General features: G+C 33.8%; 88 protein-coding genes, 2 tRNA genes and 1 pseudogene. 28 read left to right on the forward strand and 63 right to left on the reverse strand.

All coding sequences use genetic code 11. The features are described 5' to 3' along the window. Nucleotides 1–120 precede the first annotated feature (120 nt). Entirely contained in the window at nucleotides 121–1167 is a 1047-nt protein-coding gene (locus tag ACIEHO_RS14480; RefSeq protein WP_406972987.1) for an FKBP-type peptidyl-prolyl cis-trans isomerase, read from the reverse strand. Between the two features lie 163 nt (nucleotides 1168–1330). Here ACIEHO_RS14480 and ACIEHO_RS14485 point away from each other — a divergent pair, with 163 nt between their 5' ends. Further along, nucleotides 1331–1702 carry an RNA-binding S4 domain-containing protein gene (locus ACIEHO_RS14485; protein WP_406972989.1) on the forward strand — a complete coding sequence of 124 codons (372 nt, stop codon included), beginning with the start codon at nucleotides 1331–1333 and terminating at the stop codon, nucleotides 1700–1702. A gap of 31 nt (nucleotides 1703–1733) precedes the next feature. Further along, nucleotides 1734–2234, forward strand: coding sequence for a phosphoribosyltransferase family protein (locus tag ACIEHO_RS14490; protein WP_406972991.1), 501 nt, complete (start codon nucleotides 1734–1736; stop codon nucleotides 2232–2234). Here ACIEHO_RS14490 and ACIEHO_RS14495 read toward each other — a convergent pair. After that, nucleotides 2226–2747, reverse strand: coding sequence for a shikimate kinase (locus ACIEHO_RS14495; protein ID WP_406972993.1), 522 nt, complete (start codon nucleotides 2745–2747; stop codon nucleotides 2226–2228). The two genes, ACIEHO_RS14490 and ACIEHO_RS14495, sit on opposite strands and share 9 nt — an antisense overlap. Before the next feature lie 146 nt (nucleotides 2748–2893). Here ACIEHO_RS14495 and ACIEHO_RS14500 point away from each other — a divergent pair. Beyond that, nucleotides 2894–2966 (forward strand) — tRNA-Lys (locus ACIEHO_RS14500). 235 nt (nucleotides 2967–3201) lie between these two features. Beyond that, nucleotides 3202–4440 (forward strand): site-specific integrase, encoded by a 1239-nt coding sequence (locus tag ACIEHO_RS14505; protein WP_406972995.1) that lies wholly within the window; start codon nucleotides 3202–3204, stop codon nucleotides 4438–4440. A 1-nt stretch (nucleotide 4441) separates the two neighbouring features. On the opposite strand, the gene ACIEHO_RS14510 is transcribed toward ACIEHO_RS14505, so the two are convergent. The 32 genes and pseudogenes from ACIEHO_RS14510 to ACIEHO_RS14665 form a co-directional block, all read right to left on the reverse strand. Further along, the gene (locus ACIEHO_RS14510) at nucleotides 4442–5242 is read right to left on the reverse strand and encodes a DUF4138 domain-containing protein (RefSeq protein ID WP_406972997.1); all 801 of its coding nucleotides are present in this window, start codon (nucleotides 5240–5242) and stop codon (nucleotides 4442–4444) included. A gap of 19 nt (nucleotides 5243–5261) precedes the next feature. Then, nucleotides 5262–6206: a conjugative transposon protein TraM gene (gene traM / locus ACIEHO_RS14515; protein ID WP_406972999.1), complete on the reverse strand. Its 945-nt coding sequence runs from the start codon at nucleotides 6204–6206 to the stop codon at nucleotides 5262–5264. A 5-nt stretch (nucleotides 6207–6211) separates the two neighbouring features. After that, nucleotides 6212–6826: a conjugal transfer protein TraK gene (locus ACIEHO_RS14520; RefSeq protein ID WP_406973001.1), complete on the reverse strand. Its 615-nt coding sequence runs from the start codon at nucleotides 6824–6826 to the stop codon at nucleotides 6212–6214. Between the two features lie 48 nt (nucleotides 6827–6874). Beyond that, nucleotides 6875–7714 (reverse strand): hypothetical protein, encoded by an 840-nt coding sequence (locus ACIEHO_RS14525; protein ID WP_406973003.1) that lies wholly within the window; start codon nucleotides 7712–7714, stop codon nucleotides 6875–6877. Further along, nucleotides 7714–8295, reverse strand: coding sequence for a conjugal transfer protein (locus ACIEHO_RS14530; protein ID WP_406973005.1), 582 nt, complete (start codon nucleotides 8293–8295; stop codon nucleotides 7714–7716). Before ACIEHO_RS14530 ends, ACIEHO_RS14525 begins: the two co-directional genes overlap by 1 nt. A gap of 29 nt (nucleotides 8296–8324) precedes the next feature. After that, nucleotides 8325–10727 (reverse strand): TraG family conjugative transposon ATPase, encoded by a 2403-nt coding sequence (locus ACIEHO_RS14535; RefSeq protein WP_406973007.1) that lies wholly within the window; start codon nucleotides 10725–10727, stop codon nucleotides 8325–8327. Next, nucleotides 10714–10998: a hypothetical protein gene (locus ACIEHO_RS14540; RefSeq protein ID WP_406973009.1), complete on the reverse strand. Its 285-nt coding sequence runs from the start codon at nucleotides 10996–10998 to the stop codon at nucleotides 10714–10716. Before ACIEHO_RS14540 ends, ACIEHO_RS14535 begins: the two co-directional genes overlap by 14 nt. After that, the gene (locus ACIEHO_RS14545) at nucleotides 10998–11285 is read right to left on the reverse strand and encodes a hypothetical protein (protein ID WP_406973011.1); all 288 of its coding nucleotides are present in this window, start codon (nucleotides 11283–11285) and stop codon (nucleotides 10998–11000) included. Before ACIEHO_RS14545 ends, ACIEHO_RS14540 begins: the two co-directional genes overlap by 1 nt. Before the next feature lie 248 nt (nucleotides 11286–11533). Continuing rightward, on the reverse strand, nucleotides 11534–12178 hold the full coding sequence (locus ACIEHO_RS14550; RefSeq protein WP_406973013.1) for a hypothetical protein: 645 nt from the start codon (nucleotides 12176–12178) through the stop codon (nucleotides 11534–11536). Then, nucleotides 12171–12788 (reverse strand): hypothetical protein, encoded by a 618-nt coding sequence (locus ACIEHO_RS14555; protein ID WP_406973015.1) that lies wholly within the window; start codon nucleotides 12786–12788, stop codon nucleotides 12171–12173. Before ACIEHO_RS14555 ends, ACIEHO_RS14550 begins: the two co-directional genes overlap by 8 nt. After that, nucleotides 12775–14901, reverse strand: coding sequence for an ATP-binding protein (locus ACIEHO_RS14560; protein ID WP_406973017.1), 2127 nt, complete (start codon nucleotides 14899–14901; stop codon nucleotides 12775–12777). Before ACIEHO_RS14560 ends, ACIEHO_RS14555 begins: the two co-directional genes overlap by 14 nt. After that, nucleotides 14894–15967: a DNA cytosine methyltransferase gene (locus ACIEHO_RS14565; protein WP_406973019.1), complete on the reverse strand. Its 1074-nt coding sequence runs from the start codon at nucleotides 15965–15967 to the stop codon at nucleotides 14894–14896. Before ACIEHO_RS14565 ends, ACIEHO_RS14560 begins: the two co-directional genes overlap by 8 nt. Then, nucleotides 15967–16176, reverse strand: a complete 210-nt coding sequence (locus ACIEHO_RS14570; RefSeq protein ID WP_406973021.1) for a helix-turn-helix transcriptional regulator — start codon at nucleotides 16174–16176, stop codon at nucleotides 15967–15969. The genes ACIEHO_RS14565 and ACIEHO_RS14570 overlap by 1 nt, the downstream gene beginning before the upstream one ends. Before the next feature lie 66 nt (nucleotides 16177–16242). Beyond that, nucleotides 16243–16905, reverse strand: a complete 663-nt coding sequence (locus ACIEHO_RS14575) for an ATPase (RefSeq protein ID WP_406973023.1) — start codon at nucleotides 16903–16905, stop codon at nucleotides 16243–16245. Continuing rightward, entirely contained in the window at nucleotides 16902–17432 is a 531-nt protein-coding gene (locus ACIEHO_RS14580) for a hypothetical protein (RefSeq protein WP_406973025.1), read from the reverse strand. Before ACIEHO_RS14580 ends, ACIEHO_RS14575 begins: the two co-directional genes overlap by 4 nt. Before the next feature lie 7 nt (nucleotides 17433–17439). After that, on the reverse strand, nucleotides 17440–17718 hold the full coding sequence (locus ACIEHO_RS14585; RefSeq protein ID WP_406973027.1) for a helix-turn-helix domain-containing protein: 279 nt from the start codon (nucleotides 17716–17718) through the stop codon (nucleotides 17440–17442). A 269-nt stretch (nucleotides 17719–17987) separates the two neighbouring features. Beyond that, a complete protein-coding gene (locus tag ACIEHO_RS14590; protein ID WP_406973029.1) occupies nucleotides 17988–18818 on the reverse strand; it encodes an RteC domain-containing protein in 831 nt (276 codons plus the stop codon). A 166-nt stretch (nucleotides 18819–18984) separates the two neighbouring features. Next, complete coding sequence (gene galE / locus ACIEHO_RS14595) at nucleotides 18985–20016, reverse strand: UDP-glucose 4-epimerase GalE (protein WP_406973031.1); 1032 nt, start codon at nucleotides 20014–20016, stop codon at nucleotides 18985–18987. Nucleotides 20017–20046: 30 nt separating this feature from the next. Further along, nucleotides 20047–21693: a sodium/sugar symporter gene (locus ACIEHO_RS14600; RefSeq protein WP_406973033.1), complete on the reverse strand. Its 1647-nt coding sequence runs from the start codon at nucleotides 21691–21693 to the stop codon at nucleotides 20047–20049. A 40-nt stretch (nucleotides 21694–21733) separates the two neighbouring features. Continuing rightward, nucleotides 21734–23356 carry a sulfatase gene (locus ACIEHO_RS14605; RefSeq protein ID WP_406973035.1) on the reverse strand — a complete coding sequence of 541 codons (1623 nt, stop codon included), beginning with the start codon at nucleotides 23354–23356 and terminating at the stop codon, nucleotides 21734–21736. Then, a complete protein-coding gene (locus ACIEHO_RS14610; RefSeq protein WP_406973037.1) occupies nucleotides 23356–24375 on the reverse strand; it encodes a UDP-glucose--hexose-1-phosphate uridylyltransferase in 1020 nt (339 codons plus the stop codon). Before ACIEHO_RS14610 ends, ACIEHO_RS14605 begins: the two co-directional genes overlap by 1 nt. A gap of 13 nt (nucleotides 24376–24388) precedes the next feature. Further along, complete coding sequence (gene galK, locus ACIEHO_RS14615) at nucleotides 24389–25537, reverse strand: galactokinase (RefSeq protein ID WP_406973039.1); 1149 nt, start codon at nucleotides 25535–25537, stop codon at nucleotides 24389–24391. Nucleotides 25538–25539: 2 nt separating this feature from the next. Beyond that, nucleotides 25540–26436 (reverse strand): aldose 1-epimerase, encoded by an 897-nt coding sequence (locus tag ACIEHO_RS14620; protein ID WP_406973041.1) that lies wholly within the window; start codon nucleotides 26434–26436, stop codon nucleotides 25540–25542. 142 nt (nucleotides 26437–26578) lie between these two features. Next, nucleotides 26579–26761, reverse strand: a pseudogene (locus tag ACIEHO_RS14625) (NAD-dependent epimerase/dehydratase family protein); the annotation flags it as partial. Between the two features lie 26 nt (nucleotides 26762–26787). After that, nucleotides 26788–28224, reverse strand: coding sequence for an MFS transporter (locus ACIEHO_RS14630; protein ID WP_406973161.1), 1437 nt, complete (start codon nucleotides 28222–28224; stop codon nucleotides 26788–26790). A gap of 45 nt (nucleotides 28225–28269) precedes the next feature. Beyond that, nucleotides 28270–29214, reverse strand: coding sequence for a glycerophosphodiester phosphodiesterase family protein (locus tag ACIEHO_RS14635; RefSeq protein WP_406973043.1), 945 nt, complete (start codon nucleotides 29212–29214; stop codon nucleotides 28270–28272). 25 nt (nucleotides 29215–29239) lie between these two features. Next, nucleotides 29240–30718 carry an outer membrane protein assembly factor BamB family protein gene (locus tag ACIEHO_RS14640; protein WP_406973045.1) on the reverse strand — a complete coding sequence of 493 codons (1479 nt, stop codon included), beginning with the start codon at nucleotides 30716–30718 and terminating at the stop codon, nucleotides 29240–29242. 86 nt (nucleotides 30719–30804) lie between these two features. After that, nucleotides 30805–32301 carry an outer membrane protein assembly factor BamB family protein gene (locus ACIEHO_RS14645; RefSeq protein WP_406973047.1) on the reverse strand — a complete coding sequence of 499 codons (1497 nt, stop codon included), beginning with the start codon at nucleotides 32299–32301 and terminating at the stop codon, nucleotides 30805–30807. Nucleotides 32302–32312: 11 nt separating this feature from the next. Further along, entirely contained in the window at nucleotides 32313–33422 is a 1110-nt protein-coding gene (locus tag ACIEHO_RS14650) for a glycerophosphodiester phosphodiesterase family protein (protein ID WP_406973049.1), read from the reverse strand. A 19-nt stretch (nucleotides 33423–33441) separates the two neighbouring features. Then, a complete protein-coding gene (locus ACIEHO_RS14655) occupies nucleotides 33442–34860 on the reverse strand; it encodes a RagB/SusD family nutrient uptake outer membrane protein (RefSeq protein WP_406973051.1) in 1419 nt (472 codons plus the stop codon). A 13-nt stretch (nucleotides 34861–34873) separates the two neighbouring features. Beyond that, complete coding sequence (locus ACIEHO_RS14660) at nucleotides 34874–38260, reverse strand: SusC/RagA family TonB-linked outer membrane protein (protein ID WP_406973053.1); 3387 nt, start codon at nucleotides 38258–38260, stop codon at nucleotides 34874–34876. Between the two features lie 155 nt (nucleotides 38261–38415). After that, nucleotides 38416–39582: a FecR family protein gene (locus tag ACIEHO_RS14665; RefSeq protein WP_406973055.1), complete on the reverse strand. Its 1167-nt coding sequence runs from the start codon at nucleotides 39580–39582 to the stop codon at nucleotides 38416–38418. Between the two features lie 125 nt (nucleotides 39583–39707). Between ACIEHO_RS14665 and ACIEHO_RS14670 the strand changes: the two genes are divergently transcribed. Continuing rightward, complete coding sequence (locus tag ACIEHO_RS14670; RefSeq protein ID WP_406973057.1) at nucleotides 39708–40301, forward strand: RNA polymerase sigma factor; 594 nt, start codon at nucleotides 39708–39710, stop codon at nucleotides 40299–40301. An 89-nt stretch (nucleotides 40302–40390) separates the two neighbouring features. Here ACIEHO_RS14670 and ACIEHO_RS14675 read toward each other — a convergent pair whose 3' ends face one another. From ACIEHO_RS14675 to ACIEHO_RS14760, 18 genes are all read right to left on the reverse strand, one after another. Beyond that, nucleotides 40391–41437, reverse strand: a complete 1047-nt coding sequence (locus tag ACIEHO_RS14675; RefSeq protein ID WP_406973059.1) for a glycoside hydrolase family 53 protein — start codon at nucleotides 41435–41437, stop codon at nucleotides 40391–40393. Between the two features lie 41 nt (nucleotides 41438–41478). Then, a complete protein-coding gene (locus ACIEHO_RS14680; RefSeq protein WP_406973061.1) occupies nucleotides 41479–42363 on the reverse strand; it encodes a glycerophosphodiester phosphodiesterase family protein in 885 nt (294 codons plus the stop codon). Nucleotides 42364–42375: 12 nt separating this feature from the next. After that, nucleotides 42376–45408 carry a polysaccharide deacetylase family protein gene (locus tag ACIEHO_RS14685; protein WP_406973063.1) on the reverse strand — a complete coding sequence of 1011 codons (3033 nt, stop codon included), beginning with the start codon at nucleotides 45406–45408 and terminating at the stop codon, nucleotides 42376–42378. 2 nt (nucleotides 45409–45410) lie between these two features. Beyond that, a complete protein-coding gene (locus ACIEHO_RS14690) occupies nucleotides 45411–48026 on the reverse strand; it encodes a glycoside hydrolase family 5 protein (RefSeq protein WP_406973065.1) in 2616 nt (871 codons plus the stop codon). After that, nucleotides 48011–49435 (reverse strand): sulfatase-like hydrolase/transferase, encoded by a 1425-nt coding sequence (locus ACIEHO_RS14695; RefSeq protein ID WP_406973067.1) that lies wholly within the window; start codon nucleotides 49433–49435, stop codon nucleotides 48011–48013. Before ACIEHO_RS14695 ends, ACIEHO_RS14690 begins: the two co-directional genes overlap by 16 nt. Nucleotides 49436–49603: 168 nt before the next feature. Continuing rightward, entirely contained in the window at nucleotides 49604–50353 is a 750-nt protein-coding gene (locus ACIEHO_RS14700; RefSeq protein ID WP_406973069.1) for a GDSL-type esterase/lipase family protein, read from the reverse strand. 103 nt (nucleotides 50354–50456) lie between these two features. Next, entirely contained in the window at nucleotides 50457–52907 is a 2451-nt protein-coding gene (locus ACIEHO_RS14705) for a glycosyl hydrolase 53 family protein (RefSeq protein WP_406973071.1), read from the reverse strand. 15 nt (nucleotides 52908–52922) lie between these two features. Beyond that, nucleotides 52923–54416 carry a RagB/SusD family nutrient uptake outer membrane protein gene (locus ACIEHO_RS14710; protein ID WP_406973073.1) on the reverse strand — a complete coding sequence of 498 codons (1494 nt, stop codon included), beginning with the start codon at nucleotides 54414–54416 and terminating at the stop codon, nucleotides 52923–52925. A 16-nt stretch (nucleotides 54417–54432) separates the two neighbouring features. Further along, complete coding sequence (locus ACIEHO_RS14715) at nucleotides 54433–57543, reverse strand: SusC/RagA family TonB-linked outer membrane protein (protein ID WP_406973075.1); 3111 nt, start codon at nucleotides 57541–57543, stop codon at nucleotides 54433–54435. A 159-nt stretch (nucleotides 57544–57702) separates the two neighbouring features. Next, complete coding sequence (locus ACIEHO_RS14720) at nucleotides 57703–61779, reverse strand: hybrid sensor histidine kinase/response regulator transcription factor (protein ID WP_406973077.1); 4077 nt, start codon at nucleotides 61777–61779, stop codon at nucleotides 57703–57705. A gap of 278 nt (nucleotides 61780–62057) precedes the next feature. Continuing rightward, a complete protein-coding gene (locus ACIEHO_RS14725; protein ID WP_406973079.1) occupies nucleotides 62058–63641 on the reverse strand; it encodes a type IV secretory system conjugative DNA transfer family protein in 1584 nt (527 codons plus the stop codon). Nucleotides 63642–63665: 24 nt separating this feature from the next. Continuing rightward, complete coding sequence (gene mobB / locus ACIEHO_RS14730; protein ID WP_406973081.1) at nucleotides 63666–64694, reverse strand: MobB family relaxase; 1029 nt, start codon at nucleotides 64692–64694, stop codon at nucleotides 63666–63668. A 13-nt stretch (nucleotides 64695–64707) separates the two neighbouring features. Then, on the reverse strand, nucleotides 64708–65079 hold the full coding sequence (locus ACIEHO_RS14735; RefSeq protein WP_406973083.1) for a BfmA/BtgA family mobilization protein: 372 nt from the start codon (nucleotides 65077–65079) through the stop codon (nucleotides 64708–64710). A gap of 421 nt (nucleotides 65080–65500) precedes the next feature. Further along, nucleotides 65501–65698 (reverse strand): hypothetical protein, encoded by a 198-nt coding sequence (locus ACIEHO_RS14740; RefSeq protein ID WP_406973085.1) that lies wholly within the window; start codon nucleotides 65696–65698, stop codon nucleotides 65501–65503. Between the two features lie 17 nt (nucleotides 65699–65715). Continuing rightward, on the reverse strand, nucleotides 65716–66165 hold the full coding sequence (locus ACIEHO_RS14745) for a JAB domain-containing protein (protein ID WP_406973087.1): 450 nt from the start codon (nucleotides 66163–66165) through the stop codon (nucleotides 65716–65718). Nucleotides 66166–66240: 75 nt separating this feature from the next. Next, nucleotides 66241–66579 (reverse strand): single-stranded DNA-binding protein, encoded by a 339-nt coding sequence (locus ACIEHO_RS14750; protein WP_406973089.1) that lies wholly within the window; start codon nucleotides 66577–66579, stop codon nucleotides 66241–66243. Between the two features lie 783 nt (nucleotides 66580–67362). Continuing rightward, the gene (locus ACIEHO_RS14755; protein WP_406973091.1) at nucleotides 67363–68199 is read right to left on the reverse strand and encodes a DUF932 domain-containing protein; all 837 of its coding nucleotides are present in this window, start codon (nucleotides 68197–68199) and stop codon (nucleotides 67363–67365) included. 95 nt (nucleotides 68200–68294) lie between these two features. Next, complete coding sequence (locus tag ACIEHO_RS14760) at nucleotides 68295–68708, reverse strand: hypothetical protein (RefSeq protein ID WP_406973093.1); 414 nt, start codon at nucleotides 68706–68708, stop codon at nucleotides 68295–68297. A 423-nt stretch (nucleotides 68709–69131) separates the two neighbouring features. Between ACIEHO_RS14760 and ACIEHO_RS14765 the strand changes: the two genes are divergently transcribed. The 6 genes from ACIEHO_RS14765 (at nucleotide 69132) to ACIEHO_RS14790 (ending at nucleotide 74208) form a co-directional block, all read left to right on the forward strand. Further along, a tRNA-Leu gene (locus ACIEHO_RS14765) sits at nucleotides 69132–69216 on the forward strand. A gap of 126 nt (nucleotides 69217–69342) precedes the next feature. Continuing rightward, nucleotides 69343–70242 carry a MerR family transcriptional regulator gene (locus ACIEHO_RS14770; protein WP_406973095.1) on the forward strand — a complete coding sequence of 300 codons (900 nt, stop codon included), beginning with the start codon at nucleotides 69343–69345 and terminating at the stop codon, nucleotides 70240–70242. Nucleotides 70243–70285: 43 nt separating this feature from the next. Beyond that, complete coding sequence (locus tag ACIEHO_RS14775) at nucleotides 70286–71758, forward strand: phytoene desaturase family protein (RefSeq protein ID WP_406973097.1); 1473 nt, start codon at nucleotides 70286–70288, stop codon at nucleotides 71756–71758. Beyond that, nucleotides 71755–72594: a phytoene/squalene synthase family protein gene (locus ACIEHO_RS14780; protein WP_406973099.1), complete on the forward strand. Its 840-nt coding sequence runs from the start codon at nucleotides 71755–71757 to the stop codon at nucleotides 72592–72594. The genes ACIEHO_RS14775 and ACIEHO_RS14780 overlap by 4 nt, the downstream gene beginning before the upstream one ends. Before the next feature lie 9 nt (nucleotides 72595–72603). Further along, nucleotides 72604–73053 carry a sterol desaturase family protein gene (locus tag ACIEHO_RS14785; protein WP_406973101.1) on the forward strand — a complete coding sequence of 150 codons (450 nt, stop codon included), beginning with the start codon at nucleotides 72604–72606 and terminating at the stop codon, nucleotides 73051–73053. A 9-nt stretch (nucleotides 73054–73062) separates the two neighbouring features. Next, entirely contained in the window at nucleotides 73063–74208 is a 1146-nt protein-coding gene (locus tag ACIEHO_RS14790) for a lycopene cyclase family protein (RefSeq protein WP_406973103.1), read from the forward strand. A gap of 70 nt (nucleotides 74209–74278) precedes the next feature. Here ACIEHO_RS14790 and ACIEHO_RS14795 read toward each other — a convergent pair whose 3' ends face one another. The 6 genes from ACIEHO_RS14795 to ACIEHO_RS14820 all read right to left on the reverse strand — a co-directional run bounded on the left by ACIEHO_RS14795 (nucleotide 74279) and on the right by ACIEHO_RS14820 (nucleotide 77963). Further along, nucleotides 74279–75148, reverse strand: a complete 870-nt coding sequence (locus ACIEHO_RS14795; RefSeq protein WP_406973105.1) for an anti-sigma factor — start codon at nucleotides 75146–75148, stop codon at nucleotides 74279–74281. A gap of 74 nt (nucleotides 75149–75222) precedes the next feature. Further along, nucleotides 75223–75894: a Crp/Fnr family transcriptional regulator gene (locus tag ACIEHO_RS14800; RefSeq protein WP_406973107.1), complete on the reverse strand. Its 672-nt coding sequence runs from the start codon at nucleotides 75892–75894 to the stop codon at nucleotides 75223–75225. A gap of 108 nt (nucleotides 75895–76002) precedes the next feature. Next, a complete protein-coding gene (locus ACIEHO_RS14805) occupies nucleotides 76003–76434 on the reverse strand; it encodes a DUF5606 family protein (RefSeq protein WP_406973109.1) in 432 nt (143 codons plus the stop codon). Nucleotides 76435–76488: 54 nt separating this feature from the next. Further along, nucleotides 76489–77079, reverse strand: coding sequence for a peptide deformylase (def, locus tag ACIEHO_RS14810; protein WP_406973111.1), 591 nt, complete (start codon nucleotides 77077–77079; stop codon nucleotides 76489–76491). Nucleotides 77080–77156: 77 nt separating this feature from the next. After that, the gene (gene ruvX / locus ACIEHO_RS14815; protein ID WP_406973113.1) at nucleotides 77157–77567 is read right to left on the reverse strand and encodes a Holliday junction resolvase RuvX; all 411 of its coding nucleotides are present in this window, start codon (nucleotides 77565–77567) and stop codon (nucleotides 77157–77159) included. A gap of 111 nt (nucleotides 77568–77678) precedes the next feature. Beyond that, complete coding sequence (locus tag ACIEHO_RS14820) at nucleotides 77679–77963, reverse strand: hypothetical protein (protein ID WP_406973115.1); 285 nt, start codon at nucleotides 77961–77963, stop codon at nucleotides 77679–77681. A gap of 326 nt (nucleotides 77964–78289) precedes the next feature. Here ACIEHO_RS14820 and ACIEHO_RS14825 point away from each other — a divergent pair, with 326 nt between their 5' ends. Further along, on the forward strand, nucleotides 78290–79105 hold the full coding sequence (locus ACIEHO_RS14825) for a 2,3,4,5-tetrahydropyridine-2,6-dicarboxylate N-succinyltransferase (protein ID WP_406973117.1): 816 nt from the start codon (nucleotides 78290–78292) through the stop codon (nucleotides 79103–79105). Between the two features lie 31 nt (nucleotides 79106–79136). Next, nucleotides 79137–80156: a glycosyltransferase family 9 protein gene (locus ACIEHO_RS14830; protein WP_406973119.1), complete on the forward strand. Its 1020-nt coding sequence runs from the start codon at nucleotides 79137–79139 to the stop codon at nucleotides 80154–80156. Here ACIEHO_RS14830 and ACIEHO_RS14835 read toward each other — a convergent pair whose 3' ends face one another. Then, complete coding sequence (locus ACIEHO_RS14835) at nucleotides 80157–80978, reverse strand: glycosyltransferase family 2 protein (RefSeq protein ID WP_406973121.1); 822 nt, start codon at nucleotides 80976–80978, stop codon at nucleotides 80157–80159. Nucleotides 80979–81021: 43 nt separating this feature from the next. On the opposite strand from ACIEHO_RS14835, the gene ACIEHO_RS14840 reads away from it, so the two are divergent. Then, nucleotides 81022–81783, forward strand: a complete 762-nt coding sequence (locus ACIEHO_RS14840) for a glycosyltransferase family 2 protein (protein WP_406973123.1) — start codon at nucleotides 81022–81024, stop codon at nucleotides 81781–81783. Here ACIEHO_RS14840 and ACIEHO_RS14845 read toward each other — a convergent pair. Both ACIEHO_RS14845 and ACIEHO_RS14850 read right to left on the reverse strand, forming a co-directional pair. Then, nucleotides 81780–82793, reverse strand: a complete 1014-nt coding sequence (locus tag ACIEHO_RS14845; RefSeq protein WP_406973125.1) for a glycosyltransferase family 4 protein — start codon at nucleotides 82791–82793, stop codon at nucleotides 81780–81782. The two genes, ACIEHO_RS14840 and ACIEHO_RS14845, sit on opposite strands and share 4 nt — an antisense overlap. Before the next feature lie 12 nt (nucleotides 82794–82805). Then, nucleotides 82806–83609 (reverse strand): lipopolysaccharide kinase InaA family protein, encoded by an 804-nt coding sequence (locus tag ACIEHO_RS14850; protein WP_406973127.1) that lies wholly within the window; start codon nucleotides 83607–83609, stop codon nucleotides 82806–82808. Between the two features lie 207 nt (nucleotides 83610–83816). Here ACIEHO_RS14850 and ACIEHO_RS14855 point away from each other — a divergent pair, with 207 nt between their 5' ends. The 7 genes from ACIEHO_RS14855 to ACIEHO_RS14885 all read left to right on the forward strand — a co-directional run bounded on the left by ACIEHO_RS14855 (nucleotide 83817) and on the right by ACIEHO_RS14885 (nucleotide 90029). Further along, the gene (locus tag ACIEHO_RS14855; protein ID WP_406973129.1) at nucleotides 83817–84743 is read left to right on the forward strand and encodes a glycosyltransferase family 2 protein; all 927 of its coding nucleotides are present in this window, start codon (nucleotides 83817–83819) and stop codon (nucleotides 84741–84743) included. A 4-nt stretch (nucleotides 84744–84747) separates the two neighbouring features. Beyond that, nucleotides 84748–85857: a glycosyltransferase family 4 protein gene (locus tag ACIEHO_RS14860; RefSeq protein ID WP_406973131.1), complete on the forward strand. Its 1110-nt coding sequence runs from the start codon at nucleotides 84748–84750 to the stop codon at nucleotides 85855–85857. Beyond that, a complete protein-coding gene (locus ACIEHO_RS14865; protein WP_406973133.1) occupies nucleotides 85850–86419 on the forward strand; it encodes an L-threonylcarbamoyladenylate synthase in 570 nt (189 codons plus the stop codon). The genes ACIEHO_RS14860 and ACIEHO_RS14865 overlap by 8 nt, the downstream gene beginning before the upstream one ends. Nucleotides 86420–86595: 176 nt before the next feature. Next, nucleotides 86596–86970 (forward strand): GxxExxY protein, encoded by a 375-nt coding sequence (locus tag ACIEHO_RS14870; protein ID WP_406973135.1) that lies wholly within the window; start codon nucleotides 86596–86598, stop codon nucleotides 86968–86970. Nucleotides 86971–87009: 39 nt separating this feature from the next. Next, nucleotides 87010–88443: a CCA tRNA nucleotidyltransferase gene (locus ACIEHO_RS14875; RefSeq protein ID WP_406973137.1), complete on the forward strand. Its 1434-nt coding sequence runs from the start codon at nucleotides 87010–87012 to the stop codon at nucleotides 88441–88443. Between the two features lie 11 nt (nucleotides 88444–88454). Beyond that, entirely contained in the window at nucleotides 88455–89480 is a 1026-nt protein-coding gene (locus tag ACIEHO_RS14880) for a COX15/CtaA family protein (protein WP_406973139.1), read from the forward strand. A 36-nt stretch (nucleotides 89481–89516) separates the two neighbouring features. Beyond that, nucleotides 89517–90029, forward strand: coding sequence for an IS1096 element passenger TnpR family protein (locus ACIEHO_RS14885; RefSeq protein WP_406973141.1), 513 nt, complete (start codon nucleotides 89517–89519; stop codon nucleotides 90027–90029). On the opposite strand, the gene ACIEHO_RS14890 is transcribed toward ACIEHO_RS14885, so the two are convergent. Beyond that, a complete protein-coding gene (locus tag ACIEHO_RS14890) occupies nucleotides 90026–91099 on the reverse strand; it encodes a hypothetical protein (RefSeq protein ID WP_406973143.1) in 1074 nt (357 codons plus the stop codon). The two genes, ACIEHO_RS14885 and ACIEHO_RS14890, sit on opposite strands and share 4 nt — an antisense overlap. Nucleotides 91100–91318: 219 nt before the next feature. Here ACIEHO_RS14890 and ACIEHO_RS14895 point away from each other — a divergent pair, with 219 nt between their 5' ends. From ACIEHO_RS14895 to uvrB, 6 genes are all read left to right on the forward strand, one after another. After that, the gene (locus tag ACIEHO_RS14895) at nucleotides 91319–92221 is read left to right on the forward strand and encodes an ABC transporter ATP-binding protein (RefSeq protein WP_406973145.1); all 903 of its coding nucleotides are present in this window, start codon (nucleotides 91319–91321) and stop codon (nucleotides 92219–92221) included. A gap of 5 nt (nucleotides 92222–92226) precedes the next feature. Continuing rightward, nucleotides 92227–93051 carry an ABC transporter permease gene (locus tag ACIEHO_RS14900; RefSeq protein ID WP_406973147.1) on the forward strand — a complete coding sequence of 275 codons (825 nt, stop codon included), beginning with the start codon at nucleotides 92227–92229 and terminating at the stop codon, nucleotides 93049–93051. A 30-nt stretch (nucleotides 93052–93081) separates the two neighbouring features. Further along, complete coding sequence (locus ACIEHO_RS14905; RefSeq protein ID WP_406973149.1) at nucleotides 93082–95850, forward strand: T9SS type B sorting domain-containing protein; 2769 nt, start codon at nucleotides 93082–93084, stop codon at nucleotides 95848–95850. A gap of 35 nt (nucleotides 95851–95885) precedes the next feature. Beyond that, entirely contained in the window at nucleotides 95886–98615 is a 2730-nt protein-coding gene (locus ACIEHO_RS14910; RefSeq protein ID WP_406973151.1) for a T9SS type B sorting domain-containing protein, read from the forward strand. A 118-nt stretch (nucleotides 98616–98733) separates the two neighbouring features. After that, a complete protein-coding gene (locus ACIEHO_RS14915) occupies nucleotides 98734–103581 on the forward strand; it encodes a choice-of-anchor L domain-containing protein (protein ID WP_406973153.1) in 4848 nt (1615 codons plus the stop codon). A gap of 26 nt (nucleotides 103582–103607) precedes the next feature. Then, the gene (gene uvrB, locus ACIEHO_RS14920; RefSeq protein ID WP_406973155.1) at nucleotides 103608–105611 is read left to right on the forward strand and encodes an excinuclease ABC subunit UvrB; all 2004 of its coding nucleotides are present in this window, start codon (nucleotides 103608–103610) and stop codon (nucleotides 105609–105611) included. A gap of 84 nt (nucleotides 105612–105695) precedes the next feature. Here the strand turns inward: uvrB and ACIEHO_RS14925 are convergent, their stop codons facing one another. Beyond that, nucleotides 105696–106109, reverse strand: a complete 414-nt coding sequence (locus ACIEHO_RS14925; protein ID WP_406973157.1) for a TerB family tellurite resistance protein — start codon at nucleotides 106107–106109, stop codon at nucleotides 105696–105698. Between the two features lie 370 nt (nucleotides 106110–106479). Here ACIEHO_RS14925 and ACIEHO_RS14930 point away from each other — a divergent pair, with 370 nt between their 5' ends. Further along, a complete protein-coding gene (locus tag ACIEHO_RS14930) occupies nucleotides 106480–106743 on the forward strand; it encodes a DUF1456 family protein (RefSeq protein ID WP_406973159.1) in 264 nt (87 codons plus the stop codon). The last annotated feature ends 97 nt before the right edge of the window (nucleotides 106744–106840 follow it).

Below are 106840 nucleotides of genomic sequence, written 5' to 3' on the forward strand. Positions count from 1 at the left end.
CGTTTGATATACCCATCGTTTTCTGGTAATTCCATTACACTAAGGTTTTAGTGTATCGCTATTTCAGGACGGGACAATTTATTAAAACAAAAAAAGCTGCTAATAAGCAGCTTTTTTTTGTTAATCGTTGCTGTTTCTCACAGTTATAGAATCGTCTAGGTAATCTCCCGTCCCATCGTTATTGGAATCTACAATCTTTGCAGTCTTAATGGTTATTACCCCATCATTCTCTACCCGGCCTATTACAAACTCCATTTTTTCATCAAAAACAGGCTCTTCATCGCCTTGGTTAATCGTATAAGTTTCAGTTTTTAGCTCATCTCTAGTAGGGATGCCATCTCCGTCGTCGTCTGTATCAGCATAGTTTGGAAGCCTATCATTATCGGTATCGTCATCGGCAAGCCCTTCCGCAGTAATCAACTCTCCATTTTCATTTACATCTTCTAAATAAGAGGGAATACCGTCTCCATCATGGTCGTTTTGGTCAAAATTAATCAATTCAAATTTAAAAACTAGCGGCGAATAGGAAGGGATTCCGATGTTAGACCCAGAAAAATAAGCCAACCCAGAAGGTAAAATCATTACCCCTAAACCACTGTTAAAATAGTTTATTGTTCCGTCACCATTTTCAGTATAACTTTCAGCTGTATTAAATTCGGGAATTATTCTTGACCACCCTGGTATTAAACCTGTCAAATCCAAGGGGTTATTATCTGGAACAAATTTAGAATCGAATACAGAATCATCCAATACTAGGCTTCCTTCATACAAAATCTGAACTGTATCTGCAAAACTTGGCGATTCATCTCCGCCACCTTTTCTAATTTCCAACTCGTAGTATTCATAGTCAATTTCTGCATAAGTTGTTGTTTTAGCTGCTCCAACGGCTTCTTCCATAGACGTGTAACCATCAGGGACAGTTTCATTTTCTCCAACTTCGACAATAACAATATCCTCAACACCAGAATCTGCATCCGCTATCAATTCGTCTAAATTAATATAGTGACTTTTAAGATACTTACTTATGGAATCCATATCAGCATCCTGTTGCTCTGCCCGGTCTCTAATTTCAATTACAGGAACTTCTACACTATCATCATCCTTTTTGCAGGACACAAATCCCAAAACCGCAAATACAACAAGTACACTAAATTTCTTTACATTCATTTTTTATCAATTTTTTTAAGAATACGTTCAAAAACTCAAATTCATATTTTGCAACCCTTTTCAACAAAAAGAGTCTTTTATATTCCTTATTTTTGAGGCTGCAAGATACAATTTTAATGGCATCTTGCACAAAAACATTAACGTAGTTTTTATCAATAATTGTATGCGTATAGACAAGTATTTATGGTGTATTAGATATTATAAAACAAGGAGTATTGCTACGACAGCATGCAAAAAGGGTCATGTAAAAGTAAATGGTGATGTAGCCAAACCCAGTAGGGAGGTTTACCCTCAAGATTGCATTGAATTGAGGAAAGACCAAATTAACTATCAGTTAAAGGTTAACGATATTCCAGATAGCCGTGTTGGTGCTAAACTGGTTGATATTTACAGAACAGATACTACACCAAAAGAACAATTTGAAACCCGTGAGCTTTTAAAATACTCGAAAGATTATTACCGAAAGAAAGGGACTGGCCGACCAACGAAAAAAGATAGGCGCGACATTGACGATTATACTAACGAAATTGAGTAATTTTATACTTTAATTTATTTTTCAGAAGCACATGGCGGTTAACAACGTAATATTAAACCATACCGAAATCAATAACAAAATAAGACGAATTGCTTTTCAGATATACGAAAGTAACGTTAACGAAAAAGAAGTGATATTGGCCGGAATAGATAAAAATGGTTATATTTTTGCAAAAAAGCTAAAATCAGTACTCAAGAAAATTTCTGATATAGACGTGGTTCTTTGCAAAGTTAGTATGGACAAAAAAAATCCGTGGAAAGCCATTACGACCTCGGTGCCTCCGGAAGATTACACCAACAAATCGCTCGTGCTTGTTGACGACGTTTTAAACTCTGGAACAGCTCTAATTTATGGTGTGAAACATTTTTTAAATGTACCACTGAAACAGTTTAAAACAGCTGTTTTAGTGAACAGAAATCATAAAAAATACCCAATAAAGGCAGATTTTAAAGGTATTTCGTTATCAACCTCGCTACATGAACATGTACAAGTTGTTTTAGAAGGTAAATCTTTTGAAGCCGTTTTAGAATAGTCTTAAAACAATATCTTCCATAACCTCATCTTTTGTTTTACCGTCGATGCTTACATGCAACTCTGCTTCATTATAAAAAGGCAAACGCTCAAACAAATGCTTACCAATAAATTCGGTCATTTCCTCTAAAGATTCTATATGGGAAATTAAAGGGCGTTTGGCTTTCTTTGTCATTAATTTATTTGCCAAAGTCGACAAAGAAGCCTTTAAATAAATACTGGTCACATTATCTGACTGTAGAATAAGCTCCATATTACCACTATAACAAGGTGTTCCTCCTCCAACGGCTAGAATCGTTTTTTCTTTATTCTGAAGCAATCCCTTTAAATACAAAGCTTCTTGCTTACGAAAATAGACCTCCCCTTTTTTCTTGAAAATTTTACTAACCGACATTGATTCCTTTTCTTCAATAAAATCATCAAGGTCAACAAAATCATAATTCAATTTGTCGGCTAATTTTTTTCCTATTGATGACTTTCCAGAAGCCATATATCCAATTAATACAATGGTCATTTTTCTGTTAAATATTGATTATTAAAAACATATATATTTGCAAGGCAAAAAAACGAAAATTTATTCGAAAAAAGGCTTGTTTAATTAAAAATAGGTTTTATATTTGCACCCGCAAACGGCACTGCAATGGTGTTAACGCGATAAAAGACCGGGTAGCTCAGTTGGTAGAGCATCTCCCTTTTAAGGAGAGGGTCCTGGGTTCGAGCCCCAGCCCGGTCACTAGAATCTCTTCAAGATTATTCAAAAAGCCTGAAACCTAATGTTTTCGGGCTTTTTCATTTTATCTACTTTCAATTGATATCAATTATAAGCATTTAATAGGTGCGTTATTCGGTGCGTGTTTTTGTTTTAAAGAAACACGCACCGATTATAGGTTAAAATACTGATTTTTAATATTTTATAATTTGAATTTAAACAAGAAAATTGTAACTTAATAACGTAAATAAACCCAATTATGAATGATAGATTTTCAATTTTATTTTTTCCAAAGGGAGATACTCTAAATAAGGATGGAAAAACTTCTATTTACCTTAGAATAACAGTAAATGGTAAACGATGTGAAATAAGTATAAAACGAAAAATTGACCCTAAAAAATGGAATTCAATTTCTGGAAAACTAAATGGGAATAACGAAGAAGCTTATCAGCTAAATAAATATATAAACTCCATTAGTTCTAAGCTTTATAAAATTCAAGAAAAATTTATTATTGAAGATAAACCTTTTACGGCTTTAATGATTAAAAACAGGTTTCTTAATAAAGATGATACAAGGCAAACTCTTTTGCAAATTTTCGATGAACATAATAATCAAATAGAAAAATTAGTTGGGAACAGTTATTCTTCAGGATGCTATAAACGGTATGTTAGAACGAGTAAACATTTAAAAAGTTACATCCAAAAAGAATATAGTATGGATGACATCTTTGTTCAAGAAGTAGATTTAAAATTCCTTAATGGATTTGAGCATTATTTAAAAGTAAAAGATATTGGTAATCAAAACACAATTACTAAATATTTAACAAATTTAAAGAAGATTATACGAATTGCTTATGCTAATGATTGGATTAGTAAAGACCCTTTTTTTCATTGGAAAGCAAAATGGAAAGCCGTCGAACGTGATTTTTTAAGTCAATCTGATATTCAAAAAATGATTAAAAAGAAACTCACGGTTCCTCGTTTAGATTTAGTTAGAGACATTTTCATTTTCTGTTGCTTTTCGGGTTTAGCATATGTAGATGTAAAAAAACTTTCTAAAAATGATATAGTTATTGGCATTGATGGAGAGCGTTGGATAAAAACAAAGAGGGCTAAAACAGATACTCGAAGTAATATCCCGATTTTACCAACAGCTGATGCTATCTTAAAAAAATATGATGAGCATCCAGATATTATAAATAGTGATAAAGTTTTGCCTGTTTTAAGCAATCAAAAAATGAATGCTTATTTAAAGGAAATAGCTGACTTATGTGGAATCAATAAAAATCTAACCTTTCATTTGGCGCGTCATACATTTGCTACTACGGTTACACTTACCAATGGTGTACCTATTGAGTCAGTAAGTAAAATGCTAGGTCACAAATCTTTAAAAACGACCCAGCATTATGCTAAAATATTAGATAGGAAAGTAAGTGATGATATGAAAATATTGAGGAATAAATTTCAAATTGAGAAAGATGTTAATGATGCCGTCTAGCTTACAATTTTGTTTTTAAAGCTAGACTCCTGCTCCCCTTCAATTCTTGCAATTCAATTTCCAATTTCTCATTATCCACTAATACAAACTTGGGTAGCACATAAACAAATCGAATTGATTTCCCTTCAAGAACAACTTCTGTTAATTTATATTTATCCAATATTTCTATAGAAAGTTTTTGATAAGAAGCCTTGCGCTTCTTATTCCCATTTGTTCTATAAACGTTCAGATAATCGATTTCAAAATCAATTCCAGAATTGTTCTTAATTTCAATCACCAAATACACTTCTTCTTTATGGTGTGTTGTTGAGAGCAGCTTCAATGCTATTCCTTCTTTCCTTTTAACGGCAATTCGTTTATGCTTTGCTTGCATCAAATGACTACAAAACTTCATGTAATAACTATTCTTGGTTTCAGTCAAATTAGTGTTACTAGTTTTAACAAGCGGAGTTTTTAGTATAGGCTTCTCGTTTCCAATACTTTCAGTCTGTTGTATGAAATAGTTCAACTTTGAAATTGAATCCGCATACTTTAAAATATAAGAATACACTTTCCCATCATTAGTTATAATCAGCAAATTGCTTTCAGTTCCTGGAGTCGCTTGAAGCAATCCAAAGTGTTGTTCTTTTTCCCTGTTATAAGTAAATACATAGTGCTCGGAACCTGTTATTCCCTGTCTTATAGGCTTTGGAAAAAACATAGCAACATGCTTTTTATCATTGGCATAAATAGTATCTAATGTTTGTTGAGCAATTAATGCATCAGAAAAAATAAGACAAAAGGTGATTATTAAGATTTTCATAATAAATTGTTTAATGCCGTTAATCGGCTTTTAAAATAAGTTTGTAATTATTAGCAATAGTCACTTTAATGGTTCTATTGTTCCTCTGAAATATTTTTTTGATACCACCAACCTGGGGAACTCCAGCAATGTTCACATCTTGAACGATGTCATCTATGACTTCCTGTGAGGCTTCAGCTCGAAAGCTATTCTCAACATAAATACCTTCACTGCCGTCTTGTAAATCATAGGCCTTTAATTTGACCGGGTAGTGATTAATATGCTCAATCTCAATCATGGCTCTGTTTGGTTGAAAACTAATAAACCCATACACCAGGGAGTTTTTAGGAACAAGAATATTATTAATTAAGGCGTCTTGAACTAAACGCATCTGCAGACGATAATGGGTTTTTACCGTCTGAGTTCCATTTACACAAACATAAATATGGTTATCGGTTTTTAAACCATGTTGCTTTTCTAACTGTAATGGTTTTGAAGCAAAAAAGAGTTGATGATTTAATGCCAATTCTTGGGATTCAATTTGGTTTTCCTTTTCAAGGATTATATCCAATGTTTTTTCTTTGTTATCAGATGGCTTAGACTCAACTATAGATTCTTTCTCATAATAATAATCTCCCTCATCATCAATAGCATTGATAAATCGGATATCGTTATAAATACTATCGACAATGCGCATCTTTTCCTTTTCTAGAAAGTCAGGATCATAAACTCCTGTAGAGTCTAACAAACGTTCATCATAAATACTTGGAGCATTACTTTGTCTGACTTCCTTTAAATCATTAATGGCGTCTAATTTGGAATTATAGGATTTCTGGTAGTCTTCAAGTTCCGGGATTGGTATTTGATTGTTTTCAATTTCTGGTGTTTCATCTCCGCCCATTAGTATTGTTGCATAGAAGCCTATAAAAAGCACGACACATAAAATAACTGATGCAAAAACGATTTTATTCTTTTCTATTTTCATAATTATTATTGTCCGTTAGGGACTTTTTTTAAGGTGTTTTCAAAAAAATTGGTGATTAATAATCCGTGAGTATTATTAGGAAAGTTTCTATCAACATGAATAAGATTACCAGTTGTTATCAATTCATAGCTATCGGTAATGGACCCGCGATTAATTTCAAAACGGGTTTTAGTCTCGAATACATAGGGCTCACTATGTAGATTGACCTTAGATTCTATACTAATGACTTTCTGCACCAAAGAATACTGCAGCAAGCGATTATAAACACCGTCAGCTTTTTTCTGTCGGTATAAGGCATCTACCGAACTATTTCCCAACCACAGTGCTTTTTCTAAATGCTTCTCATAATTACTGGCATCGATATGATAGAAATAGGTGTGAAAGAGTTCTAAGTGCGCTAACGCTTCTACTTCCAGGTTTTCGATTTGTGATACTAGTTTTAATGGAATCACACTACCATCTGTATTGACTACAAAGGCACTACCAATAGTTTCTTTATGCAGCTTGATTACAAATAAGACAGAAGAAATACAGGTCAGCGTAGTACCAATTATCAAGGCCAAAATAATAAAGCGATTTAGCTTCAGTACGTTGTAAATATTTTTATAAGGTGTTTTCATATGGATATTTTCATTGTTTTGTTTCAAGTATCAATTGCCTAATCAGCCTTAGGCTGTGAATAGTTTAAAGACGAAGGAGGTTGCTTTTCGATATAGTTTGAATTTTAATAAGACGATAAACCCTATAGATCCGAATTGAATTAAGGGTGCAAAAAAGTTGCTTCCCCAGTCTGTTCCAAATAGATTACTCCAGAAATTAGTATTGATCTCTGTATAAAGATTATTTACAAAGACATTCACCAGAAAAAAAGCAGGCACCAACATATATACCCCTGCATATAACTTAAAAAAGTTGTATGCCAGTGTTCTAAACTTTTCAAATACAGCCAGACTAATAACAAACGGAAAAAAGGCTTGCATAATCCCCAGCAAGAAGAAACGTTCCGCTAGAAACAGAGGATAAATAAACAAATCCAGCAGCCATAGAAATATACCCATGATAAAGGCCACTATTTTTAGTCCGTATAGTGGTGTTACCAAAGCTTCATAGAGCATAGCCATCGCTTTTTTGGCGGCTTCCAATGCGCCCACATCCTGTTCGATATCAATATCTTGCATCTGTAATGGGAGGAGCGCAGGAGCCGTATCTCGGTATTGACTCTCGATAGCGACCAAAATGGAATCAAATACATCCAATACTTGTGTGGAAAAAATCACCAGAATGACTACTGCAAAATTCTTTGCTAATTCTGATGGGGTCAAGCCCCAGGTATATCCTTCATTATTAGCTACGCCTTCATTGTATTTTTTTAGAATATTGATCAGAAAGAACAGTATAGCCAATGTTTTCATCCCAGTAATGGTGTACTGTGAAAAATCACTGTTTTTAATGGTCTGAAAAACAGTATCCACATATTCTAACCCAATGCCTAAAAAAATACCTGACATTAATAATTGGTTTCTCGGTTATTGATTTTATACTGCATTTCTCTAAATGCTATAATCTCTCTGTAGCGTCTAGTCTTTGCTTCAATTTCTGCCACCATTTCTTTGGACTGGACTTCCATTCTCTTTAAAACTTCAGCGCGTTCTGCATCCGTCATTTTTAGATTATTACTGGAAAGAATTTGATCGATATATTCCAGCCCTTCCAAAGAGTTTTCTATGATATCTGTGAAAGATTCTGAAACCCTATTAACTTCATCTGATTTGATGTAAGGTGAATTTAAAATCTCCCGCAGATCATCCTGAACTATATTAAACAGGCGCTGGTTATTTTTTGCCAATTCTCGGACTGCTTTTAGTTGTTTAATGACACTATTGACTTTCTCAATATTCTCCTTTTGTTGTTTGAGAAATTGAACGGTCTTTAATAGTTGTGAGGTTTGTTTTGCTGATTCTACCAATGATTTCGTGAAACTGATAAAGTTCGTGTTGTCATAAACAGGCATCCCCTGGCCCGTAGCACGGGCAGGCAATAAAATGACTAGAGTCAGTGCTAATACTAGAGTTTTGATTTTGTGCTTCATTTTAATTGTTTTTAAAGGTTAATATTAAATCAGCTTATAGCTGTGAATTCTTTAATGGCTTTCTCCATATCGTTTGTCTTTTCATAAATGGCCATTATGGCCTCGCTTTCTTTTCCGTCGGTTAGATATGCCGCATACACCTCTTTAGGAACTTCCAATCGAAAAATGTTGCTCTCCTTCCCTATCTTGATAAACATTTCGGTATACTTTCTTGCTCCAGTTAAATTGTTCCTGATAGATTTTAATTGATTAAGGTCATGGCTTGATAGGTTCAATCGGTTTTGCAATTCGGTATAACCTTTTTCATTTCTTAGACTATAAACTACTTGCGTGTTTTCCAAAATACTAGCAGATGTAGAATTGTTAGGTAATTGATTGATGGATTGCAGAATGATTCCAATAGCACCATTTTGTTTTCTAATAGCCTGATAGTAAAACTCTACGCTTTCCAATACATTATCAAACTTGAGCTGTTTGGCAAACTCATCAAAAAGAATTATGCCCCGTTCGCTACGGTTACGCCATATAGTGCGCTGAATAGCTGACTTAATCAACTTGAGCATCACAGAAAGGATTTCCTTATTGTCCTTGACTTCATCAAGCTCAAAGACAATCATGCGTTTATCCTCTATTTTATAACTCTGGTCTTCTGTTATATTGAATAAAAAACTATAGAGCCCATCATCCACATATTCGGATAGTATATGGAGAAAGTTATATACACTAAAATCGGCTTCTCTTATACTAAGGGTCTCAATGAGGCTGTCTTTTTTATCATCTACAAATTGATATAAAGATGCTAAGGAATGGTTGTTTCTAATAGAACTGTAGTAATACCGCAGTACTTTCTTAATCGCCACTTCTTCAGCTTTGGTAGTATCTTTTCCTGACGCTAGTAACTCCAACAGAAAAACGCCCAAATCCTCTAAACGCTCAGGTGTTAAATCGTCTTTAGAGGTAATGTAAAAAGGATTAATTCCTAAATTTTTGCCTTGCTCATAACGCAGTATAATATGGTCGTCTGGATAGAGTTTGGCAAATTTAGAATAGGACCCTCCCAAGTCTATAATCACCAAGCGTACTTTCTGCTCAAAATACTGGCGCAGTATATTATTTGCTAAAAAGGATTTCCCCTCACCAGTAGGTGCAAAAATGGCAAAATTTCGGGCTTTGATTCGTTTCTTTTGCTCGTCCCACACATCTTTTAAAACTGGAATATTATGTTGTCTATCATTAAAGATGATACCTGTAGTATCTGATAAGTAATTGGTATTGTTAATGTATAGACATAGGGCATGTTTTAAATCCGTAACGTACAGATCTTCATTGGAAAAGTTGGAAGTAAAACAGCAATAAGAGTTTAAAAAATAGTTTTTACGTTCTTCACCTTTTGGATAATAGGGAACAATGTCCAGTTCCTTGAACTCCGTCTTTATTTTGGAGGCGATGTGACTTAGCTGTTGCGCTTCAGATGACCAGAAAACAATGTTGAGATGCCCACGTATAATTCGCGAACTATCATCTTCATTAATTTTAGCAATAATGGCTTCAATTTTCTTTTGAATGACCTTGTTTTGTGTTCCAAAGTTTGAGCTCTTGTTAAATTCTTCAATTTTCTTTTCTAATAGTTTTCGCCATTTGTGTTTGTCATCTAAATAAATGATTTGATTGATAATATGATTTTCATTCAGGTTTAGTCCAAGTCCATCAATAAACCCCTGATGAAACACAAAATCATCTGAAGTAAATTTATCATTGGTCTTACTGCTCTGTACCACATCACCAAAACAGAGTTCACTATTCACTGCTAGGACATCGAAATGATTTTCACCAATTTCAATGGCGGCTTTCTTCAATCGAATATCAGTATCAAAACCTTTATTAAATCCGTTAAAATAGGCATTAGTTAAATCAAGGATTTCGTTCTGATTCAATGGTCTTAAAGACACCTTACGGCTATTATTTACAAAAGAAACTGCATCGCTTACCGAAGCTATAAATTCCTTTATACTATCATCCAATTGTTTATATACGCCTTTTTCTACCTTCCGAAAAGGGTTGGTGAATTTGGAAGCATTTAGTGCTTTGCTATGTGGAAGGGTAAAATACAAATAGCTTTGATGTTGTATATATTCCCGACCTTTAAAGTAATTGTGAGTAGCCTTTTGCAAAAAAGTTTTGTTCGGTAACTTATCTGCCGTATAGCATTCTTTTTGATAGATGTCCTGTTTATGGATAACGGTACTTGTTGGCAAGGATTTAAAGGCCTGAAACCAGGAACCATGTATATCTTCAAAGTCCTTTTCTGATAAGCTGTAGATTTCTGGTAAGTCAACTTTATAGCATAAAACCACATTACCATTACTGGCGAAAACCACATGATTCTTGATATCCAAAATGGGATGATAATCTGATAAATTAATAGTTTTCATAGAATAAGTGACTTTGTTTTTTATTACTGATGGTTTGCGGGAATACTTTCTTAAAATGAAGTAAAGTTGTATTTCTAGAAAGGTGTGTTAATGCCACATATAAAGTTCCATTAAAAACAACTGCTGAAATAATGACCACAAGACTGAACGAAAAGATGATAAACAGCAGGGAACCTATAACAGCGACCATCATAAGAGCGAACAGTGATATGGGCAATCCCATAATCACCGCTCGCTTTCTAATATTCTTATAGACTTCGTACTTCTTCATCAGACAACAATGCCAATTAAATATGTAAAGATGCCTACTACGGCTCCAGCTATGAGTACGAATACTAAAACTCTTGTGATTCCTTTTTTCAGGTCTGCGTTTTCACCAAAAAAATGGCCAGCGTTAAATAGGAAGCCTATTAAAAAAATGACTCCTAAAATGATTGGGAAGATGGATCGAATGGTATCGGATACATCGTTAACGGAATCCTCAATGCCTCCAATTTGTGCAAAGAGAGCCTTTGAAATAAGTAGTAAAAAAACGGTTAGATAAAGTGATTTTCTCATATCGAAATAGATTTAAAATTGGTCTAATAATGATATGTGAAAAGTACACGATATTTTAATTCAAAATACTGATAATCAGTATTTTGTTAATAACATATTATTTGGTTTTGGTTGTTTTTATTTGAAGGGAATTGATGTTAAATTTTATGGGAATCAAAAAGTGGGATGTTGATAACTCTAAAACTTGCAAATCACTTGATTCCAAAAACGCCGGTTTTTTTGTTTTACTTCTTAAAAATCTGATAAAATCAATGCTGGAAATCAGTTGATTTAGCTTCTTTATCACCTTTGAATGTTAGTGCTTCTCTTGCATTAATAAGTAAACCAGCCGCTAAAACATCTCCACCAACATTCTGTAATTTTCTTGACTCCTGAGTATAAAGTTGTTTCATTCTTTTATAGGCTTCAAAAGCAGTTATATCTTCTGTAAGGAATGATGTTAAACCAATAGTATCACACTTCAAAGAAATATCTCCATATTCATTTTTAAATGCATAAATTTTATCTTCATAACCTATAAATACTCGGCAAGAATTTTTAATTAAATCATCCCCTAAATATAGTCCACTCGAACAACTATTAGTATAGAAAAATGCGTCTGAAAATGTAGTATTGTCATCCCCTACACTAATAAATGGTAACCCGGAAGCAGTTACGCCATATTCATTTCCATGAGTAAACGTTGCCCAAATAAAGGGTATTTCTTTCAATGCATCCAAAGATAAATCGATGTAGGCTCTATTGCATCTAATTGCAGGTAATTCAGTAATAGTTATTCTAGTTTCGTTTTCCTCTACTGAATTTATAACTTCGATTGAGTCGTTTTTACATAATGTAAAGTACACTCCCAAATCTGCATCAGAGTCATCAAATGCAAATACTAATTCAATCATCTAGTTGTCTTTGTTGGGTAGTAAGTAAATCTATAGCTAACAACAAAATACTCTTCTTCATTTGTCTCCCCAAATCAGTTTCTAACCTAATTTCAACCATTAAATCGGCTAATGTATATATTTTTCCAGATTTAGTGGTTAAATAAGGCTTCTCCAGTTCATCCTTCTCTCTTTTTGATATCCACTCTTCCAAAATACAATCAACTCGAGATTCGAGTTGATGAGCAGCTTTAGCAACTAAATTTATAACTGTTTCGGTAGACTCAGTATTTTGAACAAAAGCCAAAGCATCATTATTTATAAAGTCGATTAGGTCCTCTCTACTAATTTCCGAAAGTAACTTTGCCGTCCAAATTATAACATAAACAAGAGACGTTTTCTCCCTTATTTTTTTAAAAACGACTGGAGCATCTGGATGACCCGTTCCTAAATCAAAATCTAACAAAACTATTAACTTAGAAGTAAGGTTCTGTTCTATATACTCAATTCCCTTTTCAGAAATAGGTTCTAAAACTACATTTTCCTCTCCATAAATTTCTTTAAGAGTAATTACAATAGGATCTATTGGTGATAAGTCATCGTGAATGATTAATACTTTAAGGTTTTCCATCATCATCTTTTTTGAATGGGAATGTCATTTTAAATGTTACCCCCTGGTTACCAAACTCACTACCTACCACTTCTATTGATCCGTTTAATGACTCTATTCTAGTCTTAACTATATAAAGACCAATTCCCGCACCGCCTAAATCAGCAGTAGTTGTGTAATATATATCGAAAATTCTTTCTTCGTCTCCTTCCTCTAAACCTTCTCCATTATCAGAATAGTACAAAACGAATTCATCATCATCTACAAAACCAGAACATTTAATTTGTTTTTGGGTTTCATTCCTTAATGCTTTTATTGAATTAGAAATTAAATTTTCGAAAATATCTTCAAAGAATTTTTTATTTGTCGGTATACTAAAGTCGTCGCTTATTTCAATAGTCACTTTTATTTTTTCAGCTTCGAAAACAGGAATATAAGAAATATTAAAAAGATTAGTTATTAAATCTTTTACACTTACTTCTGTAACATCTATTGTAGAACCAGCGTAACTCAACATAAAATCAATCACCTTATTTAGGTTGTTCATTTCTTTGTGAATCATGGATGCGTATTCAATAAAAACTTCTTCCATACTTGGATTAGGAAATCTTTCCTTGAAAAACTCCGCCATTCTCATTACTTTACCTAATGAGGTCCTTATAGCATGAGAAATATGTATAGCGTAATCTTGAAGGGACATTAAACTGAGATAAATATTTTCTTTTCGAACAAACTCATCTCTCTCCTTTTCTTGTTGTATAATCCCAAGCCTTATTGACTTGTCAATATTTTTAGCCAAGGTTTTTATTGGTACTAAAGTTTCTTTAAGCTTAGGGTTTTCCTGAGCTATCAAATCGATCGCATTTGAAAACTCTTTAACATCCATATTTGCTCTTACCAACTCAACGTCTATTTTTTCTTTAAAAGTTTCTCTTTCAGAAATTTTAAGTTCTCCAAGGACTTTTAGTTGATCCAAAACATATTCCTTTAGATCTCTATATTCTTGATTATCTACAAAATCTTGTCGGTTAGTTGCATCAATTATTTTTGGATTCAACTGTTTTGAAATATCCAAGATTCCAATTATTTCTCTAGAACCTACCTTGTCCCAAGCTCCAGACCACAATCTTTTGTCAATTCCCAATACATCTCTTTTCTTATCTCTTTTTTGTTCAAACTCTGCAAATGGTGTAGTTATAATACCATCTCTGTAGATTTTAATGCCATCTATTCGATAATCATCATTTTTATAAACCCTATTATATTTCATTTTAGCCTTTTCATTGAAATAGAATAACTTCAATGAAATTGGCCCAAAAGAAGCAATCGGAATACTTTTTTTTCTTACCGAGTTTGTTGTCTTATCGAAATAAAGCGTTTCTTGTTTTTCTGAATTAATGGTGTAATTAATACTAAATTCACTACTAGCGTATTTAACACTCTCTGCAACTACATGTTTATTTTTATATTCTTCAAATTCATTCGATTCAATAAATATGTTAAATGGAGGCTTTAGAGGATGAAAAGGTGATACAATTTTTTCCAATTCTCTTTCTAATCTCCTCAAATCCTTTTCCGACCAATTATCATCTATCGATGAAATCATAAGTGAAGTGCCTTTTTCCTCGGCTAATGCTGGAACAAAAGTGTAACCATTTTCAACTTCAGTAAATAAAGTTAGCTGCGGTTCATCTGAGAGTTTTTGATATTCCTCCCAATCAATATTCACAACTAAACGCTCAGTACTCCCTTCTAAAGTGGTAGATATTTTTACTTTATCACCTAACTTATCAACAGCAAACCTGCCTATACCTTTCTCTCCCACATATCTCCGATTAAAAGGTTCTTCCGAAAAAAGTTTTAAACGTTTGCTTGCAGTACCAACTACCATCCATTTATCTCTGATATCTTCAAAAGACATTCCATGACCATTATCTGAAATTATAATCTTAGCGTTTGTTTTGTCATTCAGATTTACATTTTCAAATCTTACTACTACCTTAGTAGCGTTTGCATCATAACAATTTTTAACCAACTCATATATAGCCGTAATTCGGTCAGTAATTAATTCTCTTCCTAGTAACCTAAATGTATTGACATCAAATCGCCATTTTAATGATTGATTTTTATTCATCGGTATAAAGTTCTATATGCTTTTCTACACTTTCGGCAATCGCTTGCCCCAACCTAACGGGTACTGCATTACCTATTTGCTTTGCTATTCTACCAGCTGAAAAAATCCTTTCGGGATCAATAAAGTCATATTTTTTAGGAAAGGATTGTAAGATTGCAGCTTCTCTCAACGAAATTGCTCTATCTTGTTCTGGATGTCCAAATCTTCCGTTGTTATAACCAATGCAATAAGTCGTCATAGTCGGAGCAACATCATTCCAGCTCATTCTACCATAAGCACTACCATAGGCTTTACCTCCATCTTTTTTATGGCAGTCAGCCACTAGTTCTTCACTCCAATCCTTCCATCCACCACCTTCTGGGGTCGCCTTGATTCTACGCAGACTTAATTCATTCAATTTTCTAGAACGGTGTAAAAGGTCTTTTTTATGAACCTCACCAGATTCTATCTTAGGTAGTTTTCCAATGGCTTTTTTTACTGTATTAACTTTATTATTATGAGTGTACGGAATCATTTCAATGGGGCCATTTAATGAAGCTAAAAGCACTAATCTTTTACGTCTTTGTGGAACCCCATAAAATTGAGAGTCGTAAACATCTGTCGAAACAAAATATCCGAGATTACTAAGCGTTTGAACAAAATCATTTAGAACCTTTCCCTTTTTAAATGATTTAAGTAACGGAACATTCTCCATCGACACAATCTCAGGTCTTGTAGCATCAATCAAATCCGCAAATGAGTATAATAATTTCCACCTTTCAGAATTGATATCAGTTACTAAACCATTACTTTTTTGATTAAATATGGAAAATGGCTGACAAGGAGCACAACCAATCAAAATTTTTCTTGAACCTTCTCTAAATAAGGAATTCAAATAATCAGCAGTTAGTTCACCTACACTTTTTCCAATGAATTTGGATTTATTATTTTTTTCATAAGCATATCTGCAATCCTCGTCGACATCTACACCTGCTGTGACGTCAAATTTCTTATCAAGAAATCCCCTAGTTAAACCTCCAATACCACAGAAAAGGTCTACAACCGAATATTCTTCTTTTTTGCTCATTAACTATTCTTCGTAATTAAAAGTTTATCAATTTCCACTTCTAAAACTTCAGCAATGGATATTAATGTTTCTACTGATGGCTGTCTAGAATTAGTACACCAGTTTGAAACCGTTGTTTCGCTCTTTTTCAATTTTTCTGCTAACCATTTGTTAGACTTTCCTTTCTCTACTAAAACAAGCTTCAATCGGTTAAATTTCTTCTTTTCCATAAGGAATACATTAGCTTATAAGCAAATATATTTAAGTTTTAGCATATTTTTTAACGTAATTGTGATTTATTTCCTTTTGTCTTTACTATTTCCATCAAAAGCCACCAAATTAAACAGCTCCCGCATCCGAGACCTTACCCGGTTCCCATATTTATTTTCCAATTCTTTGGCATTAAGGTTAGTTGTTCCATGTGTTTTGATATGATGTTTTAAAAATAAATCATGACGTGACAATAGAATTTCACCCATCACATTACAATCTTTTCCATAATGCCTTCCAATGGGTTCTATACCCAAATCATCAAAACAGAAATATTGACCATTACCGTAATCTTCAATGGTTTTAAAACCTATATGGTTAAATCCAAAGACTACATTGCGGCTCGGTATCATTTTATAAGGCTTTTGATAGGGTACGATATGCCTGAGTAGTTTCATCAAGCTGGTTTTTCCACAACCTACCGGACCACTGAGTAAGATGCCTTTGTTAATATCTATATCCAGCTTTTTACAATTGGCTTCATCACGAATAAAGTAATTACATAGTTTGAAAAGAATGTCACGATCTTCATCATAAAGTTTAAAGGTTTCTCCAAATAGTAGCTTGCCTTTGGCATTGAGATAGATAAGAATTTTATCAAAGTCATAAAGAATCTTGTTCCTTTGGATGCTCCCCAAAATATACTTAGTATTCCCTTCCATGATGATATGTGGTGTTGGATATTTCATAAGGGCTCGTTATAATCTTTGTCTCTTGCTGTTTTTAAGTTGTCCTGATATGGGATAGTTGATTCCTGTTTGTTTTTTGAATCGGAATTTGAAAAATTAAAATTTTGCTGTTTGTTTAAGTTTTTATTGTTTTCTATAGTTTGTATATGTTTGTTTATAGGTACCAGTGCTTGTCCACTGCTTGTCTCGATATTGGTACGACTTAGGTACAGAGCTTGTCCAGTACTTGTCCCAAAATCGAACATCTTAATTCTACTTCCCCTAAACGGATTGTGTGATGGAGTATAAGTAATATAACTCCAATGACTTAATTCTTTTATACAACGGTGATAGGTGCTTTTAGAACCTATCTTGGAATATGACATCACTTCCTCTCGATTAATATAAAACTCGTCCTTAAAAAAATTGCTATTCCAAAATTGAAACAAGGCTATGTATAGGCTAATATGTGTTGGATTCAATCTGCTATCCTTAGAGAATTGTAGAAACACTGCATTTAGATGCTTAATATAGTTTATAGCTTCCAAAATAGTCTTAGAACTTATTATGGATTCTGTTATCTTCTAATACCTGCATAATTTCTTGATAATCGTAATAAAGCACACCTCCAACTTTGGTATATGGTAAGGTGCCATTGATTCTAAGGTTTTGCAATGTTCCTGGTGAGATACCTAGTAAATCTCTCACCTCTGGAGATTTTAGCCATTTTTTAGTGACATGACCTGATTGATTGTCAAGTAATTGTTTAATATCATCGAGTAATTCCATTTTAAATTCTCGGAGATCTTCGGTAGTAATAATTGTTGCTGCCATACTTTAAATGTTGTTTTAAAACAAAGCCGCCAATGATTATATGTTTTTTATGACGACTTTGCCCTGATTTGACTTTCGTTTGACAAAATTGAATCGTATTGTTGAGTTTTTATCAGAGCCTGAACCGAGTTCGGTTTTATTTTAATATCTTTTATTTGGTAGTTTTTAAACCGTTTTGAGATATGATAATGAATGAATCGAACATCAAAATGATTCAAAATAAATTTGAAACATAAAAACCGAGTGACGACCGAGTTCGGTGATAAAACTCATGAATCTAAACCGTCTTCATCTTCCATTTTACGGAGCAGTTTTTGACCAGTTTCTTCAAAAAATTTGATTCTTGAACTTTTCCGATATTTTATTTCGTTGTAGGTTCTAGAAGGGTTACCTTTCTCAATACCTAAAAAGTCACCTAGTATTTCGACAATCTTGCTTGTTTCAGTATTACCATTGTTAAAATATCCCATGGCTTGACATCCATATATAAATTCTATAAACCCCGCATAAGTGCCTGTCCAAATTAATTTGTTTTCAATAAAATCAGTTATTCTATTTTCGATTTTAAATCTTCTTTTATTTATATAATTTATAAATAATTCAAATGCACGAACTCTGGCTAGTAAAATATCATGAGATGTATTAAAGTTAGGGTCTTTGTAATAGGGGTATGTTTTAATGGGTTGAATTTTATTTATATACTTACGAGTGTAATAGTATTTATCTAGAAGTGTGTGCTTTAATTCTATATAGCTCAAAAACTCTTTATGCTTTTTAAAGAATAGATTTACTTCTTCCTGCAGCTTTTCTAAAAATTGTATTTGAAAAATATCGCCTGCTTTTGGAATACCTAACTCGCAAGAACGGAGCTCTGTGTAATAGATTAAATATTGCATAGGAATAACCTTTACAGATTTGAAAAAGTGAATCTCCTTATCTATATTTTGAAAGCCATGTTTTTCGACGGCTTTTTGGAATTTCGCTAAGGAGAGAGTACAGAGAGCAATAACTAGGTTTGCTTCTTCCAGAGGGGATGAAATTCTAAGATGTATGTCTTTTAATTCTTCATTAAAAGTTTTTAATATTTTTTCATATAACATACCAGAGTTTTAGGGGTATAACCTTGGTTAGCTATTAATTTTCTTAGAGGTAAATTATTTAATTTTTTTTCTTTACATATTTTTTATTTAGGTTTTAATAATTAATGTGATGATTGTTTTCATGAGCCTGTTTCTACATATCTCTTTTACTTTCAATATTATTGGATTAACGCAACTCTTTTCTATAATTCTGCTCCCATTTCCATGAAGAAAATATCATGTCTTCTAATCCCCTTTGTGCTTTCCATTTAAGTTTTTCTTCAGCTACATCAGTTGAGGCATATAATACTGGTACATCACCATCTCTACGAGTAGTTATCTGATAGTTCAATTTATTCTGAGATACTTTTTCAAACATTTTTATGATTTCCATAACTGAATATCCATTGCCTGTTCCTAAATTAAAAGTTTCAAATGGTGTTTCTTGCTCCTTATTTAAAAGTCTTTTTAGGGCAATAACATGTGCTTCTGCCAGATCTACCACATGAATATAATCTCTAATTGGTGTTCCATCATTTGTTGGGTAGTCATTCCCAAAAACCTTAAGCTTTTCACGAACTCCCATAGCGGTTTGCGTTATATAAGGCATTAAATTATTAGGAATTCCATTGGGAAGTTCTCCAATTAAACCAGATTCATGTGCTCCTGTAGGGTTAAAATAACGTAAGGAAATTGCAGACAATTTAGTATTAGCTTTTACCACATCCTCAATAATCTCCTCTGCTATTTTTTTGGTGTTACCATATGGTGAAAAGGGGCGTAAGATTTCATTAGATTCTTTTATTGGTAAGGTCTTTGGATTTCCATAAACTGTTGCTGATGAAGAAAATATAAAATTATTAATATCATATGTCTCCATTGCAATTAAAGTATTTATAAGTGTACAAAGATTGTTTTGGTAATACATAAGTGGCTTTTCAACTGATTCTGAAACGGCCTTGTGAGCCGCAAAATGAATCACGGCATCAATATTTTTGTTATACCTAAAAGCATTATCCGCTAAAAAGGCTTCTTTTAAATCATTAGTAAAAAGCTTTGGAGTAACACCAGTTATTTTCTTTATTCTTTCTAAAACTTGTTTATTGGAATTGGATAAGTCATCAATGATTATAACTTCAAAATTATTCTCTATTAATGCTATAACAGTGTGAGAACCTATATATCCACAGCCTCCAGTCACTATAATTCTTTGTTTCATTTTTTTAGATAGTTTAATTTCACATATAGTTTACCAAAATAAACAGTATAAAGTAGCCGTAACAATACACACAACAATTGATCCTATATTAAATAGTGGTGACGTTTTAAATAATTCCTTAGATAATTTAATTCCTTTTTCATCCACTTTACCTTTATTTTGTAAATAACTTATTATTATAATCACTAGCATGGTTAACAAAGCTGTCAAGCCCATTTGATGCATCCAAGGCTCTAATCCTGAAATAGGGATGAATTTCAATACCAAAGCAATTGGAATTGATAAAAGTGCTCCCCAAATGGCTGCTGCATTTGTTGTCTTTTTCCAAAATAATCCTAAGATGAATACCGCCAATATACCTGGACTAACAACACCTGTCCATTCCTGAATAAATTGAAATGCTTGGTCAATACCTCCTAATAAAGGCGCCATAATAACAGCTATAACTAGTGCCACTGCTGCAGAGATTCGACCAACATTTACAGTTGTTTTATCATTAGCATCTTTATTAATATACTGTTTATAAATATCCATTGTAAAAATGGTTGACGTAGAATTTAACATGGATGCTAGTGAAGATACTATAGCTGCCGCTAGGGCTGCAAATGCTACACCTTTTAGACCCGTTGGTAAAAACTGTAATAACCAAGGATATGCTTTGTCTGCTTGTTCTGTTGATGGTAAACTTAATTGACCAGCTTCTCCTAATCCTGCCATAATAGCTGGATCATTTACCATGACATAAGCAGCAATTCCTGGAACAACCACTATAAGAGGAATAATTATTTTTAACCCAGCTGCTAACAAAATACCTTTTTGTGATTCTTTTAAAGATTTTGCAGCTAGCGTGCGTTGAATAATATATTGATTGAAACCCCAATAGTAAATATTGGCAACCCATAACCCTCCAATTAAAACCCATACTCCAGGTAAATTCAAATAATTCGCATTAGTGCTACCATCACTATTAAATTCGTCTAAAATCATATGAAACTTTTCTGGTGCAGCTTCCATAACTTTAGAGAATCCTACGATAATACCTTCGCCTCCTGAAACGGTATTCAAAGCCAAATAAGTGGTAAACAAACCACCTAAAACTAGAAACACAACTTGTATAACATCAGTCCAGGCAACAGCTGATAATCCGCCATATAATGAATAAGCCGCAGCGAACAATGCTAAACCAATTACAGCATATATCATGTCAAACCCCATAATGGTTTCAATGGCTAAGCCTCCTAAATACAGAACTGAAGCAAGATTTACAAATACATACAATGCAATCCAAAACACTGCCAAAATCGTTTTTAGGTTTGTTGAAAATCGCTTTTCTACAAATTCTGGAATAGTATAAAGCCCTTTTTCTATGAAAATTGGTAAAAAATATTTACCAACTATAATTAATGTTATGGCTGCCATCCATTCATATGAAGCAATAGCCAAACCTAATGCAAATCCAGATCCAGACATACCAATAAACTGTTCTGCGGAAATATTGGCTGCTATTAGGGAGGTCCCTATGGCCCACCATGGCAATGATTTACTTGCTAAAAAATAATCTTCTGCATTTTTTTCATGACCTGCTTTATCGCGAGAGACCCATAGCCCTACTCCTAAAATTAAAATGGCATATGCGATAAACACTGCATAATCCCAAAATTCAAATCCATTTGTCATAGTAGTTTTAGTTTAGTTATATAATTACTTCAAGATTATTTTAATCTTTTGTTAGTTTACTTCCCCACCAATCTTTGTTTGGTTTAAAATCTTTGGATAGCATATTTATGCGCTCTTTTTCAAGTTTGGGCAGTAGTTTTTCAACTATTTTTTTATCATAATTGACTCTTTTAACAGAATCAAATTCTAAATCTTTTTTAGGAAATTTAGCCTTTACACTTATTAGCCAGCTTTTTAGATTATTACTAAGTTTATTTGTTATTCTGGGGAATTTTGAAGCCAAATTATTCTGTTCATAAGCGTCTTCATTTAAATTGTATAATTCATTAATATCGTCTTCATAATAATGAATTAATTTCCAATCTCCTTGTCTAATAATAGATGAAGGATCACCACCTTGATTTCCATAATGCGGATAATGCCAGTACAAAGGGCGTTCAGGAAACACTTCTTCTTTTTCAATTAACTGTCTTAAACTGACACCGTCTTTATGTTGTTTTTCTAATAAATCTATTTGGGCATAATCTAAAATGGTTGGATAAAAATCAGCACCAGTAACAGGGTAAGTCACTTCTTTACCATTAGAATTTTGCCAAGGGACATAAATTAAATAAGGCCCTTTTATCCCTCCTTCCCATTGGTAACCTTTGCCTCCTCTAAATGGTAGGTTAGAAGTTGAAAAAGCATCTCCTGAAGATACACCTCCATTATCTGATGTGAAAATGACTATGGTATTTTTATCTAAATCAGATACATCAAGTGCTTTTAGTACCAATCCTACGGCATCATCCATACTTTCTACCAAACCAGCATAAATAGTGTTGTCTTGGGTTTGACGAATAGGTAACTTACGCTCCATAACAAAACCACTTCCTTTAAAACCTTGTAAATCAGCTTTATCTATGTATTTTTTCCACTTATCTTCAGTTGTTTGAATGGGTCCGTGAACTGCGTAAAATGATAAAAAAGCTAAAAACGGAGTTTCTTTATTTTGCCTTATAAAATTTGCCGTTTCATTGGCTAAACGCATAGAGAGATTTTCTCCATCTATCTTATCTTCTAACTTAGGGTTTTCAAAAGGTGAAAAGTAGCCGCCTATTGGACTGCCAGAATCCCAACCTCCTATATTAATATCAAAACCATGATCCTCGGGGTAAGAACCTATTCCTCCTAAATGCCATTTGCCAGCAAAAAAAGTTTTGTAACCATTGGCTTTCATGGTTTCAGCTAAGGTTATGTCTTCTTTTGATAAGTTATGAATATAATCAGCTGGCAATAATTTATCTTCTCTCTTTAACTGTCGCCAATCGATTCCTGATTTTGCACCTATCCAATCGGTAATGCCATGCCTCGCCGTAAATTTCCCCGTCATAATACTGGCTCGAGATGGACTACAAACACGACTGCAAGCATAACCTTGTGTAAAAATTGTACTTTCTGAAGCCAAACGATCTATATTGGGTGTTTCATAATAGGTACTTCCAGTAAAGGCTAAATCGTTTACTCCTAAATCATCAACTAAAATGAATAGGATATTTGGTTTTTGTATTGTTGCTGATTTATTTGATTTGTTTGAAGCGTCTGAGCAAGAAATAAATAGCATACTTAATAAAACGCTATAAAACATAAGTCTGTAATTATTTTTTATGAATGTTATAATCATTACAATAAAGATTTTAATGTTTTTACTGCTTGTTCTGCTGTAATATCTCTTTGTGGTGACCCAAACATTTCATAGCCGACCATGAATTTTTTAACCGTAGCACTTCTTAAAAGTGGCGGATAAAAACTCATGTGCCAATGCCAATGATTATTGGCATTTCCATCTGTTGGTGCTTGATGAATACCGCTAGAATATGGGAAAGAAGTGTTAAATACTTTATCGTAAGCTTTTGTTATTACCGAAATAGCCTCTGCATATTGCAATGATTCTTCTTTATTTAAAACTAAAATATTAGATTGATGCTTTTTAGGTACTATCATAGTTTCAAATGGCCAGATAGCCCAAAAAGGCACTAATACTGCAAAAGCATCGTTTTCAAAAATGATACGCTCTTGCAATTCTAATTCTTGCTTTAGATAATCACCTAAAAGGCTTCTTCCGTTTTTCATATAATATGAATATTGCTGTTTATCCTTTTTATCCACTTCATTTGGAAGTGTGGACTGACTCCATATTTGCCCATGTGGATGTGGATTACTGCAGCCCATTACTGCACCTTTGTTTTCAAAAATTTGAACGTAATTAATATCTGGATTACTCCCCAATTCTCGGTACTCCCTTTGCCATGCGAAAACTACTTTTTGAATATCCTTAACTTCCATTTGAGCCAAGCTTTTGGAGTGGTCTGGACTAAAGCAAATCACCTTACAAATACCTTGTTCACTTTGTGCTTGTAGAAGCCCATCTTCAACTTTGAAGCTTTTTGAACCAGTTTGTAATGCTGCAAAATCATTAGTGAACACAAATACAACTTCGTATTTCGGATTTATTTCTCCATTGATTCGAGCGTTGCCAGCACATAAATAACAGGTTTCATCATAACTTGGTCTTACCTCTTTTGATAAAGCTTCATTCTGCCCTTGCCATGGTCTTTTGGCTCGATGGGGTGAGACTAAAACCCATTCATTGGTAAGTATATTTAAACGCTTATGAGAATAGTCTTGTAAATCGGTATTCATTTTATGAATTGTATTAGTTTATTAGATGAGTTCCATCAGATAATTTAACTGAATATATTGAACATGCCTTGTCAAATTTTTCTTTGTAAGCTTCAGAAATAAACGCCTTAAAAGATGACGTTTCTGTTTTAGAAATTAGATTTATGGTACAGCCTCCAAAACCGCCACCCATCATACGTGCTCCTAATATATTAGGGTTTGTTTTGGCTTGTTCAACTAAAAAATCTAATTCTTCGCAGCTTACTTTATATTTATTTTGCAATCCGTTGTGAGATGCATAAATGAGTTCTCCCAAGGTTTTTAAATCTCCTTCTTGCATGGCCTTGGATGCTTTAACAACCCTTTCATTTTCTTGAATTACATATAATGCTTTTTGATAGTTTTCTGGTGTTACTTGATCTTTAATAGTATCTAAATCGAACTCTGTGGCATCACGAAGTGCTTTTACGTTCAGCATTTCTGCTATAGATTCACAAACTGAACGCCTATCGTTATAGGCACTATCGGATAAACTATGCTTAACATTCGTATTAATCAAGATAAGCTCATAATCTTTAAAATCTATTTCAAAAGGTTTGGATTTCACGGTTCTACAATCTAACAATAAGGCGTTATTTTCAATGCCAAACATGCTGGCATATTGATCCATAATACCACATTTAACACCGACATAATTATGTTCAGCTTTTTGTGAAATTAAAATCATATCCTCTTTTGATAATCCTAAGCTAAAAAGTTCATTAAGTCCAAAAACGATACTGTTTTCTAAAGCTGCTGAAGATGACATACCAGCCCCTCCGGGAATATCACCACCAAATACAATATTAAAATCACCTATGGTTTTACTTCTATTTTGGATTTCCGCAACTACACCAAGTAAATAATTTTGCCAACTGCCTTGCGCTAATGGTTTTATTTGATTTATACTAAACTCTAAGATTTCATCTTTGTCGGCTGCAAATGCTACGGACGAATTAGAATCGCTTTTTCCAATAGCAGCTACAATACCTTTATCAACAGCTGCAGGAAATACAAAGCCATCATTATAATCGGTATGCTCACCAATAAGGTTAATTCGACCTGGTGAGAAAATCATTATCAGTTCAGTTTTAAACTTATTTTCAAAGGTGCTTTTGATATTTTTGACTAATAAAGTGTTCATTTCTAATTTAGTTTAAGCTTCCAGTTAATGTTATAGCTGTCGTTTGGTTTTAAGACTTTTAAACCTATTTTATTGTTGAAACTATTTGAAATCCCAGTAGTTGGCTCAATAGCTAGGGTATTATCCTTAGGCGGTGTATATAATTGTAAAAAGGATTTTTTTTCAGAAGAGGTCAACTCAAAACTATAATCAGGTGTTTCAAATAAAATATTATTTGAGTCTAGTACAAAACAATCATCTAAAGACTTATTCTTAATCTTAAATTCATTATTTATTTCAATATTTCTTAATCCTTGAGTTATATTTCTTTCATCAAAATTAACATGTTTATGGCTTTTAAATCGAACAATGCTATTATATAAATTAGTACTAGTAAAATATGGATGCCAACCAATGGTAAAAGGAAAGGTTTTAAAATCTGTGTTTTTAACCGACACTGATAAATCAAGACTACGATTGGTTAACGTATATTTTAAATCAATTCTGTAAGTATAAGGAAACCCGTGGACATATTCTTTTTCTTCGTATCGCAAAAAAACTGCAGCTTCATCTTTTATGGTTTTTTTTGCAACCAGTTGAAATGTTTTATTATAAACCAAGCCGTGCAAGGCATTGTTTTCCTTTTGTTGATTAATATTTAAAAAATATGTATTTCCATCAAAATCATACTTGCCATCTGCAATCCTGTTAGCAAATGGAAACAAAATTGAAGAGGCATAAGTTTCATCGTAGGTTAAGGAGCTTAAATCCCTTATGATATGGTGATTATTAAGAACTAACTCTTGTATACTGGCTCCCAAATTTAAATAGATTTTTGCATAGGATACTTTTTCAGAATCTTCTATTTCTATAAAATCAAGATTGTTTTTTGAATCTTTGGTATGTTTGATTAGGTACAATTAATTTTTAAATTTAGGTTTGTATTCATTTTTAATAAATATAGATTTCAATTTTAAATATTTTATGATCGAACAAGGGGGTACTAATACATCAATTAAAGGGTTTATTAGTATAAATTTTCTAATATAAAAAGCTATCCTATAAATCAACCTCTAAAAGCTTTGGCCTTGTACCTGTGATAGTTTTAATTCTTTCAAGAACTTCTTTATTGGAATTGGATAAATCGTCAAGTATTAAGACTTCAAAACCATTTTCTATTAAAGCAACTACGGTATGCGATCCAATATAACCGCAACCACCTGTTACCATTATTCTCTTTTTCATCATAAAAACTTAATTATTTAATTACTTCAATCTTTAGCTTTTGCATTCCAAACTAATACAGCTAAAATCATTGAAAGTATCGCTGCGCCTAACCAAAATATTCTTATCTGTGAAAAATCATAAGTCATTACTCCTTCAACCATTGATGAAGAATCCTCTATGTATATGCCACTCATAACCTCTTGGATACCTGCTCCCGCATAACTAGCTATACCGATTAATCCCATGGCTGCACCTGCGGCTTTCTTTGGCGCTAAATCCACAGCCATTAAACCTCCTAAAAAAGTAATTAAGATACCAATAGCAAACCCGTGTACTACCATTGAAATTGAATCTGTTAGTACATTTGAGTTTGTATAAAACAAAAAGACTGACACAGATGCAACATTGAGAATTCCTGCCACCAAAGCCGGTACATTTCTACTGCCTTTAAAAAACCTGTCTGAAATAAATCCTGACACTACCGTTCCTATGATTCCCGATATGGCTGTCAATCCAATAATTTGAGCTGCCTCAATATTGCTGTAGCCTTTCTCTGCCTCGGCATAAAACACTCCCCAGCTCTCTATGGCATATCGGATGACATACATCAACGCCGATGAAAGCGCAAGTAACCAAATAGCTGGATTTTTTAATATGGCCTTTTGAGAACTACTTACATCTTTGGACTTATTTTCAAGTGGTTCTTCCCCTTTCTCTTTCTGCTCTAGCGATACAACAGAAGGCAAACCTTTGCTCTCTGGACTATCGTACAGGAATATCTTTACCATAATTGCTCCAAGTATTCCAACTATTCCTGCTCCCCAAAAGCCCCATTGCCAACCTCCCAAACCAATCAATAATGGCAACAGTGTAAAAGCAATTGCCTTACCTATGTTATGACTGGCACTCCACGCGGCATAATAGGTACCTCGCTCTTTTGCCTTAAACCACCTGGTAAGCGCTACTACACAGGGAGCTGCTCCCTGTGACTGAAACCAACCGCTTAAACCCCAGACTACAATAAACACCACAAAAATTGGAAAAAAGCCCAAAATTAAGTTGGCTAAAGCCGTAAAAAGTAAACCTATTGAAATAAATTTATTGACATTTAAATGGTCTGATAAAAAGCCATTTACTAACTTACCTATTGCATAGGAAAAGAAAAGAGCCGAACCAATTTGTCCTAATTGTGCAGGGTCAAATATTTCTGCATCCACTAGAGGTTTTTTAATGACGCTCAAACTCAACCTACATACATAAAAAAAAGCATATCCAAATGTGGCCGAGAGAAAAACACTCCATTTGGACAGCTTATATTTTCTAGTTGATTCTGTTACATCATTTATCTCTTCCTTTGCTGGAAGTGGGGCAAAGAATTTTTTAATAATTTTAATCATAATTAAATTTTTAAATTTTTTGATGAGTTTTTCGGGAAGAATATTATTTGGAAAAAGCGCAGTAATACAACTGCGCCATTTCACTTTCAACTAAACTAAATTAAGACTAACTCATGCTATTAATAGTTCTTAGTTATGAAGTCCTTTGCTCCTTAAATACTTCAATAATAATTCAGGTCTATCGGTTTGAATGATATCAATATTATTATCAATAAACCAATCGTAAATTGCAGGATTTTGAACAGCTTTTTCATCATCATGCCCTGCATTGTGATGTGCCCATAGTGCATTAACCCAAATACTTGAGCCCCTATCCCTGATTTTTTTAAATTCTTTTATGAATTTGATACTATCATGTTTCACCGTAAATTCAAATGCTACAGGTGTGTTACTAGAAGATAAATACTCTTCAACTATTGTAGTTGCGTTGTTATTTGGCAATCCTAATATTGGCATAAAATGAACTTTACCTAGGTAAGCTCCAAATTCATTTTCAACCTCGGACAAAGATTTTGCCCCTTTAATTACAACTTGGTCTTGTGTATCGGTTTCTTTGATAATGGCATAACATTTGTCAAAAATGCTATAACTCTTATCTAGATTAACTAATATTTTGCCCTTGGCTACTTCTAAAGCTTGTTTTAGAGTAGGTATTTTATGTTGGGTTGCCACCCCTAGTCCATCAACTAACCGTAATGTTCTCAGAGAATCCAAGGACCATTCATTTATATTACCCTTACCAGTAGTAGTTCTATCTATAGTTTTGTCGTGCATTAAAACTAAGTGACCATCTTTTGTTTCTCTTATATCAATTTCAACCATGTCAACACCCATTTCAATACAATTTTCTATAGCCTGTATAGAGTTTTCTGGTGCATTTCGCCAATCTCCTCTATGAGAAACAACAATGATTTGATTGTCATTTGAATCTTCTAAATTTGCTATTTTATCTTTTAAGGTTGAGTTTACTGTCAATTTTCCATCATTTTTACTATTTGAATCACAAGGACATTCTTCTTTGCATCCAGTAAAAACAGCTAAAAAAATAATTATAAGTAAAATGGGTGTTCGCATGATATTTTTAATGTTTCAGCTAAGTTTATTTAATCACTAATTTTGAGGTTGCTACTTTAGCATCTTCATTTACTTTCAAAATATAAACTCCAGCTCTTAGATTTGAAGTTTTAATCATCTCATTTGCTTCAATACTTTTTGTGTACACTTGTTTACCTAACATATCAAAGATTTGAATCGATTTTATACCATTTGAAGCTGTTGATACATAAAACTCTCCATTATTAACTGGATTAGGGTATACTGTGAATCCGTTAATAGATTCTTTAGATGTTGATAAGGTAATGGCGTTTACGTTTGATGTGTGTCTTGCATTTTTACCATACATAGGCCAGCCTCCTACTTGTAAACCAGTTGCAGAAGTAGTTAAGGCACTTAATTTACCCGCAGAAGCTGTTTCAACACCAACGTAAATTGTACCATCTGAATTAATGGCAGCCGGAGATGTAATTTTAGTTCCTAAACTTAAAGGCGTGTAAGCTTCTGTACCATCGCTATTAAGCACATAAAACATTCCACTAGTGTCACCAAAATATAATCTGCCAAGATTATCAATAGCAGGAACAACTTCAATTGCTGAACTTGCTGTGTAAGTCCAAAGTATATTTCCATTTAATGGATTAAATGCTTGCATTTTTCCTCCAGTATTACCTAAATACACAGTTCCATCAGCGGCAACTGCTGGACCACCCTTCTCTACATTCTCGCCAGTAAAGGTAACAGACCATTTCTCAGTACCATCTATCGGGTTATATGCTTTCAATACACCATCACCTGCTGAATTTAATTTTGCGGAAGCATAAATTGTTCCATCATCTGCAAGCGCTATTGCTGAACTGGCATAACCACCTGACCCATATGTTGCAGACCATTTTTGAGTACCATCTGGATTAATTGCATAAATATTATCGTTAGTTGCAATGGCATAAATAGTTCCATCAGATGCTATAGCAGGTACGCAATTAAAATCAGTTCCTGTTTCAAAAATCCAATTTTGTGTTGTCAAATCGAGAGTGAAGTTTCGAGCTCCTCTATTATTGTTATTACGAGTCATTATATAAACTTCTCCATTTGAGGCAAAAGCTGGAGCTGAATAGCGTACTCGAGAGTTCATATAAAAAGTACGTAAAGTATCCCCCGTAGCAGCATTAAATCTATGTACACGTCTTCCATAATGACCGCTTATATAAACTGATCCATCTGCATTTATTGAAGGACTGGATATAACTTGATCTACTTTACCTTGAGAAGAACCTTCATTAACATGTCCCATCCATTTTAGAGTGTTATTTGGGTTTATAGCAAAGAGATTTTCAGGAGAAGTCTCATAGGTTAGTGTTTCTCTTGTACCATAATCACAAGCTATGTAAATTGTACCATCATTTGCAATAGCTGGACCCGAGTAAGCTACTTTATCTGGTAATGTATAAGACCAGCTTTCAACTAACTGACCATAAGAGGCCATAGATAATAATAATCCTAATACTGTGTAAAATTTTTTCATAATATTTAAGTTTTGAATGTTAGTTATCTAGACGGCTCTTAAAAAGAACCGTCCGATATTTATTTAATAAATTGGTTTTGAATACTTTATCTACCCGTATGCTTAGCATCCTTGGCATACATAGGCCAACCTCCATTTGCTAATCCTGTAGCTTCTGTTTGGAACGCATAAACTTTGCCAAAATCACCATCATTTGCAGCTACATATATAGTGCCATCTGAACCTATTACAGCCGATGAATGAATTTCATCACCAAGCTTCACAACTTTATATAATTTCTCGCCATCAGAACTTATGACATGAAAGAATCCAGCAAGGTCTCCAAAATATAGGTTACCTTCATTATCAATGGCTGGTACAGTCTCTATTGCTCCATTTGCTGTATAAGACCATTTTTCAGTACCATCTGGGTTGTAAGCAATCATTTTTTCCTCATAGCCACCAAGATAAATGGTTCCATCTGGAGCTATCGCTGGACCTCCTTGGTTAGCCTTAGCTGGTAAAGTCTTACGCCATTTCTCTGTACCATCTGCTGGGTTATAAGCAATTAGCACACCTTCAGAACCATTTTCCCCTGCGAAATAAACAGTTCCGTCCTCTCCTATTGCTATTGCAGTTGCTGCCCAAGTTCCGTAAACCGCGCGCCATTTTTCTGTTCCATCAGGATTGATGGCATAAACATTATCATTGGTTGAGCTTACATAAATAGTTCCGTCAGATGCTATCGCCGGAGTTGAGTTAAAGTCTTCTCCTGCTTCAAACACCCAGTTCATAGTATTTAAAGATGCATCTAAGGAGTAAAAACCTTTTCCTGCTTTGTTGTAACCACCAACATATACTGTACCATCAGCTCCAAAAACAGGACATGAGTAACGTATTCTGGCATCTGTATTGTATTCTCCTTCAATAACACCTGTTGATGCATTAAGACGCCATATTTTTCTACTGTAAAAACTAGCCGTATATACAGATCCATCAGCAGCAATTGAAGGGGAAGACCTTATTTGGTCTGACTTATTTTGAGACCCTTCCAAAAATACCTGATCCCAAACTTTTGCACCATCTTTTATAGCTATAAAATCTGGACCTTGATTTTCCCTAATAGCCTGATTGAATCCAATAAACAACGTTCCATCATCCGATAAGGCAGGTGATGAATGGTTCAACTTACCTTCCAAAGTATAGTTCCATAACTCAGTTGGAGGTGTACTTGATAATGACTGTTCTAAAGTAATGGTTTTAGAGGTTAAAATACTTGAGCTTCCAGTATTGTCAACAACTGTTAATGTAATGGCGTATTCACCTCCATCTGCATAAAAATGTTCTGGAGACTGCTTTTGTGAGCTTTCGCCGTCACCAAAGTCCCAATTCCAAGATGTTATAAATCCATCTATATCAGATGACTTGTCTGTAAAAACTATTTTTTCTTCTGCTCTAAATTTTTCTGCTGTAACTAAAAAATCAGCTACTGGTTTAACGGTTTCTGCTCTTCCTATAGCAGCTACATCATCACTTTCACAAGATGTAAATGTATATATCACTAATGCACTAAAAACAAGCGCTAACGTTATTATTCTTTTCATGATTAATTTATTTAATTAATATATTGTTTTACTAAAACCGGATAATCGGTTTGTATAATATTTCCCATTAGATTGACAATTTTATTAATTTGATTATAGTTGTCATCTACTGGAACAGTACTGGTGTTTACGTAAGCATTTTTTAGAATATACCAGCCCTCTCCCTTTGCTTTATCAACTAGATTTTGATTAAAAGAAGCATCAGTATAATGCACTACTTTAACACCCGTATCTATATAGGTGTTGAAATCTGACTCGCTACTAATGTTAGGCATCGCAAGCGCATTGGCATCCTTACTTATTATGCTGTTGATAACCGCAACATCTTTAGAATAAAACAACACTTGTTTTACCATGCCGTATTGTTTTATATCAGCATAAACCTTTTCAAAAGGGGCTTTGTTATGAATATCTAAATCTATATAAAGTTGTCCTCTGGATATTGCCAAAACTTCTTTTAAAGTTGGAATTCTTTCGTTGGTTAAAACACCATTACCATCGTAAAGTTTGAATTCTTTTAATTCCTGAAGTGTGAAATCTGAAACATTACCAGAACCATTAGTTGTTCTGTCTATGGTTTTATCATGCATTAATACTAGCTCACCATCTTTTGATGTTCTTACATCAATTTCAATCATACCGATAGAATTGGTAATGGCTGCATTTACTGAGGCTATAGAATTTTCAGGATGTACATTATGGTTTCCTCTATGCGCACAGATGAGTATTTCATCATCACTCAATTTATCTATTAGGGCTTTTCTTCCACTAATATCGTTACTATAATATACCTTAACGTCTTGTGAAACTGCAGAAGTATTATTGCCGTTTTGTAACGTTAATGTTACCTCATAGGTTCCTCCCCCAATTTCAGTGTATGCATGGGATGGGTTTTTGGAGCTTGAAGTATTTCCATCTCCAAAATCCCATTCATACACTGTATTTTCATCAATCCCAGTAGAGTTATTTGTAAAATTAACAGGAGTACCAATCTGCACTTCGGCTGGCTGAAACGAAAATGATGCCGTTAATTTTTGAGTATTTGGTTCATCAGTGCTACACGATGGTAATACCGTAAACAACATGAAATACCATACAAATATGAATACAAACTTTTTCATTTATACTATTCTAGTTTTGTTAGTATCCCGGATTTTGCGACATACTATCAGGATCCGAGTCAATTTGTGCCTGGGGAATTGGAAGTAAAAGGTCTTCTTGATTTATAGTGATATTGGCTGTAGATGGCATACCATCAAAATGAGTATTCATGATGCTAATAGGATCTCCTAACCTTTTAATATCTAACCAACGATGCGGTTCATGAAATAGCTCATGCCTTCTCTCTTCTAACAACGCTGTAATAAACTCCGTTTGATTTGTAACAGTAGCTGATGTTAAACTTGCCAAACCTGCTCTTGTTCTTATTTGGTTTAACAAGTCAAATGCTTCGCCATCGGCTGCATACCCTTGGGCATTCAAAGCCTCGGCCAACATCAACAATACATCGGCATACCTTAGTACTATAACATTGTTATCTCCATCATCCACTACGGGCTGATCATCATCAATATATTTAGTTGAAATAAAAACTGTTGAGGTACTGGCATCGGGAACTATTTCATCTCTTCTTAAGTCTCCCGCTTCAAAAGAACTTGCTAAGTCCTCAGTAATAATATTGTTGCCACGAGAGCCTGGATTAGCTTGAGAAGAAAATCTTGTGGCGAATTTGCTACCTTCAGAGTTTCCGTTTACGTCAGACTTGAATTGAATCTCAAAAATAGATTCAGATCCATTTTCATTATTCACTCCAAAATTATCTGCGTAATTATTTAAAAGCGTATAACCGGTTACTGCTCTTAATGCTGTTTCTGCTGCTTGCGGATTACCATTGGTTAAATACACTTTACCCAGCAAAGCATTAGCAGCTCCTTTTGTTGCCCTACCAGTATCATTCGACTCGGGCAATTCATTTTGCGCTTCAGATAAATCTGTTATTATTTGAGCAAATACTTCGGCTTTAGATGTTCTTCCTTGTCCAAAAAAGTCAGTAGGGTTTGTTGTTTCTTGGGTTACCAAAGGTACATCTCCATATAGATTTACAAGGTTATAATAAATCAACGCACGTATAAACCTAGCTTCGCCTTTTCTTGTTGCTTTTGTTGCTTGATCCATATCGGTTATAGCGTCAATTCTATTTAGTACGATATTAGCCGTTTGAATGGCAATATAAGAATCCCTCCATGTTGAAGTAATAACTGGATTTGTTGTAACTCTATTAAACAAATCCATATCGCCAAAGCCACCTGAATTTGAAGGCTCTTCCTCAAACGTATTATCAGAACGTGTTTCTAATAAAATGTGATAATTATAACCATAAAGGCCATCCCGTTGTAACGCACCATACATAGCATTAACAGCAGCTTCTAAATCTGCTGCATTTCTATAAAACCCAGCTGAAGTGTTTTGGTCCTCAGGTGCTAAATTAAGGTCGTCTTCGCATGATGCATTCATGAGCATCATTGTAACACTAAAGAATATATATTTAAGTATTTTCATTGTCTTTTTTTTTTTAAAATGAAACATTTAATCCTAAAACAAACGATTTATTTTGTGGATAACTACCTTCTGTATCACTGGGATCTAAGGGATTAGACCTAGATTGTTCTGGATTAAATCCTTTAAAATCTGTGAACATAAATGGATTCTTTGCGGTAGCATATAATCTCATTCTTTGCAATCCTATTTTTGAAGTAACAGACTCTGGTAAATTATATCCTAATGTTATGTTCCTTATTCTTAAAAAAGAGCCATCTTGCAAGAATGCCGATGAGACATTAGCTCTTCCACGTTCACTTGACTGCGTGTAATCAGGTCTTGCTAATGTTCCGTTAGGATTATTTTGAGGATGCCATCTATTTTCAAAATACCATTCTAATTGGTTTGAGAACCCTTGGCCATTGGTAGCATTTCGAACGGTACGCGATAACACCTTATTACCCTCTACACCATCAATAAATATATTTAGATCGAAGTTTTTGTAAGCAAAACGATTATTGAATCCATATGTAAAATCAGGTAAAGCAGACCCTATTACAGTTCTATCGTTGTCATCAATAAAACCATTATTGTCGACATCTACAATTCGCCAATCTCCCACTTTTACGGTGGTACCACTTTGCGGAGAACCATCTATTTCTGATTGCGATTTATAAATACCATCAACCACAAAACCATAAAAATCACCTATAGGATGACCAACCCTTGTTATATTAGTTCCTCCTGCTATAATCTGATCTTGACCAGAAGCTAGCGAAGTAACTTTATTTTCTACTGTAGAGAAGTTAAAACTTGAGTTCCATTTTACCCTTCCTAAATTGATATTTGATGTAGATAATATCAATTCAAAACCTTTGTTTTCCATACTACCAATATTTTGTAATGAAGTACTAAAACCAGACTGCAGAGGTACGGGTACATTCAATAGCATGTCTTCGGTTTTTGCAATAAAATAATCTGCACTTAAGTTAAGTTTGTTGTCAAATAACCCGATATCTGCCCCAAAATTATTTGTTATTGAGGTTTCCCAAGAAAGGTCTGCATTAGGGGCTGTACTAGGTCTTTGCCCACTTACAAAGCTATCATCTAAAATCCCGTTTAATTGTCTTAAAACAGCAATAGAACCGTAATTTCCTATTTGGTTATTTCCTGTTTTACCCCAACTGTATCTAAACTTTAAATTAGTTAAAAAGCTATCTTCAGGAAAAAAATCTTCTTTACTTACTACCCATCCTCCTGAAAGTGAAGGAAAGACCCCAAATTTGGTATTAGCACCAAATCTAGAAGACCCATCTCTTCTTATAGATGCACTAAACAGATATTTAGAATCATAATCATATTGTAATCGACCAAAGTAAGATATCAGAATCCATTCTGAGATATTTTTATCAGTCGTAGTTGTTGCCGTTCCAGCAATATTGGTGATTTCATTACTGTCTAAAACAGGAGCATCTACCTCAGTCTCTTCAAATAACTCTTTTTGGTATGAATAACCTCCTAGTAAATTGAAATTATGATTTTCAAATACTTTATTATATGTTAATGTGTTTTCCGTAATCCAATTTTTTCTAACTCTTGTTCTCTCACCTGCAGATGGAACAGAAGCTACTACATCTCTTCTATATCTACCAATAGTTGAAGGTCTAAACTCCTCTCTAAACGAATAATCAAAATCTCCTCCTAATAGGGTTTTAAAAGTTAATCCTTCGATTATATCAACTTCTAAAAATGTGCTTCCAAAAAGTCTAAATTTATTTTTTTCATCTTTTCTTTGTAAAGCAATAGCAACTGGATTCTCTACAAGTGCTCCATCGGTACCACCATTATTATGCCATCTGATTTGCTGACTAATATTTAAGTCCCCTTCATCATTATAAGGCGTAAAGAACGGTTCCATTAATATAGCCTGTTGCATTGGGCTATCAGTCCAACCTTCTACTACCGAATTCTGATTTGAAACACTTGGAGTAAGGTTTATTCCAAATCTTACTTTATCACTAAACTCTGTTTCTAAATTAATTTTGGCGGTAAAACGCTCAAAGTCTGAACCTATTATTAAACCTTCTTGACTAAAGTATCCACCAGAGGCAAACCATTTGGTTTTCCCACTTCTACCTGAAGCTGATAAATTATAACTCTGAATCTTTCCATCCTGAAAAACATCATCTAGCCAATTGTTGTCTGTTAACCCCGGTGTTCCTGATAAATATTTTTCTATATTGTTAGGAATTAAATTTCTTGGTCTAGCACCATTTGCCAATCTTGTTACTGTATCATCATTTTCACTCCTATTAGTGGGGTCATCAGACACATAGCCCCAGTCTCTTGCTTCTTTTACCATTTGTGCATACTGAGAAGCATTTAAGAATTTCATAGGGTTCAGCACAGATTGAAATCCTGTATAAGTTTCAAAACTAAAAGTTGTTTTTTCTGTCTTGGCACTTTTGGTGGTTACAAAAATAACACCGTTGGCACCTCTAGAGCCATAAATCGCTGTAGAGGCTGCATCTTTTAAAACTTCAATTGATTCAATATCAAGTGGGTTTACGGCATTTAAATCACTACCTTCAGTTAGCGGGTAGCCATCTACAACAATAAGAGGTGATCTACCAGCCGTGATAGTGCCAACACCTCTAATCTTTATTTGGGAACCTGTTCCAGGTGCTCCAGGTGTTACTACTTGTACCCCAGCTACTCTTCCTGCCAATGATTCATCTACACCACCAACAGGTAACTGGCTTATATCCTCTGATTTTACGGAGGCTACAGCTCCAAGTACTTTAGCCCTTGACAATGTACCGTAACCAACTACAACAACCTCATCTAAAGCAGCAGTATCTTCAACTAGCACAATTGACAAATTGGTTTTATTATTAAGAAGTACTTCTTGGGATTTAAAACCTAAATATGATACTACCAAAATAGCATTCGTATTTACCACTTCTAAAGTGAATTTACCATCAAAATCCGTTTGTGTTCCATTGGTGGTACCTTTTTCAATAATATTGGCTCCAGGAAGAGGCTGACCGTTTTGATCTATAACTGTTCCCAAAACCTTTATCTGTTGCTTCTTATCATTTTTTCGGGCTGAGTTTTCATTCTCCTCAATTATGATAGTATTGTTTTTAGAAAGTTTAAAATTGACATTACTACTTGAAAGTGTATGATTAAGTAGTTTAGATAATTCAATAGCTCCTTTTTTTAATTGCACCTTTGGAGTATCATCAAACAAACTTTCTGGGTATAAAAACCTGTACTTTGTTTGTTTTTTAATGATTCGAAAGACTTGATGAACAGATGCCTCCTTATCCTGATCAATAATTACTTTTTCTTGAGAAAATCCATCAATTGAATTGAACCCAAAAACAGCAGTGCATAGTAAAAAGATAAATGTTCTCATAATAAGCATTAGTAACCGTTTTCGAATGAGTGAACGGACATCAATAAATTTAATTTCCATAAATTTGCATAGTGTTAGTTAGTTATACATTAATTAATACATTATCAAAAGGTCGAAGTTTGTGACACCGCCAAATGTTCAACTTCGATCTCTTTTTATTTTAAGATTATAGTTTTTCCTTTTATTTCATAGGCTTCAATTATTTTAAAATTCTTAATAGTCTCCAATATTTCTTCTATTTTTTGGTCTTTCCCTAGAACACCAAAAAACTTAACTTCCTCTAATGATTTGTTGTCAAAGATTATATCAACATCATACCATCTGGACAAAACCTTCATAATTTCCTTGAGTGGTTTTCTTTCAAAACTAAAAACCCCTTCTTTCCATGAAATTTCATTGTATATATCAACTTCCTTTACTAAGAAATTTTTAGTATTAATATCAAGACTTGACTGTTGATTAGGCATTAAATTTTGTTTTCTGTTTTCATAATTAACTGAAACTCTACCCTCAACTAATGTTGTATAAATACTAGTCTCATCTCTGTAAGCTTTAATATTAAACTCTGTACCTAAAACTTCGATTTCTTGAGATTGATTTAACACTTTAAACTTAGCGCCCTTGTGTTCTGTACTAGGTGATACCTCAAAATATGCCTCACCATACACTAGTTCAACTTGGCGAGTTATACCATCAATAAAACTTACAGGGTATTTTAGTTGTGTTTCTGAATTAAGCCAAACCTTTGTACCATCAGACAATACTATATAGAATTGTCCACCTCTTGGAATAGTTAAATAATTATAAGCTAACTCTTTAGTATTAACTTGGTTAGCTTTATAAATAATCTCTTCTCCATTGCTGCTAGCGTTTTGTATCTTAAGAGATTCTCCTTTTTCTAATGCAATTTGAGAACCATCTCCTAAAGTTAGTGTTGCTTTATCTGTTCCTGGTTCAATAGTATTAGTATCTACTATTATTGGATTAGTTTCAACTGACTTGCTGAATATGTTATCTTTAAAAAAGTATGTTGTTGCAATTATACCAACAAAGATTGCGGCATATTTCATTACCCTGGTATACTTGCGAAATCTATATTGCTTTTTCTCCTTATCAATTAATTCAAGCAATTCTTTTTTTGAGTCATCGGAATCAAACATTTCCATATTTAAATCAATTAAGTAGTTAATCTTAACGTATTCCTTAAACATCTTATAATTATCATGGGCTTCTAGCCATAATTCTAGCTTATTCCGTTCTAAAAGAGTAGCTTGCCTAGTAAGATATTTTATTATTAGTCTTTGTATATCTTGAGAAATCATTTTAACGCATATACTACTATAACACAACAATTTTACACAACCCTAACTTTTTAGCAACATTTTTTATTATTTTTGCATTAATTCACTCATGTTTTTATCTAATTCTTAATTTATATTATTGCTAAATGAACAACATAAGTCTTATAAATGGTCTTAAAAAAGGAGATTCCAAAGCCTATTCATTGTTAGTTGATACTTATCATAATAAATTATGTGTTTATGCTTATCAGCTTACAAATGACCGTGATTATGCTAAAGATATTGTTCAAAACGTGTTTATTAATATTTGGAGAATACGCTTAAAACTTAAAGATGACTTCGCGGTTAAAAGTTATTTATATCGATCTGTGTATAATGAATTTCTAAACCAGGAAAGAAATAGGGTACATGCTATTCCTTTAGATAAAAAAAACATTGATGCATTAAGTTCTATTTTGGAAGAAGAAGATGAAAAATCGTTGGACAGACTAATGAATTTGGTAAAACGAGAAATTGAAAACCTACCTCCTAAATGCAAACAAACATTTTTATTAAGTAAGCAAGAAGGTCTCACTAATATTGAAATTTCTGAATATCTAAATGTTTCTATAAAATCTGTTGAAGCTCATATGACTAAAGCTTTTTCTATTTTACGAAAAACCGTGGGCGAAAAAATGGATGGTATTTTGTTTTTGTTGTTTGGGATACAAAAAAACCAAGTACCAACAACTCTTTTATAAAATTATTTGTTATAGAATGGATTGTTGCATACATGAATATTCTATTAATTCTTAAAGAGTCCAAAACAATTATTTCTGTTTTAAACTACTCAATGTCTTGTATATTTATTAAAAACATTTATAACCGGCATTACATTTCCTTCATTATCAAAGAATGTTCTTGATTCAAAACCTCTGTTTGGAGCCGCAGGTTCCCACCAAAACAAACCTCTTCCCCTTCCATTAGGGACATCTAATATTATATTATTAAATTCTTCTAAAAATTCTTTTTGTCCTTCAGGAGTTTCAGGAAATGGGGCTTTTTTATTTTTATATTCTTGCGGCATAAAGTTATATGCTGTCTCAACAACAATAATATCTTTATTGTATTCTTTTGATGCAAATTGTAAGCATTCGCGCAAATCTAATAAACTACCATGCCACCAAGGATAATATGATTGACCAATAACATCGTAGTCTATATTATAGTATTTAATCTTATCGAAAAAGTATTTTGTAAAATCTTTATCACCACCCTTATCTATATGGATCATAATTTCAGGGCATGGGTTATTTCCACAACTTGCTTTAACACCATTAATTCCTGCTTTTAATAAAGCAGCAAAATTATCCCAATTATCTGGCAATTTGCCTATTGGCCAAAGCATACCATTACTAATTTCATTTCCTACTTGCACCATATCTGGAAAAACTCCAGCCTTTTGAAACTCCAACATTGTAGAGCGAGTGTATTCAAAGATTATTTCTTCTAATTCTAGAGTAGATTTCTCTTCCCATACTTTTGGGATAAATTGCTTTGCAGGGTCTGCCCATACATCAGAATAATGATAATCAAGTAAAAATTTGAAACCTTGACTTTTCGCCTCTTTTGCCAAGGCAATTGTATACTCTAAATTATTTGGCAGTTTGTATTTTTCATCTGATTCAGGGCTATGAAACAATCTTAAACGCATCCAATTGTAGCCATGATCCTTAAATATTTGAATGCATGATTTAGACTTGCCATTTTCTTTAAAAACGAATCCGCTATCTTCCGCTTCTTTAACAAAAGATAGATCTGCACCTATAATATATTTTTGTGAATAAGTGGTTTTAAATACTATTAGTAAAGAGCAAGCTAGTATCAGTTTTTTCATTTCTTTATTAATTTAAATAACTCATTTTCTTCTTAATCTTATTAATCGTGTAATCCTTTTTTCTTCAAATAATCAATCATCAATTTTGGATAATCTGTTTGAATAATAGCTGGACGTAAAACTAACAAGCTATCTAAAGAATGAGTATTCCCATTATTAAGGTCAATATCTTCATCCCAAAGACTATTAACAAATACTTTAACACCCTTTTTATGTGCCCAGATCATATTTTCAAGGTTATAACTTTCCTCTGTGAAATGCTGTAAAGGAGATCTATAATTTTCTAAATTTAATTCCATTTCACTTTTGTTTGGCGATAATGGCAAAACAGCATATGAAGAATCAATTTTAATCAATTCTTTAATGGTTTCTTTATTCCATATAAATGACATTACTTTATGCTCCATCTCATATTTTTTCAGAAGCATATAAAAACTTAATGGTTCAATGTCTTTTAAATCTAAGTTTAGAATAATCTTGCCTTTTGCTAGCAATAATATTTCGCTTAGCTTTGGGATTTTATGTAATGTTACTGAATCATTTATTTTTAAGTTAAATTCATTTAACTCATTATATGAATAATCTTTCAATAGTCCTTTACCTGTCGTAGTCCTATCAATAGTATCATCATGCATCAATACCAAAACACTGTCCTTAGTGGTTCTTAAATCTATTTCGGCTATATCTATATGGGCTTCTATGGCATCTTGAATTGATTTTGATGAATTTTCTGGCGCATTCTTATGATATGCACGGTGAGCACAGACTAAAATATTACTATCAGATTTTTTTATGATCTTTTCGATTACTTCATTACTTGTCGCAACTACTTCATTATTACAAGATGAAACTACTATAACATGAATAGTAAAAATTAGGATAATAATATTTCTACTTATTCTTGAACAACTTATAATGCTTTTCATAATTAAGTGCTTTTATATGTCCTCAACATTGACAAAATTAAAACCAATAGATTTACCATAAGTTATCATTTTATCTAAGGCTTTCAATTTTGCGATTGAATTACCAAAATCAAAGTCGTGCAAAAGCACAATCGCACCATTGTGAAGATAATTTTTGAATTTCTCAAATAATTCATCTTCACTGTTTTGAGTTTTATCCCAGTCAATAGTTGTTATAGACCATAATACTGTTGTAATTCCTTTCTTTGCTAAGAAATCAATCTGATCTTGACTGATTGCGCCATAAGGCGGTCTATAATATTTAGGTTTATCAGTTCCGCACAATTTAAATGCATCCATCGATTTTAAAACTTGATTTTGCCATAAATCTTCTTTTGATAGCTCAAAGCCGTTTTGATGATTCCAACTATGATTAGCAATAAGATGGCCTCCTTGTTTTGCTTCTTTAATGACTCCCTTCTTTTCTTGAAGATTCTTACCCAACCAAAAAAATGTTCCTTTGGCATTATGTTTATTTAAAGTCTTAATAACCTTTAGGGACAAATCTGTAGGACCATCATCAAAAGTTAATGCCACTTGCTTTTTAGACGAATCACCGTTGACCATACAATACCCCTTGCTTCTCTTTTGATGCTCTAAAAAATGTTTTGGGATTAACGGTAAACTATCAATGGTTATTTCATCTGGGACATTAATACTTGCTATAATGTTATCAGGTGATATTACAAGATTTTTCGAACTAGCGGTAATTTTAATATCATCTATATTTTCACTTGTTTTAACTAAAATAGAAGCAATCCCAGCAGAACAATTTGTTGGATTTTCGCCTATTATTTCTACATTCCCTTCAACATTAAAAGTAACTTCCCCAGAATAATTTGGTATAACCGTTCCATTTTTATCTGTCACATAAGCGTGAACAAAAAACAAATCATTATCCTCTATTTTTAAATTATCGTATTCATTATCTATTACAATTTCAATTTTAGACGGTTTTCCTGGTGTTTGTCTAACATCTGCTACAACTAGTTTACCACTAATATACCCTTTAGCCTCTAACTTCCCCTCTTGAAAGTCATCTAAAATAAATGTAAAAGGAGGATGTTTTAAGTTTGTTGATATACGATTCTGATCAGGTTTTTGACGTCCTAAACTACGACCATTCAAAAACAATTCTACTTCATCACAATTACTAAATATGCGGACATCTAATGAACTATCTTTTTGCCAATTATTAGCTATGTATACCATCGGTTCTCCAAATGGATCCTCTGCATTCCGTTGACTCTTGTAAAAATAATAAGATAGTTTTGGCAATCGAAAAACATCCATGATTCCAGAAGCTTCTAAGTCATCTGCATATCCTCTGTTATAATCATACATTACCCAGTAGCCATCAGCAAATGCAGGTGTACTTAAATTATCATTATGCGCTTCTTGTAAATTGGTTGCTTGTTGCAAAAGAGCCTTTTCTCCTGCACCTCTTAATTGACGACTAGAACGTTCTTCTTGCAATAAATTGCTCCAACTCGTTTGATCTAAACCAGCATTCATAGCATAATATTCCCAATCGCCATATTCTGATACATTGTAGGGTTTCTTTAAGTTTTCGTCATAGTGATCTAAGCGATGCTGACGGGCTTGTAAATAAATATCGTATCCATAAGATTGCCATCCTGCGGTGAAGCATTGACTGCTTGGATATTCTTGTTTTGCAATTGTAGTTAATGAATCTATAAAATATTCTGGCATCCATGATTCATTTAATGATACTTCCCAAGCTAAAACCGATGCATGGTTTCTATCTCGTCTTATTAAATCTCTTGCCGTTTGAAATACGTGCTTTTGAAATTTCTCGTCTTCGCTAAAATATTGCCAACCTAAAATAGCATCAATTGTTATAAGTCCCAACTCATCACAGGCATCCATAAAAGCAGGTGCATGTGGATAATGTGATAATCGTACATAATCAAATCCTGCGTCCTTTATTTTTTTGGCATCACGGTAATTCGCATTATCTGAAATTGCATAGCCAACATGTGGATATTCTTGATGACGATTTACGCCTCTTAAAAATGTTTTTTCTCCATTTAAATAAAAATCTTGTCCTACAAACTTCATAGATTTTATACCAATTCGTGTAATTTCTTGATCAATAAGAGCTCCATCCTGAATGATTTCTGTTTTTAAAATATATAGATTAGGAAATTTTGGAGACCATAATTCTGGATTTTCAACTTGTATTTCAACTACTACCTCTTTGTCATTATCTATTTCTAATTTCTGCTCATTACTTAACTCAGTTATAATAACATTGTTTCCTTTTAGCAGAGTGTTTTTAACTGTGAATGACACAGCATTGTCATTAGCGTTCTTAACATGGGTTTTAACTTTTACTTTAGCAGCTTTTTCAGAGACTTCTGGATATGTTACAAAAACACCTCCGCTAGCAGTTTTGTTTGCTCCAACAGGGTCTGTAATGTGAAGTGAGTTTTTGGCAATAAGCCATACATTTCTATAAATACCTCCATAAGTATTAAAATCTAAAATTTTAAGCGGTTTTGGTCCTGTAACTGGATTATCTTGGTTATTCAACCTTACAGCAACTATATTTTCTTTATCAAAATTAGCGACATTAGTAAAGTTTACAATAAATGGTAAGTATCCACCATGATGCTCAATTAATTTCTTGCCATTTACCCATACTTCAGTAATATTCATTGCTCCTTCAAATTTCAGAAAGAGTTGCTTGCCAAGAAAGCCATTAGATAAATTAAAGCTTTTGCGATACCAGCAGATACCTTGCCACTGATTATTTACAATTTTTGGTTCTAATTGTGGGGTATGTGGTAACGTAACCTTAGCCCACATAGAGTCATCGAAGTCTTTTTCATGAAACCCAGTTTCTGAAACAGAATCATCTAACTTTACAAAACACCACTCCTTATTAAATTTCTGTTTATTAACATAGGTGTTTTTGTCTTTGCTACAAGAAAAAAGAGTAACAAAAAACAGCCCAAAAACTAATACAATGCTTTTTTTCATCCTTATTTTAAATATATTTTTTTAATAGCCAATTCTTGTAATTTTCCTTGTTCTTCTTCAGAAATATTTGGCCCTACTGAGATTTGTATTGCTTCAATTTTATTTATATCAAATTCACTGTGGTCTTTTGATTCAAACCAGTAAGGTTGAAAAACAGGAAATGGCCTAGGAAGCAACACTTGTGGTACTCTCACCAAATCTTGTAAATTGATTTCAGCAAGATTATCTGAATTATTCAGTTCTATAACCTTACCAAACACAGATCCATTAGATAATTGTAAACCTATTTGAACTTTCTGATTCTGCTTAACACCAGAATTTCCTACTATTACTAAAGATTTCGTTTTTTTTACTAAATCACTCCAAGACTTAACCTGATTTTCAATAATAATTTTAAAAGTCATATCTGGTCGATTATATTTTAAATCTGGAATAGATATTTTCAGTGATCTATCATAGGTAAATTTAGATGTATTATTATTTACTTTATATTTCGGCGCATTCCATTGACTCGGCCATATGAAATCTGCATCAATATCATTCGCATCATATAGCGGAACAAACTTATCGTTGGGAACAACCTGAGTTATATACTGTTTCTTTGAAACAAAATCCCAATCCTCTGGAGAACCGTTAACATTGGAAGGAAAACTCCTTTGATTATCAGTAGAATTTATTACAATATAATACCTGAAAGAATCACTTGTTATATCTGAATTTGGAATTCTTACTGAATATAAAAATGTCCCTGTTTTATTCATTGGGTATTTGTTGAATTTTTGATATCCAGTAGAAGATATTACTTCCACTTTTTTTATCTTAAAAGGGGCTACAATTTCTGCTTGAATTATCAAGTCCTGCCCATCTTCAATCATCTTTAAAGGAGAATGAACAACATAGGCTTTGTTAATATTTTCCTTAGGTGCAACAAATTCATTAATTAACAAATTCCCAATTCTTTTTTTTATAGTTTCTAAATTATTTTCAGTTTTTGAAATTAAATAGGTTCCTGGTCGGATTTTGAAACTACCATCCGTAGATATTAAGCTGTGTTTATTACCAACGTTTAAAGGTGCAATAGTAAATTCATTACCTAAATCAGGTAATTTGATATTCATTAGTTGCTCATTCCATTGAACAATTGCCACAGTTTTTTTTAAGCTTGCTTTCTCGAAAGGATCATTTACCCATAAAGCGTCTGGCATAACTTCTAAACGCCAAACACCTTTTTGTAGTTTATCTAAAAAATAAGCTCCCTTTCCTTCATAGTTTACTAAAGAAGAACTCCCTACACCAGCTATTTGTTCTAATGATTTGAATTCCTTAGGTTCGCTTTGATTATTATTTGTGTATAAAAACTTTGTTTTGGAATTGTATATTGCCAAGTCCTTTTCTGGTTTTAGACTTGTATTTCCAAATAATAGATTATCGGGATACCTTCCATATGATTGACCATTACTCATTTCATGAAAAACCTCAGAAGCTATCATAAATGATATAGCCTTACTCGGCGTATAGGCTAAATTCAAATAATGTGTTTGGTACTCGGTATTAGCGTAAGCCAAGTATAAAGGCTCATAAGCAAATTGTGCTGCAAACTGAAATTTTGCTTCTCGAAAACTTCTTGCCATCGCTGGGTATATGTAAGATTGCCACGTATCTCCTGGGTCAAATTCATAAATAATTCGAGCTTTGTTTTTAAAGTTTGGATTATCCTTAAATGGAATATTGTATTTGTCTACATTAGGCAAAAAATTTCCATTCAGTTCCTTATTGTTTACAAGCCCAGTGGGATACCATTGAAAAGTACAACCTTCAATTTCAGTATTGCAATATGCATCAACGTATTCAGACCTTTCAGAAACATTATAAAATATTGGATTCTTAAATCCAGTCTTACGAATTACATTAAGCATCCTATTAATATAATTTGTAGCTACTTGAGGATTATCGTGCTGCGGTTCATTATTAATTTCTAAACCAATAATATCCGGATCATTTTTATATGCAATCCCTGTGTATGGATTAATATGATTTAAAAGCTGCGTAAAGTAACGTTCTTGCTTTTCTAAAATTTGTTCACCTGAATAAGTATCGGATTTACTTAAATTGTTGCTAAACCCTGGGGCATATTTCTTTTTTTCAGGATATCCATTGCCGCCAACCTTAAAAGGAGTTATAATTGTCCTTATATCTCTTTCTTTCATTTTAAACAATGTATAGTCTAAAAGCTCTAACTGCTTCGTTGAAATTATATTGCCAATGCTATCACTTATTTCACTATCCCATACATGTATGCGAAAAGCATCAAGACCTAAACGTGCAATGTGGTATATATCCTTATCAATAACCTCCTTATGATTCTTTTGTAAATAATTAATTGCTCTATACCCATGAGCAAAAGGCAAAGTATAATTGATGCCAAATAATCTAACCTCGCTCTTATCTTTTACCCACCGAAACACACCTTGATTATCTACATATGTGGATTGCTGGCCATAAGCATAGCTGTTAACAGCTAATATTATATAAACAACTATTTTATAAATTTTCATTCTTTTAAATGTTATTTCTTTAAGTTTATCAATATAGCACGTTCGTTTTATTTCTTTTTCCAAACATTCATGGCTTTGTAATTTTGAACTTTTCCTCCATAAGGAAACCCTAAAGTTTCTGTAGACGATTTTTCAAATAATTCTTCCATGGCCTTCACTACATCAGGATATTCCTCTGCTAAATTGTTTGTTTCTGAAAGGTCTTCACTAAGGTTATACAATTCTGTTTTATTATTTACACCATAACGAATAGCTTTCCAATCATCTTTTCTAACAGCTTGTCTAAAACCTCCATCTGGAAGTTCTTGCCACCAGCCATCTAACTGCAACTCCCAATATAGGTAATCATGCTTACTTTGCGGTTTACCTAACAACTCTGGTAAAAAGGAAATACCATCAATTGTTTTTGGAACTTTTTCTCCTGTAAGTTCATAAATAGTAGGTAATACGTCCCATAATGTTGCTATATGGTTAGACTCTTTTGAATTTATTTTCCCTTTCCAATAAGCTATACAAGGCACCCTTATACCTCCTTCATAAAAATCTCTTTTGAAGCCTCTATGCTCTCCATTACTATTAAAAAAAGTGTAATCATGACCTCCTTCATTATGCGGACCATTATCGCTAGCAAATATTATTAATGTATTTTCTAATAGATTATTATCTTTTAAATGGTTGAAAAGACGTTTTATAAGTCTGTCTAAAATTGTGATTCGCCCTGCATGTTGTCGTTCAACTTCTGGCCACCCCATATCTGCATAAATCAAATCATCATAAATATCATTCTCTGGCGTATGAGGTATTTTATATGACATCATTAAAAAAAATGGATGATCCTTGTTATTGTCAATAAATTCAATAGCCTTATCAGTTCTTAACTCATCTCTTGAAACGTAATTTTTAATCCATACATCTTCCATTTTTTTTGAAACTCCAGATTCCCAAATAGTTGTTGGATCATTTGGGTTGTCACTATATTTATTCCACTGACGATGAAATGTATAATCAAAACCACGATTGTGTGCCCAAGAATATAAACTATCAGGATTTTCTAAATGCCATTTCCCAATAATGGCTGTTTTGTAATCTTTATGTTTAAGATATTCACCGATGGTTAACTCATCCTTTTTTAATGGTATTCTATACCATAAATTATTTTCTCCAATTCCGCTATTTCCCCTTATTGATGTATGTCCTGGATGCTTCCCAGTCATTAACGCCGCTCTAGATGGGGAACAAACAGCATTTGCATAAAATTGATTAAACTTTACGCCTCTCATTGATAAACTATCTAAAAAAGGAGTTTTTATTATTTTTTGACCATAACATCCTAGCTCTCCATAACCCATATCATCTGCCAATAAAAAAACTATATTAGGCTTTTCTAAAGATTCCTTGTACTTTCCTTTGTTATCACCATTATTACAAGCGACCAAGCAAAATAGTATTATTATTTTCCAAATATTTTTCATTTAGTAGTTAATTACTTTGTTATTATTAGAAATTAAATAAAAGGGAACTTTTAACCACTTAGTCCCCTTTTAATTTCAACTAAAACTAACTCAAATACTATATCTATTATTTTGTATAACCATATAGTTCTTATTCATTATATGATTCAACTATTCAATTCTAATCACTTAATTGATATGTTCTTTAATTTTTTTCACCCATACTTCATATCCATTATCGTTTAGATGTACCCCATCTGAGGATAAACTCATATTCATAGCATCATTTTCATTAGAAAATTCTTCGTGTAACAGTATCAATTTATAAGATTCATTTTTCTCTGCATTAATAAGCAAAGAATTAGTTTGTTTAATTTTTGATTTTAAAGCACTTGTTGTAGTTGGTAAAATTGTATGTAAGTAAATCTGAGTTCCTGGATTATTAAAGTTAATTCTCCTAACAATACTAATAATATTATCATATACTTTTTGGGCGCTCATATCATCTCGAAACAGGTCATTAATTCCGATAAGTAAAAATACTTTTGCAGGTTTATAATATATCAACTCTTCTAATCTCTCCAATACACCTTCTGTCGTATCACCAGCTATTCCTCTATTTTTTGCCTTTACATTGTTTACCTTTAGCCCCCAATCTTCTCCTTGCTCAGTAATACTGTTTCCAAGAAAAACTATGTCTCCCGTTTGCAAAGGGTTTTGTTTAAACTCATGAATCCTTTTTGGATAATGATTTTTTGTCCAATCATTGTGCGTAGATATTATAACATCACTTGCAGGGTAAATATTCTCAGGAGGTATTTCATAATCACGAGTTACATCTTCTTCAACATTTCCCCCATCCTTTGCTTCAATTTGAGCACATGACTGAAATGATATAAAAATCATCAATAAAAAGAGTCTTTCAAATAGTCGATTCATCTTGAATATTATTGGTTATCAAGTCTAATTTTAAAAAAAAAGGGAGTGTTTTTAGAAAAATAACTCCCTTTTGCTAAAATCAATTGAGGTGCTATTATTATAACTATTCCAAAGTTATAGTTTTATCATTACCATTAATAGTAAGCTTATATAGCCCTGTGGCTCCTTTAAATATAAAGTTCTCGTCGCCACTACCATCATTTTCAAAATTAGTATCAATACTATAACCTTCATTTGCATAATAGGCATAGTTATTATTTGTATCCCATGTCCCAAAAGTTTGAAAAAATCGAAATATACCTTCATTACTTAAAGCTATTTCGGCAGTCCATACATTTTCAGTAATTTGTAGAAATTCAGTAGAATCATCATTGAATCCCCATCCACCAGGAACACCACCTCCTACAGCCCACAGTGAAGGTAATTTTGCCCAATCTTCTAATATGATTTTTTTAGTATTGGTATTGATTGTCAATGTATAGGGCCCTGGAGTACCTATAAACCTAAAGTTTTCATCTCCACTGCCATCATTTTCAAAATTTGGATCTATATCAAACCCTTCATTTGCATAATATGCATAATTGTTATTGGTGTCCCAAGTTCCAAAAGTTTGAAAAAATCGAAATACTCCCGAGTCAATATCTAGATTTGCAGTCCATATACCACTAAAGGTTTGTGTAAATTCAATGGTATCATCATTAAAGCCCCAACCTCCAGGTACGGCATCGCCTACCGCCCATATTGACGGGAAAGGTCCTGTTCCCAGTAACGTAATGGTTTTATCATGATCATTTATTTCTAACACATATTCTCCTGTAGTTCCTGTAAACCTAAAGTTTTGATCGCCATCACCTGCGTTTTCTAAATTAGCATCAATGGTATAGCCTTGGTCGTCAAAATATGCATAGTTTAAACCACTTGTCCAATCGTCTTTTATAGTAAAGAATCGGAATGTCCCAGGTGATAGATTTACAGTAGCTTTTCTAACTCCAAAAATTGGAGATTCTATTAAAGTAGCATTATCAAAATTCCACCCTCCAGGTAACGCATCACCTAAGGCATAATAAGGATCTGAAATTACAGGTTCTAAAATTATAGTTTTATTGTCATAGTTTATTTCTAATGTGTAAAGTCCTGGAGTACCCTCAAAAGTAAAATTATCATCGTTATCAGCTGCTCCTTTCAGTCTGGAGTCTATAGAATATCCTCTATTGACAAAATATTGATAGCCTAAGCCTGATGTCCAATCTCCTTCTGTTTGAAAAAATCTAAATTTATTTTCGGCCAAATTGACCTCAATAACGTTTTTAGTTCCATCGCATGAAATTTCAAGAGCATTATCCCAATTCCATAAAGCACTTGGTACGCCGTCTCCTAATGCCCAAATGCTTGAGCAAGTAATGTCTGGCATAAAGTTATCGTTAAAAGCATTAAGACCTAAAGTTGGGTTACCATTATCATCAAATAATGTAGCATTATCCCAATGAGACCCAGCATCTGCCCATAGTGTTCCACAACCAGTTGAAACCCAAGCTGGTTCCCAATATACTATACCAAAGCCATTGCCTTCTTTTACTTCTCTTTTTAAATCTAATAGAAATTCTAGCTGCCCTTGCTGTGTTGCAGGATAAACTGATTTCCCTATTATATTGTTTGCTGCATCTGCATTTTCTGAGGTAAACGGATACGCCGTTTCTACAATCATTACCCTTTTGTTATAGCTAGACCCTAATGCTGCAATTGCATCTGAAACATCTGAAACTTGAACATCTGACCATTTTGGGTAATAAGATACACCTATCCAATCATAATTTACTATACCATTATCGCTAGCTTGATCAAACCACCACAACGCATTTTCTGGCTGTGCTATGTGTAACATAACCTGTACTCTGGCATTATACTCTTTTGAAATGTCTCTAACCGCTTGAATACCTCTATTTATAAGTAAAGCATTTCGCTCCCAATCGATGTCTACCGCTCCTGCTTCTTTGTTTAAAATATTGGAATTTATCTCATTTCCTATCTGAACTATTTCAGGTAATAGCTCTTTTGTTGCTAAATCGTTTAAAGTATTATAGGTATAATCGTATAATCTTTCCCCTAAGGCTTCAGTATCATCTACTACATCTAACCATGCCGAAGGAATTATTTGATTTCCAGGGTCTGCCCAGGTATCTGAATAATGAAAGTTTAACAAAACATCCATACCTTGTTCTTTGGAGCTAGTTATGGTTTTTTCAACATCGTTTATGTTAGAATATGCTGTCCAATCTGAAGGGTCATTCCATAGCCTAACCCTTACCAAATTATTTCCTGCATCACTAAATATTTTATAAGGATTTGCTTCATTACCTGTAAAATCTTTGTAAGACGCACCACAGTCCAACATTTCATTAACATATGAAAGGTCAGAACCATTATAGAACTTTTGATTAAAATTGTTTTCTAAGTTTATATCTGGTGTTTCTGTATTAATTATTTCATAGTTTTCGCAACCAATAGTAATTGAAATAAGTAAACTGAAAGTTAGATAAGTTATAATTTGTTTCATCTGTTTGTTTTTAGTTTAGTAATCTGGATTTTGCTCAATAATACCGTTCCCTTCTAATATCACACTTGCGGGAATTGGAAAAAGAATATGTTTTGAACTCGCACTAGTTGCTCCTCTCTCTATAGCTTTTTCAATAAATTTTCCGTGGCGTATTAAGTCCTGTCTTCTATGACCTTCACAAAATAGCTCCCTACCCCTTTCATCTAGGATGGCTTCTCTAAATTCGTCTTGCGTCAATCCACTCCATTGCGAAACTCCTGCTCTATCTCGTACTTGATTTACATATTGATAGGCATCTGATGGTCCTCTTTGTTCATTAATGGCTTCTGCCACTGATAGAAGTACATCTGCATATCTATAGATAACCCAATCTATTGCGTAATCAGGACCATTACCTTCAATGCTGGTATATTTTAGGGGAATAGCACCTCTTAAACCATTATCTCTATCAACTAGATCACCTCCACTGTTTGTATATTCTGAAATAATAGTTTTTGTCCTAAGGTCTCCATTCTCAAATTTATCATAAAACTCCCATGGCATTGAAAAACCATACCATCCTCCTCCGCGTTCGATTAATCTGTCCCCGGCAAAACCTCTTGCATAACCTCCCGGAAACAAATGTTGCATATACCAATTAGGTACAGCATCGTTGCTCACTATTGCATATATAAGTTCATTATTACCTGAAGTTATGAATGTATCCTCATAATTTAGGTTTAATGAATAAAGACCTGAATTAATTATAGCCTTGCCTGTGGATTCCGCATTAATCCAATCTTTTTTATGCATATAAAGTTTTAAAAGTATTGTTCTTGCTAAACCTTTAGAAACCCTGCCCCAATCCGATGTACCATTATATTTCTCTGGCAACTCTTCAGTATTAATAGCATCCAACAAATCTTGCTCTATGACGCCAGTATATGCTTCATCTGACCATCTTGGAATGATTTCTGTATCACTTAAAGTCTCAGGATCAATCTTTGCATTTACAGGCCCAAAAAAGTCATATAAAATATACATTAACCATGCTCTTAATGTTTTTGCTTCAGCTAAATATCTGTTTTTTATTAATTCATTCACTGATGAATTTTCAATCCTATTAATAATATCGGTAGCTCTTGCAACATATCTAATTTTAGAGTAGGTTGATGCTCCTGTACCCGAAAATGTAGCTGGTCCCCATGTAAAGTTTAATATATTAGCATCCCAATCATTCCAAAGAGCGTCTGTTGTAAGCTCACTTCGCATAACATAGGTCCTATTGTTTGCATTGTATAGATTTGCATAATATATACCATCTCCTGGATCGTTTCCTCCCCAATCTGTTGAAAATGCACTATATAATGCTACCAATGCGGCATTAAAATCTTTTTCCGTTTTGAAGAAATTTTCAGAGGTTAAATCACTAAATACTTTAGACTCCAATTCATCTTCACAGCCTACATTTACAATGAAAACTGAAAATAAAGCCATTAAAATTAATCTGTTTTTAAGTTTACTTTTCATATCATTTATTTTTTTGTTAAAATTGAATATCAACTCCTAAAGTTGATGATAAAGCTTGAGGAAAAGGGTTTGTTGTACTCATTTCTGGGTCAAACCCATCGTAGTCAGTGAACAGTGCTACATTTTGTAAATCCACAAAAAACCTCAACTTATTAAATGGTAATTTAGATCCGTCTGCTATTGGCAAATTATATGCAAGGTTAATATTCTTAATTCTGAGGAAACTAGTTTTTTCTAATAAGAAATCTGTATTACCCGCAGGATTATTTCCGCTGTAAGGATTAGACGCAATTCCTGGTAAAAACCCGTTAGGATTATCAAAAGACCATATATCCTTAATACTTGTTAGGGTATTTGAAGGTGTGGAGTTTGATATTCTAAAACGGTCTGGATAAAATCCAAAACCTCTGGGTGCACCTGCATTACCATAGGCAAATGCCGTTAAGGTGAAGTTTTTGTATCTAAAGTTAGTACCAAACCCAAAATTAACCCTTGGTCCCCAAGTACCTAATTTTACAACATCTTTTATATCTAAAACACCATCATCATTTTGATCTACAAACCTAACATTACCTGGAAATGCTCCAGCCATATAGTTAGGAACTTCTTCTAAAGATTTGATAATACCATCTGTTTCCCAACCGTAAAAGTCCCCAAGCTGATCATTCTCACCTACATATTCAGGAAGTGTTACATTAGGGTTACGCTCAACCCATTCTGACCTACTAGTAGAGAAAGTGAAATTAGTACTCCATTCAAAATTATTGGTAAGAACATTAGTCGTATTCAATGCAACATCAATACCTCTTGCTCTAGTTGACCCTACATTTGTTACGACTCTCCCTACTGCATTATTAGATGGTAACGGATCAAAGTCTATTAGGTCTTTAGCCTTTTTCTCATATAGCTCTATAGTCCCATTTACTCTATCATTAAAAAATCCAAAATCAATACCTATATCTATACTGCTGTTTGTTTCCCATTTAAAGTCTGGGTTAGCTACTTGAGAAAGTACAACTCCTGGCTGCACAGTATTTCCAAATGTAAATTCTCCATTAATACTATATAATTGAAATGCATTATTTGCTAAAACCACATTTCCCACTTCACCATAACCTACTCTAATTTTTAAATTTGATACTTTAGAGTTTTCTAAAAATGGTTCTTCGCTAATTCTCCATGCTGCAGATATTCCTGGAAAAACGCCCCATTTATTGTTATTGGCAAAGTTACTTGCACCATCGCGTCTTACAACACCATTAATAATATATTTACCATTTATGGTGTAATTAACTCTCGCAAACTGTGAAAGCCTAGTTGTTTCAAATCTAAACGAGTTTTGTTTATTACGAAGTAACTGATCTGCAATTCCAACGTTATCTGCACCTAAAGCATCTGTAAAAAATCCGACCGCCTGAAGACTAAAACCGTCACCTAATGTTTTATATACCCCTGCTCCTAATACAGCAGAAAGTGAACTTTTCTCGAAGCTTTTTGAATAAGAAAAGTATGCCTCCCCAGTATAAGCATCATTTCTATTAGTTGCTAATTGAGCGACACCTTCAGGCAATTGTGCATTTTCCACAATTGACGGCATAAAAAACCTTCTAGTAGAGGTTGTTCTATCCATACTTCCAACCATTGAAAGCGATAGATCATCAAATAAAGTAATATCAAGTTTAGGTGTTATTGAAAACCTATTAGTTCTTAATTTATCCTCTATTTCAAAAAAAGCAAATGGATTTGTTATCAAATTATTGTATGTCCTTGAATAACTTCCATCCGGTTCTCTTGGAGTGATATTAGGCGCAAAAGCATATGCAGCTTGTAGCATGTTATATTTTTCACTTCCTCCTGAATTTGCACCAGTTGATGCATTATTACTATTAATTTGGCTTAAATTTGTTTTGACATTCAGATTAAATCTTTCTCCTAATTTTTGTGTAATATTAAATCTCGCCGTATATCTCTGAAAATCAGAATTCTTTAATATGGCATCATTATCGTAATAGTTGAATGAAGAAAAAATCTTGGTGTTTTCATTTCCACTATTAATTGAAAGATTATGTTCTTGAATAAAACCAGTTCTAATTAAACTATTAACATAATCCGTTCCAGAACCTGCATTATTGATATCGTTTTGAGTAAAAAATGGTGTAAATCCATCAACAGGAGCATTCTGAGCACCATAAGGAGCATATTTATTATCAAAAAGATATCTATCAAAAGCCAATCTGTTGTGCTGTCTCATAAAATCTTCAGCATCTAAAAATTGTAAATAGTCCTTGGGGCTTTGAACACTAGTCGAAACTCTATAGTCTACTGTGGTTTTTCCTGCTTTTCCTTTTTTAGTTGTTATAAATATAACTCCATTTGCAGCTGCTGAACCATAAATTGCAGTTGTACTTGCATCTTTAATAACATCTACTGATTCAATATCTGCAGGATTTATTGTTGATAATGGGCTTCTGTCCACACCCCCAAAAAAACCTAAATCAGATGAATCTAGTCCTGGCTCAGGAGAATTATTTATTATTGGAACGCCATCTACAACATAAAGCGGTTCTCCACTTCCTCTGGGTGAAATATCTGCTCTTATATTTGCACTTACCCTAGCACCTGGCTGGGCTGTACTCAGACCCAAATTTAATCCAGCAACTCGGCCTTGCAACATTTGGTCTACTGAAGTATTAGCAACCTGCTGAATATCTGCAACTTTAATATTAGCTACAGAACCAGTTGTCTCTTTTATATTTGATGTCCCATAACCAATTACAACAACTTCATCAAGTTGAGATACATCCTCCTCTAGAGAGATAGTTATGGTATTACTATTATTTACTATAACTTCCTGAGATTTAAAACCTAAATAAGAAGCTTGAAGTACGTCTCCAATGCTAGCATTAATAGTGAATTTGCCATCAAAGTCTGATTGAGTTCCATTCGTAGTTCCTTTAACAATAATATTGACACCTGGAATAGGTTGATTGGTTTTTGAATCATATACCTGACCATTAATTTCTAAAGCTTGTCCATAAAAAAATACTGGCGATAAAAAAATAATAGCAAATAATAGGTATCTAAAAGTAAATACCCTTGTAAAATTTTTACATTGATTTTTCTTCATTCTTAAAAAGTTTAGTTGTTTTAGATTAGTTTACCTAAATTCAGTTCTAGGTTAATGGCTAAATAACAAAACGGTAGTAAAATAAAAGGGGCACAAAGTCATTTTATTCAGGGGTAACTTTTCGTTTAACCCCTTTTATATTTGGCTTTCGTTAAGATTCTACTTTGATTTCGATAGATAGTCAGATGGATTATTGCCAAATCGCTTTTTAAATAACTTACTAAAATATTTCCTATTAGAATACCCCACATGATAACATGCGTCTAAAACTGTAAAATCATGTTCTTCTATTAATTTCTTAGCAGTTTTTAATCTAAAATCTCTAACAAACTCTACATAAGTCATATTTGTTAAGCTTTTAATCTTCTTGTAAACCACAGAATGACTCATTCCTAACTCTCCACAAACAAAGTTCACATTCAAGTCTTTAGAACTTAAATTGTCATCAAGTATTTTAATAAGCTTTAGCATAAAAGTTTCGTCAGACTTATTTAGCTTTAACTCACTCATAGGAATTAATTCCTTCTTCCAAAACTTTGCATGAAGTAACTCCCTGTTTTTCAGAATACTACTTATTCTAGTTTTAAGCAACAACTCATTAAATGGTTTAGTTATATATTCATCTGCTCCAACATCAAATCCTTCTATCTTGTGTGCAAAGGAGGCACGAGCCGTCAAAAGAAGGATTGGTATATGACTAGTCCTGATATTAGTTTTTAGTTCCTTTGTAAGAGCAATACCGTCCATAACCGGCATCATAACATCACTAATTATTAAATCAAGAGGGTTATTGTATGCTAACTCTAAAGCTTCTTCTCCATTTAGTGCTTTAATAATATCATAATCTTCACTTAAAATCTCAAAGATGTAATCAAGAATTTCAACATTGTCATCAACAACGAGTAATGTTGGTTTTATGGAATCCTCAACTTCTTTTTTATCTTTTGACAGCATTAGTTTTCCAGCTTTTGCAACCCTCAAAGGATTAATTTTTCCTTTATCATTTTCATCTTCAACAATTGAATTAGTATCAAAATGCGTCCTTCCTTTTTTTAAGGAAATTACAAACTCCGTACCTTCATTTTTCTTACTATTAACAATAATTTCTCCCCCATGAGATTTAACGATATCCTTAGAAATTGATAAACCCAAACCAAAACCATTTATATTATCATCGCTCTTGCTTTGATAAAAACGGTTAAAAATTTTGTCTAACTGGTTTTTGGCAATACCAATACCCTTATCCTTTATATGCAATTGAATGACTTTCTCCATTTCGAATATTGAGAACTCAATTACTCCTTCTTTTTTGGAAAACTTAAAAGCATTTGATAATAAATTATAGAGTACTTTTTCTAATTGGTGTTTATCAAACCAAATTATTGCATTTTGAGAGTTAGTTTTAAATATAAAATCTATTTCCTTTTCTACTGCCATTTCTTTGAACGAAAGGTATATTTCTTCACAAAACTCGACAAGGTTTTCTCTAATTAAATTAAGCTTAACTTTTTCATGTTCAAGTCTTCGATAATCAAGTAATTCATTAACCAAGGAAACTAATTTATCTCCATTCTTTTTAATAGTATCAAATGGATTCTTTAAATCATTTGTGAATAAATCCTGTTTTTCTAACAATCTATTAATAGATCCCGATATTAAAGTAACTGGGGTTCTGATATCGTGTGATATGTTAGTGAAAAATTGCTGCTTTAAATCATATAATTCTATATCTTTTTCGTGAGTTAGTTTCTCTAGTTTCAAATTACTCTTTAAATTTTCCCAAGCAACGGTGTACTTTCTAAACAAATAAAGTATAAATAAAAACACTAAAATATAAACTAGAATTGCCCACCATTCCATCCAAAATGGTTTCAAAATTTCAATGTTAATTGAAGTGTAATCTTTACCCCAAGTACTACCAAGCTCCTTACTTTTAACTTTAAAAGTATATTCACCTGGAAACAAATTAGTATAAGTTACTGTTCTATCTGTACCTATTTCTCTCCATTCTTTATCAAATCCTTCCATTTGAATTGAGTATTCGCATCGATTAGAAAATGGAAATTGCAATGCTGCAAACTCAAAAGTAAGTACGTTTAAATCGTGTTCGAGGGTAATATCTTTAGTAGAAGTTATGTTTTCATGAATGATTTCATTTGAACCAATGGATAGCTCTTCATTAAACAACTTGAAATTGGTAATTTTAACTTCTGGTTGAATATTCGTATTTGATATGTTATTTGGATCAAAACGTAAAACACCATCTGATCTACCAAAATATAACAATCCATCGTCATCTTTAAAAACAGAATTAATACGATATGCTCCAGCAAGACTTGGAAAATTTGTAAAACGGTCTATGTCGTAATCAAATTTATATATCCCATTTTCAGTACTAAACCAAATGTTACCCATATCATCTTCAATAATGGCAACTTCTGATTGATCCTTAACAACCTCATTATTTTTTATATCTTCGAATTTACCCGTGTCCAAATTAAACCGATTAATTTTCCCTTCAGAATCTCCTATCCAAACATTATTTTTTGAGTCTTTATACAGGCTCAAAATATTATTACTATTTGTTGAAGTATTTGAATTCTTAATATTCTTTAGTTGTTTTGATTTTTTTGTGTTAGTATTAAAAAGGTTGACACCTCCACCATAAGTTCCCAACCAAATTGTATCTCCAGTTTTAATCATAGCAACTATATTGTCACTACTTATTGAAGTACTATCGTTGATGTTTTCTCGAAAAGAAGCAAATTCGTCTTTAGCTCTGTCATAATAGTTTAGACCTCCTCCCCATGAAGCAATCCATAAATTATTATTCTCTTCAATTATATTACGCACATCATTAAAGCTTATGGAATTTGTGTTTTCTTTATCGTGTTTGTAATTAGTAAATGTCTCTGTCTTAGGGTTAAATTTAATTATGCCGTTGGCATATGTTCCTAGCCATAGTATTTCTTCTTTATCTTGATATATACATTGAATATAGTCTCCACCAATATCTGTATTTAAACTTTTGTTGAATCGCTTAATAACATTTGTTTCTATATCAAAAACAGTTAGCCCCAATCCGTCTGAACCTAAATATAATTTGTTCTTATTCTTGTGGATTGATAATACTGGTGTAGGATTGAGCCCTTCAATATCGTTTGATATTAATTCAAAATTATTTCTTTGTTCCAATATATTTACACCATTCCATGCTGTACCAATCCATATATTATCTTCTTCATCCTCAATAATATTATAAACTGCGTTACTTGATAGAGATGAATATACCCCTGGTGTATGTCTAAAAACTTTAATTTTAGGATTCTGACTCTCAACATATTCAACCATTATCACTCCATTTCCATCTGTTCCAATCCATAAATTACCTTGTTTATCTGTATGTAAAGAGCGAACAATTTTAATTTCATTTTTTAAGTTTAATGAGTTATTGAAAAACTTTGAAAATTTTTCAGTTTTTAAATCGAATTTCAATAAACCATTTCCACTAGTTCCAATAAGCAATGTATCTTCATTTAGCTTAGAAATAGTATGTATAAAATCTTCAAAAATCTTGTCATCAGATTCAATATTCTTGAACCTTTTGTTTGAAATTGAAAATTTACTTAATCCCGATCCAAAAGTTCCAATCCATAAATTTCCATCATCACTTTCGAATATACTAGTAACACTATTTTGATTTATGGAATAACCGTTTAGGCTCTGATTATATGGAATAAAAACTTTAGATGCCTCTACAAATAAGCATAATCCATTTTCAGAACCTATCCATAAATTTTCATTTGAATCTTCAAAAAGTTTATATAACTGATTTGATGGAAGCGAAGTTGGATTATTAACATCATTCTTATAAACAATAAAATCATCACTTAAGTGATCGTATAGGTTCAAACCTCCTCCTTGGGTTGCAACCCAAATCCTCCCTTTTTTGTCTAGTAATATATCACTAATATTATTTGATTCTAAGGAACTGTTATTGCTATTGTAAGTTTTGAATTCCTTTCCGTCATATCTGTTTAATCCATTACCTGTACCTATCCATACAAAACCGTCCTTTTCTTTAATTATGCCTGTAATTCTATTACTAGAAAGACCATTGGACTGATCTATTCTTTTAAATATAGCTTGTGTTTGACTTGCTATATTCTGAGTAGCAAATAAAAAAAATAGTGGTACAAATAATTTTTTTATCGATATTTTAATAATTGAATTCATTTTAACTTTTAAAGTTATATATACTAACCTTATAACAGGTTAAAATATATTATAAAATATTTAAAATTTAATATTACTATTTCTTAAAAGAAATAAAGGGTTATAAATTCATCAATAAAAGTCGCTTAAATCCATTTATATTTGGACATCAAGAATCATCAATTTAGGTTAATGAACTAAATCTGAAATTCATATAATGTAAGTAAAGAAAGTTTAAATATAATACTGTTTTAAATACTAATATTTATCGAGTCTATGAGAAGATGAAATGTTCATTTTCAATCAAATAAAGACTGTGCTTCTCGATGAATCCGCTTAAAATTCCTTTTAAGGTCTTTCTTTGAATATTTTTTTGCTTTTGGTAGTTTCTTAGTAATATCCTGTAATTTGAACTGTACTCTTTGATCGTTACCATCAGCAAAACTTATAAACTCTCCAGGTTTTAGTTTAAAGAAAATGTCAGCTCGTACTTTTGAGACTTCCTTTTCTCCTTTGGTCACTCGTGTATCAAAATTCAGATTATTCCCTTTGTTGATACTCGTGGTTTGCATTTTAATAAGCTCAAAAAATCGCTCATAGTATTTTGCAGTGTCTGGGTCATTCACTTTTCCGAAAAATTGGTAGGATAGATTGCTTAATATCGCTTTACTGACCTTATCTCCATACATGATATCATTTTGCACTTTATCCTGCATCACATAAATGGTTGCAATATTGTAGCTTCTGAGGGTGGCAGGAATACGCTGCATGTTCAGGAGTCTAATGGTAGACGCTTCTTCCATGAGTAAAAAAGAAGGCTTTCGGTGTCGTACGCTCATTTGTTTGGTAATAGTATGCATGACTGTTGCAATAAGTGGTGCATAGGCAGTCTCTAACTTAGGGTTATTTACCACTGAAATCACTCCTGCTTTTTCTTGCCCATTAATATCCAGAGGTACTTCGTCTGCTGATAGCGTCATAAAAGCCTGTATGGAACTGATTTTTTTCAAGGCATTAGACAGAGTGCTTTTTACCCCTGCCGTTTGACGGTCAGAATCCTTACCACTGATAAAGGCATTCGCCATGCCTTTCGAGGTTAAATCGGATTCCAAAAGCGTAATCAGACTGTCAGTATCCAAATATTGATAGATGGCAATTAAATGCGGTAGTGTGCAATACTCAGGGTGGTTGGTTTTGAGAATCCATATAAGTCCACCAATAATCCCTTCGGCAGCATCGGTAAAGAACTTGCCTGAAGTATTCGTTCCCGATTCCTTTTGTTCCAATAAGTTTTCCATCAGAACACGGGATACTTCATTGACACTCTCTTCATTTTCCATATACCTTACTGCAATAGGATTCACACGGTGGTAGATGGTATCAAATGAAATGATATAAAATGAAATGTCTTGGGCTTTAAAAAGTGGATAGGCCATTTCAGTGATTTCAAAATCCTTATAATCATGAATCACTCCTGAAAAACCCTGTTTGCTAAAATGCTGCATAAAATTATAAACCACACTTTCAGTTTTTCCGCTTCCAGCTGATCCGATAATGGAAGCGCCTCGTTTGATGTTCTGGATGACCAGCTTAGCCCTCTTTAGTTTGAAATGTACCTGATACATTTTTTCGGATGGTTGTGTACTCTCTCCTTCATGAAGAAAGACATACATCACTATATTGATAAGTAGCAACGGACATCCAACTATAAGGGCTGTATTGCTAAATAATGCTGGAGCAATCAAAAAAAGGATTCCAAAACCACCAAGGAGCAATATTAAATTCAGCACAAAAGCATATATGGACAGTTTATAAAGCGCATAAAAAAGTGCAGATGCTGTGAATATAGTCAGTAAGATAATTGTGAGATTAAATGATTGCATGGTGTTTGTTTTTTTAATGATGATTTAGATTCCAATGGATCCCGATTTTATGGCGATATCTATACCGCGTTTTAAGGTTCTAATGGTTTTTAGTGCGAGTTGTACTTGATTGGTTGGAATACTAGCTATTGGAACGCCTGTCCTTCCTAGAATTTTAAAAGCCAATGCTTTTTCATGGGTCGGTAATCCCAATAGCGTCGAAAAATAAGCATTGGGGTTTTTGATAAAGGCTTTCTTGGCATGATAGGATTCTGCATAGTTGCGTTTGTATGCAAAGGTTTTATCAAAGGTTTTTTCTGCTTTTGAAAAAAAGGCATCCCTGTCAAATCCACGTTTTACCAATTTACCATCAATCATAACATTGGATGCTTTGTATTTGCTTCCTGGGGATAAGCTTACTTTATTGGAAGCATCCTTACGACTAACAATGATATGGATATGACTGTGATTGCCTGCTTTGTTCATACCCTGCACGATACGTTTACCGTTTTGCTGGTGCGGCGCACTCTTCTCCAATTTGGCTATTTGTTGCCGGTTCTTTTTGACACTACCTTTTAATGTACCTTTCTCTATCTTTCGAATCTCTTGTTTAAGTTTTAGGATTTTAGAGGCATAAGGCTGATTTTCTATGACCTGTTTATCAGTTCCTTTAAACTGTCTCGTGTGTTCAACTTTGGCATAATATTTAATGTCATTAATAGTTATCTGCTTGCCATTTATTTCACGATTAAAAGCGATGACATAATCTTTCATCAATTCACGGGTATAGTGTTTTAAATCTTTACTACTGTTTTGTAATTGTCTTAATTCGCTTTGGCTCGGACTTACGGTAATGGAATAAAATTTAGGCTCTTTCTTTTTGAGTTTTGCTGTGTTGCCATCGATGTCTTTTATGACTTCTTTAGCTAAGAACTCGTCACCATATTGGTTAAAAAAGTGCTCACGTTCTTCAATTACAAGACCTTGGTTTTCCTTTTCCAAATAATCCACGAAATCCGAAACACTTTGCGAAAAATTATTACCTAGTGTTTGGGCTGAAATACTGATATACATGGTTTGATTTTTATTATTTTTTAAGTATTGATTGTTTCTTCTTTTTAGTCCCTTTTTCCATAAGTAAGGGTTTCTTTTTAGGTTCAGCTTCTTTAAACAAGGATTGCATCATGGCAACTGTGGGTTTGGTTTGGTTTTTCTCGATATCCTTCATGACGGCAATCACCCCATTAATCCTTTTTTTGATGAGGCTCTCTAGGGTTTGCATCTGTGGTCCGATAGACTCTTTTGGAGAAATGCCATTACTTTCAAAAAACTCTATCATTAACAATAAAGTCATTGAATTGGACGTGCCCATTCTTTTAGTGAAAGCCCTGAATTTTTTTGCCGTAGAACATTTAAAACTTATGGTTGTAAATGCCTCTTTTTCGTGTCCTCGATCCATTTTTACTCTAAAAACTTGTTGATTTTATTGGGCTGAACGCACTTTTACTTTAAAAACGAATCCAAAACTGTTTCCCTTGATTTTTATAATATTTTTAATTAATTGATTTTCAATATATTATGTGCTTTCAAATTATCGTAACCTCGCGAAGCGGGTTACCCTCTTGCTATTCGATTTCGTTCGCTTTAGCGAACAAAATTTTCACACAATCTGACTAAAAAGTCAGTTGCTTTTTGAGCATTCCTGCTATTTTAAAGCTATGGATTTAAGGATTAATATTGAAACGAGGATTGGTTTCAGATGATCTGTTTTGGCATCATAAAAAATGATTATTACCGATATTGAAAATGTGAACGTCAGATTTATAAAAAGACCTTTGAAAATTGCTTTGCCAAAGGTCTTTACTGTTTTTTTATATTAGTCATATATTAAACACATACTGATAGCTGTACAGGTTTTTGATAGCTTCCTCTTCTAATAAAGTTTGATAATCTAAATGCTGCGTTTGGGCATAGATTTTTAGGTCTGCTCCAAAACGGTTTTCTATATCTCGTTTTGAGTTTTCAAGCAGTCTGTGTTGAGTTTCTGCATCGAGGTTGTTATAATTTAAATATACCATGTTTTCCAACTTTTAGATTATAAAATACCTTCGTCTGCAAAGCTGAAGTAATCGCCAGTGGGTATTAGTATCAAATGGTCTAATACATTAATATCAAATAATTTTGCTGCCTTTTTAATTTTTGCTGTCAACTGTTTATCAACTTCACTAGGCAATAATTTACCGCTTGGATGATTGTGAATCAATATGACACCGACTGCTAAAGTTTTTATAATAACTGCAAATAATATCCGCATATCTACTATAGTTCCTGTAATGCTTCCAGTAGATAATTGGTAGATACCTTTTGCCTTATTGGAATTGTTCAACAACAATACTTTAAAAGATTCGTGTAAACCTATCGTATCTTTATTCCATTGGTTAAATACCAACTTGGCGGCATCTGATGAACTTTTAATCGTGCTGGCATTAAATGTGCTTCGTTTTTCCCTGTAACTTATTTTAATTTCGTTAACTTTATCTTTCATTGTTTTCTTGTTTGAAGTGAATAATGAAAAAGAGGGTGTTGCTTTTCCACGGAAACACCCTCTTTATTTTTTAGATTAATTACTACCTCCTAGCAATAGGATTTCTGACACGACCACTTCGGTTACATAGCGTTTGTTGCCATCCTTATCTTCATAGCTCCTTGTAGATAATTTGCCCTCTAAAGCAATTTCTTTGCCTTTAGTAACATACTTTTCAATAATGTCTGCGGTCTTGCCCCAAGCTATTACCGTATGCCAATTGGTGTCGGTCTGTTTTTTACCCTGACTGTTTTTGTAGTTCTCATTGGTTGCCAATGATAAACGGGCTACTTTTTTACCGTTTTCCAAAATTGTAATGGTTGGCTCCCCACCAACATTTCCGATTAACTGCACTTTGTTTTTTAATGTACTCATGATTAAATGTTTTTGTATCTGTCCTATGACAGATGATTAATAAATGCCCTTTTATTGTTTTAAACTGAATTAAATTTTAAGGGGTGTTTGTATGATTTCTTTCGTGCTCTGCACAATGGATGAAGTGGGTTTTGTCAAGGCTTTTAGGGAATAAATCAGGAGTGTCTGCAACGTGGTTTTTACCGAAGAGCTAAAAACAAGGAGGTAGAAACCTTATTTTTTTCTAAAACTTCGCTTGGTCTTGACAAGTTCCATAAGGGCATTAGTAATTCTTTTAAAATCATTTGCAAACGAGTGTACGGAAAGTTTAACGAGTGAAGTAGATGCTTTTAAATTAGAATTGCTTATGCTCTGCCTGTTTTTCGCTGTACCGAAAAACAACAAAGGCTTCATCCATTACAAACCCCTTAAAATGTCAAGTCACAACCTAATTTCCCAAGTATTATTGAGCAAAATTTTAAGATGATTTTGTCAATAATATTGTTTAAGGAAAATAGGTTTTGGCTTTCCGATTACAAACGGACTCAACTTTAAAGATGGAGTACTGGAATGCCTGTACTGAGCGAAGTCGAAGTGGAGTTTAACCACTTCCCCGTTTTTTCAGGAATGAGTGGGCAAGTGAAATGCAAATCGGAATCTTGGAAGTTGTGTCCAAGACTTTTTTTGAGAGCAGCTCTTTTCCCGAAATTTAGAGCAACGGAATGCAGGGGAATGTGCTGAGCGTATGGTTTAATGATAATAAAAATCCAGTTTTTAAAAGGAACTGGAAAACCTATATATGGATTATGCCATTTCATAGATTTCATCAAATAGCTTTTTATCCAATCGTTCCTGTTGTCCGAAACTTTTTTTCAAGGTATTGTGCAATACTGAATTGAAAGCATTATAACCCAGCCAAAGGTTCGGGTCTTCATTAAGTAATAAAGCTTCATAGTTGAGTATTTCAATGACTTCACGAGACTTTTTTGACGGATCGCTATTCTTGTCACTACACTCATATCTAAATAGTTTTGTTTTGTCCAGAATAGCCTTTACAAATTCTTTGGTATCGATAATTTTAATTTCTTTCATTTTGTCGAATTTCTTGGTAATCGTATAGAACTCATTGTCCAAAAACTTATCAAACAGGTTGTTCAACCTGGGCATTATCAAATGTGTATTATTTTTACTGTGTTTTATTGAAAAGGCAATTTCGGCTTGAGAAACGTGCAAACCATTGGAACATACTTTTCTGTAAAAACCAAAGTGGCCAGAGGTCTTTTCGCTACCGTCATAAGAGTTTTTAAATCGAAGCATGGGCAGTATCAAATCCTTTTCATTTTTCACAGAGAATTGACTTTTATCGTCAATAATGAAGTCAGTAATGAACGACCTATCATTCTTATTGATGGTGCGTTTGTGATAATTTAGTTGTGCGTCGGATAGCATTGTTTCAGCTTTCTTGAAGAATAATTGATTCGGAATATGTCCATAGCTATTGGACACTACATTGACAATTTTCCCATTTGATATAATGGCATTTTCAAGCCCTCTTCTAGACATGATTCCAGTTAAACTCTTTAAGGATTTCATTTCTGATGGGACAAAGATGTCATCCTGTTGCAAATTATTTAAATACATAATATTTTATTTTAGAGCTGTTTATTTACAGCATTAGAAAAAAGAAAGCTTACCCTTGCGAGTAAGCTTCCATACTTAAAAGGTTTGAAACTTTATTAAAGTTCAAACTTTACGATCTCCTCTTCTATCTCTGATTTACGCAGCTCCAAAGTGGATTGTAAATGAGAGGTTACCAATTTGATTAAATTGGTATTAGTGGTCTTAAACTCTAAATGATGGGAGTCTCTAATATGAAAAGAAGCGGAACCATCTTGATTGTAATTGAACTTAGTGAGTTCATTTAAGGTTTGGTTTAACCGCTCTCTTTGAGTGGCCAACCCCCTTAGTTTTTCAAATCTTTGGATACGGTCATCCAAATTGATTGCAGGTTTTTTGGTTGGAGGCTTCATTTCTGATGTAACGGCTTTTCCAACAGCTTCTTCTGTTAATTTCTTTTTCACGTCCTTTTTAACGATGGCATTTTCTCTTTTTGATACACCGTTTTGCTTCTCTTTTGTTTTTGTTTCCATGATAATGAAATTTTTAATTAAACAATATTTGAGCAAAACACTAACGGAAGCTAAAATCTCAGCTCAAAAGGAATCGGAATAAATAGAGACAAAGGAACGGCTTTATGCCGAAGTCTTTTGATGGGAGTTTTTACGAGTTTTAATTGCAGAAATATTGGATGAATAAACGTTCACTTTTTTTAATATTTTAATAGTATTATAATCAACATTAAGTATATTTGATTTTTGTATGCAAATACAACTATTTAAGTTCATTTTATATTAAAATATTATTTGGTGCGTTAATCGGTGCGTCCAAACACAAAGCATAATTTAACTTTTTGAATATCAATTGATTAAAATACAGGTTCGAGCCCCAGCCCGGTCACAGAAAAAAGTTAAGCAATATTGCTTAACTTTTTTTATTTTTACTTAATTCATTTAGCGCACGTGGCGGAATTGGTAGACGCGCTGGCTTGAGGGGCCAGTATCCGTTTAGGATGTGGAAGTTCGAATCTTCTCGTGCGCACTTTTTATTTCAATTTATTTTACCTTAATAAATTACATAATTTGTTTTAGCAAGGCATTTAATTTTTATTTTTTGCTCATATATTGATAATTATCCTTAGTTTTGTTTAACAAAAAAAAAGTATTGATGAACAATATTAAGGTTAATTTCAGTATTAAGGACTTAGAAAATCTTAGTGGAATAAAGGCCCACACGATACGAATTTGGGAAAAGCGTTATGAACTTCTGAGTCCAGAACGTACAGATACTAATATTAGAAGCTATAACTTAGGAAGCCTTCAGAAACTGCTTAACATTTCTTACTTAAATAATAACGGACTTAAGATTTCTAAAATAGCGGATTTAAAAGAAAATGAAATCCCTATAAAAGTCAGAGAAATAGCCTCTAGAGCAAAAGTTGAAGACCACGCCATAAATGCTCTTAAACTGGCCATGATAAATTTTGACCAGGTCTTGTTTTACAGTACGTACAATAATCTTCTTGAGAACAAAAGTTTCAGCGATATTTTCTATTGTGTATTTCTCCCATTGCTAGAAGAAATTGGCCTATTATGGCAAACCGACACCATTACGCCAGCTCATGAGCATTTTTTGTCAACCCACATAAAACAAAAAATACTGCTGAATATTGAAAGACTTCAAATTTTAGACCCAAGACCAGATTCTAAAACTTTTGTGCTATTCTTACCAGATAACGAAATTCATGATATCGGGCTACTTTTTATAAATTATCAATTGCGCAGTAAAGGCTACCATACCATTTTTCTGGGAGAAAGTGTGCCTATGGAAAGTTTGAGGGGAGTGCTAGAGTTTTTTGACGACCTTACTTTCATTTCCTATTTTACCGTTTACCCAGAAACGAAAGATATTCAAGATTATATCAATGACTTCAACAAACTCCTTCTTGGCAAAGACAATACCGAGCTTCTGTTACTTGGAAAGAAACTTGACGGTATCAATCTAGAGAGTGTTCCAGAAAAAATAAGTATTTTTAATTCTATCGAAAATTTAGTTAAAACATTATAATTATTTTATATTGTTTAACTTTTTTGTATATTTGTTAAACAATATGAAAACGACTGTAAACATAATAGGTTCTGGCTTCTCATCTTTGGCCGCTTCTTGCTACCTAGCCAAAGCGGGATTTGACGTCACTATATTCGAAAAAAACAAGACTATTGGTGGCCGTGCCAGACAACTTAAAAAAGAAGGGTTTACATTCGACATAGGGCCAACTTGGTATTGGATGCCAGATGTTTTTGAACGTTTCTTTTCTGATTTCGACACAAAGCCGTCAGACTTTTATAGCTTAGAAAAGCTAAATCCTGCCTACAGCGTTTATTTTGGAAAAGATGATTTCATAACTATTGAAGATACATTAGACAAAATAGCCATCGCTTTTGAAAAAGAGGAAACCGGAAGCTCTGAGAAACTTCATAAATTTATTAGTGAAGCCAAAAGCAATTATAACATTGCAATTAAAGACTTAGTTTACAACCCTGGTGTTTCGCCTTTAGAATTGATTACTCCAGCCACAATAAAAAAAATCAATCAATTTTTTAGCACGATAAAAAAAGATGTTAGAAAGGAATTTAAAAATGACCGATTAGTAAAAATACTCGAGTTTCCAGTTTTATTTTTAGGTGCCAAGCCAAGTGACACGCCCTCTTTTTATAGTTTCATGAACTACGCCGATTTTGGCTTGGGAACTTTTCATCCTAAAAAAGGCATGTACCAAGTTATTCTGGCTATTGAAAAGCTTGCTGTTCAACTTGGCGTTAAAATTAAAACTGAAAGTCCAGTAGATAAAATACTGGTAAATGAAGGTGAGGCCATTGGAATTGTGTCTAACGGCGAAAAGCACCTTTCCGACATAACCGTGAGCGGTGCAGATTATCACCATACAGAAACTCTTTTGAATAAAGAATACAGGCAATATTCTGAAGCATATTGGGAAAGAAAGACATTTGCACCTTCTTCACTCCTATTTTACGTAGGATTTGATAAAAAATTAAAAAACGTTAACCATCACACCTTATTCTTTGACGTTGATTTTGATGTTCATGCCGAAGCCATTTATGACACCCCCAACTGGCCAGAAAACCCATTGTTTTACGCAAGTTTTCCTAGTATAACAGATACTAATTCGGCTCCAGATGGAAAAGAGTCAGGCATATTTTTAATTCCGCTTGCCCCAGGCTTAGAAGACACACCTGAACTCAGAGCCAAATACTTCAACAAAATAATTACCCGTTTCGAAACTTTAACATCCCAAAATGTACAAAGCCATATTATCTTTAAAGAAAGTTTTTGTGTAAACGATTTTATCAAAGATTATAATTCTTATAAAGGAAATGCTTATGGCATGGCCAACACGCTCATGCAAACTGCATTTTTAAGACCCAAATTAAAAAGTAAGCTGGTTAAAGATTTGTTTTTTACCGGACAATTAACAGTACCCGGTCCAGGTGTTCCACCATCCTTAATTTCAGGAAAACTGGTAGCCGATTTAGTAACTAAACACCATCCCATTTTAGTATGAAAGCACTATTCGATACCGTTTCTTACCAATCTAGTAAGTTAGTAACTAAAACTTACAGCACTTCTTTTTCGTTGGCAACAAAAATGTTATACAAAACCATCAGAAATGATATCTACAACATTTATGGTTTTGTTCGTTTTGCTGATGAAATCGTAGATTCTTTTCACGATTACCCAAAAGAAATGCTTTTCAATAGGTTTTCTGATGATTTAGAATTGGCTATTGAAAACAAAATTAGCCTCAACCCTATTTTAAACGCCTTTCAATATACCTTTCACAAATACGGGATTGACAAAGACTTAGTTGATGCCTTTATGAAAAGTATGCGTCAAGATTTACATAAGTCAACATATTTAACCGAAGCGGAGTTTAAAGAATACATTTATGGGTCGGCCGATGTGGTCGGACTAATGTGCTTAAAGGTATTTGTGAAAGGAGACCAACAGAAATACGATGAATTAAAGGAAACAGCTATGGCATTAGGCTCCGCTTTTCAAAAAGTCAACTTTTTACGAGACTTAAAGGCCGATTTTGAAGGATTGGAAAGAACCTATTTTCCAAATACCGATTTAAAAAATCTGGATGAGGTTTCAAAACAAGACATCATTGCAGATATTGAATCCGATTTTAAAAAAGGGCTATGCGGAATAAAACAACTACCCATTGAAGCTAAATTTGGAGTTTTCATGGCCTACCGCTATTACAACCAATTACTTAAAAAGCTAAAAAGAACTCCGGCGTTAAGAATTAAAGATTCAAGAATTCGAGTATCCAACCCAAAAAAAATTGAACTTTTAATGCGCAGTTATGTAAAATATCAATTAAATTTATTGTAAATTATAGCTATGCATACTGTTTATTGGATATTGATTTATTTAGGAACCTTTTGTATCATGGAATTTATGGCATGGTTTACACATAAGTACATCATGCATGGTTTTTTATGGCGTCTGCATAAAGACCATCATAAAAAAGACCACGATAGTTGGTTTGAACGAAATGATGCTTTTTTTCTTTTTTACGCAGCGGTAAGTATATTTTGTTTTTACCAATGGGGTTACAACGACATCTGGTTTACCCTACCCATTGGCCTTGGCATACTTTCTTATGGCATAACCTATTTTTTGGTTCACGATATATTTATTCACCAGCGCTTTAACATTTTTAGAAACGCTAACAATTGGTATGCCCGTGGAGTAAGACGTGCCCATAAAATTCACCATAAGCACTTAGGAAAAAAAGATAGCGAATGTTTCGGAATGCTTTTTGTTCCATTTAAATACTTCAAAAAGTAATTTTATACGATGGAGCAAAGCGTCCATTTCGACTATATCATTATTGGAAATGGATTGGCCGGACTGCAACTAGCATTACGAATGGAAGAGGATAATTTCTTTTCCGATAAGAAAATTGCTTTAATTGACCCTTCTAAAAAAAACAGTAACGACAAAACTTGGAGTTTTTGGGAAACTGAACCGTCAAGATGGAATTCGTTGGTATACAAGTCTTGGGAAGAAACATCCATAATCACTTCAAAAGAATACATCCCTTTTAATCTTTACCCCTATTCATATAAAACCATTCGGTCGATTGATTTTTACACTGAAGCCAAAAACCGATTAAAAAACAGTAATAATTTTCAATTTATAAAACAATCGGTTCTATCGATTGACCAAACCAATACATTACTTGTAAAGACCGAAAACAACTCATACTCGGCTTCGCATGTTTTTGATAGCAGAATTCCATCTGACTTTTCAAAAAATTCTAAAAATCACATTTCTTTAATTCAGCATTTTAAGGGATGGATGATTAAAACAGAAAAGGAAACTTTCAACGATTCTCAATTTACCATGATGGATTATAGGTTGAAAGACTCTAATCAATGCACCTTCATGTATGTTTTACCTTTTTCTAAAAACGAAGCCTTAATTGAGTTTACTTATTTTACCGAACACGTTGTACAAGAAAAAACCTATAATGAATTTATTGAAACTTATATAAAGGACTATCTAAAAATTGACAATTACTCGATTATTGAAACTGAAATGGGGCAAATACCAATGACCACTTTTCCTTTTCATAAATTCAACACCAACAAAATAACAAAAATTGGAACTGCAGGTGGCTGGGTAAAAGGTTCTACGGGATATTCGTTTAAAAACACCGAAAAGAAAACCGTAAAAATTATTGAAAATCTAAAAGATAACCAATTACCTTCTAAAGGCCTTTTCAAAAAACGTTTCAGGTTTTACGATAAAGTATTTTTAAAAGTATTGAAAGACGAAAACTATAAAGGCGAATGGATTTTTAGTCAGTTTTATAAAAAAAACAACCCAGTAACCATTTTTAGGTTCTTAGATGAAGAATCCACTTTTATTGAAGAGTTAAAAGTGATGAATTCGTTGTTTTCGTGGTCATTTATAAAAGCATTTTTTAAAACACTTTAGGAATTCATTGCATTCCAAACACAAAAGGCACGGTTAATATCCATGCCTTTATTTAACAAAAAGAATACTTTTATCTGGTTACTGTCCCTGATAAACTTGTAACTGGTCCTGTTCCCATATCGATTGTGCTATGGTCGGTTGCCCCCGCCGGTACCATATGAGCCAAAGGCTTCAATGTAAATGGCGCAGGACTATTATCCGGGTTGGGTTCAACCGAAATAACGACAGTTTTTCCTCTTAAATCCGTTGGAAAAGTTAAACTACCTGGTGCGTTTTGCAAATAATCTTCTCCCGGAAACGGAGGACCATCGCCTAAACTTCCCTTAAATGGTGTTGTGGTAGCATTATCGTCAAAATCGGCCACATCAGTAAATGTTCCTGAACTAACGGGAAGACCATCTATTACCGCCCATCCTTCGTATTTCCAACCAGCTGATAAATCTGGTAAATTTAACCCTACCGCAGGAGTGCCACTTGATAAATCCAAAAACCAAACACCGCTAAGTTCATTAGTATTTTCGCCATCAGTTGGTGTTGCCAAAATATATTTACCAGAAGCCGAACTAAAATCGGCAACAATTCCTGATGAGTTTACGTTAGCCGAATCACCTGAAAAATCACCAACTAAAATTTTGGTAGCTGCCGGTGCAGGATCTGGGTCGATTGCAGGCTCTATGGAAAGAACAAAAGTAGTAGCACTTGATAGTTGTTCTGCATCAACATTAAATTTTTGTGGGAAGGTTACAGAAGTAAAAGTTCCGGTTGAAACTGGATTTCCATCAACGATTATCCAACCTTCGTAAACATAATCATTTCCTAAATCTTCAAGTCCGTTTAAATTAAGAGTTAAACGAGCTGTGGTCTGGCCGTCATCATCCTTACTGCATGAAGTAGCCATAATTGCTATAGCCATTAAGGCATAAATAGTTCTTTTAATCATAGTTTTTAGTTTTTAAGTTTTTCGTTACCCAAAATTAAACCATAAAACTACCTTAAAATGTTAGCCAGCTAACACTATGCCGTATTTTGATAAATTCTTATTGTTTTTCGTGTGAATTCTATCTTGTTTTCGTCTTTTAATTCGTTTAAAATTATGTTTAACGTAGGCCTTGAAGTACCTATTAAACAAGCAATATCTTTTTGAGTATAGGGATGTTGAATAATTTTGTCGCCGGTTTTTTCACAGTCGTACCCATAATCTGAACATAGCTCATCCAAAAACTCCAAAAATCGAGTTTTGGCATCTTTAAACATCAACAACTGTAAACGTCTTTCAAGCCGTTTTAACTTAAAGCCTATAAATTTGTAAATTTTAAAACTAAAAGTTTGGTTGTCGCGCATTAAATTATGCATGGTCTCCACACCAACAGGACAAATGCTGGTATCGTTATCAACAGATTGGGCGAACTCTTCACGTTTGGACTCACCTAAAATAGCCGTTTCACCAAACAGCTCTCCTCGGGTTAAAATAGCTTTCACTATTTCATCACCTGCTTCACTATAGTAACCTAATTTAACTTTTCCTTTTTCTATGAGATAGACTTTATTAGCTGAGTCTTCCTGAAAATATATGTAATCTTTCTTCTGGTAGGAATCAAAATCGTGATTGGTTTTGTATGCTTTAAATTTGTGCGGGCAGAGCATCTTAAAAAGATTGACATCATCAAAGAACCAAAGTGATTTCATTTTTACTAGTGTTTGTTTAAGTTCGACAGTCGTCAGTTCCAGCTAAAACTTACACCTAAAAACAAGAAAACCTCCTTTTAAAGGAGGTTTTAAAATTATATTCTGATTTTATTCTTCTTCGTTGACTGTCTCATTAACGGTTTCTTCGTCACTCAAACTTTCTAGAATATTGTGCTTTTGAAGCAAGTTATACCATTGCAAAACTTTTTTTATGTCGCTGGCATATACTCTATCTTCATCATAATCTGGCAACACGTCAAAAAAGTATTCTTCAAGTTTGTCTTTTCCGTCTTTAGGTTTCACACTAGTTGGCTCGCCGTTTTCCTTTTCTTTTATCTTTTCGAAAACTTTTCTTAGAGGCACTTCTTCTGTTAATGTGTAAATGGCAATTTCACTTAAAACACTAACGTTATTTTGTACACTAACCGAAATACGTTTATTATCAATTAAAGATTCGGCTACAAAACCGGCACGTGTTTGGGTTATTAATTTGTATAATCCAGGTTTTCCTGAAATTGAAATGACTTTATCTAAACTCATAAATTATTTTTTGAAAGGCACAAATATCAACTGTTTATTAATGTTGTGCAAATATTATCTTTTCTTTTTCATGGCAGGAAAACGCATCCTGTAATCCACTTTTATCTTTCCTTTTGAAATGTTGTTCAACCTTCCTTTTATCAATCGTTTTTTTAAACTTGAAAGTTTGTCTGTAAACAAAACACCTTCTATATGATCGTACTCGTGTTGAATTACTCTTGCTATTATCCCATCAAAAGTTTCACGTTTTTTTTCAAAATTTTCGTCTACGTACTCGATAGTAATGTTTGGCTTTCTAAACACATCTTCCCTAACATCTGGAATGCTCAAACAGCCTTCGTTAAATACCCATTCTTCGCCTTCTTCCTCAACAATAGTTGCGTTAATGAATACGCGTTTAAAACCGTTTAGAGCCTCTTGCTGTTCTTCAGAAAGCTCTTCATCTTCTGAAAACGGCGTAGTATCAACCACAAATAACCTAATTGGCAAACCAATTTGAGGTGCTGCTAGTCCAACGCCATAAGCGTTATACATGGTTTCGTACATGTTTTCTATTAACTCGCTAAGTTTTGGATAATCTTCATTTATATCGGCACCAACTTTTTTTAACACTGGGTCGCCGTAAGCTACTATGGGTAAAATCATGCTTTATTTATTAGAAATGCAAAAATACAACTCTTATCATTTTTGCATCGCACTTTAGTGCAAAATTATTACAATGTTTATTTGGAATACAAATAACTTTGAAGGATTAGCGTAGCACTAATTTCGTCAATTAGTGCTTTATTTTGGCGCTCTTTCTTTTTTAGCCCACTGTCTATCATGGTTTGGAATGCCATTTTTGACGTAAATCGTTCATCAATCCTTTTTATTGGAATTTCAGGGAACGTTTTTTGAAGTTTATCTATAAACGGTTTGATATATTGCTCGCTTTCTGAAGCTGTATTATCCATTTGTTTAGGCTCGCCAATTAAAAACAATTCAACAGACTCTTTGGATAGATAATCTTTTAAAAAAACAAATAGTTTTCTGGTATCTACCGTTGTTAAACCCGATGCAATAATCTGTAATTCGTCGGTTACGGCAATACCCGTCCGTTTAGTTCCAAAATCCAATGCTAAAACACGTGCCATTTTTATCTTTCTGCAAAGGTAGCATTTATAAATTGCAACAAAAAAAGCTGTCCTTTTCAGACAGCCTTTCTACACAAAATTTAACCTTAAATATTAATCTCGAATTTATTATTATCCTTTTACCGCTTTATTTATTTTAGGAAAAACCAAGCTAATATTACCAACCTTTCTCTTACGGTTTAAATAGATTCTGATATCGCTTGATGAACGAGCAATACTTTCTTTAAGCTCAGTAGCATCAATTAATAATATATCTTTTTCGTTAGTTATATTATCGTTGTTTTCAACAGTTACAGTTTTAACAACTTCAATATTCTCTACTTTACCAGTGCTTTGAGCGTTACCCAAAGAAACTGTTAGTAAAGAAACTATTAGTATGTAAAAATTTGTTTTCATCTGTTTATCACTGTTTGATGATTCAAATATATATCCAGACCATGGCTTAAACACAAAAAAATAGTTGTACTCCAGCGAATTTTCGATGATAAGAGAAGCTACCTATTTTTACCGATAAATAGTTTAAAGACCAATTTTACCGACCAAATACATGTTTTTCGGTATTTTACCGGTACTTAGCACAGACCAAAAGACAAAATGCACAATTCAACCTTTAAAAAACATCGCAAAAAATGAGTGCTTTTGGTATTAATCGAGTTATTATTGGGTTTAATTATTCCCCAATTAAAATCTTACCTATTATATTTGCTAAAAATTAAATTTAGATGTCAGAATTACAACAAATCATAGAAAATGCGTGGGATAATAGAGACCTGCTGAAGGAGAAAAGTACAACTGATGCTATACGCAAAGTAGTAGATTTACTGGATAAAGGTGAATTACGGGTTGCTGAGCCTACCGATGACGGATGGCAGGTTAACGAATGGGTGAAAAAAGGTGTTGTACTTTATTTCCCAATCCAAAAGATGGAAACTATTGAATGTGGACCTTTAGAGTTTCATGACAAAATTCCTTTAAAAACGGGTTATAAAGAAAAAGGAATCAGAGTTGTACCGCATGCGGTAGCTAGGCACGGCGCTTACATCTCTCCGGGAACTATTTTGATGCCCAGTTATGTAAATATTGGGGCCTATGTAGATGAAGGTACTATGGTAGATACTTGGGCAACTGTTGGTAGTTGTGCTCAAATTGGCAAAAATGTTCACCTTTCTGGTGGTGTTGGCATCGGTGGTGTATTGGAGCCTTTACAAGCTGCCCCAGTCATTATTGAAGACAATGTTTTTGTTGGGTCACGTTGCATTGTTGTTGAAGGCGTACACGTTGAAACCGAAGCTGTTTTAGGCGCAGGTGTGGTATTGACGATGAGTACAAAAATTATTGATGTAACCGGCAACAAACCTGTTGAATACCGGGGCAAAGTACCAGCGAGATCAGTAGTGATTCCTGGAAGCTACTCTAAAGAATTCCCTTCTGGGAACTACAACGTACCTTGCGCCCTTATTATTGGTAAGCGTAAAGAAAGTACTAACAAAAAAACATCGCTTAACGACGCCCTTCGTGAGCATGATGTAGCGGTGTAAGTAAGTGAAGATACTTGTTATACAACAAAAAATGATTGGCGATGTGCTTACAAGCAGTGTTCTGTTTGAAGCACTTCGTCATAAATTTCCTAATGCCCAACTACACTACTTAATTAACGAGCATACTTACCCTGTAGTACAGAACAATCCATTTATAGACCATTTTGTTTTTTTTACCAAAGAGGCAGAAACCAGCAAAAAACAGCTGTTCAAATTGGCAACAAAGGTTAAAAGTTCTAACTATGAAATTGTTATTGATGTTTACTCTAAACTATCAAGCAACTTAATAACTTTTCTTTCTGGCGCCAAAACCAAAATTTCCTATTACAAAAAATACACTACTTTTTTTTATAATTACAACGTAAAAAGAAAAAAGGCTTCTGACAGTCTAGCTATTGAGAATAGACTGCAACTGTTAAAACCTTTAGGAATTGAAGCATCATGCTTAAAACCAAAAATATACCTAACTGATATTGAAATAAAACAAAGTCAACAGTTTTTATTAAACTTCGGCATAAATCTAAGCAAACCTATTTATATGGTTGGCGTTTTAGGTAGTGGTAAAAACAAAACTTACCCTCCAAAATATATGGCCAATGTCATTGATACTATTTATGTTCAAACCGATGGTCAAATTTTATTTAATTACATACCTAATCAAAAACAGGAAGCCGAAGAAATCTTAAATCTTTGTAAAGAAAAAACTAAATCAGCTATTTATTTCAATGTTTTCGGCAATAACTTGAGGCAATTTCTAGCTATAACTCAACACTGCAAAGCTCTAATCGGGAATGAAGGTGGTGCTATAAACATGGCCAAAGCTTTAAATGTTCCAACATTTGCCATTTTCTCACCTTGGATTGACAAAGAGACTTGGGGTTTGTTTGAAAATGACAACAATATCAGCGTTCACTTAAAAGATTTTAAACCTGATATTTACGACAAACCTGAAAGAGCTTTTAAAAAGGAAAGCAATAACATATACCAACTTTTCACGCCTCATTTGTTCGAGAAAAAGCTAATTGATTTTTTAAAACGACTTAGGGATTAATCACTTTTTGACAATTCCAAAAGGCGTGTAAATTGATTTATATACTCGAGTTTTCCTCCTAATATCTTTATTAACCTTTAAAGCCTCAATATTTTTATACGGTCGTTCGTGGTATAAATGCAAACAAATGGCACTGTATCTAATTTGTATGAATTTAACGCCATAATTTATTAATCGCTCACCCAACTCACGATCCTCACCTCCGTATTGCATACGCTCATCAAATCCATTTACCTCAATAATATTGTTTTTCCAACCGGAAACATTCATACCATCAAAAGTTGCCTTAGTTGGGGTAAAAGTGTTTAAAAACCATGCTTTAAGGCCAGTTGCTGTTAGTTTATTAGTTTTAAAAGTCTTTTTTACTCCGCGTTTTAACAACCAATTCAAATTAAAGCATAGCTGGGCTTCAATATCTTCTTTTGTAATACTAGTGGAAATCAGCTCTGGCAACTTAAAATACCCCCCCGACAAAAAGCAATTTTCTTTTTTCATTCTTAAATGGGTAGAAACAAAATCTTTTCTCGGAATGCAGTCGCCATCAGTAAAAATTAAATAATCGGATTTAGCTACTTGAATGGCTTTGTTTAAAATTTTTGTCTTTTGGAAACCATTGTCCTCCTGCCAAATATGAACAATTTTCAAATCTACTGAAGCCTTAAACGAATCAATAAGTTGTTTTGTACCTACAGTAGACCCATCATCAGCTATAATAATTTCGTAATTCTTTTCCGTTTGAATGGCATACCCCCATAGCACTTTTTTCAACCATATAGGTTGGTTGTATGTACTAATAATTACCGAAGCTTTTAATGTATCCATTGAAACAAAAATAGCTATTTTTGCCAAACAAAGGCTTACTACAATGATTAAACTATCTGGAGTAATCATCACATATAATGAGGAAAGAAACATTGAAAAATGTTTACAGTCATTGGTGCCCATTGTTGATGAAATTGTCGTTGTTGATTCATTTTCCACAGATAGCACCAAGGAGATTTGTAAAAGGTACAATACAACATTTATTGAACAGAAATTTTTAGGTTATATCGAGCAAAAAAACTTTGCTCTCAACCAGGCCAAATATGATTATATCGTCTCTCTTGATGGCGATGAAGCACTCTCGGAAAAACTTCAAAAATCTATTAACGAACTTAAAAAAGATTGGAAATCCGAAGGGTATTATGCCAATCGATTTAATAATTTTTGTGGCCAATGGATTAAACATTCTGACTGGTATCCCAATAAAAAATTACGCGTTTTTGATAGAAGAAAAGCGCAATGGAAAGGCATTAACCCTCATGACAACGTGATTTTGAACAACCCTAACAACAAGATAGGGTATTTAAAGGGGGACATTCTACATTGGACGTACCAAACTTATTCTGAATTCAACTTAAAAACCGAGCATTTTTCATCAATTGCCGCCAAAGCCTATTACGACCTTGGTAAAAAAGCGACTATTTGGAAAATAATATTTAATCCAACTTGGGCCTTTTTTAAATCTTATATTTTAAAATTAGGCTTTTTAGATGGGCTTAACGGATTTATAATCTGCGTACAAACGGCTAATATCACATTTTTAAAATACACTAAATTACGTGAAATCTATCGTAAAAAAACCTAACTTAAAAACAATTCGTCTATCGTTTTAGCACAATTTTCCCATGTATATGGCATTACGGTTTCTCTAACATTTACTTTCAACGAAAATGCCTTTTCAATCAACGGGAGCACTTCTTCGTAGCTGGCGTCAACATTAAATAAAAAACCGTTTTCACCGTGGTTAATCAAATCGGTACAATAGCCCGTTTTTGAAGCCACAGGTACGCAATTAGACATCATAGCTTCAAGCACTGGCACGGGGCCCCCTTCTAATAATGATGGTGAAACAAAAACATCTATTTTACTATACATCTCTGGATATTTTTCGTATGGTATCTGCTTATGATATATAAAGTTAGGCAGGTTTTTTATATCCTGAAACCCATCATAGTTATCCCAATTTTGACCGATAAGATGAAACATTCTTTGTGGCATATTTTTGACGATATCGTAAATAAGTTTTGGGTTTTTCCTCACGTGAAAACTGGAACAAAAACCAACATCTCCATTACCGCGCTCATGACAACGAAAGAATTTTGAAGAGGTTCCAATATGCAACACTTTTAAAAGTTCGAGTTTCACTCCTATATTTGTTAAGTATTCTTTTATTTCAGAATTTAAACAAATAATATAATCGGCCTTATTTAAGCACCATACCACATGTGTTTTTGAATATTTTTTATCCCAATTTGGGTGCGTAAACATAACGATGTTTTTTTTATTTAGAATACTGGGTTTACTTCTAATACAGCGACAAAAATAGTTTTGGTAAATAAAAAAGTAGCCATCGGCATCGGGCAAATTACGCAGTTTATTATGGTAATGTGTTTTGGCGTTGAGTGAAGAGAAACGGGAAAGCCTGCGAACCTTTGCTCCAAAAATCCATTCTTTGTCCAGTTCGCGGGCAACAAAAACCACATCATTAATTCTTTTTGCTGCTTGCGCCATAAATTTCGTCACCAACATTGCCCATAAATATTTCCACTTATGCACCAATGTAAAGTAAACCTTTTCTCTTAAATTGCCTTTCATTATAGATAAGTTTTACTGAATGGGAGGCCGACTTGGCCGCGATTTATACTTTTTCTTCCAAAATAAAACACGCTTTTTCAATCTTATTTTTTTATAAAATTGGTCTTGAAAATCTACTGTACTTTGCCACATTAAATTAAAAATCCGTTGTTCATCCTCACCCGAGCATTTTGCATACTCGTTGCTCATTACTTTAATCATCGGTTTATGGATGGTAAGTTTAGCAAAATTTTTAATTCGCGTTTCAAAATTCATTACTCCAAACACCATTCGGTTTAAATCTACCAATAAAAACTCATAGCCCTTTTCTTTTGTTCGATTGATTAGAGTGTTTCCCGGAGAATGATCTAAAAAATTGACACCATTTTCGTGCAACTTAAATGTAAATCTGGTGAATGCTCGTAAAATAGCCTCGTGGTCAGGAATACTAAAATCCGTAGTAAGTTCTCGATATGTCAAATCACAATCTATTAACTCACTAACATAATAACTTTTTTTAAACAACAAAGTAGTTGTATTTAGTTGATATGCCACTGGTTTTGGGGTTTTTATGCCTAAATCCAATAATTTAGTCGCATATTCAAAAGACCGTTGCGCCTTAGACTTTCTAAAAAACCGATATACAATTTGATTTATAACATTAGGAACCTTAAAAGATTTTATGGTATGTTTTTCGCCACCAATCTCCACAATTTTAATAACGTTACGCTCAGCTGCCCCTAATACTTCCTTATGTAGGTCGAAGTTGCTAATAGCATGTTTAACCTCATTTGATTTTAATTTATATCCCGCAGATATCACCAACCTTTCACTCACGATACTGTAAATTGTTTATTTTTAACCGAATCAACAATCATCTACTTAATTGCTGTTTTTTCAACAAAACACTTAATTCATCACAAATATATCCAAATAAAAAGTAAACCAAAGCATCCCCAAAAATTCTTAGATAATGAATAGCACGATTTTGATTTGCTTTATCAATTACCAACCTGTATTTTTGACCGGTAACACGTCAAGTATATGAACGATATTTCAGCCGTAATTATAAACTATAATTCCTCTAGTTTTACTATCAATTGTATAAAATCTATTTTAACAAATACTTCAGATGAAATTTCATTTGAAATTATCGTGGTTGATAATGCTTCTACAATTAAAGATTTTCAAACACTAAAAGTGGCGATAGACACTCTGAATCTGTCTAATTTAAAATTGATAAGGAGTCGTTACAACACTGGATTTGGTGGAGGAAACATGTATGGCGTTCAATATGCTAATGGAAAACATTATGCCTTCATAAACAACGATACAATTTTACAAAACGACTGTCTTAGCATTATTTTACAATTTTTCAAAAAGAATAATAACGCAGCTATATGTTGTCCCCAACAATACAATGAACATAACGAAGTCCAAAAATCGTTCGACCATTTTTTAAGTTTAAAAAGGGAACTCTTTGGAAGAACTCTTTTAGAAAAAACCAACCCTAAAAAATACCCAAAGCGACAAAAAATTTACAAAACCCCTTTAAAAGTGCAGAGTGTTCCTGGTTCTTTTTTGGTTGTAAAAGCCCAACAATTTCATAAAGTCGGAGGCTTCGACACCAATATATTTCTTTATTACGAGGAAACCGATTTGAGCTATCGAATATCTAAAAATTCTGAAAATGGCGATTCCTATTTAGTTCCTGAAGCTAAGTTCACTCATTTTAAAGGGCAAAGTACCGAAAAAAGTTTTGCCATAAAAAAGGAACTGAAAATTTCGTTATTATATGTTTTAAGGAAAAATTCAGGATATTTGGCGTATCAAATTTTAAGATGGTGGCTTACATTAAAGTTCTTGTTAAAATCATTAATCAAACCAAAAAGTTTTCCACTATTCATATTATTTTTAAGAGGCGCTCCTATAAGTGTTTCTTTAAAACAAAAACAAGTTATTACAGACTAGAGGCATGAATATTTTACACTTATCGGCCGTTTCAAACTGGGGCGGTGGTGAAAACCACATTGAAAATCTATGCGCTGAATTGGCCGCCACGAATCCAGAAATAAAAAATATAGTGTTTTGTGTAAAAAACGGACCATTTCATGAACGGTTAAAAACAACAAACATCAACTACATTACAGCACCGCTGGGCATTAAGGTGGATTTAAGGTTTTCATTTAAACTTGGTAAAGTTTGTAAATCTGAACAAATTGACCTGATACACATACATGATACTACGGCCATTCAACTGGCTATTATTGCAGACAAAATCTATAATTTACCCCCTTTTATCTTTAGTAAAAAAACTTCGTTCGAAATCAAGCAAAGAAAAAAAACACTATATAAATACAATTACCCAAAAATTAAGAAAATACTTTGCGTATCGAAGGAAACACAAAGAGTTTCAGAAAAAGCTATTGTTGACCACACCAAACTAAAAACCATATATCACGGCACTAATTTAAGAACCAAAGGCGACGAAACTCCTTTTAAATTACGTGAAAAATTTGCAATTGGAAGCGATAATATAATTATTGGTAACGTGGCCAATCATATTAGGGCAAAACATTTAGATACCTGGGTTAATGTAGCCAATCGAATCATCAATGAAGAAAATAAAACTAACTTCTTTTTTATTCAAATTGGCACTTTTACTGAACGTACTCAGCCATTAATTGACCGTGTTAAGGAATTGAATTTATCCAATCACATGGTATTTTTAGGATACACCCCGAATGCGTCAAATTTTATCCCACAATTTAACTTATCTTTAATGACTTCACAAAGTGAAGGCGTTCCACAATTTATTTATGAATCTATGTATCATAAAATTCCCGTGGTGAGTACCGATGTTGGAGGCATTCCTGAAATAATAAAGCATGGAACCAATGGGCTACTTGCGCCAATGCACAACGACGAAAAACTTACCCAGTTAACTTTAAAGCTTGCTGAGGATTCAGAAATGAAGAAAAAATTCGTTGAATCTGCCTATAAAAAGCTCATTGAAAATTTCACTACCAGCCAAATGGCACAAAATACAGTTAAAGTTTACAAAGAAGTATTTAACGATGTCTAATCAAAATGCAGAAATCCAAAAGGCAATTGTAACTTTAAAAAAAGGTGGCCTCATCCTCTACCCCACCGATACCGTTTGGGGCATTGGCTGCGATGCTACAAATCCAGAAGCTGTAAAAAAGGTGTTTCAATTAAAACAACGTGAAGACAATAAGGCACTAATTTGCTTAGTTGCTGATGACAGGATGCTAAAAAAATATGTTAAACAAATTCCTTTGGCAGCTCAAAATATTATTGACATTACAGATAAACCAACCACTATAATTTACGATGATGCTCAAAACTTAGCATCAAATCTAATTGCAGACGACGGCTCAATTGCTATAAGAATTCCTAATGACGATTTTTGCTACTGGCTATCTAGAAAATTTAACGGCGCCGTTGTTTCTACTTCCGCAAATATCAGTGGCCAACCCACCCCAAAATCATTTAAAGAAATAGCGCCAGAGGTTTTAAAAGGTGTGGACTATGTTGTAAATTTGCAACGCGAAAAAATTTGCGATAAACCATCATCAATCATTAAGTTAAGTAATGATGGGGTTGTAAAAGTGTTTAGGGAATAAAATGGCCACGAATGCACGAATAATTTTTATTTTGCGCCTCTTAATATTAGAAAACAAAAAAGATTAAAGGTTATGCTCTATACTTAAACGAAACTTTAACGATTTAACAAAATTAGTGTATTCGTGGCCAATCAGAATAAAAAGGAAAAACCAAAAACGCTATAATTTTAAATTTAATGTCTAAAATTGTTCATAAAGACGAAAGTTATGAAATTGTTGGTGTTTTATTCGAGGTTTACAATAATCTCGGAAGCGGATTTTTAGAAATTGTCTATAAGGATGCTATTGAATATGAATTTAAATTAAGAAACATCCCATTTCTAAGAGAAAAAGAATATTTGGTAACCTATAAAGACACCATATTAAGACATAAATTTTATGCTGATTTTGTAGTCTTTGATAAAATTATTTTGGAGATTAAGTCGGTCGAATTACTAAATGACAAACACGCAGCACAATGCATAAATTATTTAAAAGTATCTGGTTGTAAACTATCGATATTAGCAAATTTCCATAAAGATTTTCGAGACCATAAAAGAATAGTGCTATAAAACATTCGTGCATTCGTGGCAAAAACAGGCAATTGATTGATGAATTACAAGGAAGCTCTTAAACACCATATTTTTAAAACCATATCTAAGTCTTCTTCAGAATTAGGCTTAGAAAGCTACGTTATTGGCGGTTTTGTACGCGACTTTTTTTTAAATCGTGGCACAGCAAAAGATATTGATGTGGTTGCCATAGGTGATGGTATAAAATTGGCAAAACAAGTATCAAAAAACTTACCAAATACACCAAAGGTACAGGTTTTTAAAACCTACGGAACCGCCATGCTTAGGCATAATGATATCGAAATTGAATTTGTTGGAGCAAGAAAAGAATCGTACACCGAAGACAGCAGAAATCCAGCGGTTGAAAACGGCACATTAAAAGATGACCAAAACCGTCGCGATTTTACCATAAATGCCTTGGCTCTAAATTTAAATGAAAATCATTTTGGTGAATTACTCGACCCTTTTGAAGGCATAGAAGATTTAAACAAAAAAATCATTCGCACGCCGTTAAACCCAGATATAACCTATAGCGACGATCCATTAAGAATGTTGCGCGCCATCAGGTTCGCCACACAATTAAATTTTAAGATTGAAGAACAATCCCTTGAAGCTATTACCAAAAACGCTGAAAGAATAAAGATTATAACTAACGAGCGCATTGTTACCGAATTAAATAAAATCTTAGAAAGTAAAAAACCTTCCATTGGTTTCTTATTATTAGAAAAAACTGGACTTTTAAAATACGTTGTACCCGAATTGACCGCGTTAAAAGGCATTGACGAAATTGAAGGTCAGCGTCATAAAGATAATTTTTATCACTCCCTAGAGGTAGTGGATAATATCTGCAAAAACACTGATAATTTGTGGCTACGTTGGGCCGCTTTGCTACATGATATTGGCAAAGCTCCAACAAAAAAATTCAGTAAAAAAGTTGGATGGACTTTCCATGGGCACGAATTTGAAGGCTCTAAAATGGTATATCGATTATTCAAAAGGTTAAAAATGCCGTTGAATGATAAAATGAAGTTTGTTCAAAAAATGGTATTGATGAGTTCACGCCCCATTGTTTTATCTCAAGATATCGTTACCGATTCAGCTGTGCGTCGATTGGTCTTTGATGCTGGTGATTACGTTGAGGATTTAATGACCTTGTGTGAAGCCGACATCACCACAAAAAACCCTAAGCGATTTAAAAAATACCATAATAACTTTAAAATTGTTCGAGACAAAATTGTTGAAGTTGAAGAGCGAGACCATGTTAGAAATTTCCAACCGCCTATTTCTGGCGAAGAAATTATGAAAACCTTTAACCTTCAGCCTTCAAAAGAAATTGGAATTATTAAAGAAACCATTAAAGAGGCTATTTTAGAAGGAGATATCCCTAACGAATATCATGCAGCGCACGAATTAATGCTAAAAAAAGGAGAACAGTTAGGGTTGAAAAAAGTAAGCAGTAATAAAATTATATAATTCGGGTATTTGTGGCTAAATCAAGAAAAGACAATAAGAAAGTAATTTATTGGTTATTAACAGGCTGTCTACTTATCTTTATCATGGTAGTTGTTGGCGGTATCACTAGGCTTACACATTCAGGCTTATCCATTTCCAATTACAAACTCATCTCGGGAACCATTCCGCCCATGAACGAAATCGAATGGCAAGAAGCTTTCGATTTGTACAAGCAATATCCGGAGTACCAGAAGCTGAACAACCATTTCGATTTACAGGATTTTAAAGACATCTATTTTTGGGAGTGGCTGCACCGTGTAATTGGCCGGTTAATTGGCGTTGTGTTTTTTCTTCCGTTTTTATATTTTTTGATTACCAAACAACTTACCAAACCCACAATTAAAAAAGCTACTATCCTATTAGGTCTTGGAGCTTTTCAAGGTTTTTTGGGTTGGTATATGGTTAAAAGTGGCTTGGTTGACAACCCCGATGTGAGCCACTACCGTCTAGCGGCGCATTTAACAACGGCATTTATAACCTTTGCATACACCTTTTGGGTGGCTCTGGATTTGATGTTCCCAAACAGAAAACAAATCGATAAGAAATTCAGAAATTTTATTAGGTTAGGACTAGCCGTTTTATTGCTTCAAATAATTTACGGTGCTTTTGTAGCAGGACTCGATGCCGGTTTCATTCACAATCATTGGCCCATGATGAGTGAAGGCAAGTTTATACATGAAACTGTTTATTCCGAGCAAATACCGTGGCTCAAAAATTTTATTGAGGGCAAAAGTGGCGTTCAATTTGTTCATAGAATTTTAGCCTTTTTTGTAGTTGGTTTTATAATTGCTATTTACTTAAAAACTAAAAAAATGACCTTAACGAGCATACAATCTAAATCCATCCATTTTCTTTTGGTCATAGTTGGCATTCAGTTTGTATTAGGGGTATTTACCATATTGTTACAAGTACCTGTTTGGTTGGGCGTAGCACATCAGGTTGGAGCGTTTTTCTTACTGAACGCTATGACATTGACGCTGCATCGTTTTACGAAATAATTTAATTAACTACCTTTGTAGCACAATTTTTCAGCAATGATTTATAGATTTAGAGTTATTTTAGACAACGATACAGACGAAGATATTTTTCGCGATTTAGAAATTCGTGAAACCGATACATTAGAAGACCTTCATAATATCATTACACAATCTTTTGGGTTTGATGGCACCGAAATGGCTTCATTTTATATTAGTAATGACCAATGGGATCAAGGTGAAGAAATTTCATTGTTCGATTTAAGCGAAGATAACTCTGCGCGTTTGATGAACGAAACATCTTTAGACAGTGTAGTTCACGAAGCACAGACAAAACTTATTTATGTCTATGATTTTTTGAGCATGTGGACATTTTATGTAGAATTGGCCGAAATTGTTGAAGAAGCCGAAGGCCTCGATTACCCCAACCTTATGTTCGTTAAAGGGCAAGTACCAGATACGGCTCCAGATCGTGTTTTTGAAGCAGATGAAGATGATGATTTTTCCGAGTTTGATGATGAACTGGATTTAGACGACTACGACAATCTGGATTTTGAGGAAAATTGGAACTAAAGCCTATTTGTTTTTAGCTTTTCTAGATTTACGTTTTCGTAGTTACGCGTTAAAAACTCTAACGAACGTTCCAGAACCTCACCCATATTTTTACATTTTTTAAATTTCACGTCTTGGGTATACTCAAAAATTTTCATCTTTAAGAGCTTTACATGCGCTTTAGTTGAAATATCGTCCTCTTGCATACAATTCAACAAAAGGCTTATACGTTCTGTATAACTTTTTAAACGCTTTACCAAAATAGAGCGTTCTTCGGTTTTATATTGATTGATCGATAATTTTTGCATCCCATCAGAAACCAGTTGCACCATTTTTAAATTCTCTTTAAAAAATTGGGGACGGTAAATATTAAACTTACCTTCATAAGACTGTTGGTCGAAATCTATAGCCCGTATCTTATAAATTACTTGATCAAAATCATGTGTTGGCACGATAACATAATTGTACGAACGCATATCGCCTAACAGCCTTATCATACAACGTTCATTAAACTTTACAAACTCTTTCGCTATTTGCGATTTTTCAGACTTATCGCATTTTGGTAAAAAATTCTTGATAAACTCATCTCCCGGAATACCTGCAATGTGCTCCTCTATTAGAGTATCTTTATAAACCAAGAAATTTAAATTGTATGGTGAAAGCATATGCTCTAATTCCAAACCGTAAACCCGTGATGCATCAGCTGTTTTTACATAAAAATAGGTATAATTATCATTTAAAATATTCCTAACCTTTATCCGAAATGGCTTTGAATTCCCAAAGGTGCAATAGTCAATGGCATCAACACTTAAGAATGGCAATATACTATCATTCCCATCTGAATGAAGGATAGTGTATACTTTTTTTAAAGACTGTTCAATTTCTTCCCGCTCAAAATCATTATAGTAAACACGAATCCACAGGGTATCGTTATCGTCTTTATCATAAACCACAATAGACCCCTGGAACCTCAACAAATCATCATAAAAAATAGGAATTTGAATTTCGCGATTATATTCAGAAAGATATTCGTGAAGCTTCGGCATTATAGGAAAAGATGGCTTTTTCTTAGAAATTTTTAAATCTTGCATGCTGTAAAGTTATTCAAAAGTTTTTGTTTTTCGCTTCTCCATTTAGGTTATAACGTTATAAATATAGCATTTCATTGGAATGTAACTTAAAAAAGCGAGAACAATTATTTTCAAATTTAATTCATTTGAAAAAGGACTTGTAACAAAATTTAAAATGTGTCGTCGTACAATTATAACCGATACACGCCAATTCAAATAATCCACATAAAAAATCACAGTTTGGAACCTATACTAACAATTAACAAGCTCACTAAAAATTTTGGCCATTTAACAGCCGTAAAAGACTTATCGTTTACTATAAACAAAGGCAATGTTTATGGTATTTTAGGTCCTAATGGTAGCGGAAAATCTACTACTCTAGGCATTGTTTTAAGCGTAGTGAACAAGACTCATGGAAGTTTTCATTGGTTTGATGGTAACACCAGCACACATGAAGCCTTAAAAAAGGTGGGAGCCATTATAGAACGTCCAAATTTTTATCCTTATATGACCGCAACACAAAACTTAAAACTAGTTTGCAAAATTAAAGGTGTAGAGTACGAAAAAATTGATGAAAAACTGGAAATAGTCGGGCTTTTAGAACGAAAACATAGCAAATTCAGAACCTACTCTTTGGGTATGAAACAGCGATTGGCTATCGCCTCTGCACTATTAAACGACCCCGAAATTTTGATCCTTGATGAACCCACAAACGGTTTAGACCCACAGGGCATCCATCAAATTCGTGAAATAATTAAACAAATTGCCACCAATGGCACTACTATTTTATTGGCCTCGCATTTATTAGATGAAGTTGAAAAAGTATGTTCGCATGTAGTTGTGTTGAGAAAGGGTGAAAAATTATATTCTGGCCGTGTAGACGAAATGATTTCCAGCTATGGATTTTTCGAATTAAAATCAAACAAGCAAGATGATTTAATTCAACTATTGAAAACCAACCCTGCTTTTGGAAAAATTAAGATTCAAGATAATTTGGTTACTGCCTTTTTAAACGAACCCATGGAAACCGAAACTTTCAATAAACAACTCTTTGAAAAAGGCATTATTCTCACACATTTAGTTAAACGTAAAGAAAGTTTAGAAGAACAATTTTTACAATTGACCGATAACAACGAAAACTAATTTTAATGCTACGACTTTTAAATTTAGAATTACAAAAGCTACTGCTAAACCGAACCAGTAAAGTACTCATATTCATATCGTTTATTTTGCCGTTTTTTATAATACTTTTATCTTCTTTAAAGATTAACGTTTTTGGCTTTTTTACTTTAGAATTAGGTGAACTGGGGGTGTTCAACTTCCCCATTATTTGGCACTTAACTACCTTTTTTGCATCCCAGTTCAAATTCTTTTTTGCCATTGTGGTTGTAAGCATGATAGGAAACGAATACAGCAACAAAACCTTAAAACAAAATTTAATTGATGGCTTGAGCAAAAAGGAATTTATTCTATCAAAATTTTATACCATTGTATTCTTTTCTTTAGTTTCAACAATATTAATTGGGATTATTTCTCTGTGTATCGGTCTTTATTATTCAAGCTACACCGAAGCCTCCATAATCTTTATGGAAACCGAATTTTTACTGTCCTACTTTATCAAACTGGTTGGTTTTTTTAGTTTATGCTTGTTTTTTGGTATGTTAGTGAAACGCTCGGCATTCGCATTAGCTTTTCTATTTGTACTTTACATTTTGGAATGGATTACTTTTGGGTTGATTGCATGGAAATGGAATTCAGGTATAGCCGAGAAAATTCAGAACTTTTTTCCTTTAAAATCGATGTACAAACTTATAGACCAGCCCTTTCAGCGAATTGCTATGACGAAATTCCCTGAAAAGGCAGAATTAATGTATAATTATTCAGTAAGCCCTATTGAAATAATCATCGTTTTAGGTTGGACAGTACTATTTATCTTTTTATCGTATAGATTATTAAAAATGCGCGATTTATGATATCTTTGGTAGCATTTGCTATTGAAAAAGATGAAGAAAAGAGCCCTCATTCTAATATTTTCTATCTTGACCAGCGCTTACACCTTCGGTCAGGCAGAAGCTTCTAATTGGTACTTTGGAGAAAACGCAGGTATAGAATTTAATATTTTTACCGGTGCCGTATCCGCACTTGACGACGGAGAATTATTTACTCGCGAAGGGTGCGCCTCTATTTCCAATTCAAATGGCGAACTATTGTTTTACACAGATGGAACGACGGTATATAACGCCAAACACCAAGTTATGCCCAACGGTCAAAATTTACTAGGTGATGAATCCAGTACGCAATCGGCCATTGTTGTCCCCAAACCAAATGACCCCAATATTTATTATATTTTTACCGTTGGATCCAACCAAACAAATACTGGACTCAATTATTCTGTTGTTGATATGTCTTCAGACAGCGGGCTTGGTGAAGTAACGAAGAAAAATATAAATCTGTTGTCACAATGTGCTGAAAAAATATCTGCCGTTGCTAAAGATTGCGAAACTCGTTCTATTTGGATTGTAACACTATCTTCGGCAAATGGCTTCTTTGGAAATCCTCCAAGTTTAAATACCTTCTATGCTTATGAAGTAAGCCCAACAGGAATAAACTCCAGCCCAGTAAAATCAACCTTACCTGTTGATTTTACTGATTCAAGAGGCTACTTAAAGTTATCGCCCAGTGGTTTAAAATTAGCTTGTGCCAGTGTTCATTCATCAGGTTTATATTTATTTGATTTTAATTCTGATTCAGGCATAGTAAGCAATCCACAACCTTTAAGCATTAATAATCCTAACGACAAACCCTATGGGCTTGAATTTTCACCCGACAGTAATCTATTGTATGTTACTTCATCAAACGACTACTTTAACAGAAATAATCCGTCTGAAAACGACAACCCTGCGAACCACAAATCTGTTTTAATACAATATAATTTGAATGCGGTTAACATTTCCGACAGTCAAGTTATATTAGACAACAGGAACAACTTCAGAAGTGCATTACAATTGGGGCCAAATGGAAAAATATACAGGTCTTTAAGTATTACTTACGACTTAGGTATTAATAAGTTAGGTGTGATAAACAATCCTAATAACATTGGAACATCTGCCAATTATCAACACAATGCCGTCGATTTAGGCTCCAATAATTCCACGCAAGGGCTACCGCCTTTTATAGCTTCTTTTTTTAACGAACAAATTGACATTGTAAAAAATGGAAGTGACACCAATTTTCTTACGCTTTGCGAAGGCGAATCATATACGCTGGTTGCCGATGAGATTATTGGGGGTACTTATACTTGGACAAAAGATGGAGAAGTCCTACCAGGTGAGAATGATTTTTACCTAGAGGTATCTGAAACCGGGTTTTATAAAGTGGTTATTGATCCACCAGGAGAAGTACAGACAACCAACTGTGGCTTTCCTCAAGGAGAAGCAAGGGTGGAAGTTTTTGAATATCCAGAGGTTTTTAATGCCGAATTGTTTCAGTGCGATACCGATTTAAGTTCGGCAGGAATTACAACCTTCAATTTATTTGAAGCCAACCCAATGATTTTTCCATCTTATAGCGAAGACTATTCAATAACGTTTTACAAAACGCAGAACGATGCGATAAATGGGGTTAATGCCATTCCCAATCCAGAATCCTACGAAAATGTCCTGGCTAACGAAATGCTTTACACCCGCACAGAAAACTTGCTCAGTAATTGTTCCAGCACAGCTACCATTCATTTAAGGGCTAGCAATACCATAACCCCTATATACCATGCTACTCCGGTTTGCGATGAAATTGATTCGCCAGACGGAATAAATAGTTTTGACCTTAATTCATATCAAACAGAAATTGCAAATAACTTGAATTTACCTTTAACTGATATTGAAATAACATTTTATGAAACGCAAGACGATGCGCTTCTAGAAGTAAACCCTATAACCCAGTATCAAAATAAAATACCTTACAGCGAAACGTTATTTTATAGAGTAGATACCAATAGCGACAATGCTTGTTATGGCATTAACCAAGTTCAGTTAACCGTTGAAAAACTACCTAATATCATAAAAACAGATACTACTTTTTATTGCCTAAATCATTTCCCAGACCACATTACTATTAACGCTGGTCCTTTGGAAGGGGTTCCAGATGATTATACATACTCGTGGTCCACCGGAGAAACTACCCATGAAATTGAGATTAATGAAACAGGCATATATAGGGTTACCGTTGCAAATCAAGCCGGGTGTTCAGATGAACGCACTGTTACAGTAGACCCCTCAAATATTGCAACAATTATCGATGTTCATATAACCGACGTTTCTGAAAACAATATCATCAGGATTATGGTTTCTGGCGAGGGTATTTATGAGTTTGCTTTGGTAAATTCTAACAACCAAATGGTTCGCCCTTATCAAGAAAGTTCAGTTTTTGAAAACGTTTACCCAGGATTATACACAGTTCAAATTAAGGACATTAAAAATGATTGCGGTACAATTCCCGAAGCTGTTTCCGTTATTGGTTTTCCCAAGTTTTTTACACCAAATAATGACGGGATGAACGATACTTGGCAGGTATATGGTATATCAGAGATTTTTCAACCCAATACCAAAATCCAAATCTATAACCGTTACGGTAAACTTATAAAGGAATTAGACCCTTTGGGTGAAGGGTGGAACGGACTTATCCGCGGTAATAAATTACCGAACGATGACTACTGGTTCTCGGTAAAATTACAGGACGGAAGGATATTTAAAAACCATTTTACACTGAAACATTAATAAGTGTAAATCAATAATTAAATATTTTAACCAAAATGAAATATTTAATACCAATTTTAATGTGCTTTACAAGCCTATCCCTTTTGGGACAAGGTGAAGCCGCCAATTGGTATTTTGGTTATGGTGCCGGAATAAAATTCAATCTTTTTACAGGAACACCTAATAGTGTAGATAACGGACTTTTGTTTACAAATGAAGGGTGTACATCTATGTCTGACAAATCTGGAAATTTACTATTTTACACCGACGGATCTTATGTATGGAACAAAGTCCATAAAGTGATGAAAAGTGGTTCCGGATTACTTGGGGATAGATCGAGCACCCAATCAGCCATAATTGTCCCTAAACCTGAAGATGACAACATCTACTACGTGTTTACTGTAGGTAGTAATCGGAGTAATACCGGTTTGCACTATTCCGTTATTGACATGTCTAAAGAAAATGGTCTCGGCGAAGTTATTGAGAGAAACGCTCGGCTTTTAAATCTTTGCTCAGAAAAAATAACGGCCGTTTTAAAAGACTGTATCACCAAATCGATGTGGGTGGTTACATTTGCTTCAGAAGAAGGAAATGCTGCTACTTACAATACATTCCACGCTTTTGAAGTGAGTACGAATGGTGTAAGCTCAAATAGCGTAAAAACCAGTTTCCCAATCAATATTACCGACCCAAGAGGCTATTTAAAACTATCACCAGACGGCGATAAAATGGCTTGTGCCAACCTAAGTGCCGACGACGACAACAACACAACCAACCATCAATTATTCCTATATGATTTTGACACAACTAACGGAAAAGTTTCAAACGCTGTTGAATTGAAAATCTTCGGCAACAATCACAACCCTTATGGCCTAGAGTTCTCGCCAAACAGCCAATTTCTTTATGTTCATTCATACAACAATTATCGCGGGGATGATTTTGATGACGACAGAGATAATCCTGAAAATCACACCTCTAGTTTGGTACAATTTAACCTTAACGCTCAAAATATCCAATCGTCAATGATTACTATTGATGAGAGACAACTTTACCGTGGCGGATTACAACTCGCTCCTAATGGCAAAATATACAGAGCTCTATCTGCCACTTACGACACGGGATTGCCCAATTTAGGAGTTATAAACGAACCCAACAAAGTAGGTCTAGCCTGTAATTACTTGCATGATGCGGTAGACTTATCACCAAACCAATCTGCCCAAGGACTGCCGCCATTTATCCAATCCATTTTCAACGTACAAATAGATATTATAAAAAATGGAAAAAGCGAGCTGAACTTAACGCTTTGTAATGGCGATGCTTACGAATTAATTTCAGAAGACATAGAAGGTGCCACTTATAGCTGGACTCGTGACAATATTGCTCTACCAAATTCTGATTACAATTTGATTGTAACTAAAAGTGGCCATTACAGGGTAACGGTTACTCCAAATAATGGTGACTGTATTATTGAAGGACAAGCTTTTGTTTTTTTTAATGAAAAACCTGAAGCCAACAGCATAACATTATATCAGTGCGATGAAGATGGACATACAGATGGAAGGACTCTATTTAATTTAACAAGGGCCAGCCGCGAAATTACCGGCACAAATACTAACCGAACCTTGAAATTTTATTCGAATGCAGCAAGAACAGTTGAAATAAATGGATACTCATACCAAAATACTCGTAACCCGCAAACTATTTACGTTGAAGTAATCAATGATATCACTGGCTGTATTAATTTTTCTGAACTCACAATTGGAGTGAGCAATACCGATACTGATGATGTTATGCTTCCTGCTCTTTGCGATGATGACGGCGTTGAAGATGGTTTTCGCCAGTTTAGCTTGAGGGACGCAGACCAAATTATTCTTAATGGGCTGCCAAGTGGTGTATTTGTTTCATATTACAAAAGTTATAACGATGCGCTATTACAAAACAATACTCTTGGAGCATATTTCACCAATACCATCCCCTATTCACAAACTATTTATGCTCGAGTTAAAAACGGCAATAATTGTTATGGAATTAGTAAGGTGAATCTAGAAGTCCTTAGACTACCAAATATAAACGATACAAGCACAACCTATTATTGTCTTAATACAGCCCCTGAACCAATTGCCATTAATGCCGGTATTATAAATGACAACCCAGAGAACTATACATATCTTTGGAGTAGCGGTGAAAATAATTACCAAACCGAAATTAATGGCCCAGGTGTTTATAAGGTAACAGTAACAAATGCCAATGGTTGTTCAAAAACTAAAACCATTTTGGTAGAACCATCTAACATAGCCAAGATAATGGATATTGAAGTAAAAGATGGGGCTAAAAACAACCAAATTACCGTAATAACATCTGGAGAGGGTGCTTACCAATATAATCTGGTTAACAATAATGGCTTTGTTGTTTTTCCATATCAAGACCAACCTACTTTTGAAAATGTCCCTCCAGGTTTATACCATCTCTATGTAAAAGATGTAAAAAATGGATGTGGTATGGTGAGTGAGCAAATTTCGGTTATTGGGTTTCCTAAGTTTTTCACCCCAAATAATGACGGAATAAATGACACTTGGCAAATTCAAGGAGTTAACGAGATGTTTCAACCTAACTCTAAAGTTTTAATATTTGATAGGTATGGTAAACTTATACATGAATTAGACCCATTGGGCGCGGGTTGGAATGGTTTGCTAAATAATAAAAAACTTCCAAACGATGATTATTGGTTTTACGTATTGCTTGAAGATGGTAGAGTTTTTAAAAATCATTTCACATTAAAGAGGTAAAATAAACAGACAAAAGTGCATTTTATCCGATTTTTTTTGCTTTTTATCTGAAATAAATCTAATTTACGCTCCTAAAAAAACCAAATCATTAACTGTTTTTTTCCCAAATAAAAACAAAGTGAAGAAAAGCCTACACTATATTTGCGTATTCATTCTGCTAATTTTTAGTTTTAACACCCTATTTTCGCAGCAAGTAACCATAGATAATTCAGTCCCTCTCCAAGATCTTATTGAAAATAATTTGGCTAACAGTTGTGTGGAAATTTCAAATGTTAGTTCCTCCATAAATGGTAGTTTAGATGGTATCGGAAGCTTTGGTTCTTTTGAAGGTTCTGGCACTAATTTCCCCCTTAGTAATGGTATTGTTATTTCCACAGGAAATGCTGCATCCGGAGGAAATGTTTCAAATGGGACCGACTTAAGCGATGGTACACTCGCTTGGGGTACAGACCCCGACATAGAAACGTTTTTGGGGGTAAGCAACACCGTAAACGCTACCTCTATTGAGTTTGATTTTGTTGCTCTTTCAGATTCGGTTATATTTAATTACCTAATAGCTTCAGAAGAGTATTTCGCAAATTACCCCTGTAATTCATCTGATGGCTTTGTTTTTTTAATTAGAGAAAGTAGCAGTACTGGTCCATACCAAAATATAGCCTTGGTTCCTGGGACGAGTACTCCGGTAACAATAAGTAACATCCATGACGAAATAATCACACAATGTCCAGCAGCTAATGAACAATATTTTGACGGTTATAGCTTTCCAGAAACTAATTACAACGGAAGGACAACAGTACTTTCTGCAGGAGCCTCTGTAACACCAAACACACAATACCACGTTAAAATAATTGTAGCAGACCAAGGAGCATCAAGAGATCCATCAATAGATACAGCTGTATTTATTGAAGCGAACACTTTCACAGAACTTGAATTGGGTGAAGACATAAACACATGTTCTGGAAGCGTTATTTTAAATGGAGAAATACAAAATCCATTAGCTAGCTATTCGTGGTATAGAAATGGCTCATTACTTTCAAGCGAAACCAATCCAATACTAACCGCTACCCAAAGTGGACTTTATCGTGTTGAAATTAGTATAAATGGCTGCATCATACAAGATGACGTAACCGTAACTATTGACACTGAGTTGACTACTGCCCCTATCACCCCTTATCAATTATGTGATTCAAATGGTGATATGCAGGAAACTTTTGATCTTTCCACAAAAAACACTGATGTCATAAATGCTATCCAAAACTTACCACCAAACTATAGCATATCTTATCATTTAACGGATGCTGATGCACAAAGTAATTCTAGCAATATTACTTCGCCGATATCTAGTGGACCGAGAACAGTTTATGTTCGCGTAGAAGACATGGATTCAGGTTGTTTAATCTATGGTGAATTTGAATTGATTGTCAATCAATTACCAACAATAACCCAACCTAGTGATTTAAATGTTTGTGATAATGACAATAATCCAGATGGTAGTACTTTGATTGATTTAAGTCAAAAAAACAATGAAATAACCTCTGGACAAACCAATCTTCTTGTAACTTATCATAGCACGCCTTTAGAAGCTAACAATGGTAGCAACGCCGTACAAAACCCATATTCAAATACCAATTCTTCAGAAACACTTTATATAAGAGTTACGAACCTGGTTACTGGGTGTTCCAATTCAGGTGCAACACTAACCATTAATGTTACCAATGGAAATACAGGTATTATCCGAAACACTCAATTCATTGATGCCTGCGACCAAGAGCATGATGGTTTTGCCAATTTTGATATTACCCAAAGGATTAACACCATTCTTAATGGGGAAACCGGTTTCTTACTTCCCACCTACCATACCAGTACGGCTGATGCAGAATCTGGGGCCAATCCCATACCAGATCCAACAAATTTTCAAAATACAGTCCAAGACGAGCAAGTTGTTTATGCAAGGTTAGTAGATAGTTCTACAGGCTGTCATGCCATTGTACCCTTAGAGCTCCATACTAACTTATTGTTAACCGCTACCAATATTCCTCAGCTTGGTTTTGCTTTTTGTGATGACGACAATGACGGAAGTGTTGATATTTATTTTAATCAGATTGCAAGTGTTATAGCAAACAATTTACCAAATATCAATGTTACTTTTTACGAAACTCAAAGCAATAGGGACAATAGTGTTATGCCAATTGACACGTCTAACCCCTATCCTTTAACAGGACCACAAACCATATATCTCAATCTAGACAATGGTTTTTGCAGCGAAGTTTCTGAAGTCATTTTGCGTATAAACCCCGTAGTGACTTTTACACCTGTAGCGCCCATAGATTATTGTGATACCGATTCTGATGGGTTTACAACAGTAGATTTTGACTCATTCGACGCAACCATAACGGGTGGAAATACTGATTTTAATGTTCGTTATTACTTAGATCCAAACGATGCTGATGCAGGTCCCAATCAATTACCTAGATTTTATGACACAGGCTCGGGAACATTTTATGCTAGAATTGAAAATAACACCACAAATTGTTATACGGTGAATGAGTTTCAAATCAATGTGTTGCCCGCCCCTGCTGTAATGCAACCTAGCGATATTACCATTTGCGATGACGATCAAGATGGATTTTTCGAAATAAACCTGAACGACAAAATTTCTGAAGCCGTTTCAAACACTAATGGCTTAATAATCGATTTCTTTAACGATTTCAATAATGCCAATAACAATACCAGCCCTATAACAAACACAACCAACTACAATTCCAATACGCAAACAATTTTTATAAGGGTTCAGACCACTGAAGCTTCAGCTTGTTTTAATATTGTTTCATTTAATGTAATGGTAAATACCTTACCAGTTATCCCCAACATTGCTCCATTCCAAATGTGTGTAGATTCTGGTGTTTCGTCTGCTAATTTTATATTTTCAGATAAAGATGCTGAAATTTTAAATGGACAAACAGGAAAAGAAGTTTTTTACTTCCAAGATGAAGGTTTTACAATGCCTATAGATAAAAATAATCCATATTCTAGTTCCGGGGCAGAAACTATATACGTTAGAGTAGAAAATATAACAGACCCCAATTGCAACAGCACCTCGTCTTTTACATTAGAAGTTGGGTCAAATCCAACGTATAACACCAATTTTTCAGACTTTCCGCCAGTATGTCAAAATGGTGCTGGTAGCCACACATTCGATTTAGATGCTAAACGACAAGAAATTGCACAAGGAAGTACCGATGCGTTAAGCATAAAATTCTATGCGACTTTATCTGAAGCACAGAATAATACTAGCAACGACCTTCCTGATCTATACACCTCGCAAACATTACAGGGTCAATTTTATGTGAGAATTGAAAATACATCCAACAGCTGTACTGTAATTGAAGAAGTGAGATTCATCACATTTCCAACCCCTGTAATCACATCAGCTAACATTGCCCCTGTTTGTGACACAGATTATGACGGAAATACAACCATAGACCTAAACACAACCGTGTACCAAGTCACTAATGTAAGATTTAGTGATGTCACTGTTTCTTATTTTGAAGACCAAAATTTAACTATAGAAATTCCTTCGTCAGAATATAACAATTACGCTGCTAGCAATAAGATTATCTATATTAAAATAGCCAACTCTTCAACGCAATGCTATGATTCAGCTCCCTTACCAATAGAGGTTAATTTACCGCCATCTATTAATACAATCGCATCTGTATCAGATTGTGACAGCAATACGGATACTTATGATTTGTCGCAGGTTGATACTTTTTTGGTAGATAACGTTAATAATGTGTCAATAAGTTATTACAGTTCTTCTGTCGAGGCTGCTTCAGAAACCAATGCTTTCCAAAATAAAGTTTACAATTACTCTTCACCAGGAAGCTACACAATTTTTTCTCGAATTGAAAACCTAATTGATGGATGTCCTGCATTCACTTCTTTCAATTTAATAATCAGTCCGAATCCCATAGCCAACACACCTCCTGATTTAATTGATTGTGATGATGATTATGATGGTTTCCGACCATTTGATTTATCAAACACCAGCTCAACAAGTAATGCCATTAGAGGCGCCCAAAATGCATCTGATTTTACAGTTACTTTTTATACCAACTTAACAAATGCTGAGAATGCAACCAACCCTGTTGAAATGAGTTATCCTGCACAAGATGGTGAAACAATCTATGCCAGAATTGAAAATAACATGTCTGGTTGTTTTAGCACCACGCAATTTAACATCAGGATTAATCCGTTGCCCATTGTCCCAATTGAAGATATTGTACCCTTATGCAACGATTCAGCCATTGTTGTAAGTGCAGAAACGGGCATTGCTGGCGATACTTATTTATGGTCAACAGGAAGTACATCTCCAGAAATTTTACTGGGCCCCGACGAAATTGGCGATTATAGCGTTACGGTTACTAGACCAAATATATTATCTAACGATTGCTCATACACCCATAATTTTAGCGTGGTTGAATCTGACAGTGCGATTATCAACTTTACACAAACAGTAGATTTTTCGGACCCCAATAGTATTACCATAGATGTTTCGGGAATTGGTGATTATATTTATATTTTAGACAATGGAGAACCACAAACATCCAATGTTTTTGACAACGTGTCCTTCGGACCACACCTTGTTACCGTTAGGGATTTAAACGGATGCCTAGATATAACAAAAAACGTTTTTGTTTTCGATATTCCTAAGTTTTTCACCCCAAACAACGATAGCGTCTATGATACTTGGCATATTGTTGGCGCTAACCAATTGCCGGGTACCATAGTCCATATTTACAATAGATATGGCAAACTTTTAAAATCACTTCCGTATACTTCCACTGGTTGGGATGGCACTTTCAATGGCCAAAATATGCCTTCTGACGATTATTGGTTTATCGCCAAGATTATTCAAAACGGTGAATCATTCGACATAAAAGGCCATTTCACATTAAAGCGATAGCCATTTATTTTGCGTAATTTTGCAGGATGAAATTTAAAGTTGAATCAGAATTTAAACCGACCGGCGACCAGCCCGAAGCCATAAAACAATTGGCAAGTGGCCTTGTTTCTGAGGAAAAGTACCAAACCCTGCTTGGTGTAACCGGTTCCGGTAAAACTTTTACTGTTGCCAATGTTATTGAGGAAGTACAACGACCAACCCTAGTTTTGGCGCACAACAAAACCTTAGCAGCGCAGTTATATTCTGAATTTAAACAATTTTTTCCGAATAATGCGGTAGAGTACTTCGTCTCCTACTACGATTATTACCAGCCCGAAGCCTACATTCCCGTTTCTGGTGTTTACATTGAAAAAGATCTTTCTATCAATGAGGAAATAGAAAAAATGCGCCTAAGTACTACGTCCTCGTTACTGAGCGGGAGGCGCGATGTTTTGGTGGTGGCATCGGTATCGTGTTTGTACGGTATAGGCAACCCGGTGGAGTTTCAAAAAAATGTCATTACCCTAAAACGAGACCAAGTTATTTCAAGAACAAAACTCTTGCATCAATTGGTCCAGAGTCTATATTCAAGAACTGAAGGTGAGTTCAACCATGGAAATTTCAGAATTAAAGGCGATACGGTTGATATTTTCCCAAGTTATGCAGATGATGCCTTCAGAATTCACTTTTTTGGAGATGAAATTGAAGATATTGAATCGTTCAATATTCAAACCAATCAAATCGTTGAAAAATACGACCGACTGAATATTTATCCGGCCAATATGTTTGTTACGTCTCCTGAAGTACTTCAAAACGCCATTAAAGACATTCAGGACGATTTGGTAAAACAATATGATTACTTCAAAGAAATCGGTAAACACCTCGAAGCTAAACGTCTAAAAGAACGCACTGAATTCGATTTGGAAATGATTCGCGAATTGGGCTACTGCTCGGGCATAGAAAACTACTCACGCTATCTAGATGGACGCCAACCTGGAACCCGACCGTTCTGTTTATTGGATTATTTTCCAGACGATTATTTAATGGTGGTAGATGAAAGCCATGTAACCATTTCACAGGTACACGCCATGTATGGAGGCGATAGAAGCCGAAAAGAAAATTTGGTGGAATACGGATTTAGACTACCGGCAGCGATGGACAATCGTCCGTTAAAATTTGAAGAATTTGAAGCACTACAAAATCAGGTAATTTATGTAAGTGCCACACCAGCCGATTACGAATTACAAAAAACAGATGGGGTATATGTGGAACAAATTATTCGTCCTACGGGCTTGTTGGATCCAGAGATTGAAGTGCGCCCTAGTTTAAACCAAATTGATGATTTAATAGATGAGATACAACAGCGCGTTGAGAAAGATGAGCGTACTTTGGTAACAACACTTACCAAACGCATGGCTGAAGAACTAACTAAGTATTTAGATAGAATCCAAATTCGATGCCGATATATCCATAGTGATGTGGATACTTTAGAACGTGTTGAAATTATGCAGGATTTACGAAAGGGACTATTCGATGTCTTGGTTGGAGTAAATCTATTGCGTGAAGGGTTGGATTTGCCAGAAGTCTCGTTAGTAGCCATTTTAGATGCCGATAAGGAAGGTTTTTTACGTTCAACACGTTCTTTAACACAAACGGTTGGACGAGCCGCCAGAAATCTTAATGGAAAGGCGATAATGTATGCCGACAAAATCACAAACAGCATGCAAAAAACCATTGATGAAACTAATTACCGACGCGAAAAACAAGTAGCCTATAACACCGCTAACAATATAACGCCAACAGCCCTAAACAAAAGTTTAGACAATGCCCTTTCAAAAAACTCGGTTAGCACTTATAGTTACGAATTAGAAGCTGCTAAAGCTGCCGAACCAGAAAGCGAATATTTAAGCAAACCAGAACTGGAGAAAAAAATAAGGGAAAAACGTAAGCTTATGGAAGAAGCTGCAAAAGCCCTAGATTTTGTTGTGGCCGCCAAACTCCGTGATGAAATAAAAAAATATCAAAATAAACTAGAAAAGCTAAAAGTTTAAACTTTTAGCCTTTCTAATAAGCAACAATTAGTTGCATTAAATAATCAACACTATTAATTCGTACTTAGAAAAAAGTACATTATTCTAATTATATTGGGTTTTAAAAATATCGATTAAAACATCTGGTGGCACAATTTTATTAGGAAAACTTTCCATTAAGTATAGAACTTTGGTAATAGACTCATGACTAAGCCCCATGCGCAAACCAAAATTATAAAGTTTTGTAACTCCTGCCGAATTATCTTCACCCTCATATTTCTGTTCAATATTCATTAGTAATACCAATCTATGAAACTGAACGATCCGCTCACTGTGCGATTTTAGATGTGTATATGAAACTGGGTTTTCTAATAAATATTCGAAATCTTCGCGCGCTATATCAAGTTGTTTTGCTACACCCAGCAAAAAATTATATTCTATTCGCCTTATGTTTTTATCAAATTTTGCAAATGCAATCATTTCTGATAAAAGACTCAATTTTTCTACTCTATTAATCATTTGTCAGAGGGATTAATTAATATATCATAAAGTTACGGACAAAAGGCACATTTATAATCGTAGATATCATGTAGCTTATCGAAAAAGGGCACTCATTTAATCGTATATTTTATTTATTTCATCAATAATCAATTTTATTCAACTAAAAAATTTGCATTTTGTCATTTTCCAAATAAATTATCAAACAAAAACACACATACAACAAAAGATTGATTTTCAATAATTTACCACTTATAAAATCAATTTTACAGAACAAATTCTGTTGTTCAATTTTTAAGGTATCTTTGCTGAGGCCAAAAACGTTAATTCTGAAAAGTTGCAAAGCCAAAATCGATGAAATGCGGCTTTAATAAAAGTGAAAAACAATAGCATGACAAATAATGATATTTTAAAGAAATTACGAGTAGCCCTTAAGCTACGCGATGACGATATTGTGAAGATTTTAGAATTGGTTGATTTTAGAATTTCTAAGAGTGAACTAGGTGCATTTTTTAGACGTGAAGACCATCCAAAATATATGGAATGTGGTGATCAAATACTAAGGAATTTTTTGAATGGTTTAGTAATTCATCTAAGAGGCCCCATGCCCAAAAAAGGAGAAAATAAAGTACAAAAAAAGAGCAACCATAAATAGCTGCTCTTTTTTTATAATTTTCCCGTCCTGAAATAGCGATACACTAAAACCTTAGTGTAATGGAATTACCAGAAAACGATGGGTATATCAAACGTAC

The organism is Flavisericum labens (assembly GCF_045446075.1).
GTDB classification, from domain to species: Bacteria; Bacteroidota; Bacteroidia; order Flavobacteriales; family Flavobacteriaceae; genus Flavisericum; species Flavisericum labens.

Excerpts from the sequence above, each read along its gene's own strand:
- ACIEHO_RS14480 (WP_406972987.1), bottom strand. The coding sequence starts at position 1,167 with ATGAATGTAAAGAAATTTAGTGTACTTGTTGTATTTGCGGTTTTGGGA.
- ACIEHO_RS14485 (WP_406972989.1), top strand. The coding sequence starts at position 1,331 with ATGCGTATAGACAAGTATTTATGGTGTATTAGATATTATAAAACAAGG.
- ACIEHO_RS14490 (WP_406972991.1), top strand. The coding sequence starts at position 1,734 with ATGGCGGTTAACAACGTAATATTAAACCATACCGAAATCAATAACAAA.
- ACIEHO_RS14495 (WP_406972993.1), bottom strand. The coding sequence starts at position 2,747 with ATGACCATTGTATTAATTGGATATATGGCTTCTGGAAAGTCATCAATA.
- ACIEHO_RS14505 (WP_406972995.1), top strand. The coding sequence starts at position 3,202 with ATGAATGATAGATTTTCAATTTTATTTTTTCCAAAGGGAGATACTCTA.
- ACIEHO_RS14510 (WP_406972997.1), bottom strand. The coding sequence starts at position 5,242 with ATGAAAATCTTAATAATCACCTTTTGTCTTATTTTTTCTGATGCATTA.
- traM (WP_406972999.1), bottom strand. The coding sequence starts at position 6,206 with ATGAAAATAGAAAAGAATAAAATCGTTTTTGCATCAGTTATTTTATGT.
- ACIEHO_RS14520 (WP_406973001.1), bottom strand. The coding sequence starts at position 6,826 with ATGAAAACACCTTATAAAAATATTTACAACGTACTGAAGCTAAATCGC.
- ACIEHO_RS14525 (WP_406973003.1), bottom strand. The coding sequence starts at position 7,714 with ATGTCAGGTATTTTTTTAGGCATTGGGTTAGAATATGTGGATACTGTT.
- ACIEHO_RS14530 (WP_406973005.1), bottom strand. The coding sequence starts at position 8,295 with ATGAAGCACAAAATCAAAACTCTAGTATTAGCACTGACTCTAGTCATT.
- ACIEHO_RS14535 (WP_406973007.1), bottom strand. The coding sequence starts at position 10,727 with ATGAAAACTATTAATTTATCAGATTATCATCCCATTTTGGATATCAAG.
- ACIEHO_RS14540 (WP_406973009.1), bottom strand. The coding sequence starts at position 10,998 with ATGAAGAAGTACGAAGTCTATAAGAATATTAGAAAGCGAGCGGTGATT.
- ACIEHO_RS14545 (WP_406973011.1), bottom strand. The coding sequence starts at position 11,285 with ATGAGAAAATCACTTTATCTAACCGTTTTTTTACTACTTATTTCAAAG.
- ACIEHO_RS14550 (WP_406973013.1), bottom strand. The coding sequence starts at position 12,178 with ATGATTGAATTAGTATTTGCATTTGATGACTCTGATGCAGATTTGGGA.
- ACIEHO_RS14555 (WP_406973015.1), bottom strand. The coding sequence starts at position 12,788 with ATGGAAAACCTTAAAGTATTAATCATTCACGATGACTTATCACCAATA.
- ACIEHO_RS14560 (WP_406973017.1), bottom strand. The coding sequence starts at position 14,901 with ATGAATAAAAATCAATCATTAAAATGGCGATTTGATGTCAATACATTT.
- ACIEHO_RS14565 (WP_406973019.1), bottom strand. The coding sequence starts at position 15,967 with ATGAGCAAAAAAGAAGAATATTCGGTTGTAGACCTTTTCTGTGGTATT.
- ACIEHO_RS14570 (WP_406973021.1), bottom strand. The coding sequence starts at position 16,176 with ATGGAAAAGAAGAAATTTAACCGATTGAAGCTTGTTTTAGTAGAGAAA.
- ACIEHO_RS14575 (WP_406973023.1), bottom strand. The coding sequence starts at position 16,905 with ATGAAATATCCAACACCACATATCATCATGGAAGGGAATACTAAGTAT.
- ACIEHO_RS14585 (WP_406973027.1), bottom strand. The coding sequence starts at position 17,718 with ATGGCAGCAACAATTATTACTACCGAAGATCTCCGAGAATTTAAAATG.
- ACIEHO_RS14590 (WP_406973029.1), bottom strand. The coding sequence starts at position 18,818 with ATGTTATATGAAAAAATATTAAAAACTTTTAATGAAGAATTAAAAGAC.
- galE (WP_406973031.1), bottom strand. The coding sequence starts at position 20,016 with ATGAAACAAAGAATTATAGTGACTGGAGGCTGTGGATATATAGGTTCT.
- ACIEHO_RS14600 (WP_406973033.1), bottom strand. The coding sequence starts at position 21,693 with ATGACAAATGGATTTGAATTTTGGGATTATGCAGTGTTTATCGCATAT.
- ACIEHO_RS14605 (WP_406973035.1), bottom strand. The coding sequence starts at position 23,356 with ATGATTATAACATTCATAAAAAATAATTACAGACTTATGTTTTATAGC.
- ACIEHO_RS14610 (WP_406973037.1), bottom strand. The coding sequence starts at position 24,375 with ATGAATACCGATTTACAAGACTATTCTCATAAGCGTTTAAATATACTT.
- galK (WP_406973039.1), bottom strand. The coding sequence starts at position 25,537 with ATGAACACTTTATTAGTCAAAAATATCAAAAGCACCTTTGAAAATAAG.
- ACIEHO_RS14635 (WP_406973043.1), bottom strand. The coding sequence starts at position 29,214 with ATGCGAACACCCATTTTACTTATAATTATTTTTTTAGCTGTTTTTACT.
- ACIEHO_RS14640 (WP_406973045.1), bottom strand. The coding sequence starts at position 30,718 with ATGAAAAAATTTTACACAGTATTAGGATTATTATTATCTATGGCCTCT.
- ACIEHO_RS14645 (WP_406973047.1), bottom strand. The coding sequence starts at position 32,301 with ATGAAAAGAATAATAACGTTAGCGCTTGTTTTTAGTGCATTAGTGATA.
- ACIEHO_RS14650 (WP_406973049.1), bottom strand. The coding sequence starts at position 33,422 with ATGAAAAAGTTTGTATTCATATTTGTATGGTATTTCATGTTGTTTACG.
- ACIEHO_RS14655 (WP_406973051.1), bottom strand. The coding sequence starts at position 34,860 with ATGAAAATACTTAAATATATATTCTTTAGTGTTACAATGATGCTCATG.
- ACIEHO_RS14660 (WP_406973053.1), bottom strand. The coding sequence starts at position 38,260 with ATGAGAACATTTATCTTTTTACTATGCACTGCTGTTTTTGGGTTCAAT.
- ACIEHO_RS14665 (WP_406973055.1), bottom strand. The coding sequence starts at position 39,582 with ATGATTTCTCAAGATATACAAAGACTAATAATAAAATATCTTACTAGG.
- ACIEHO_RS14670 (WP_406973057.1), top strand. The coding sequence starts at position 39,708 with ATGAACAACATAAGTCTTATAAATGGTCTTAAAAAAGGAGATTCCAAA.
- ACIEHO_RS14675 (WP_406973059.1), bottom strand. The coding sequence starts at position 41,437 with ATGAAAAAACTGATACTAGCTTGCTCTTTACTAATAGTATTTAAAACC.
- ACIEHO_RS14680 (WP_406973061.1), bottom strand. The coding sequence starts at position 42,363 with ATGAAAAGCATTATAAGTTGTTCAAGAATAAGTAGAAATATTATTATC.
- ACIEHO_RS14685 (WP_406973063.1), bottom strand. The coding sequence starts at position 45,408 with ATGAAAAAAAGCATTGTATTAGTTTTTGGGCTGTTTTTTGTTACTCTT.
- ACIEHO_RS14695 (WP_406973067.1), bottom strand. The coding sequence starts at position 49,435 with ATGAAAAATATTTGGAAAATAATAATACTATTTTGCTTGGTCGCTTGT.
- ACIEHO_RS14700 (WP_406973069.1), bottom strand. The coding sequence starts at position 50,353 with ATGAATCGACTATTTGAAAGACTCTTTTTATTGATGATTTTTATATCA.
- ACIEHO_RS14705 (WP_406973071.1), bottom strand. The coding sequence starts at position 52,907 with ATGAAACAAATTATAACTTATCTAACTTTCAGTTTACTTATTTCAATT.
- ACIEHO_RS14710 (WP_406973073.1), bottom strand. The coding sequence starts at position 54,416 with ATGAAAAGTAAACTTAAAAACAGATTAATTTTAATGGCTTTATTTTCA.
- ACIEHO_RS14715 (WP_406973075.1), bottom strand. The coding sequence starts at position 57,543 with ATGAAGAAAAATCAATGTAAAAATTTTACAAGGGTATTTACTTTTAGA.
- ACIEHO_RS14720 (WP_406973077.1), bottom strand. The coding sequence starts at position 61,779 with ATGAATTCAATTATTAAAATATCGATAAAAAAATTATTTGTACCACTA.
- ACIEHO_RS14725 (WP_406973079.1), bottom strand. The coding sequence starts at position 63,641 with ATGCAATCATTTAATCTCACAATTATCTTACTGACTATATTCACAGCA.
- mobB (WP_406973081.1), bottom strand. The coding sequence starts at position 64,694 with ATGTATATCAGTATTTCAGCCCAAACACTAGGTAATAATTTTTCGCAA.
- ACIEHO_RS14735 (WP_406973083.1), bottom strand. The coding sequence starts at position 65,079 with ATGGATCGAGGACACGAAAAAGAGGCATTTACAACCATAAGTTTTAAA.
- ACIEHO_RS14740 (WP_406973085.1), bottom strand. The coding sequence starts at position 65,698 with ATGGTATATTTAAATTATAACAACCTCGATGCAGAAACTCAACACAGA.
- ACIEHO_RS14745 (WP_406973087.1), bottom strand. The coding sequence starts at position 66,165 with ATGAAAGATAAAGTTAACGAAATTAAAATAAGTTACAGGGAAAAACGA.
- ACIEHO_RS14750 (WP_406973089.1), bottom strand. The coding sequence starts at position 66,579 with ATGAGTACATTAAAAAACAAAGTGCAGTTAATCGGAAATGTTGGTGGG.
- ACIEHO_RS14755 (WP_406973091.1), bottom strand. The coding sequence starts at position 68,199 with ATGTATTTAAATAATTTGCAACAGGATGACATCTTTGTCCCATCAGAA.
- ACIEHO_RS14760 (WP_406973093.1), bottom strand. The coding sequence starts at position 68,708 with ATGGAAACAAAAACAAAAGAGAAGCAAAACGGTGTATCAAAAAGAGAA.
- ACIEHO_RS14770 (WP_406973095.1), top strand. The coding sequence starts at position 69,343 with ATGAACAATATTAAGGTTAATTTCAGTATTAAGGACTTAGAAAATCTT.
- ACIEHO_RS14775 (WP_406973097.1), top strand. The coding sequence starts at position 70,286 with ATGAAAACGACTGTAAACATAATAGGTTCTGGCTTCTCATCTTTGGCC.
- ACIEHO_RS14780 (WP_406973099.1), top strand. The coding sequence starts at position 71,755 with ATGAAAGCACTATTCGATACCGTTTCTTACCAATCTAGTAAGTTAGTA.
- ACIEHO_RS14785 (WP_406973101.1), top strand. The coding sequence starts at position 72,604 with ATGCATACTGTTTATTGGATATTGATTTATTTAGGAACCTTTTGTATC.
- ACIEHO_RS14790 (WP_406973103.1), top strand. The coding sequence starts at position 73,063 with ATGGAGCAAAGCGTCCATTTCGACTATATCATTATTGGAAATGGATTG.
- ACIEHO_RS14795 (WP_406973105.1), bottom strand. The coding sequence starts at position 75,148 with ATGATTAAAAGAACTATTTATGCCTTAATGGCTATAGCAATTATGGCT.
- ACIEHO_RS14800 (WP_406973107.1), bottom strand. The coding sequence starts at position 75,894 with ATGAAATCACTTTGGTTCTTTGATGATGTCAATCTTTTTAAGATGCTC.
- ACIEHO_RS14805 (WP_406973109.1), bottom strand. The coding sequence starts at position 76,434 with ATGAGTTTAGATAAAGTCATTTCAATTTCAGGAAAACCTGGATTATAC.
- def (WP_406973111.1), bottom strand. The coding sequence starts at position 77,079 with ATGATTTTACCCATAGTAGCTTACGGCGACCCAGTGTTAAAAAAAGTT.
- ruvX (WP_406973113.1), bottom strand. The coding sequence starts at position 77,567 with ATGGCACGTGTTTTAGCATTGGATTTTGGAACTAAACGGACGGGTATT.
- ACIEHO_RS14820 (WP_406973115.1), bottom strand. The coding sequence starts at position 77,963 with ATGAAAACAAATTTTTACATACTAATAGTTTCTTTACTAACAGTTTCT.
- ACIEHO_RS14825 (WP_406973117.1), top strand. The coding sequence starts at position 78,290 with ATGTCAGAATTACAACAAATCATAGAAAATGCGTGGGATAATAGAGAC.
- ACIEHO_RS14830 (WP_406973119.1), top strand. The coding sequence starts at position 79,137 with ATGATTGGCGATGTGCTTACAAGCAGTGTTCTGTTTGAAGCACTTCGT.
- ACIEHO_RS14835 (WP_406973121.1), bottom strand. The coding sequence starts at position 80,978 with ATGGATACATTAAAAGCTTCGGTAATTATTAGTACATACAACCAACCT.
- ACIEHO_RS14840 (WP_406973123.1), top strand. The coding sequence starts at position 81,022 with ATGATTAAACTATCTGGAGTAATCATCACATATAATGAGGAAAGAAAC.
- ACIEHO_RS14845 (WP_406973125.1), bottom strand. The coding sequence starts at position 82,793 with ATGAAAGGCAATTTAAGAGAAAAGGTTTACTTTACATTGGTGCATAAG.
- ACIEHO_RS14855 (WP_406973129.1), top strand. The coding sequence starts at position 83,817 with ATGAACGATATTTCAGCCGTAATTATAAACTATAATTCCTCTAGTTTT.
- ACIEHO_RS14860 (WP_406973131.1), top strand. The coding sequence starts at position 84,748 with ATGAATATTTTACACTTATCGGCCGTTTCAAACTGGGGCGGTGGTGAA.
- ACIEHO_RS14865 (WP_406973133.1), top strand. The coding sequence starts at position 85,850 with ATGTCTAATCAAAATGCAGAAATCCAAAAGGCAATTGTAACTTTAAAA.
- ACIEHO_RS14870 (WP_406973135.1), top strand. The coding sequence starts at position 86,596 with ATGTCTAAAATTGTTCATAAAGACGAAAGTTATGAAATTGTTGGTGTT.
- ACIEHO_RS14875 (WP_406973137.1), top strand. The coding sequence starts at position 87,010 with ATGAATTACAAGGAAGCTCTTAAACACCATATTTTTAAAACCATATCT.
- ACIEHO_RS14885 (WP_406973141.1), top strand. The coding sequence starts at position 89,517 with ATGATTTATAGATTTAGAGTTATTTTAGACAACGATACAGACGAAGAT.
- ACIEHO_RS14890 (WP_406973143.1), bottom strand. The coding sequence starts at position 91,099 with ATGCAAGATTTAAAAATTTCTAAGAAAAAGCCATCTTTTCCTATAATG.
- ACIEHO_RS14900 (WP_406973147.1), top strand. The coding sequence starts at position 92,227 with ATGCTACGACTTTTAAATTTAGAATTACAAAAGCTACTGCTAAACCGA.
- ACIEHO_RS14905 (WP_406973149.1), top strand. The coding sequence starts at position 93,082 with ATGAAGAAAAGAGCCCTCATTCTAATATTTTCTATCTTGACCAGCGCT.
- ACIEHO_RS14910 (WP_406973151.1), top strand. The coding sequence starts at position 95,886 with ATGAAATATTTAATACCAATTTTAATGTGCTTTACAAGCCTATCCCTT.
- uvrB (WP_406973155.1), top strand. The coding sequence starts at position 103,608 with ATGAAATTTAAAGTTGAATCAGAATTTAAACCGACCGGCGACCAGCCC.
- ACIEHO_RS14925 (WP_406973157.1), bottom strand. The coding sequence starts at position 106,109 with ATGATTAATAGAGTAGAAAAATTGAGTCTTTTATCAGAAATGATTGCA.
- ACIEHO_RS14930 (WP_406973159.1), top strand. The coding sequence starts at position 106,480 with ATGACAAATAATGATATTTTAAAGAAATTACGAGTAGCCCTTAAGCTA.